The organism is Azospirillum agricola, from assembly GCF_020005195.1.
GTDB lineage: Bacteria > Pseudomonadota > Alphaproteobacteria > Azospirillales > Azospirillaceae > Azospirillum > Azospirillum agricola.
In genome coordinates, this window is the sequence record NZ_JAIFZR010000005.1 from 554,823 (window position 1) to 667,637 (window position 112,815).

A 112,815-nucleotide genomic window follows, 5' to 3' on the forward strand; every position below is an offset into this window, starting at 1 on the left:
CTGGTCGAAATAGCCGCCCTTCCAGCCCCAATAGGTCCAGGTGCCGGCCAGACGGTCGAAGACCTGGCGGGCCGAGGTCTCGCCGACGAAGCGCTTCTCCTTGGGAAGCGACGCCAGCTTCTCGGTGTCGGCCTCCTTGCGCCACAGCCAGGAGGGAACGGTGTTCTCCTCGACGGACCGGAGCGCGGCGGGGACGCCGGCCTTGCGGAAATACTTCTGGGCCAGGATGTCGCTGGCGACCTGCGAGAAATTCTCCGGCACCTCGATGCCGGACTGCGAGAAGACGACCGAGCCGTCGGGGTTGCGGATCTCGCTGGTGGCCTGGCGGAAGCCGAGGCTGGCGTAGGCGTCCAGACCTTCGCTGGTGAAACGACGCTCGATCCGCATGATGACACAGTCCCCCTTGATCTCGAAAAGCCGACACCCGCCGATCCCGTCCGCGCTTACGCGCGCCGCGGATCACCGGTCCCGGAAAGTTGAGCGCATCCTAGCCAGCACCGGCGGGACCGGCAAGGGAAGGAAAGTTCTAATCCACCAGATATAGTGTTTGACACTGTAAGAGCCTCGCATATCTAGCGTTTCGCCCTGTCAACAATGCCGATGCCGCGATGTTCCGGGCTCTCCGGGGAATTTTTGCGGCCCATCCCGGAGGGGACGGCATTAAAGCGCAGGACGGGGCCGGCCGCCAAGCCTTTCCAGGCGGCACAAATCAAGATTTTGTGGTGCGCGACTCGGAGCACACACCACCGATTCTCTTGACGCCCGATTCCCGCCACCCCGAGTCCCGCACCCCCGAGTCGCGGCGGGCGACTCGGGACAGCACCCGCAACCTTTTGCCCTGACGGCGGTTGGAGGGATCCAAGGTGGTGTAAGGAGCCTCAGCCATGCACAAGATGTTGATCGTGTCGCTGTCGGCGCTCGCGCTGATGGGCGGTGCCGCGACCGCCCAGACCGTTGCGCAGACCGGCATGCCCACCAGCGACGCCGCCTCCCCCGACCGCACCGGGGCCCATGGGGCCAGCCGCGCGCCGGGCATGGCCGCGCCCAGCGTCGACAGTCTGATGAACCGCCCGGTCATCGGTTCCGACGGCGAAAGGATCGGCAAGGTGACCGATGTGATCCTCGGCCCGGACGGTCAGGCCCAGTTGATCGTGATCCGCAGCGGCGGCTTCCTGGGCATCGGCGGCAAGGACATCGCCGCCGACCTGAAGCTGGCGGAGTTCGAGCCCGGCGCCAACGCGATCAGACTGCGCGAGGTGACCACCGCCAGCGTCCGCGACATGCCGGAGTTCCGTTACGACGACAGCATGACCTCGCTGAACCGCAGCCCGCAGGGGGGGCGCTGAATCCGGCCAGCCGGCCGGTTTCCCTGGCGAACCGGCCGGCGCGGCTCAATGCGAACGCGGCCGGTCCACCGGGGAGACCGGCGGGGAGATCGGCCGGCTCTCGCGGCCGATGTCGTCCAGGATGGCGCCGGCGCATTCGTCGAGTCGCTGCGCCAGCCGGTCGAGGTCGCCATTGCCGGTGGCGCGGGCGTGCCGCGCCGCCGCGGCGCTGAGGCTGGCGAACTGCCGGGCGATGGCCCGGTAGTCCGGGGCCGCGGCGCCCGCGACGCCATAGGGTTCGGTCGCGGGGCGATCGGGCCGGCGCGCCCGATCCCGCGGCGCCCAATCCTGCGATGCGGAGCATCGTGGCGCAGAGTCCCGCTGTGTCCGATCGTCGTGCGAATCCAAAGGCGAGCCCCCGCCGCTGTTGGCATCGGATGCTGGTCATCCTGACACAGCGGGGGAGCCACCTGAAGCAGGCTTAGGGCGGAAGCGCCGCTACCTTTGGACGCAATCCCCCAGGCTGACCCTCAACGAAACATCTAGGCCGAACGGCCTTTCCACCCTGTCATTCGATCAGCAGGTCGAGGGTCGAACGGACGACCTGGACGATCTCCCCGCCATGGCGGGACAGCGGCATGTCGCGGGCGCCGACGATGATGCCCAGCTCGTGCTCGGTGGTCGGGGCGAAGCGGGCGATCTCCTGCACCAGCTCGTCGGCCAGGACCGCGTCGCGCGTCAGCCCCGCCTGGGCGGCGGCCTTGTCGCGCCAGCTGTTCAGCGCGGCGGCGATGGCGGCTTCGATCTGCTGCGACTCCTCCTTGCGCTTGAGGTCGGTGAACAGCACCAGGATGCGCCAGCCGTCGCCGGCGTAGGCGGTGTCGATGCGCTGGACCTCGACCGTCCGCAGGAAGGCGGACAGATGCGCCTGCGCCTCCTCGGCGGCGGCGTCGGGAATCGTGAAGGTGCGGATTTCGGTGCTCATCGCCCGTCCTTGCTGGGTTCCTCCCCGGAGTGTGGAAGCCTACACGACAAGCGGGGCGGTCGGCAAATCGGGAGGATCACGGACGCCGGCACGGCAGCGGGACCGCCGCGCCGGCGGGCGCCCCGGCGGGCGCGCCGGCGGGCGCCTTGGGGATACCCCCGATTCCCGCATGGCGGAACGCCGCCGTCCGCCGTTGTCGGAGAAACCGGATTCCCACCGCCCGATCCGAGAGCGCCGTCATGCCCGATCCCGTCCAGGACCCGCCCGCCGCCATCCCCTCCGGCCCCCTGGCGGACGGACGGGACAGCGGCCGGACGTGGCGGCGCCGGCTCAAGCGCCGGATCTTCCCCGCCCTGCTGGCCGGCGGGGTCCTGACGCTGATGGGAACGGGGCTGTGGACCGCCCGCCAGTTCCACGAACAGCCCTTCGTCCGCTACAACCTGAACCGGATCGACGCGGTGGCCGACCGGGCGTCCCGCCAGCTCGACCCGGTGACGGTGGTGGCGCTGGGCGGCACCGCCCTGCGCGACTCCACCCTCGACGAGAGCGGGATGGCGGCGCTAGCCGCCAGACGCGGGGTCGGCCAGTTGCATTTCCTGCGCATCGTCCACAACCGCGCGGAATTCGCCGATTTCGAGCCGCTGCTCGACCGCATCCTGGCGATCCGCCCGACGCTGGTGCTGATCGACCGCGACCTGATGCTGGTGGAGCGCGGCGTGGGCGAGGATCTGACGCGCACCCTGCGCGCGCTGGCCGGGCTGCCGGAGGGACGCGCCTTCCTGCGCGACCAGACCGCCCTGCAATACCGGCGGGCCTGCGGGGAACCGGCCGAAGCGGAACCGCCGATGGCCGCCTCGGCGGACGCGGCGGAGCGGGTGCGCGCCTTCATGGCCCGCGCCTGGGCCGCCGGCATCCAGGTCGCGCTGGTCCAGACGCACGGCCGGCCGGCTCCGGAATCGGGCCCGGCCGCCGGCCTGCCGCTGTGGCACAGCGCCTCGGCCGCCGCCGATCCGGCGCACTACTGCCCCGGCGGTCCGGTGGGGCCGGACGGGCGGACCGCCTTTTCGGCCTGGCTGGCCGGCGGAGTCGCCAACCTCCTCGCCGCTCCGCCACAGGTGGGCCGCCCCCGGACCGAGGAAGCCTCCTTGCCGTAAATGTCCGGCGAGTCGTGACCAGCATCCGCAATATTTCCTAAAATCCAATATATATCAAGTTGCGGCCAAGGATACTTGCCCATCGTCACAGCAGCGTGTGATAAGGCGGCAAATGTCAGCGCGTGCAAACGGGGCTGTCATCAAAGTGAAATCTCTTTTGTCGTAAGATGAGGCACCACGCCATGCCGATGACGTCAACAATCCGGTCACCGGGTGTTGCGCGCAGGACCAGGGAACAACCGCGGAGTGCCGCCATGGACTTCACCGTCCGCGATGCCGGGGACAGCACGGAAATCCGGTTGCACGGCCGGATGACCTTCTCCGACCACGACACGTTCCGGTCGGTCATCGCCGCCTTCGAGCGGCCGGCCGGCCACCGAATCGTCTTCGACCTGTCGGGCCTGGATTTCGTCGATTCCTCGGGGCTCGGCATGTTCATCATCGCCCGCGATACCGCGCAGAAGAAGAGCCTGGACTTCGCCATGCGCGGCGCCCGCGACGAGGTGCAGCGCCTGATCACGGTGGCCAAGCTGCACAAGATGTTCACTATCGACGCCTGACGACCCGCCCACCGAACCCCGGCGGCGGCGCGAGGAACCAAGCGAGGCATGATGGAGTTTCAGCACGAAACGCCGGCCTCGCTCTACGGGCTCGACCTCGGCATCCCGCTGGGCGACCGCCGGGTGCTGATCGCCGACGACAGCCGCTTCAACCAGCGCACGCTGACCCGCTTCCTGCACTGGGCCGGCATCACCCAGGTCGCCTTCGCCGCCGACGGCACCGAACTGCTGGAGCGGATGGAGACCGTCCGCCCCGACCTGCTGCTGGTCGACGCCGACCTGCCGCCGATCGACGGGATCGCGCTGTGCCGGGTCCTGCGCGCCGACCCGCGCTGGCGCGACCTGCCGATCCTGATGCAGAGCGCGCGGAACACCGACCAGCTCCGCGCCCTGTGCTTCCAGGCCGGCGCCACCGACCTGCTGGCCAAGCCGGTCAACCCCGGCGAGTGCATCGCCCGCGTCCGCTACCATCTCGAACGCCGCTCCATGGTGCAGGAACTGCGGGCCTTCCGCGAGCGGGTGGAGCGCGACCTGCGGCAGGCGCGCGGCATGCAGCTCGCCCTGGTGCCCGACGACGCCTCGCTGGCGGTGCTGGCGGCGCGCAACGGGCTGAGCATCGAGCCGGTGTTCCAGGCCTCCGACGAGATCGGCGGCGACTTCTGGACCAGCTTCGAGATCGATCCTCCCGAGGGGGAAGCCGAGAGCCGGATCGGCATCTTCGTCGCCGACCTGTCGGGCCACGGCATCGCCTCGGCGATCAACGCCTTCCGCCTGCACACGCTGCTGACCCGCACCCTGCCCGACGACCGGCGCGACCCCGCCCGGCTGCTCGGGCTGCTCAACCAGCGCCTGTCCGACATCCTGCCGGTCGGCCAGTTCGCCGCCGCCTTCTACGGCGTGATCGACCGCGCCGCCGACACGCTGCTCTACGCCGCCGCCGGGGCGCCGAATCCGCTGCTGGGCAGCCGGGGCGGCTTCCGCGTGCTCGACGCCTCGGGCCTGCCGCTCGGCGCCTTCGGCGGCGCCCTGTACGAGAATCGCCGCACCCCCTTCCGGCCCGGCGACACGCTGTTCCTCTGCTCCGACGGGCTGACCGAGGCGCGCGACGGCAACGACGCCATGCTTGGGGAGGAGGGTCTGGCCGATCTGGTGGAGCAGGCCGCGGCGGCGGCGCCCGACCGTCCCTTTCCCTGGCTGATGGCGCGCTTTGCCGAACGCTTCGGCACCAGCCTGCGCGACGACCTGACCGCCCTGTGGATCCGGCGCGACGCCGGATGCGGCGCCGTTGGCCGGAACGCCGTCGGTCACGCCATGGCCGCGTTCATTCCGCCTTCCGATTAATCCACTTTTTGTTTATGGTTTTCCGGTCGGGCGCACACCAACTGGAGACGGATGCATGGCTTCCATCATGATCAAGAAGGCTGGCGAGGGGTTGATCTCGCAGGCCCACCGCAACGCCGACGTCGGCCCGACCAGCGGCAGCTCGGTCGTCTACGAGATTCTGAACGTGCCGGCCGGGGTCACCGCCGACGACGTCATCGCGGCGTTCAAGACCTACAAGCCGGCGGACAAGGTGTACGAGATCGAATGGTCGGCCCTGTCGGCCTGAGGATCGGGGATCGGTCCGCCGGGGATCGGTCCTAGGAATCGGCCCGGACCGGATCGGGGGCCCGTCCCCCCGATCCGGTGCGCCCGGTCAGGCGGTCTGCGGGTAGCGCTTGGCCCAGACCTCGAGTTGGGCGACGTGCTCGGCTTCCTCGGCGGCGAACTCCTCCGCCATCATGCGGACCTCCGAATCGGTGGTGGTGCGCGCCACCTCGGCGTAGAAGGCCTGCCCGCGCCGCTCGCTGTCGAGCGCCAGCTCCAGCGCGTATTCCACCGTCATCAGGTAATGCGACCCCTCCATCGAGGCGGCCTCCGGGCTTTCCCCGTCCGGCCACTGGAATTCCTCCGCCTTCAGGTCGGGCAGCGTGCGGAAGCCGGACCGCTGGCGCGCCTCGGCCAGATGCATGCGCGAGAAGGTCGCCATCTGGCCGAAGAAGGCCGCAACCTCCTGGTTGCCATAGGTCTTCATCGCTTCCGACAGATCGGAAAAGCGGTTGGCGGCGTCCTCCTCCAGCACGCAGGCGTGGGCGAGGAACAGGTCGGCGTCGTGGATGCTGGTCATGGATTCCTGCGAGTGGCGAAGTGGCCCGACGACCCTAAAACCATAACAATTTTATGGTGATGGATCCCGCGCCGCGGACGCGCCGCCCCAGCGGTGCGACATTTTGTCCAGACCGCCGCCGGACCGGGCGATCATCGCGCCGGAAAGCATTTGCCTTTCCGCCGGTTTCCCGGCAGCAGAGTCGGCCCATGACGACCCGGCCCTCCTTCCCTCCCCTGCCCGCCCTTCCCATAGAGCCGGTTCTGCCCGCCCTGCTCGACGCGCTGCGAGGGCGCGGAGTCGCGGTGCTCCAGGCGCCGCCCGGAGCCGGCAAGACGACGCGCGTGCCGCTCGCCCTGCTGGAACAGTCCTGGCTGTCCGGCACGCGGATCATCGTGGTGGAGCCCCGCCGGCTCGCCGCCCGCGCCGCCGCGCACCGGATGGCCGCCATGCTGGGCGAGGAGATCGGTGGAACGGTCGGCTACCGCGTGCGCCAGGACACGCGCGTCGGCCCGCGGACTCGGATCGAGGTGGTGACCGACGGCCTGTTCCTGCGCCAGATCCAGGACTCGCCCGAACTGGACGGCGTCGGCGCCGTGCTGTTCGACGAGTTCCACGAGCGCGGCATCGACAGCGACCTCGCCCTCGCCCTGGCGCGCGAGTCGCGCGAGGCGCTGCGCGGCGATCTGCGGCTGATGGCGATGTCGGCCACCCTGGACGGCGCCCCGGTCGCCGCCCTGCTCGGCGGCGGCGACGCCCCCGCCCCCATCGTCACCAGCGAGGGCCGCGCCTTTCCGGTGGAGACCCGCCACCTCGACGCCCCGCCCCCCGGCGGCCGGATCGAGGACGCGGTCGCCGCCACCGTGCGCCGCGCGCTCCGCGAGGAGCCGGGCAACGCCCTGGTCTTTCTGCCCGGCACTGGCGAGATCCGCCGGGTGCAGGCCCTGCTGGAGCAGGCCGACCTCGGCCCGAGTGTCGTTCTGGCGCCGCTGTTCGGCGACATGAGCGCGGACGCGCAGGACGCCGCCATCGCCCCCACCCCGCCCGGCGTCCGCAAGGTGGTGCTGGCCACAGCCATCGCCGAAACCAGCCTGACCATCGAGGGCATCCGCATCGTCGTCGACAGCGGGCTGATGCGGGTGCCGCGCTTCGACCCGCGCGGCGGCATGACCCGTCTGGTGACCGTGAAGGTCAGCCAGGCCTCGGCCGACCAGCGGCGCGGCCGCGCCGGCCGCCTGGAGCCGGGCGTCTGCTACCGCCTGTGGCCGGAGGCGGCGCACCGGGCGCTGGCCCCGCACACCACGCCAGAGATCCTCGACGCCGATCTGGCGCCGCTGGCGCTGGAACTGGCCGCCTGGGGCGTGCGCGACCCGGCCGACATGCCCTGGCTCGACGCGCCCCCCGCCGCGGCGCTGGCGCAGGCGAGGGAGCTGCTGGAGGAGCTGGGCGCGCTCGACGGCACGGGCGCCATCACCGCGCGGGGCAAGCGGATGACCCGGCTCGGCGTGCATCCCCGGCTCGCCCGCATGATGCTGGCCGGGGCGGAGATGCGGCTGGGGCCGCTGGCCTGCACGGTGGCGGCGCTGCTCGGGGAACGCGACATCGTGCGCGCCCAGCCGGGCTTCCGCGACAGCGACCTGCGGCTGCGCGTCGATCTGGTGACCGGCGAGGAGCGCGGCGGACAGGGTGCCGCGCGCGGCCTCGCGGTGGACCGCCACCGGGCGCGGCAGGCGATGCGGCAGGCGCAGACCTGGCGGCGGCAGCTCGGCCTGACCGGCAACGCCGGTGGAGGCAATGGCGGTGGAGGCAATGGCGGCGCCATCGGCGACAGCGGCGCCACCGGGCGGCTGCTGGCGCTGGCCTACCCCGACCGCATCGGCCAGCGCCGTCCCGGCGGCAGCCCCGGCGGAGTCGCGGCGCAATACCGGCTGTCCGGCGGGCGCGGCGCCTATTTCCAGGAGGCCGAGCCGCTGTCGGCCGAGGATTGGCTGGTCGTCGCCGACCTCGACGGGGCGGCGCGCGAGTCGCGGATCTTCCTGGCCGCCCCGGTGACGCTGGCCGAGTTGGAGGAGATGTTCGCCGACCGCATCCGCAGCGAGGACATCGTCGTCTGGGACGGGCGCGAGCAGGCGGTGCTGGCCCGCCGCCGCCGCCGCCTGTTCGCCCTGATCCTGAAGGACGAGCGGCTGCCCAAGCCGGCGCCCGACGCGGTGACCGCCGCGATGGTCGAGGGCATCCGCGCCATGGGCCTCGCCTGCCTGCCCTGGACCGACGAGCTGCGCAAATGGCGCACCCGCCTCGCCTTCCTGCGCAAGCGCGAGGGGGAGGAATGGCCGGACCTGTCCGACCAGGCGCTGCTCGACGGGCTGGAGGACTGGCTGGCCCCCTTCCTCGACGGGGTGTCGCGCCGCGCCCATCTCGACCGCGTCGATCTGTCGAGCGCGCTGCGCGCCCTGCTGCCCTGGGAGTTGAAGACCCGGATGGACGCCGAGGCGCCGACCCATGTCGAGGTGCCGAGCGGCTCCCGCGTGCCGATCGACTATGACGGCGAGGAGCCGGTGCTGGCCGTCCGCCTCCAGGAGATGTTCGGTCTGGCCGAGACGCCGCGCATCGCCGGAGGCAAGGTGCCGCTGCTGCTGCACCTGCTGTCGCCGGCCCGCCGCCCGGTGCAGGTCACACGCGACCTCGCCAGCTTCTGGGCCAACGCCTACAAGGCGGTGAAGGCCGACCTGAAGGGCCAGTACCCCAAGCACTACTGGCCCGACAACCCGCTGGAGGCCGAACCGACCGCCAGGGCCAAGCCGCGCGGCAAGTGAGGCGGAGCGACCAACTGTCGCTGTCCCGGAGACCGGCAACGGCCGTACACTGGACGGTGTCAGACGACGGGAGGCCACGCCATGCCCGTGATGGACGCCGAACAACGCCGCAAGATCGAGGACTCCCTCCTGCGCAAGGCGGAGGAGCTGGTCCGCCGCATGCGCCGCGAGGCGGAAACCGCCGCCCCCGACCAGATCGACGCGCTCGCCGCCGTCCTGGCCGAGCTGCTGAAGGCCAAGGAATTCCCCAGCCTGCGCGCCGCCGAGTTCCGCGAGGCCGCCCGCGTGATCCAGCGCGGCGCCTGCCAGCGCAGCGTCGATTCGCTGCTGGTCCAGGCCGAGCGGCTGGGCCATGCCGGCGACGAGAAGGGGCGCAACGCGCTGCTGACCCAGGCCAAGGACCAGTTCGGCAAGGCGCTGCGACTCGGCGCCGACGACGAGTTCCGCCACGGGGTGGAGCGCCGCGTCCAGGCCACCCTGCTGACCAGCAAGGACGGCGTCGACGACCGCACCAAGGAGGCGGCCAGGCGCAGGCTGGAGCAGCACGACAGCGGCCCCAAGCCGCCGGGCGGGGTCGAGCGCCGCCGCGCCCTCCGCTATTTCGACCCGCCGCTGGCGGTGGAGGTGGAGGGGCAACGCCTCACGACGCTGAACTGGTCCACGCGCGGGCTGCTGGTCGACCGCTCGCCCGAGGAGTTCGCGCACGCCCTCGGCGCCAGGCTGCGGCTGGAGCTGCGCTGCGCGGAGGCGCCGGGCGTGGGCGGGCGGCAGGTCGCCCATGTCGTGCGGCTCGACCCCGACCGCCGCGCGGTGGCGCTCTCCTTCCCCGACATCAGCACCGTGGTGCTGGAGTTGATGCACGCCCTGAAGAACCTCGGGATCAAGCCCGAACCCGAACGGTAGAACCGACGTCTAATCCCTTGACGTGGCGGTGTACGCCCAAAGCGCCTTTTTGGAATTGCTCCAAACCTGCATACACTTGGTCATCCCATCGATTGCTCCACCCAACCTCCACCGGCTTCCGGCAAGGGATGACCATGTCATGAACGTCGCGAACATCGCCCGGCGCCTTGTCGCCGGTGAGCTTCACTATGCTCTCGGCCGCTTCGAAACCGTTCGCCGCGGCTACAGCGCGTTGCGCCGTCTCAGCCCCCGTTCCACGTCACGCCCGCCCGCCGGACCACCGATCCCCTTGCCGCAACTGCCGACCTCGCTGTTCACCGGCGTCACGCCGGAACGGGCGCTCGCCGACCTGCGGCGGGATTCCATCGCGCTCGGCTTCAACCTGCCGCCGGCGGTGGTGGCGGAACTCGTCGAGTTCGCCACGAGTTCGCCGCTGAAGATGCGCGGCGCCGACCGCCTCTTCCACCGGCACGAGGTGGTCGGCGGCAAGCTGGACGGCACCACGCCGGTGGTCATCGGCACCGTCCCCGACCCGCTCGACTGCACCGCCGTCCGCCGGGTCTGCCGCGACCCGGTGCTGATGCAGAGCGCCGGGGCCTTCCTCGGCTTCCGCCCGACCAAGATCATCCCGCGCCTGTTCTGGAGCTTCGTCACCGACGTCTCCGACGAGGAGCGGCGGCGCCTGGGCCAGACCATCGATTGGCATTTCGACGTCCACGACTTCCATTTCTGCTCGGCGCAATTCTACCTGACCGACGTCGATCCGGGCGCCGGCGAGCACGCGCTGATCCGCGGCTCGCACCGAGGCAAGTCGCTGCGCATGCTGCTGGGCTCGGCCAACGCGCAGGAGGAAGCGGTGTTCGCCCGCTTCGCCCGCGACCGGCTGATGGTGGTGGAGGGGCCGGCCGGCACCGGCTTCCTGGAGGACACCTCCTGCTACCACCGCGCCCTGCCGCCGACCCGGCGCGAGCGGCTGATGTTCCAGCTCTGGATCAGTTGAGACGCCCCTTTAGGAAACCATCATGCCCGGCCTTGAGCCGGGCATCCACGCACAACCTTCAAGCGCGCTCGTGGATACCCGTGCCAAGCACGGGCATGACGGAAACCTTCGAGGAAGACGCTTCGGCGCCCGCTCAGGCCAGCGCCAGGATTTCCTCGGCCAGCGCCTGCATCTCGGCCGACGCCTGCGACTTGCGGGCGGCCTCGGTCACCGACAGGCCGCTCATCAAGGTGCCGGCGTAGGCGGTGCGGTTGCCGACCTGCGCCGCCGCCAGCGCGACGCCCGGCGGGTCGACCAGTTCATGCACCTTGGCGATCAGCTCGTCGGCGATGCGGGCGCGCGGCGGGACGCGGTTGAGCACCAGCAGCAGGCGGCGCTTCTCCTGCGCGGCCAGCTCGATGGTCGGGTGGACCGCCCACAGATCCATCGGGCTCGGCTGCACCGGCGCCACCACCAGCGTGGCGGCGCGCACGGCGATGCGCGCCTCGGTCTGGGCGTGCGGCGGGCTGTCGACCACCACGATGTCGTGGGAGCGGGCGAGCTTCTCGACCTCCGCCTGGGTGCGCCAGCCGTTGATCTGCACATGGGTGAAGCCGGGCCTGCCGCCGGTCGCCTCGGTCCGCACGGCGTGCCAGCGGGTCAGGCTGCCCTGCGGGTCGATGTCCACCGTGGCGACGGAATGGCCGAGCTGCGCCCAGGCGATGGCGAGATGGGCGGCCAGCGTGGTCTTGCCGGCGCCGCCCTTCTGCTGCGCCACGGTGAAGACCTTGCCCGCCATGCCCGCACCCATCATGTTGTCGTTGGAAAAGCCCGTCCCCCTCATAGCGTTGCGCCGGGACGGGCGCAACCGCGCGAATTGACACCGCGCGGCCAGCCGCTAGAAAGACGCCGTGACCGACGAAGCCCCCTCCCCCGCCGAGAAGCGCCCGGCGCTCATTCCCGCCACCCCGCCCGGCATCGCCCGCGCGGCCGAGCTGCTGCGCGCCGGCAGGCTGGTCGCCTTCCCGACCGAGACGGTCTATGGGCTGGGCGGCGACGCCACCGACGACCGCGCCGTCGCGGCGATCTTCGCCGCCAAGGGCCGGCCGCAGTTCAATCCGCTGATCGCCCATGTCCCCGATCTGGCCGCGGCGCAGAGCTGGGCGATGTTCGACGAGCGCGCGCTGGAGCTGGCGCAGCAGTTCTGGCCCGGCCCGCTGACCATGGTGCTGCCGCGCCCGGCGAATTCCGCCCTGTCGCTGCTGGTCAGCGCCGGGCTCGACAGCGTGGCGATCCGCGTGCCCGGCCATCCGCTGGCCCAGGCGCTGCTGAAGGCCGCCGGCCGGCCGATCGCCGCGCCCAGCGCCAACCGCTCCGGCGCCGTCAGCCCGACCACGCCGCATCACGTGCTGGAGAGCCTGGGCGAGCGGGTGGACGGCGTCGTCACCGGCGGCAAGTGCCAGGTCGGGCTTGAATCGACGGTCATCGACCTGACCGGGCCGGAGCCGGTGATCCTGCGCCCCGGCGCCGTGCTGCCCGAGGAGATGGAGCGGCTGATCGGCCCGGTCCGCGTCTCGGCCGGCGACCCGACGGCGCCGAAATCGCCAGGCCAGTTGGAGAGCCATTACGCGCCCAACGCGTCGGTCCGGCTCAACGCCAATTCGGCGGAGTCCGACGAGGCGTTCCTCACCTTCGGCCCCGACCGTTTCCTGTTCGGCGGCGCCACCCGCCTGAACCTGAGTCTGCAAGGCGACCTGAACGAGGCGGCGGCGAACCTGTTCAGCCACTTGCGTCAACTCGACCAGAGCGGCGCCGCCCGCATCGCCGTGATGCCGATCCCCGACGAGGGGCTGGGCGTCGCCATCAACGACCGGCTGCGCCGCGCGGCGGCGCCCCGGCCCTAGCGGATGGAATTGGGAAGCGGGAGATTGTAGAAGGGGGCAAGACGCCTTCTCACTGCCGGACCCCGCGCCATGACCCTCGCCGCCGCCACCCAGGCCGCCCTCGACCAGATCCGCGCCATCGTCGGCCCGTCCGGCATCCTGACCGACGCCGCCGACATGGCGCCCTATCTCTCCGAGTGGCGCGGGCGCTTCAAGGGCAACAGCCCGGCCGTCGTCCGCCCGGCGAACACCGAGGAGGTCGCCGCCGTCGTCAAAATCTGCGCCGAGGCCGGCATCCCCGTCGTGCCGCAGGGCGGCAACACCAGCCTGGTCGGCGGCTCGATCCCCTACGAGGAGGGGCGCGAGATCGTGCTCAGCCTGTCGCGCATGAACCGCATCCGCGAGACCGACGCGCTGAACTACACGATGACGGTCGAGGCCGGCGTCGTGCTGACCACCGTGCAGAGCGCCGCCGCCGAGGCCGACCGGCTGTTCCCGCTCAGCCTGGGGGCGGAGGGCACGGCGCAGATCGGCGGGCTGATCTCGACCAACGCCGGCGGCATCAACGTGCTGCGCTACGGCAACACCCGCGATCTGGTGCTCGGGCTGGAGGTCGTGCTGGCCGACGGGCGCGTGTGGAACGGCCTGCGCCGTCTGCGCAAGAACAACACCGGCTACGACCTGAAGAACCTGTTCATCGGCGCCGAGGGCACGCTGGGAATCGTCACCGCCGCCGTGCTGAAGCTGTTCCCGCGCCCGCGCCAGTCGATCACCGCCTTCGTCGCCGTGCCGAGCCCGGCCGCCGCCGTCGAGCTGCTGGCCCGCCTGCGCGCCGCGTCGGGCGACGCCGTGTCGGCCTTCGAGCTGATGTCGCGCCGCTGCCTGGACTTCGCCCTCAAGCACGTCGCCGGCACCATCGACCCGCTGTCGGAGCCGTCGCCCTGGTACGTCATCACCGAGCTGACCGCCGGCACGAAGACCGACACGTTCCAGGACACGGTCGAGGCCGCCTTCGCCGAGGCGTTCGAGGCGGAACTCGCCACCGACGCCACGCTGGCCCAGTCGGAGAGCCAGGCCAAGCAGCTCTGGTTCATCCGCGAGGCGATCGTCGAGGCGCAGAAGTTCGAGGGCGGCTCGATCAAGAACGACGTCTCCGTCCCCGTCTCGCGCGTCGCCGAGTTCATCGAGCGGGCCGAGGCGGCGGTGGAGCGCGCCTGCCCCGGCATCCGCCCGACCCCCTTCGGCCATGTCGGCGACGGCAACATCCACTTCAACCTCAGCCAGCCCGACGGCGCCGACAGCAAGGCGTATCTCGACCGCTGGGACGAGATCTGTCACGTCGTCAACGAGGTGATCTTCGCGCTCGACGGCTCGATCTCCGCCGAGCACGGGGTCGGCCGCTTCAAGAAGGACGAGATGCCGGTCATCAAGAGCCCGGTGGAGTTCGACCTGCTGCGCGCCGTCAAGGCCACGCTGGACCCCCATGGCCTGCTGAACCCCGGCAAGATGCTGCCGTAAGCAGCACTCACAAGCCGCGTTCAAGGTCACAAAATTGCGGGGGACAGGCTTGCGGCGAAAGACGCTTTGCCAAGCTTGTCCCCACAGCGACACAACGCTATTGTGCGGCCTTCGTTTTGTTCCGCGCCGAGCGTACCCGCGAGAGAGATTTTTCCGATGTCCAAGCCGCGCACTCTGTTCGACAAGATCTGGGACAGCCACGTCGTGCACCGCCAGGATGACGGCACCTGCATCCTCTACATCGACCGCCATCTGGTCCACGAAGTGACCAGCCCGCAGGCGTTCGAGGGGCTGCGCGTCGCCGGCCGTCAAGTCCGCCGTCCGGAAGCCACGCTCGCGGTCCCCGATCACAACGTTCCCACCACCGACCGCTCCAAGGGCATCGTCGAGGAGGAGAGCCGGATCCAGGTGGAGACGCTGGACAAGAACGCCCGCGACTTCGGCGTCCGCTACTTCCCGATGGACGACATCCGCCAGGGCATCGTCCACATCGTCGGTCCGGAGCAGGGCTTCACCCTGCCCGGCGCCACCATCGTCTGCGGCGACAGCCACACGGCGACGCACGGCGCCTTCGGCGCGCTGGCCTTCGGCATCGGCACCTCGGAGGTCGAGCATGTGCTCGCCACCCAGACGCTGCTGCAAAAGCCGGCCAAGAACATGCTGGTGCGCGTCGACGGCAAGCTCAACCCGGGCGTGACCGCCAAGGACATCGTGCTGGCGATCATCGGCAAGATCGGCACCGCCGGCGGCACCGGCTACGTCATCGAGTTCGCGGGCGAAGCCATCCGCGACCTGTCGATGGAAGGCCGCATGACCGTCTGCAACATGGCGATCGAGGGCGGCGCCCGCGCCGGCCTGATCGCCCCGGACGAGAAGACCTACGAGTACGTCAAGGGCCGCGCGCTCGCGCCGAAGGCCGGCGCCTACGAGCAGGCCGTCGCCTACTGGAAGACGCTGCCGTCGGACGAGGGCGCGGTGTACGACGCCACCGTCGTGCTGAACGCCGACGAGATCGCCCCGCAGGTCACCTGGGGCACCAGCCCCGAGGACGTGCTGCCGATCACCGCGACGGTGCCGAACCCGGCCGACATCGCCGACGCCGGCAAGCGCGCCGCCGTCGAGCGGTCGCTGGCCTACATGGGCCTGACGCCCGGCCAGCCGCTGACCGAGGTCAAGGTCGACACGGTGTTCATCGGCTCCTGCACCAACGGCCGCATCGAGGATCTGCGCGCCGCCGCCGATCTCGCCAAGGGCCGCAAGGTCGCCGAGGGCGTGCGCGCCCTGGTGGTTCCGGGCTCCGGTCTGGTCAAGGAGCAGGCCGAGGAAGAGGGCCTGGACAAGGTGTTCGTCGAGGCCGGCTTCGAGTGGCGCGAGCCGGGCTGCTCGATGTGCCTGGCGATGAACGCCGACCGTCTGGCGCCGGGCGAGCGCAGCGCGTCCACCTCGAACCGCAACTTCGAGGGCCGCCAGGGCCGCGGCGGCCGCACCCACCTCGTCAGCCCGGCGATGGCCGTGGCGGCGGCGGTGACCGGCCATCTCGCCGATGTGCGCACGCTGAGCTGAGGGCCTTTTCGGCCTGAGCCAAGTGACGAAAAAGCCCCGGAGGACCGAGCGTCCTCCGGGGCTTTTCGTTGTGGCCGACGTCACCTTGGCCGACGCGCCTCACGCCTTCTTCACGAACTCCGACTTCAGATTCATCGCGCCGATCCCGTCGATCTTGCAGGCGATGTTGTGACCGTCGGCGCCGTCGACCAGACGGATGTTCTTCACCTTGGTCCCGCCCTTGACGACCAGCGACGAGCCCTTGACCTTCAGGTCCTTGATCACGGTCACGCTGTCGCCGTCGCTGAGCGGGTTCCCGTTGGCGTCGCGCACGCCCTGCGCCGCGTCGGCACCGGCGTCGCCCACGGCGGCCTCCGGATTCCATTCATGGGCGCACTCCGGGCAGATCCACAGGCTGCCGTCCTGGTAGACATGCTCGGAACCGCATTGCGGGCACTTCAGATCGTCGGACATCGCTTTTCCTCGTCGCTTGGGGCCGGCACCCTAATGCACGGAGCCATCAAATAGGAACCCCAAGCCGCCGCTCCCGCAAGATTGCGACGGTATGGCTCAGTCGCCCCGCCCCCGCGCCTGCCCCAGCAGGCCCTGCGGGCGGTAGATCAGGAACAGGGTCAGCAGCCCGAAGGCGACGATGTCCTTGTAGGCGATGACGAAGTACGCCGACCAGAAGGTTTCCACCAATCCCAGAAGCGCACCACCCAGCATCGCGCCGGGCACCGAGCCGATGCCGCCGACCACCGCCGCCGCCAGCGCCTTGAAGCCGATCAGGTAGCCGGTGAAGAAGTTCACCCCGCCGTAATAGAGCGCGATCACCGCCCCCGCCGCCGCCGCCAGCCCGCCGCCGATGGCGAAGGTGACGGCCACCGTGCGGTTGACGTCCACCCCCATCAGCTCCGCCGCCGCCACGTCGTCGGTGCAGGCGCGGTGCGCCCGGCCGAAGGGCGTCCGCTGCATGATCCCCCACAGCAGCGCGTAGAGACCGCCGGTCAGCGCCAGGATCGCCAGCTGCGAGGACAGCGCCGTCACCGTGAAGGCGCCGTCGCCGATCAGGTCGTGGCGGTCGGCGAGGACCGGCGCCGGCCACCAGTCGCGGGCGCCGTGCAGCAGCCGCACCCCCTCCTGGTAGGCGACCGACAGACCGACCGCGACGATCAACGGCGTGTGCGAGCGGACCCGGCGCAGCCGGCGGAACACCAGCCGGTCCATCGTCCAGCCCTGCACGGCGGTGAAGCCCATCACCAGCACCAGCATTGCCAGCAGCGCCGGCGGCCAGCTCGCCCAGCCGGCCATGCCGAGCCCGGCGGCGGCCATCGCGGTCAGCATGGCGCCGACCATGGTCAGCTCGCCCATCGCGAGGTTGATCTGGCCCAGGATGGCGTAGACCAGCGTGTAGCCCAGCGCCAACAGCCCGTAGACGCAGGCCACCGTCGCCGCGTTGACGATTTGTTGCAGCAGGAACAGCCACGGCGTCCAGGCCGTCGGCGGCGAGCGGACGATGGTGGCGGCCGGAGCGGCGTCGTGGCGGGGAGGCTTGATGCGGACCCACTGCTCCAGCATGGCGAAGCGGATCGGGCTCAGCCAGCCGGTGCGGTCGGTGGCGACCGCCTCCAGGCTGGTGCGTCCGGCCTCCGTCGCGGTGCCGGCGAAGCGGCAGGCGATCCAGTGGACCACTCCGGCGGTCTGGTAATCGACGCGGACGATGCGCCGGTCCTCGGCGTCCATCCGCGTCCAGGCGTCGGTGATGGGATCGGACTCGAAGGCCGGGATCAGCTTGCGGCACAGCAGATCCTGGTCGGCGTCGATGCCGCACCCGGACAGCAGCAGAAGCGAAGCGGCCAACAGGAGGAGGATGCGCGGCACGGAGCGTCCCGGACGTGGCGGGACGGTCAGGGTAGCGGCAAACGGTGCGGCTGGGAAGTTGCCGCCGGTTTGACGATTGGGCGCGATCAGCAGGACTTAATTCTTGACACAGAGAACACAGATAGACACGGATGAAAAAATACAGATATATGATCTTCCCTTTTAATCCCTGGGTATAATAATCCTCAATATCGATCCACAGAAACGCCGCACAGAGCAAGCAACCGCCCATCCCCGTTCATCTGTGTCTATCTGTGTTCATCTGTGTCAAAAACCAAGAACACCCGCTCAATAGCGCGCGGAGACGAAATACAGCCCGTCCGGCGGCGCCGTCGGCCCGGCCTTGGCGCGGTCGCGGGCGTCGAGCGCGCGGCGCAGGTCGGCGGCCGTCCATTTGCCCGTCCCCACCAGCTCCAGCGTGCCGACCATGTTGCGCACCTGGTGGTGCAGGAAGGAGCGCGCGGCGGCGTGGACGCGGATCTCGTCGCCCGACCGCTCGACGTCGAGCCGGTCGAGCGTCTTCAGCGGCGACTTGGCCTGGCAGAGCGAGGCGCGGAAGCTGGTGAAGTCGTGCGCGCCGACCAGCACCTGCGCCGCCTCGTGCATCGCCTCGGCGTTCAGTGGCCGGGTGACGTGCCACGCCCGCCCGGCGTCGAGCGCCAGCGGCGCCCGCCGGTTGACGATGCGGTAGACGTAGGACCGCCCGATGGAGGTCAGCCGCGCGTGGAAATCCTCGGCCGCCGGCTCGACCTCGACCACGGCGATCGGCTCCGGCTTCAGGTGGAAGTTCAGCGCGTCGCGCAGCTTCAGCCCGGTGAAGCTCTTCTCCAGGTCGAAATGGCAGACCTGCCCCAGCGCGTGCACCCCGGCGTCGGTGCGGCCGGAGCCATGGACACGCACGGTCTCGCCGGACAGGCGCCGCACCGCCTCCTCAAGGTGCTGCTGCACCGAGGGGCCGTTGTCCTGCCGCTGCCAGCCGACGAAGGGCCGGCCGTCATACTCGACCGTCAGCTTCCAGCGTTGCATGCGCCGACAATCCCGCCCACGGGGCCACCCACGGAAAGCGCGAAGCCGCGCAGGAAGGCGGCGCCGTCGACCGGCGCCTTGCCCGGCCGCTGCACGCGGGTCAGCCGCAAGGCGCCCTCCGCGCAGGCCACCGTCAGCCGGTCGTCGAGCAGGATCCCCGGCGCACCGGAGGCGTCCGGGACCAGTTCGGCGGCGAGCACCTTGATGCGCTCGGTCCCGCGCTCGCCCTCGACGTCGAACCAGCAGCCCGGCCAGGGGGTCAGCGCCCGCACCTGCCGTTCCACGTAAGCCGCGTCCCGCGTCCAGTCGAGCCGCCCGTCCTCGCGCGTCAGCTTGGCGGCGTAGGTCACGCCGTCCTCCGGCTGCGGCTCGGCGGTCAGCGTCCCGGCCGCCAGCCCGGCCAGCGCCGGGACGATCATGCGGGCGCCGAGCGCGGCCAGTTCGTCGTGCAGGCTGCTGGCGGTGGTCGCCGGCGTGATCGCGACGGCCTCCTTCGACAGCATGGCGCCGGTGTCGAGCCCGACGTCCATCTGCATGATGGTGATTCCGGTCTCGGCGTCGCCCGCCAGGATCGAGCGCTGGATCGGCGCCGCCCCGCGCCAGCGCGGCAGCAGCGAGCCATGGACGTTGACGCAACCCAGGCGCGGCGCGTCGAGGACCGGCTGCGGCAGGATCAACCCATAGGCGGCGACCACCGCCGCGTCGGCGTCGAGCGCGGCGAACTCGGCCTGGGCCTCGGCGTTGCGCAGGCTCTTGGGCGTGCGCACCGGGATGCCGTGCTCCTCGGCGAAGCGGTGGACGGGGGATGTCTGCACCTGCTGCCCGCGCCCGGCCGGGCGCGGCGGCTGGCTGTAGACGCAGACCACGGCGTGACCCGCCCCGATCAGCGCGGCGAGGCTGGGCACGGCGAAGTCCGGCGTGCCCATGAAGACGAGACGGAGCGGGGCAGTCATGGCGGGATCAGGCGCTCGCCTTCTGCTGCTTCTGCACCTTGCGCAGGATCATGTTGCGCTTGAGCAGCGACAGGTAGTCGACGAACAGCACCCCGTTCAGATGGTCGATCTCGTGCTGGAGGCAGGTCGCCAGCATGCCGTCGGCCTCGATCTCGCGCGGCTCGTTCTTCTCGTCGAGGTAGCGCACGCGCACCGCCAGCGGTCGGGTGACCTCGGCGTACTGTTCGGGCACCGACAGGCAGCCCTCCTCGCAGATCCCCTTCTCCTCCGACGACCAGACGATCTCCGGGTTGGCGAGGCGGATCGGGTTGGGCGTCTCGCCCTTCTCGTGCACGTCGACGACGATGACCCGCTCCGACCGGCCGATCTGCGGTGCGGCGAGCCCGATGCCCTTGGCGGCATACATGGTCTCGACCATGTCGTCCATCAGCTTGGCGATGCGCGCATCGACGACCGCGACCGGCTTCGCCTTCTGCTTGAGGACCGGGTGCGGGGCGACGAGGATCGGAAGGACGGCCATGGGTGCTCGACAACGATGGTAAAGGGGGATCAAAGGGTCAAAGTAGGCGGCCCCTGCCACCGGGTCAAGGAATCCGCCCCATGGAACCTGTTCCGCAATCGGGCGGCTGCTCCGCGCCGCTTCGATGGTGTAGAGGAGCGTCACATCCCAATCGTTGCGAGTGACCGATCATGATGGTGCTTCACGGGTCCGCCGGCTCCCCCTACGTCGCCCGCGTGCGGATGCAGGGCTACGCCAAGGGCCTCGACCTCGAACTGCGTCCGGTGGCGCTCGGCACGCCGGATTTCCTGGCGATGAACCCGATCGGCAAGATGCCGGTGCTGGAGCATGACGGCTTCATCCTGCCGGAAAGCCTGCTGATCTGCGAGTATCTGGAGGATCTGCACCCCACCCCGTCGCTGCTCGGCGCCGCCCCGCAGGAGCGCGCCCGCGTTCGGCTGATCGTGCGCACCGTCGATCTCTACTGCGCCACCCTGTTCCCGCTGCTGCGGGCCAAGTCCGACCCGGGCTTCACGATCGACGAGGCGGCGGAACGCTCCGGGCTGGCCAAGGGACTGGCGGCGCTGGAGCAGTTCCTGCGGCCCGACGGCTACGCGGCGCGCGACGGCCTGTCGCTGGCCGACTGCGTGCTGGTGCCCTGGCTCTTTTACGGCAAGATGCTGGCAAAGTTCGGCGACGAGACGCTGAAAGACTACCCGAAGCTGAGCCGCTACGCCGGGGCGGTCGGCGCCGATCCGATCGTCCAGCGGGTGTGGGCGGAGATGGACGAGGCCTTCCGCGCCTTCATGACCAAGTGGAAGGCGGAGCAGGAGGCCGCCGGGAAGGGCTGAATCAGGCGGCGGCCTTGGTTTCGGGGGTGACGGTGGTGGCAGCCGCAGCGGCCGCCGTGGTGGTGGCAGCGGTCGCCGCCGTGGCGGCCGAAGTGACGGTGTTGGCCGCCGTGGTCGCCGATTCCGACCCGACGATCCGGCCCAGCCCGAGGCCCAGCCCGAAGCCGACGCCGGAGTCGCCGGCCTGGTCGGTGCGCACCGGCTCCTCGCGCATCTTGCGGTTCTCCTTGTCGCGCGGACGGGTCTCGCGGCCGTTGATGCTGTCGACCTCGTCCGGCGTCTCCAGCGCGTTCAGCGCCAGCACCTGATAGATCGACAGCGGCGTCCCGTTCAGCGACTTGGACGGCGGCATCGGCACCTGGGTGGTGAAGCCGTCGGGCATGTCCTGCCTGCGCACCGCGTCGGTCGCCACCTGCCCCGGAGCGAAGCTCGCCAGCGGGTTCTCCGAGAATTTGGTGGCGAACTTGTCGTAGATCTCCTTCAGCGACTTCGCCTTGCCGGTGGCCTTGTCGTAGAAGACGTTCTTGTTGGCCGCCGCCGCCTCGGGAAAGACGTCGCGGGCGGTGCGGCTGGGGTTGTCCTGCATGGCGTTCAGGAACTTCGAAGCGCCGCCGGCCCCGAGGAAATGCGCCATGTAGAGTTCGGTGGAGCCGATGTTCCCCTTCACCGTGTCCTCCAGATACTCCTTGTTGTCGCGGGTGTATTCCGCCGCCATCAGCGCCGAGACGGAGGGATCCTTGCGCAGGTCCAGGATTTCCTTCTTCATGTCGGCGTCGGCGACGTAGGGGCGGCCGTCGCCCCGGGTCTGGATGGCGTTGGCGTAGCGGCCCAGCCCATGGTCGGCGCCATGCTCCTTCATCGTTTGCAGCCAGGTGCTGTCGATGAACTGGTACAGCCCGGTCGCCGAGGAGGAGCTGGACTTTACGTCCGTGCGGTAGCCGCTCTCCACGGCAGCTTTTTCCATGAGGTAGGAAAAATCGACCCCCGTCTTCGCGCTCGCGTTGCGCACGGCGGCCTCGACATTGGCCGCCGCCCCGCCACGAGCGGCGGATTTCGCCTGCTGGGCGGCCTGTTGGGCGGTGTCGCTGGAAAGGCCAAGGGCGGACGCGAAGCTCATGGGGGCGGTCCTCGTGCTGAGACGCCATGCTCAATGCATCAGCCATGCCAATTCGACGGAGCCCCATGCCCGCAGGGTCCCTTGCGGTGGAACGGCCCCCGGCTTAGCCTTCGACGGAACAGCCGGCGAAGGAAGGACGCGCGGCACCGCGTTCTCTCGCCATGCACCATTCGATGGTGTATGGTGACGTAAGCGTCAACCAAAGCCGACAGGCACCAAACACGCCCCCGGGAGGTCCGTTCCACCATGAGTTCCTACACCGCTCCGGTCGACGATCTGCGCTTCGTCCTCAACGAGGTGGTCGGCCTCGACGCCGTCGCAGCCTTGCCCGATTGCGAATCGGCGGCCCCCGATCTGGTCGACGCCATCCTGGAGGAGGCCGGGAAGTTCGCCTCCGGCGTGCTCGCCCCGCTCAACCCGGTCGGGGACAAGCAGGGCTCGAAGCTGGAGAACGGCGTCGTCCGCACGCCGACCGGCTGGAAGGAGGCCTACGGCCAGTTCACCGAGGCCGGCTGGAACAGCCTGCCCTTCGAGCCGGACTACGGCGGGCAGGGCCTGCCCTGGACGGTGGCCTTCGCGGTGAACGAGATGTGGCAGGCGGCCAACCTGTCCTTCGGCCTGTGCCCGCTGCTGACCCAGGGCGCCGTGGACCTGCTGACCGAGCACGCCAGCGACGAGCAGAAGGCGGTCTACCTGTCGAGGATGATCTCGGGCGAATGGACCGGGACGATGAACCTGACCGAGCCGCAGGCCGGTTCCGACCTCGCCGCCGTGCGCACCCGCGCGGTGCGGGCCGACGACGGGACCTACCGCATCACCGGCCAGAAAATCTTCATCACCTACGGCGAGCATGACCTGACGGAGAACATCGTCCATCTGGTGCTCGCCCGCCTGCCCGACGCGCCGGCCGGCATCAAGGGCATCAGCCTGTTCATCGTGCCGAAATTCCTGCCCAACGCCGACGGCACCCCCGGCGCCCGCAACGACCTGCGCTGCGCCAGCCTGGAGCACAAGCTCGGCATCATGGCCAGCCCGACCGCCGTCATGGCCTATGGCGACGACGGCGGGGCCATCGGTTTCCTGGTCGGCCAGGAGAACCGTGGCATCGAGTACATGTTCACGATGATGAACAACGCCCGGCTCGGCGTCGGCATCCAGGGCGTCGCGGTGGCGGAGCGCGCCTACCAGCAGGCCCGCGACTACGCCAAGGCCCGCGTGCAGAGCAAGGACGTCGCCGACGCCAAGGGCGCGGCGGTCGCCATCATCAAGCATCCGGACGTGCGCCGCATGCTGCTGGACATGCGCGCCAAGACCGAGGCCGCCCGCGCGCTGGCGCTCTACGCCGGCACCCAGCTCGACACCGCCCGCCATCACGAGGACGCCGATGTCCGCGCGGCGGCGGCGGCGCGGGTCGACGTGCTGACCCCGATCGTCAAGGCCTGGTCGACCGACATCGGCTGCGACGTCGCCTCGACCGGCGTGCAGATCCATGGCGGCATGGGCTTCATCGAGGAGACGGGCGCCGCCCAGCATTACCGCGACGCCCGCATCACCCCGATCTACGAGGGCACCAACGGCATCCACGCCAACGACCTCGCCTTCCGCAAGACCGGGCGCGACAAGGGGGCGGCGGCCAAGGCCTTCATCGCCGAGATGCGGGCGACGGCGGCGGAGCTGGAAAGCGCACCCGGCGACGACCTCGCGGTGATCCGCGCCGAGCTGACGGCCGGGCTCGACGCGCTCGACAAGGCGGTGGACTGGATCGTCGGCGCCCAGGCCGAGGGCGACGCCCGTGGTGCCGCGGCCGGCGCCGTGGCCTATCTGAAGCTGTGGGGGACGGTGGCCGGCGGCTGGATGCTGGCGCGCTCGGCCGCCAAGGCGATGGAGGGGCTGAAGCGCCCCGGCGCCAACGCGTCCTTCCTGGAGACCAAGCTGGTCGTCGCGCGCTTCTACGCCGAGCAGATCCTGGCGACGGCCCCGGCCCTGCTGCCGACCATCGCCAGCGCCCGCAACACCGTTCTGGCGCTCGGCGACGAGCAGTTCTGAAAAATCCCTCTCCCACCCCGGGAGAGGGTGGCCCGCCGGGCCGGGTGAGGGGCTATCGGGCGTGGAGCGTCAATCCATGTCCCGACAGCCCCTCACCCTCCCCGCTTCGCGGGTCCCCTCTCTCTCCCCGGGTCGGGAGAGGGCGTTCCCCCTCACCAGTACCGCATCGCCGCCGCGTACAGCCCACGCAAATCGTCCTCCGACACCGGGCGCGGGGCGATGGTCAGCAGGCGCTGCTGCGCCGCCGCCCCCCGCACCAGCCCCGGAATGTCGGCCTCGCCGTAGCCCAGCGCCGACAGCCCGTTCGGCAGGCCGGTCGCCCGCATCATCGCGATCAGCCGGCTCGCCAGCAGCTCGCCGCCATCCTGCGGCCCTGCGCCCCGCACATCCGCCCCCAGCGCCTCCGCCGCGCGCAGATGCGCCTCGGGCGCCGCCGGGCCGGTGAAGCGGAAGGCGGCCGGCGCGTTCAGCACCACCGAGACGCCGTGCGGCACCATCGGATCGACCGCCTCGTAGCCGGTCGCGGTGAAGCTGTGGTTCATCCCGGCCACCGAATAGGACATGGCGTGCGGGATGTGGACCCCGGCGTTGCCGAAGGCAAGGCCCGCCAGCGTCGCCGCGAACATCAGCGCGTCGCGCGCCTCCGAATCGTCCGGATCGTTGACCGCCCGCTCCAGCCACGTCCCGCCGAGCCGGATCGCCTGGAGGCTGCCGATGTCCGACCAGGGATTCGCCCCCTGGTAGGGCGGCCGCGCGGCGGAATTCTCCGGCCGGGGGCGCGAGCGGTAGGGCCGCGCCGTGTGGCTCTCGATGGCGTGGGTCAGCACGTCGAAGCCGGTGGCGGCGATGGCGCCCGGCGGCAGGCTGTCGATGGTGCGCGGGTCGACCACCGCCAGCGTCGGCCGCAGGAAGCGCGAGGAGATGCCGGTCTTCACCTGCTTCTCGACATGGTCGAAGATGGCGACACCGGTGGTCTCGCTGCCGGTGCCGCAGGTCGTCGGACAGGCGATGTGCGGCTTGACCGGGCCGGGCACCGGCCGCCCCTCGCCCAGCGGCTTGTTGACGTAGGCGAGGAAATCGGCCGGGTGGCTGGCGTAGAGGTTGGCCGCCTTCGCCGTGTCGATCACCGAGCCGCCGCCGATGGAGACGTAGCCGTCGAAACCCCCCTCCCGCGCGAAATCGGCCGCGTCGAGGAAGGAGGCGCTGGTCGGCTCCACCCGGCAACGGTCGAAAACGATCACGTCGAGCCCGGCCCGCTTCAGCGAGTCGAGCGCCATGCCGAAGGGCGCCGTCGCCGCCACGCGCGGGTCGGTGAACAGGGCGACGCGCCGCATGCCGAGTTGCTCGGCGTCGCCGCCCAGCTCGGCCAGCATGCCGGGGCCGAACTTCATGCGGGCGGCCTCGACGGTGAAGCCGGCCTCGCCGTCGGGGTCGATGGGGTAGGCGTCGCGGATCGGCGTCATCGCGGGTGCTCCTCTCTCCGGGCCGGGTTCTCATGCCCACCCGGATGGGAGCGCGGCGGACAGCGGCCTGTCAATGCGTCCGTTCGCTACACGGACGGTCCGTTTTCCGACGCCCGCGCCGACGGCAGCAGCACCCGCTGGTAGAGATAGCCGATGCCGATCAGGCTGACGCCGAGCCCGAGGAAGGAGGCGACGCGGTAGAGCCCTTCCAGATCCTCCATGTCGCTGAGGAACACCTTGGCGACCACCGCCAGCACCAGCGCCAGACCGGCGTGCCGCATCCAGCCCCAGCCGAAGCGCAGCGCCACCACCAGCAGCAGCACGGCGAAGACCAGGAATCCCGCCGAATAGCTGTACCACTCCGCGTCCGACATCCCGTAGCCGGACAGAACCGGCCCCTGGAAGGCGCGGCGGATCTCCAGCGCCAGATTCAGCGCGAGCAGGGCGAAGGGCAGCAGCGGCGCCAACTGCCGCAGGCGCGGCCAGGGCGGCGGGTCGAGCCACAGGAACGCCAGCCCCAGCAGCCCCGGCGCGCCGTAGGCCAGCAGCAGCCGGTTGACCACCGGCCAGTTGCCGACCGGCTCGTCGGTCCACAGCGGGTTGAGCTCGAGCACCTGCACCCCCACCACCTGCGCCGCCGCCAGCGCCACCAGCAGGCGCCGGCCCCAGACGGCGACCGGCCGCGCGCTCCAGCGCCGGTCGGCGGCGAGCAGCAGCGCCAGCCCGAGCCAGGACAGCGTGTGCAGCGCCGTCTCCGCCAGGGTCGAGGGCACCTCGTCGAGGCTGGGCGCCATCCAGCGGTGGATGGCGAGCGAGACCATCAGGGTGGTGAAGATCAGCCCGCCGGCTTCCAGCACCATCACCACCGGATCGTCGCCCCGCCCGTCCGGCGCCGCCCGCATCCAGCGCGCGGCGATCAGGAAGCCCAGCGCCGGCAGCCCGTAGCCATAGAAGATCCAGGCCATCCCCTCGTAATCGAGGACGTAGGGGTTCACCGCCAGCCGCGCCAGCACGGCGACCGCCACCAGCAGGGCGACGCCGCGCAGCTCGCGGACGTTCAACTGCCGCTCCAGCCAGGCCAGCACCGGCACCTGAAGGGCGAGCGCCACCGTCAGCCACGCCTCGCGCAACGTCATGGTGGCGCCGAGCGACAGGGCACCGACCGCCCCCGCCGCGAAGGCGGCCAGCCCGAGCGTCGCGCCCGGCCGGTGGCGGTGGCGGGCCAGCGGGGTCGTCGCCCCGACCAGCAGCGCCGCCAGCGCCAGGGCCGCCGCCGGCCACGCCACCGAGGTGGTGGGCGGCTCGACCAGCGCGTAGGCCAGCGCCAGCAGCGCCAGCGGCATCAGCGCCGACAGCGAGGCCCACAGCGCGGTGCGGCGCGCCTCCCACAGGGCGATGAAGCCACCGAGGCCGAACAGCGCGGCGAAGCCGCCGGACACCCAGAGGAAGCGCTCGACGATGATTGGCACGAGGTCCGGCACGGCGGTGACGACCGGCTGCCCCTCGGCGTTCAGCTCGGGCGGCGGGGCCGGCAGATAGGGCAGCGCCCAGGGCGCCAGCGCCAGCAGCACGACCAGCGCGGCGGTCCAGGCGATGCCGGCCAGCCGCTCGACCCGTCGCCCGGCGACCAGCGCCAGCAGGGCGAACAGCCCGAGCGCCGCCAGCGACAGCGGCCCGTGGTCGTCCAGCCAGAACAGCCCGGCGATCAGCAGGCCGAGCAGCCACATCGCGGTCATCGCCAGCCGGTCGGCGGGATGACGGCGGCGGCGGCGCAGCCAGGACGGCAGGGCGGCGCGCCAGCCGGTGAGGGGAACGGAATCGGCGGCGGCCTCCGGCTCCACGTCGCTCCATCGGCCGAGCACCGCCGGCATCAGGAACAGCCCGGCGGTCAGCAGCAGATACAGCCCGACCGGCAGGGCATCGCCCCGCGTCCAGGGGTCGGCGAACCACAGCAGCGGCCACAACGCCGCCCCCGCCAGCATGCCCCAGCCGAGCCAGCGCCAGCCACGGTACAGCACCACCGCCATGCCGGCGCCGTTGAGCGCCAGCAGATAGGCGAACAGCCCCCAGGCCATCGGGTTGTCCGAGGACACCAGCAGCGGCGTGACGAAGCCGGCGAGCAGTCCGAGCGCCGCGATGAACGGCCCCTGGAGCAGCGACAGCCCGATGCCGACCAGCGACAGCGCCGCCAGCAGCGCGAAGGCGACCAGCGGAGCGAACAGGTCGAACAGCGCGAAGCCGCCATAGACGCTGGCGAAGGCGGCGAACAGGCCGGCCGCCGTCAGGGCGGGCGGCACATAGTCCGGCCCGGCCGCCGCGACCCGCCGCTGCTCCGGCCGCCGCCGCAGCCATTCGCCACCGACCATCAGCCCCGCCCCGGCGAGAAGCCCGAGCGCCACGCGCACCGACGGCCCGAGCCAGCCATGCTCGACCGACAGCTTGATGAAGAAGGCGGCGGCCAGCGCCATGGTGGCGCCGCCCAGCCAGATCAGCCAGCGCGAGGCCAGCGATTCCTCCAGTTCGCGCCAGCGCGAGCGGCCCGGCGCGGGCTCCGGGGCGTATGTGGCGTCCGCTTCGTCCGGACGGTCCGGCGGGGCTTCGTCGGCGAAGACCGGGGCGGGCTCCGGCGGCACGTCCTCGCTGGCGATGACGATAGGATCGGCCGGCGGAGAGTCGGGCAGCGGCCCGCCGCCCAGCCGCGCCACCGCTCGCCGCAATTCGTCGATTTCCCGCGCCTGCGCCTTCAGCCGGCGGTCGATGCGGTGGAAGACGACGCCGACCACCAGCACCAGCAACACAAACTCCATCGCGCCGACGCCCCATTCTTTACTCGTTCGAACGGGGAAGGATAGCGCTGCAACCCACCGCTGTCCCGGTCACGCTCGGAGGAGGCCGAACGGCGTAAGCGGAGGGGGTGGAATCCGGCCGCACGCCCCCACCCTGCCCCCCGCCCGGCGGGGGAGGGTCAGGGTGGGGGCACGGGGGCCGGCGCGTCCCCGATCCTGTCCAGCAGCGCCAGCGCGTCGTCCACCGCGTGGAAATCGGCGGTGTTGTCGAAGACGCACCAGACCGGCCGCTCGGCCGATTCCGCCAGCAGCCGGTCCGCCAGACCGTCGAGCGCCGCCGGCTCGTAGGCCGAGCGGTACATCACCGGCGAGCCATGCAGCCGCCAGTAGCGCAGGCCATCCCAGCCGCCCGGCTCCGCGGCGCCCTCGACCGGCGCCGGATCGGCGGCAACCCGCGCGACGCGGTGGGCAACCAGCAGCCCCTCGGCCTCCCTCGTGAACCACCCGGCGTGGCGCGGCTCGCACACCACCTCGCCGTCGAAGCGGGCGCGCAGGCCCGCGAAGAAACCGTCGGCCACCGCCGGGTCGAAACCGAGGCTGGGCGGAAGCTGGACCAGCAGCGGTCCCAGCCGGTCGCCGAGCCGCCCGGCCTCGCCGAGAAAGCGGTCGAGCGCTTCCCCGGCGCCGGCCAGCCGTGCCTCGTGGGTGATCGCCTTGGGGATCTTCACGGCGAAGCGGAAGCCCGGCGGGGTCGCGGCCGCCCAGCGCGCCCAGGTGTCCGGCTTGTGCGGGCGGTAGAAGCTGCTGTTCACCTCGGTCATCGGCAGCACGCGGGCGGTGCGCTCCAGATGCGAGCCGTCCACGGGGAAGGCGTGGGCCGACAGCTTGGGAATGCCCCAGCCGGCGACGCCGACCCGGATCGGGTGCCGAATCGAGTCGAAGCTCATCCCGGCCGCGCCTCCGGCTTCGGCATCTCCGGATTTGACGCCTCCGGATTCGGCCGGGCCGCCTCGCGGTCGCGGCGGGCGCGCAGCGATTCGGCCTCGACGAAGATGCGGCGGACCTGCGGGAAGCGGTGGCGGATGCGCGTCTCCATCGCGCAGACCGCGTCCTCGACCTCGCGGGCGTTCAGGCTGTCCTGGAACTCGACCGACAGGTTCAGCAGCACGTCGTCGGGGCCCATGTGCATGGTCAGCACGTCGAGCGGGCGCTTGACCCGCGTCTCCTCGCCGACGATGGCGCGGATGCCCTCGACGACGCGGCGGTCGGCCGATTCGCCGATCAGCAGCCCCTTCGATTCGTAGGCCAGCATCGCCGCCACCACCGCCAGCACGAACCCGATCGCCATCGACGCCCAGGCGTCCCACGCCGGGTCGCCGGTGATCTCGCCCAGCGCCAGCCCGATCCCGGCCAGCAGCAGCCCGATCAGCGCCGCCGTGTCCTCGAACAGCACGACGAAGACCGACGGGTTCTTGGAGCGGTGGACGGCCGACAGGATGCCCTGGTTGCCCTGGGTGCGGCGGAACTCGCGCAGCGCCACCCACCAGGACGCCGCCTCGAAGACCGTGGCGATGCCGAGCACCAGGAAGTTGATCCAGGGCGTCTCGACCGGGGTCGGGTGGGTCAGCGCGTGCCAGCCGTCGTACAGCGACAGCCCGGCGCCGATGCCGAACAGCAGCACGGCGACCACGAAGGACCAGAAATAGACCTCGCGGCCATGGCCGAAGGGGTGCTGCGGGGTCGGCGGCCGGCGCGCCCGGCGGATGCCGTAGAGCAGCAGCACCTGGTTGCCGCTGTCGACCACCGAATGGATGGCCTCGCTGAACATGGCGGCGCTGCCGGTGAAGGCGCTGGCGATGAATTTGGTGAACGCGATCGCCATGTTGCCGCCCAGCGCGGCGAGCACGACCTTGGTGGAGCCTTCGGCCACGCGGTGGATTCCTTCGGGTGAACGGAGCCGGGTTCAGCGAACCCGCCCGTCCCCAACGATCCATCCCCGCCCGAGGTTCCCGACGGTCGTCCCCCGCTCAGGGGCCGCGCGCCGTGCGCCAGGCGCAGACCGCCGCGTAATAGGCCGAGGCTGCCAGCCACAGCCCGAACAGCCAGCCCGGCCGGTCCGGCGACAGCACCACCAGCGCGCCGCAGCACAGCAGCCACACCGAGGTGACGGCGATGTTCAGCCCCATCAGCGCCTTGACCCGGAAGGGGTGCAGGAACTTCACCGTGGTGAAGGTCAGCAGGCCCAGCGCCACGACGATCGCCGCGTTGATCCACGGGTTGAGGTCGAGCAGCCAGAGATAGAGCGCCACCACGTTCCAGATCGCCGGGAAGCCGACGAAGTAGTTGTCGCCGCTCTTCATCTGCACGTTGGCGAAGCAGTAGAGCGAGGTCAGCAGCACCCAGGCGGCCAGCGCGATGCTGACCAGCCCCTCGGGCAGCAGGCCGAAGCGGTGCATGAAGACCGCCGGCACGACCACATAGGTCAGATAGTCGATGACGAGGTCGAGCACCGACCCGTCGATTCCCGGCAGCACCTGCTTGACCGAGGCGCGGCGCGCCAGCGTGCCGTCGACTCCGTCCACCACCAGCGCCACGCCCAGCCAGGCGAGGCAGAGCTTCGCGTCGCCCGCCGCCGTGGCGAGCAGGGCCAGCAGCCCCAGCACCGCCCCGCTGGCCGTGAAGACATGGACACCCCAGGCCGACAGGCGGTGCGTGATTCCGTAGGCGGCGCTCATTCAGGGGTTCCGTTCGGGCGGGCGGTCATGGGGGAGAGCAAGGTGCGGAGAGGGGCGATTTTCTGACACAGATGAACACAGATAAACACAGATTTGTGGCGACGCGGAATCCCCCTCCATGCCTTGTCACGCCACCGCTTGGCCCGCCGCCGATTCGGCCGTCCCCTCGAAAGCCGCCCGGCCCGCCAGCGCCTCCGGCCGGGGACCGCCGGTCGCCCAGTCCAGCAGTTCCACCGTGTGGACCACCGGCAGGCCGGTGCCGCCCCCGGCACCACCCCCGGCCCCGGCCCCGGCGGCAATCTGGGTGATGCAGCCGAGGTTGCCGGCGGCGACCGCGTCGGGCCGCGTGCTCTCGATGGCGGCGACCTTGCGGGCGCGCAGCTCGCCGGCCAGCTCGGGCTGGAGCAGGTTGTAGGTGCCGGCCGACCCGCAGCACAGATGCGCGTCGGGGATCTCCCTCACCACGAATCCGGCGGCGCGCAGCAGGGCGCGCGGCGGCTCCTTGATCCTCTGGCCGTGCTGCATCGAGCAGGCGGAGTGGTAGGCGATGGCCTGCCCGGTCGCCACCACCGGGGCCGCCAGCCCGATCTCGTCCATCAGCTCGGTCACGTCGCGCGCCAGCCCGGCCACCCGCGCCGCCTTGGCGGCGTAGGCCGGATCCTCGCGGAACAGGAAGCCGTAATCCTTCACGCTGGTGCCGCAGCCCGACGCGTTGACGACGATGGCGTCCAGCCCCTGCCCCTCGATCTCGCGGGTCCAGGAATCGATGGTCGCCTTCGCCGAGGCGTGGGCGAGATCCTCCTTGCCCATGTGGTGCGTCAAGGCGCCGCAGCAGTCGGCGCCCTTCGACACCACCACCTCGACCCCGTGCCGGGTCAGCAGGCGGATGGTCGCCTCGTTGATCTGGGGTGCCAGCACCCGCTGGGCGCAGCCGATCAGCAGCGCCACCCGCTTGCGCCGCGGCCCCTCGGCCGGATGCACGCCGGGGCGGTCGCTGGGGCTGGGCGGCGGCACGCTGGCGGGGGCCAGCGCCAGCATGGCCGACAGGCGCTTCGGCAGCAGGCGGCGGAACGGCTTGCCCAGCCCGGCCCCCAGCAGGGCCAGCCGGAACAGGCGCGGGTTGGGAAGCAGCCGGGCCACCAGATCGCGCGCGGCGCGGTCGGCGGGGGAGCGGCTGTGGGTCGCCTCGATGTGGGCGCGGGCGTGATCGACCAGATGCATGTAATGGACGCCCGACGGGCAGGTCGTCATGCAGGACAGGCAGGACAGGCAGCGGTCGATGTGCTTGACCGTCGACTCGGGCGGCGGGCCGCCCTTCTCCAGCATGTCCTTGATCTGGTAGATGCGGCCGCGCGGGGAATCCAGCTCATCGCCGAGGATGGTGTAGGTCGGGCAGGTCGCGGTGCAGAAGCCGCAATGCACGCATTTGCGCAGGATCGCTTCCGATTCGCGGGTCGCGGCGTCGGCCAGTTGGGCGAGCGAGAAATTCGTCTGCATGGGTTCGGCTCCGCTCCTCAGACGCCCGCGTGCATGCGGCCGGGGTTGAGAATGCCCTGGGGGTCGAAACTGGCCTTGACGCGGCGGGTCAGCGCCATCAGCGGCTCGGGCAACGGCTGGAACACCTCGGTTGCAGCGCGGACCGACTCGGGTGCCCGCATCAGGGTGGCGTGGCCCTGGGCGCCGACGGCGGCGCGGATGGCGGAGGTGGAATCGGGCGGAGCGGTCAGCCAGATCAGACCGCCGCCCCAGTCGTAGAAGGCCTCGACGTCGAGACTGCGGCGGATCGCGGCGAGCGTCGCCGGACCGGAAGCCGGCGGGACGGAGAGTTTCCAGAGATGGCGAGTCGTATCGGCCCCCCCGCCGAGTCCGCCGAACCACGCCGCGTCCCGCACCTCGCGCCACAGCGCCAGCGACTCGTCGCGCCCGAGCACCGAATCGGCCCGCAGTTCCTCGCGCAGCAGCGCCACCCGCGCGGCGACCGACGGGCCGAAGCCCTCGACCCGCACCAGCGTCGCCGCCCCGCCGGCCCGCGCCACCGCCGCGACGCCGGAGCGCGCCGCGATCCCCGCCGGCAGATGCGCCGCTCCCGACACGTCGTAGGGGCTGCGCAGGGCACGGTCGAGCGCCGCCACCGCGTCGGCATCCTCCAGCCCGGCGAGCAGCAGGGTCGCCGTGTCCTCCGGCGCCGGCAGCACCTTCACGGTGATCTCGGTCAGCGCGGTCAGCGTGCCGAAGCTGCCCGCCATCAGCTTGGGCAGATCGTAGCCGGTGACGTTCTTCACCACCTTGCCACCGCCCTTGTAATGCTCGCCGCGCCCGCTGACCCCGGCAATGCCGAGCGCGTGGTCGCGCGCCGACCCGGCGGAGATGCGGCGCGGCCCGGCCAGACCGCTGGCCATCAGCCCGCCCAGCGTGCCCCCGTCCGGCGGCTCGAAGGCGAGGTGCTGCGCACGCTCCGCCAGCATCGGCAGGATGGTCGCCATCGGCGTGCCGGCCAGCGCGGTCAGCACCAGCTCCTCCGGCTCGTAGGCGATGATGCCCAACAGGCCGGACAGGTCGAGCGCATACCCGGCCCGCACCGGGCGGCCCAGCCCGCGCCGGCTGCCGCTGCCCAGGATTTCCAGCGGCTCCCCGGCCGACAGCGCCCAGCGCACCGCCTCCGTGGCCTGGGCGGCGGTCTCCGGCTTCAGCGTGGTGATGGTCATGCCGGGCGGCCCCTCAGAAACGCGGGATGTCGGGGAAGCGCAGCTCCCCCTTGTGGACGTGCAGCCGGCCGAGTTCGGCGCAGCGGTGCAGGGTCGGAAAGACCTTGCCGGGATTCAACAGCCCGTCGGGGTCGAAGGCGCATTTCAGCCGCTGCTGCTGCTCCAGATCGACCGCCTCGAACTGGTCGGTCATCAGGTCGCGCTTCTCGACGCCGACTCCGTGCTCGCCGGTCAGCACGCCGCCAACCTCGACGCACAGGCGCAGGATGTCGTTGCCGAACTCCTCGGCCTTTTCCAGCTCGCCCGGCTTGTTGGCGTCGTAGAGGATCAGCGGGTGCAGGTTGCCGTCGCCGGCGTGGAAGACGTTGGCGACGCGCAGCCCATGGCGCGCCGACATCTCCTGCATCCGTTGCAGCACCAGCGGCAGCGCCTTGCGCGGGATGGTGCCGTCCATGCAGTAATAGTCGGGGCTGATGCGCCCGACCGCCGGGAAGGCCGCCTTGCGCCCGGCCCAGAAGGCCAGCCGCTCCTCCTCGGTGGTGGAGACGCGGGCGTAGACGCAGCCGCGACTCCGCGCGATGGCCTCGACCCGCTCGATCAGATGGTCGACCTCGGCGGCCGGGCCGTCCAGCTCGACGATCAGCAGCGCCTCGACGTCCAGCGGGTAGCCGGCGTGGACGAAGGCCTCCGCCGCGTGGATGGCCGGACGGTCCATCATCTCCATGCCGCCCGGGATGATGCCGGCGGCGATGATCGCCGCCACGCAGTCGCCGCCCTGCTCGCTGGAGGGAAAGCCGATCAGCACGGCGCGCGCGGTCGCCGGCTTGCGCAGGATGCGGACCGTCACCTCGGTGACGACGCCGAGCAGACCCTCCGACCCGGTGACGATGCCCATCAGGTCGTAGCCGCCCGAATCGAGGTGCTTGCCGCCGAGCCGCAGGATGGTGCCGTCCATCAGCACCATCTCCAACCCCAGCACGTTGTTGGTGGTCAGCCCGTATTTCAGGCAATGCACGCCGCCGGAATTCTCCGCGATGTTGCCGCCGATGGTGCAGGCGATCTGGCTCGACGGGTCGGGGGCGTAATAGAAGCCCTCGTGCGCCACCGCGTTGGAGATGCCGAGGTTGGTCACGCCCGGCTGGACGACGGCGCAGCGGTTGGCGAAGTCGAGGTCGAGGATGCGCTTGAACTTGCCCATCCCCAGCAGCACCCCGTCGGCCAGCGGCAGCGCCCCGCCCGACAGCGAGGTGCCGGCCCCGCGCGGCACGACCTTGACGCCCATCTCCTTGCAGGTCTTCAGGATCCGGCTGACCTGCTCGACCGTGCCGGGCAGCACGGCGACCATCGGCAGTTGCCGGTAGGCGGTCAGCCCATCGCATTCGTAGGCGCGCAGCTCGTTCTCGTCGACGATCACCCCTTCGCCGGGAACGATGGCGCGCAGCGCCTCGACGATGGCGCGGCGGCGCGCGATGATGCCGCTGTCGGGGGTTGGCATCTTCATGGTCTGGACGTGCCTCGCTTCCCGCTGGGTCCGAATCCGTCCGTTAGACCTACCATCCGCCGGCGCGACGGCACAAGGTGCCCCGCGACGCCGATTCGCCGGAACGCTCCCCGTGGGAAAAAGAAGCCCAAAACGCAAGAGCCGCACCCGAAGGCGCGGCTCTTGCGAGAAACCCGGAAGCCCGAAGACCGAGGAAACCCCCGGCCTCCCGACCGGATCAGCCCTGACGGGCCTTGAAACGCGGGTTCTGCTTGTTGATGACGTAGACGCGGCCCTTGCGGCGGATCACGCGGCAGGCCTTGTGGCGCGTCTTCATCGACTTGAGAGAGTTGACGATTTTCATGATGATGTTCCTGAACGCTCGGCGGCTCGATCGAAGGCGCGCACCATAGTGCGGTGCCCCCGCCCTGTCAACGCCGCCGTCGATCGGGGCGATTGCGCCGGAAAACCGCCTCGCGGACGGCCGAATAACGGGTTTTCCCGCCCGGTTCCGCGTTCGGCGCCACACCCGCGACGGGGCCGCCGCCCCTTTCTTTAGAAAACGCTGAAACACCGACCGGCGGCAGTCGACGATTCGACAGATCCGCCGCTGATCCACCGGGCATTCGACCCGCCCGCGCATTCCAGCCCCAAGGCTCCACCCGTTCCGGGATCGGAATCACCAATGAACAACCACCGTTTGACGGTAAAATCCACGTAAGGCATAGTCATAAATACTTGTCGGTCGCCGGTGATGCACGCGATTCACGAGCGGCGCCTCCCGAGCCCACCGCCGGAGCCTCGCTCAGCGGGATCCGCGCAACCGTCGCCGGCCGCCCGGCCGTTCCGAATCAACCGCTCCGGATCATGGGAACGGTGTGACTGCTGCGAAAGGTTCTCCGCGTATGACCGTCCTTCACGACTTCCCCCGCCCGGATCCGGCTCTGGTCGAGGCCTTCCGGACGCAATCGCCCGCCACGCTGCACGAGGCGCTGGGCAGGAAGGGGGCCATGGTCCACCCGATCAAGCCGCTCTATCCGGGCATGCGGCTGTGCGGGCCGGCGCTGACCGTGTCCTGCGGGCCGACCGACAACCTGATGATCCACGTCGCCGTCGCCCTGGCCAAGCCGGGCGACGTGCTGGTGGTGGACTTCAAGGGCATGACCGAGGCCGGCCCGTGGGGCGACGTGTTGACCGCGGCGGCGAAGGCGCGCGGGATCGCCGGCCTGGTGATCGACGGCTGCGTGCGGGACGCCATCACGATCCGCGGCATGGACTTCCCGGTCTTCTGCCGGGGAACCAGCATGAAGGGCACCAACAAGACCGACGCCGGCGGCACCGTGAACATCGGCATCGCCTGCGGCGGCGTGCTGGTGTCGGCCGGTGACCTCGTGGTGGCCGACGACGACGGGGTGGTGGTGGTGCCGCAGGCGCAGGCCGCCGACACGCTGGCCAAGGCCGCCGCGCGCGAGGCGGCGGAGGAGGGCTACCGCGAGAAGCTGGGCGAGGGCGAGACGACCCTGTCGATCCTGAAGCTGCACCCCTATCTGGACGCCGCCGGCATCACCGTCTGACCGCAAGCGTCCCGTACGCCTCCACCCGCAAGGCCCGACTCCCCGCGCGCCGGGCCTTGCTGCCTGCCCAGGCACGTTGCCCGAGCCCGTTGCCCGAGCCCGCTCTCCGGAACCAACCGCCTTGCCCGGCCGTTGCCGAGTCTCTCTTGTGACGGAGGGCACCATGCTGCGCCGGGCCATTCCCCTCATCCTCATCGCCCTGCTCGCCGGATGCGCCGCCGGAGGGGATCGTTCCGACATCCCCCAGGCGTCGGTCGGTTCCGGCGGCGGCGGCGACTGGTCGCGTGGCGGCGACTGACCGCGCCGCCGCCGGAGCCGCCACAGGCCGTCGCCATGGCGGAAGCAGTTTCAAAATGATCGAAACAATCCTGGCGTCCGCATGGCGTTAGGATGGCGGCAACCCATAGGCTTCAAAGGGGGGCCCTTCGGCATCATCGCCAAGATGATCCGATGGAAAGATTTTCAATCTTCCCCGAATTTGGAATATAAAGACCGCATTCCATCCCGACATATGGGATGACTTCAAGAATACGGCACACACCGCACGCACATATCAGAAAATCAAACAATGAAATTTCGCGAACAAACCCGCCGTTGAGCGGGTATTTTTGTGTTTAAACGCAAATTGCCGAATTGTTTTCCATCATCAACAGAATACCATACCAATTTATTTTGCAAATTTTTTGTGCATGCGATTTTGAAATTTCCATCTTCCCTCCATCACTTCCATGCATCACCGAATCCATGGAAAACTTGAACCATTTCTCCTGACCAATGCAGGGGCTGGATGAATGAATTCCTGAACATCGCCAGCTTGGCGCATAAAATACAGGCATATCTCATAGGGTTATGCCAACAGGCTGTGCGAAGTTATCCCAAAAGGCATGGATCCCCGGCGACCCCGCGCCATTTATCCTATCAACTAGCTGAAAAAAAACGATTTTCATCTCCTGGCACGTCTCATGCTTCTGGGTTGCCGTACACAGATGCGGAAGGGCGGACGGCCCTCTCCCACCACCGGAGATGATGATCATGTCGAAGAAGGTCGTGCTTTCCCTGGCAGCGCTCGGTCTGGCCGCCAGCGTTTCATCCGCCAACGCGCTGGATTGGAGCGACACGTCGGTCAGCTACCGGCTGGGCACGAACTTCCGTGAACCGGGCGTCACCCGCTCCAACGGCGAGGCGCGCGAGATCACCAAGAACATCCTCGCCTTCACCCATGTGAACGGCTATTCGCTGGGCGGCAACTTCCTGAACATCGACATCCTGAAGTCGAACCGCGCCGACCCGGCGTCGGGCGGCGACACCGGCGCGGTCGAGGCCTACGCCGTCTACCGCCACGACCTCAGCCTGAACAAGGTCACCGGCAGCAAGGCCTTCGCCTTCGGCCCGATCAAGGACATCGCCATCGAGGCCGGCATCGACCTGAACACCAAGAACACCACCTTCGCCTCGCGCAAGGTGCTGCCGGTGTTCGGCCCCTCCTTCTCCTTCGACGTGCCCGGCTTCCTGACCGTCGCCGTCCTGGCCAGCAAGGAATGGAACCACAACGGCATCACGAAGAAGGAGGTCGAGTTCGATGCGGCGCCGATCCTGGCGACCGCCTGGAACATCCCGCTCGGCACCGTCGGCGTCCCGGTCAACTTCGAGGGCTTCGGCAACATCGTCGGCCCGAAGGGCAAGGACGGCTTCAACCGCGAGACCAAGACCGAGATCCTGGTCCGCCCGAAGCTGATGTGGGACGTCGGCTCGGCGTTCGGCCAGCCCAAGACCTTCAAGGCCGGCTTCGGCTGGCAGTACTGGTACAACAAGTTCGGCAACGACCACACCAAGGTCCAGGGCTCGATCGAAAGCTCGCCGATCTTCGAAGCGCAGATTCATTTCTAAGCCGTCCGTGGCACCATCGGGGCTCCCGGCGGCGAACAGCGCCGGGAGCGTCCCCCTCCCGAGACCTCCGAAGACCGAGAGAGTGAGACCATGATGCTCAAGACGATCCGTTCGCTGCTGTCCGGCGCCGGCCTCGCCGCCGTGATGGCGCTCGCCGCCGGCGGCGCCGACGCCGCCACCTCCCTCAAATTCACCCTGGACTGGAAGTTCGAGGGGCCGGCCGCCGCCTTCCTGGTCGCCGCCGACAAGGGCTATTTCGCGGCCGAGGGGCTGGACGTCACCATCGACACCGGCAACGGCTCGGCCGGTGCCGTGACCCGCGTCGCCAGCGGCGCCTACGACATCGGCATGGCCGACTTCAACTCGATGATGGAGTTCAACGACAAGAACCCCGACAAGGCGATGAAGGCCGCCTTCATCGTCTACGACATCCCGCCCTTCTCGGTCTTCGCCCTGAAGAAGAGCGGCATCGCCAAGCCCGCCGACCTCGCCGGCAAGACTCTCGGCGCCCCGGTGTTCGACGCCCCGCGCAAGCTGTTCCCCGCCTACGCCAAGGCGGTTGGCGTCCCGGCCGACGGCGTGACCTGGAAGAGCATGGATCCGCCGCTGCGCGAGCCGATGCTGATGCGCGGCGAGGTGCAGGCGATCTCCGGCTTCTACTTCACCAGCCTGCTGAACCTGCGGGCGCTGGGCGTGACGGAGAAGGACCTGACCATCTTCAACTTCGCCGACGCCGGGGTCAGCCTGTACGGCAACGCCCTGATCCCCTCGCCCAAGCTGATGAAGGAGAACCCCGAGGCGGTGAAGGGCTTCCTGCGCGCGGTGGTGAAGGGCTGGCGCGACGTCGTCGCCGACCCGGCCGGCGGCATCCAGGCGATCAGGAAGCGCGACCCGCTGATCGACGACAAGCTGGAGCTCGACCGCCTGAAGATGGCGCTGGAGATGTGCGTGCTGACCCCGGACGTGAAGGCCGACGGCATGGGCGGCGTGCGGCCCGAGCGTCTGGCCGCGGCGATCGACCAGGTGGCGCTGGCCTTCGGCTTCGCGAAGAAGCCGGCGCCGGCCGACGTGTTCGACGCCTCCTTCCTGCCCGCCGCCGCCGACCGCAAGCTGACGCCGTAACGGGCCATCGTTGAGAGGGGAACGACGGAGATGACCGCCGCCTTTGTGGAACTGGACCGGGTGACGCTGCGCTACGGCGCGGGCGACACGCTGGCCCTGTCCGAAACCACGATGAAGATCGCCAAGGGCGAGTTCATCGCCGTCGTCGGCCCCAGCGGCTGCGGCAAATCCTCGCTGCTGAAGCTGGTGTCTGGGCTGATGCGCCCCTCGACCGGCACGGTGATCGTCAACGGGCAGGAGGTGACCGGCCCGCTGAAGATCGTCGGCATGGCCTTTCAGAACCCGACCCTGCTGCCCTGGCGCACCACGCTGGACAACGTGATGCTGCCGCTGGAGATCGTCGAGCCGCACCGCCGCCGCCTGCGCGGCGCCCGCGCCGAGTACGAGGAGCGCGCCCGCGCCATGCTGGCCAGCGTCGGGCTGGCCGGCTTCGAGGGCAAGTTCCCCTGGCAGCTCTCCGGCGGCATGCAGCAGCGCGCCTCGCTGTGCCGCGCGCTGATCCACGAGCCCGACCTGCTGATGCTCGACGAGCCGTTCGGCGCGCTCGACGCCTTCACGCGCGAGGAGCTGTGGGCGATCCTCCAGGATCTGTGGACCAGGCGGCCCTTCACCGTGATCCTGGTCACCCACGACCTGCGCGAGGCCGCCTATCTGGCCGACACCATCTATGTGATGAGCAAGCGGCCGGGCCGCATCGTGCATGTCCGGCGCAACGAGCTGCCGCGCCCGCGCACGCTGGAGACCACCTTCACCCGCGACTTCACCGATCTGGTCCACGAACTGCGCAACCACATCAGCGCGGTGCGCGCCGCGCAGGACACCATTCCGGAGGATGCCCGATGACGCCGCGCGCCAAGGCCGTGGTCGACCGATCGATGCCGCTGCTGTCGGCCGTCGGCCTGTTCGTGGTGTGGGAGCTGGCCTGCCGCCTGTTCGCCGTGCCCGAATATCTGCTGCCCACCCCCTCGGCCAGCTTCCTGGCGGCCTGGACCTACCGCGACGCCATCTGGATGCACGCCTTGCAGACGCTGCTGACGACGCTCGGCGGCTTCGCGCTGGCGGTGGCGTTCGGCGTGCTGCTCGGCGCGCTGGTCGGCTCGTCGCGCGCCGTCTACCGCGCCGCCAACCCGCTGCTGATCGGCTTCAACAGCGTGCCCAAGGTGGCGGTGGTGCCGATCCTGGTGATGTGGTTCGGCATCGGCACCGTGCCGGCGGTGCTGACCGCCTTCCTCATCAGCTTCTTCCCCATCGTCGTCAACGTCGCCACCGGGCTGGCCACGCTGGAGCCGGAACTGCGCGACGTGCTGCGCTCGCTGGGGGCGACGCGCACCGACATCCTGTTGAAGGTCGGCTTCCCGCGCGCCCTGCCCTTCTTCTTCGCCTCGCTGAAGGTGGCGGTGACGCTGGCCTTCGTCGGCTCGGTGATGTCGGAGACGGTCGCCTCCAACCTCGGCGTCGGCTACCTGATGATGTCGGCCAGCTCGCGCTTCAACATGCCGCTGGTCTTCGCCGGGCTGCTGGTGATCGCGGCGATGGGCATCGCCATGTACGGCGCCTTCTCGGTGATCGAGCACCGCTCGACCCGCTGGGCCCACCGCGGCGGCGAGAGCCTGTAGCCGGAAAGCCCGCGACCGGTCAGGACGCCTCCGGCGCGCGCCGGTAGCCGGAGGCCGGCGCCCGCGCCGACCGGCGTTGCAACCGGCGGCGCTCCAGCGCGGTGGCGAGCAGAAGCATCGCCGCCACCCCGCCAAGATTGACGGCGAGCGCCGCCGCCATCCCCGGCGCCTTCATCAGCACGACCGTCCCGCAGAAGGACAGGAACAGGCCGGCGCAGAACACCGGCAGGGCGTGCCGCCCGCACACCGACAGCAGCCGCGCCGGCGCCGAGCCGAGCCATCCGGCCCCGCGCGGCACCAGCAGCGCCGCAGCACAGGCCAGCGCGATGAAATGCAGCAGCCGCATCGGCCCCAGGCTCTCCTTGTCGGCGAGCGGGATGCCGTCCGCCGGCAGCCAGGCCGCCAGCGCCTCGGGCAGCCGCGCCTGCACGGCGTCGGCCGCCACGCCCTTCCACAGCGTCATCGCCAGCAGCACGGCCAGCGACAGCCACAGCAGCGGCGTGCGCCAGCGGACGAAGCCGCCGCCGGCGCCATCGCCGTTGCGGACAAGCCCCATGGTCGTCCCCAGGAAGAACACGACCTGCCAGGCCAGCGGGTTGAAGTTCCACCGGCCGCCCCACAGGTTGGGCGGCACGAAGCCGGGCGCCGCCTGCGCCACCCCATAGAGAAGCAGCGGCAGCAGGAAGGCGGCGATCCCGGTCCGGCGGTACAGCCACAGATAGAGCGGCGCCGCCGCCATCAGCAGGATGTAGAGCGCCAGGATGTCGAAGGCGTAGGGCAGGTAGAGCAGCAGAGCGCTCCAGCTCAGCGCCGTCAGCGGCTCCTCGAACAGCAGGGAGAAGCTGGCCAGCCGGTGCGAATCGGCCATCGACAGCCCCCCGCCGAACACCGCGGTGGCGACGACGGCCGCGCAGGCCAGCATGGTGACGCCGTTCGCGACCCAGAGCTGCCGGCAGCGCGCCAGCGCCTTGCCCTGGCAGGCCCGCCAGCCGCGCTCGGCCAGCACCGGCCCGTAGGCCAGGGCGACGGCGAAGCCGGAGATGAAAACGAACACCTCGGCCGCGTCGGACGGCCCCAGGCGGCTCGGCGTGACCTTCGCCAGCGGGTTGCCGCCGACATGGTTGATGAAGATCACGAGAAGGGCAAGGCCCCTGAACAGATCGAGGCGGACATCCCGCGCTTGCCGGTCCCGCATACCCCGTGTCTCCCCCCATCGGTCCGACACTGTCGGCCCAGCCTTTTGGTTGCGATCACGAACCCGTCACACGCGACGCCTCGCGGCGGCCCCATGCCCGCAATCACGCCCGCACTCATCCTGGACCGGAGACCGCCCCCGTCAAGAAACGCCATCCGTTGCTATCCGAAATCCGCCCGGAATGGCCCAATCCACACGAATTTGCACAGCCATTTTGTCTATAGTATTTGATTGCTTAGAAATCTAATCATTGGAGGAACGGTGGACAGGCGCTTCTGTTCTGTCGGCCGCCAACGGCGTTCCGGGGTCTTCTTTCACGCCGGCCCCTGCAACCGGGACGATCCGGCGACATCCTCGGGAGCCCCCTACCCCCGCTTCAATCCAAACTTCACCGCTCCGGCAAATAAGAAGGAAGGAAAACGTGCTTCGGAACTGAATTGTTCGCCCATCCGGCGAATGTGGTTACTTGAAGCGAAAACATGTTTCAGATCGTTGCAATCAAAAGGGTTGGATTGCCTCCATGCACATGGCCTAATCCACGCGCGTGCGTGACGACGGCACCTCCATGCCTTGACCGGGCATCGCGCGGAAAGAAACGGCACCCAGCATGACCTTGTGGCTCGATTCCCTGTTCCGCCCCGCCGCTCCCGGCCCCCTGGACGCGGTGCTGGTCGGTTCCTACGATCCCTGGCTGGTCGGCCTGTCCTTCCTGATCGCGGCCTTCGCCTCGCTGGCCGCCCTGATGATCGCCCAGCGGCTGGGCTCCTCGCGCCGGCTGGCCCGCGCGGTGTGGCTGGGGGCCGGCTCGGCCAGCATGGGCGGCGGCATCTGGGCGATGCATTTCATCGGCATGCTGGCCTTCACCCTGCCCTGTGGCATCAACTACAGCACCGGCCTGACGCTGCTGTCGCTGCTGCCGGGCATGATGGCCAGCGGCGTCGCCCTGACCGTGATCGGGCGGACGGAGGAGGTCGGGCCGAAGCGGCTGGCGCTCAGCGCCACCCTGATGGGCGCCGGGATCGGCGCCATGCACTACACCGGCATGGCGGCGATGGACCTCGACGCGGTGCTGCGCTACGACGCGCGCATGGTGGCGCTGTCGGTGGTGGTCGCCGTGGTGCTGGCCTTCGTGTCGCTGAGCATCCGCGGCCTGACCCGCCAAGCCGAGACGCCCCGCGCCCGCCTGCTGGCGATGGTGGCGGCGGCGGCGGTGATGGGCGGCGCCGTCACCGGCATGCACTACACCGCCATGAACGCCGCGGTCTTCTTCCCCACCCAGACGCCGGACGAGCTGGTCGTCACCCTGCCGCCGACCACGCTGGCCCTGCTGGTCGTCGTCTTCGCGGTGTCGCTCGCCACCGCCACCATCGCCGCCGCCGTCGCCGGCCGGCAGGTCGAGACCGCCCACGCGCTACGCGAGGAGATCGCCCGCCGCGCCCAGCTGGAGCGCGACGCCAAGGCCGGCGAGGCGCGGCTCCAGGCCATCTTCGACACGGTGGTCGACGGCATCATCACCATCGACGAGCGCGGCGTCATCCTGCGCTGGAGCCCGGCCGCCACCCGCATGTTCGGCTACAGCGCCGAGGAGACGGTCGGCAGCAACGTCTCCATGCTGATGCCCGAGCCGCACCATTCGGCGCATGACGGCTATCTCCGCCATTTCCGCGACACCGGAGAGGCCAAGATCATCGGCATCGGCCGCGAGACGGTCGGCCGCCGCAAGAACGGCGAGGTCTTCCCGCTGGAGCTGTCGATCAGCCAGGTCCAGCTCGGCGACGAACGGCTGTTCACCGGCATCGTCCGCGACGTCACCGAGCGCAAGCGCGTCCAGCAGGAGCTGGAGGAGGCGGTGCGCGGCGCCGACGCCGCCAACCGGGCCAAGTCGGCCTTCATCGCCAACGTCAGCCACGAGGTGCGCACGCCGCTGAACGCCATCATCGGCATGGCGCACATCCTGATGCGCGCCGGCATGGAGCGCGCCCAGCACGACCAAGCGACCAAGATCCTCAACGCCGGCCGCTCGCTGCTGTCGATCATCAACGACATCCTCGACTTCTCGAAGGTCGAGGCCGGCCAGCTGACCATCGAGGCGATCGAGCTGGAGCTGGAGCGGGTGCTCCAGGACGTCGCCGACATGGTGGTCGAGAAGGCGGCGGCGAAGGGGCTGGAGCTGGTCGTCGACATCGGCGCCGACGTGCCGCTGCGCCTGGTCGGCGACCCGCTGCGGCTCGGCCAGATCCTGCTGAACTACGTCAACAACGCCATCAAGTTCACCGAGTCGGGCGAGATCAAGGTGACGGTGCGGCGCGACGGCGGCGCGGGCGGGGACGAACCGTCGGAAGGGCGGGTGCGCCTGCGCTTCGCCGTCAGCGACACCGGCATCGGCCTGTCGGAGGAGGCGCGGGGCCGCCTGTTCCAGCCCTTCCAGCAGGCCGACGCCTCGACGACCCGCCGCTTCGGCGGCACCGGGCTTGGGCTGGTCATCAGCAAGCGGCTGGCCGAGATGATGGGGGGCTCCGTCGGCGTCGAGAGCCGGCCCGGCGAGGGCAGCGTGTTCTGGTTCACCGCCAGCCTCGGCGTCGCCGCCGGGGCGTCGGACCGGCAGGCCGCCGCCCCGGCGGGCTTGCGCGGCCGGCGCGCCCTGGTGATCGAGGACAACGACAGCACCCGCACCGTGATCTGCGACATGCTGCGCTCGATGACCTTCGAGGTGGAGGGGGCCGAGGGCGGCAGCGAGGCGGTCGAGGCGACCCGCGCGGCGCTCGCCGCCGGCAAGCCCTTCGACATCGTCTTCGCCGACTGGCGCATGCCCGGCATGGACGGCATCGACGCGGTCCGCGCGATCCGCGCCCTGCACGCCCAGGATCCGGCGTCGGCCGTCGACCCGGCCTTCGTGCTGGTCACCGCCTATGGCGGGGCGGAGATCATGCACCGCGCCGCCCGCGCCAGCGTCGACGAGATCCTGGTCAAGCCGGTGAATCCGAGCGTCCTGCTCGACGCGGCGTCCCGCGCGCTCGGCATCGTCGGCGCCGAAATCGTGCCGTCCGACGCGCCCGACGCCGCGACCGGCGAGCGGCTGGGCGGGCTGCGCATCCTGGTCGCCGAGGACAACCTGCTGAACCAGGACGTCGCGCGCGAGCTGCTGACCAGCGCCGGCGCCCTGCCGGACATCGTCGACAACGGCGCCATCGCGCTGGAGCGGCTGGCGGCCCAGCGCTACGACATCGTTCTGATGGACATGCAGATGCCGGTGATGGACGGGCTGACCGCCGTTCGCCGCATCCGGGAAAAGCCGGAGTTCAAGGAGCTGCCGGTGGTGGCGATGACCGCCAACGCCATGGCCAGCGACCGCCGGGACTGCCTGGAGGCCGGCATGGACGACCATCTCTCCAAGCCGATCGACCCGGAGGAGCTGTACGCCATGGTCGCCCGCTGGGCCGGCCGGCCGGTGGCGGACGGCGCGGACGGGGTGGCGGACGGTTCGGCCGACGCCGCCGCGCCGGACGACCGGGGCGCGGCGGCCCCCGTGCCGGAGCCCTTCGCCGCCGTCGGGCCGGAGATCGACGCGCGGGCCGGCCTGCACCGCGTGCTGAACCGGCCGCACCTCTACCGCTCCCTGCTCGACCGCTTCCGCGCCGAGCAGGGCGGGTCGGCGGAGCGGATCACGGCCGCCCTCGCGGCGGGCCAGTCCAACCTTGCGGAGATCGCCGCCCACACCGCCAAGGGCCTGTCGGCGCAGATCGGCGCCGGCGCCCTCGCCGACGCGGCGGCGGCCCTGGAGGCCGCCCTGCGCGACGGCGAGGCCGGAGGGGAGACGGATGGGCTCATCGCCCGCTACGGCGAGGCGCTGCGCCGGACGCTGGCCGCCATCGACCGCGCGATCCCGCCCTTGGCGGCGGCGCCCGCCGGATCGCCCGCCGCTCCCGCCGCCGAGGCGCCGGCCGCGCCGACTCCCGCGCAGGAGGCGCTGCTGCGCCGGCTGGCCGCCCTGCTGGCCGACGACGACGCCGACGCCCACGAGCTGGTCCAGGAGGAGGAGCAGAGCCTGCGCGCGGCGCTGGGGACCGGCGCCTACGACGCGCTGGCCAAGGCGGTCGGCCGCTTCGATTTCGACGCGGGTCTGACCATCGCGCGCAGCCGCTTGACCGATCCCGTCGCCTGACCACTCTCAACCCCGCATCCGCCGACCACACGCCTTGCCGACCGAAAGACCGCCCGCGATGACCGAAGCCGAACCCCGCCGCCCCCTTGTCCTCGTGGTGGACGACACCCCGGACAATCTGGTGCTGATGGCCGGCCTGCTGAAGGAGAGCTACCGGGTCAAGGTGGCCAGCGGCGGCGAGAAGGCCTTGCGGATCGCGCAGGCCGCGCCGGCCCCCGACCTGATCCTGCTCGACATCATGATGCCGGACATGGACGGCTACGCGGTGTGCCGCCGGCTGAAGGCCGACCCGGCGACCCACGACATCCCGGTGGTCTTCCTGACCGCCCTGTCGGAGCAGGCGGACGAGCAGGCCGGGCTGGAGCTGGGGGCGGTGGACTACATCACCAAGCCGATCAGCGCGCCGATCCTGCTGGCCCGCGTGCGCAACCACATCCGCCTCAAGGAGGCGGCCGACTACATCCGCGACAAGAACCTGTTCCTGGAGGCCGAGGTGGCGCGGCGCACCGCCGACATGCGGGCCATCCAGGACGTCACCATCCTGGCGCTGGCCTCGCTGGCGGAGACGCGCGACAACGAGACCGGCAGCCACATCCTGCGGACCCAGCATTACGTCCGCGCTCTCGCCGAGGAGTTGCGCGGCCACCCGCGCTTCGCCGCCGTCCTGACCGACAGCGCCATCGACCTGCTCTACAAGTCGGCGCCGCTGCACGACATCGGCAAGGTCGGCATTCCCGACGCCATCCTGCTGAAGCCCGGCAAGCTGACCCCGGACGAGTGGGAGATCATGAAGACCCACGCCACGCTGGGTGCCGATTCGCTGGCACGGGCCGAGGCGCGGCTGGAGGGCGACACCCCGTCCTTCCTGCGCTTCGCTCGCGAGATTGCCGAGTCGCACCATGAGAAATGGGACGGTTCCGGCTACCCGCGCGGCCTGAAGGGCGACGCCATCCCCGTCTCGGCCCGGCTGATGGCGCTGGCCGACGTCTACGACGCCCTGATCTCCAAGCGCGTCTACAAGGACCCCATGAGCCACGAGCAGGCCGCGGGGATCATCCTGGAGGGGCGCGGCCGCCATTTCGACCCGGACGTCACCGACGCCTTCCTGCGCCTCGCCGGCCGCTTCCAGGAGATCGCCGCGCGCTACGTCGAATAGCGGACGGACAGGGACGGGAACGCGGTGCGCCGCCGGGGGAACCGCTCCCGGCGGCAAGCCTTTTCCGGTCGTCTTCCCATCGGCGGCCCCGATCAAGTTCCGGACACGAAAAAGCCCGCTCGGCCTGTCGGCCAGCGGGCTTTTTTCGATCTCTCTCAGTCTCTTGAGAGTGGTGCGGTCGAGAAGACTCGAACTTCCACGGGTTGCCCCACAGCGACCTCAACGCTGCGCGTCTACCAATTCCGCCACGACCGCACTGGTCTCTCAGTTCCGACGCTCGCTTGCGCGCCTCATCGGGTGGAGCGGGTAGATATCAGCTTCCCGATGGGTGATCAAGCGTTACAATGACGCTTCGCGAAGAAAATCGTCAAAAGGCAGCTTTTTCCGTCATGAGCCCCGTGCCCCCCGCCGACGCCCCCGTTCCCACCGTCGAGTGGCGCATCTCCGACGAGCCGGTCCCCTACCCCGAGGCGATCGCCGAGATGGAGGGCCGCGTCGAGGCGATCCGCGCCGGCACCGCGCCGGAGCTGGTCTGGCTGCTGGAACATCCGCCGCTCTACACCGCCGGCACCAGCGCGCGGGACGAGGACCTGCTCGACGCCGGCCGCTTCCCGGTCTACCGGAGCGGGCGCGGCGGCCAGTTCACCTATCACGGGCCGGGCCAGCGGGTGGCCTACGTCATGCTCGACCTGAAGGCGCGCGGCGCCGACATCCGCGCCTATGTCCGCGACCTGGAGGAGTGGATCATCCGGACGCTGGCCTCCTTCAACATCAAGGGGGAGCGGCGGGACGGCCGCGTCGGCATCTGGGTGGACAAGGCCCCCTACGGCGGCGTCCGGGGCCAGGAGGACAAGATCGCCGCCATCGGCGTGCGGGTGCGCCGCTGGGTCAGCTTCCACGGCATCGCCATCAACGTCGAGCCGGACCTGAGCCATTTCGGCGGCATCGTCCCTTGCGGCATCAACGAGCATGGCGTGACGTCGATGGTGGCGCTGGGCCATCCGGTGACGCTGGAGGACATCGATTCGGCGCTGATCGCCGCCTGGCCGGCCGTGTTCGGCGGGCCGATGCGCGGGGAGTGACGGTCGGCCGAGATCCGGGTCTTCCGGCGGCGTTGCCTCAACATTGACGCAAAGTTTCAACACCATGCCCGGCACCACCATCGATGTGGGTATGGAAAGCGTCGCGCCGTCCGTTGAATTAGAATTTCCTAATTCTGTGGCTGGCGATTTCCAAAGAAAAAGGGCCGCCCACAGGGGACGGCCCGAGTCTAGGGAGGAAACGCCCAAGAAGTGCGTTACGCCAACGGCCCCGTCAGGGACGCGACCGTTGCCGCACTGCACAATATGATCCGAGATCGGCCCTTCTTCAAGCCCTAAAAATATATTTCATTCATTTCAGTGCGTTAACAACATTGGTTGTAAGGCGGGCCGCATAGGCCCTAAGAGAAATTGCTGCATCGCAGCATTATCTTCGGTGCAGGAAGCTCTACCGGAAGGTGAAGGGTGGCGGCGCTTTTGGCAGTGCGGTCGGTCTTCGGAACCAACCCTGCCGGCCATCGTTTCGTTCCCAGCCCCGTCGCGTACGCCGGTGCCGGGATGCGAGGGGAAGCGGCCGGCGGCTGAGAAACGGAGAATGGGAACGTGAGCAGACTCGTCGTCGTGTCCAACCGGGTCGCACCGGTGGACGAGGGCAAGCAGGCAGCCGGGGGGCTGGCCGTCGCGGTTCTCGCGGCACTGAAGAAGACCGGAGGCATCTGGTTCGGCTGGAGCGGCAACGTCGTCGACGGCGACTCGCAGGCCGAGCCGACCAGGGTCGAGGCGGGCAAGCTGACCTACGCCACGCTCGACCTCGGCCGCCGCGACCATGACGAATACTACAACGGCTTCGCCAACCAGACCCTGTGGCCGCTGTTCCACTACCGGCTGGGGCTGATCTCGGTGAACCGGCGCACGCGGGAGGGCTACGAGCGGGTCAACGCCTATTTCGCCGACCGGCTGGAGCCGTTGCTGAAGCCCGACGACATGGTGTGGGTCCACGACTACCACCTGATTCCCTTCGCCGACGAGCTGCGGCGCAAGGGCTGCTCGCAGCGCATGGGCTTCTTCCTCCACACGCCCTTCCCGCCGCCGGAACTTCTGACCGCGCTGCCCAACCACCGCGACCTGATCCGCGAGCTGTGCGCCTACGATCTGGTCGGCTTCCACACCCAGACCGATCTGCGCAGCTTCGTCGATTACATCCGGCTGGAGACCGACGGCACGGTCGAGCAGCGCGGCGCCTACGGCAGCGCCATGGTGCGCGCCTTCGGGCGGACGCTGCGGGCCCAGGTCTTCCCCATCAGCATCGACACCGCCGCCTTGGAAAGCCTCGCCCGCACCGCCGGCCGCTCGCGCCAGACCGAGCGGCTGCGCGAAAGCCTGGTCGGGCGCCGGCTGATCGTCGGGGTCGACCGGCTCGACTATTCCAAGGGGCTGCCGCAGCGCTTCGCCGCCTTCGAGCAGCTTCTCTCCGAATACCCCGAGCACCGCAACCGCGTCAGCTTCCTGCAAATCGCCCCGCCGTCGCGCGAGGACGTGCCGGAATACATCGCCATCCGCCGCGAGCTGTCGGAGATGGCCGGCCGCATCAACGGCCAGTTCGCCGAGTTCGACTGGCAGCCGATCCGCTACCTGAACCGCAGCTTCGGCCAGCGCGTGCTCGCCGGCTTCTACCGGCTGGCCAACGTCGGGCTGGTGACGCCGCTGCGCGACGGCATGAACCTCGTCGCCAAGGAGTATGTCGCCTGCCAGGATTCCGACAATCCGGGCGTGCTTGTGCTGTCGCAGTTCGCGGGTGCTGCGCAGGAGATGGGCGAGGCGCTGATCGTCAACCCCTTCGACGTCGAGGGGGTGGGCGACGCGCTGCAACGCGCCCTGACCATGCCGCTGGGCGAGCGCAAGGAGCGCCACGCGGCGCTGATGCGGACGTTGCGCTCCCATGATATCGGTTGGTGGCGGGAGAGCTACGTCGACGCGCTGACCCGCGCGCCCTACTCCTGACCGAAAGCGCCGTCTTCAACCGAGCCAGAGCCGATCATGCCCCGTGACGCCACCTCTCCGATCCTGGTCGCCGACATCGGCGGCACCAACGCCCGCTTCGGCCTGATCGACGGGCGGGCCATCCGCGAGGTGCGCATCCTGCGCGTCGCCGACTATTCCTCGCTGGAGGACGCCGCCTCGGCCTATCTGTCGGCGGTCGGGCTGGCGGAGACCGGCGCCCCCGGCCGTCCCCGGCGCGGCGCCTTCGCGGTGGCCGGCCCGGTGACGGGCGACCGGGTCGCCATGACCAACCTCGTCTGGCAATTCTCGATCGGCCGGGTGCGCGACGCGCTCGGGCTGGTGGAGGGGCTGGCGGTGATCAACGACTTCACCGCCGTCGCGCTGTCGGTGCCGCGGCTGGACTCCTCCGACCGCCGGCAGGTCGGCGACGGGGCGCCGCAGCCGGGCGGCGTGATCGCCGTGCTCGGGCCGGGCAGCGGGCTCGGCGTGTCGGGGCTGGTGCCGGGGGCCGGCGGGCGCTGGTCGGCGCTGTCCGGCGAGGGCGGCCACGTCACCATGGCGCCGATCAGCGACCGCGAGAGCGCCGTGCTCGGGCAGCTCCGCAAGAGCTTCGACCATGTCTCGGCCGAACGGGTTCTGTCGGGTCCCGGCCTGGTCAACCTGCACGCCGCCCTGTCCATCCTCGACGGGCGGGAGCCGCCCGCGCTGACGCCGGCGCAGATCACCGAATCGGCGGTCGCCGGCGGCAACCCGCACTGCGTCGAGGCGGTGGAGATGTTCTGCGCCATGCTCGGCACGGTGGCCGGCAACCTCGCCCTGACGCTGGGGGCGCGCGGCGGCGTCTACATCGCCGGCGGGGTGGTGCCGAAGCTGGGGCCGCTCTTCACCCACTCCCGTTTCCGCAAGCGCTTCCTGGAGAAGGGCCGGATGCGCGACTTCCTGACCCCGGTCCCCACCTACGTCGTCACCCACGAGCTGCCGGCCTTCCTCGGGCTGGCCGAGGCGGCGGGCGCGCTGGAATCCTGACGGCGGCCTGCGGGGATGTCGCGGCCGGAGGCCCGCATCCCAAGTCCGGGCATGACGACGCTTTGAGAAAGCGGGCAATTTCCGTTGAACAGGCGTTCAATCCCCAAGGCGTTTTCAGATGAAACGGCATTAAGTCAGCGGGTATGCGGTTTCGCCGGAGCAATGGCAAAGGTTGCAATCCGTTATATTCGCAAGGGTGGCCGCCCATAATCGGCATGATAGTCGGTCTTAGACCACGCGACTGTCTTGTGTCCCTCCGCACGGGACGATAGAAGGTCGCACCAGCGGCCTGTCGGTCAATGTTGTTGACCACGCGTGACCGACGCCGGACGACCATGGGCGAGCAAGGATGTCTGCGATGTCGAGCCAGGGCGAGAGCAAGTGGGTCTACAGCTTCGGGGCCGGCGCCACCGAGGGGCGGGCCGATATGAAGAACCTGCTGGGCGGCAAGGGTGCCAATCTGGCCGAGATGGCCAATCTGGGCCTCCCGGTTCCTCCCGGCTTCACCATCACCACCGAACTCTGCACCTATTTCTACGCCAACGGCCGCAACTATCCGCCGGAGCTGACGACCCAGGTCGCCGCCGCCATCGCGCGGCTGGAGACGGCGATGGACGCCAAGTTCGGCGACCCGGCCAACCCGCTGCTGGTCTCGGTGCGTTCGGGCGCGCGGGCCTCGATGCCCGGCATGATGGACACCGTCCTCAACCTCGGCCTCAACGACATCACCGCGCGCGGCCTCGCCACGCGTTCGGGTGACGCGCGCTTCGCCTACGACAGCTACCGCCGCTTCATCCAGATGTACTCCAACGTCGTGCTCGACGTGGACCACCATCACTTCGAGGACATCCTCGACGGCCACAAGCGCGACCGCAACTACAGCCTCGACACCGATCTCAGCGCCGCCGACTGGCAGGCCGTGATCGAGGAATACAAGAAGGCCGTCGAGCGCGAGTTGGGCAAGCCCTTCCCGCAGGACGTCCAGGAGCAGCTGTGGGGCGCCATCGGCGCCGTGTTCGGCTCGTGGATGAACGCCCGCGCCATCACCTACCGCCGCCTGCACGACATCCCGGCGAGCTGGGGCACGGCCGTCAACGTGCAGTGCATGGTGTTCGGCAACATGGGCGACGACTGCGCCACCGGCGTTGCCTTCACCCGCAACCCGTCGACCGGCGAGAACGCCTTCTACGGCGAATATCTGGTCAACGCCCAGGGCGAGGACGTGGTCGCCGGCATCCGCACGCCGCAGCACCTGACCGTCGCCGGCAAGATCGCCAACAAGTCCGACCTCCCCGCCATGGAGGAGGTCATGCCGGAGGTGTTCAACCAGCTGAACGAGGTCCGCCTCACGCTGGAGAAGCACTACCGCGACATGCAGGACATCGAGTTCACGGTCCAGCAGAACAAGCTGTTCATGCTCCAGACCCGCAACGGCAAGCGCACCGCCCCGGCGGCCCTGAAGATCGCCGTCGACCTCGCCAACGAGGGCGTCATCGACCGCAACGAGGCGATCAAGCGCATCGACCCGGCCTCGCTTGACCAGCTCCTCCACCCGACGCTCGACCCCAAGGCCGACCGCAAGGTGATCGCCAAGGGCCTGCCGGCCTCGCCGGGCGCCGCCTCGGGCAAGGTGGTCTTCACCGCCGACGAAGCCGAGCAGATGGCCGCCGTCGGCGACGCCGTCATCCTCTGCCGCATCGAGACCTCGCCGGAGGACATCCACGGCATGCACGCGGCGCGCGGCATCCTGACCAGCCGCGGCGGCATGACCAGCCACGCCGCCGTCGTGGCGCGCGGCATGGGCCGCGCCTGCGTCTCGGGCGCCGGCGACCTGCGCATCGACGTCAAGACCAAGCAGATGGCGGTGCGCGGCGTCACCGTGAAGGAAGGCGACGTCATCACCATCGACGGCTCGACCGGCGAGGTGATGCTGGGCGAGGTGCCGACCATCCAGCCGGAGCTGTCGGGCGACTTCGCCACGCTGATGGGCTGGGCCGACGGCATCCGCCGCATGAAGATCCGCACCAACGCCGAGACCCCGCTCGACGCCCGCACCGCGCGCAAGTTCGGCGCCGAGGGCATCGGCCTGTCGCGCACCGAGCACATGTTCTTCGACCCGGCCCGCATCCTCGCCGTCCGCGAGATGATCCTGGCCGAGAGCGAGGAGGGCCGCCGTGCAGCACTCGCCAAGCTGGAGCCCTACCAGAAGCAGGACTTCGTCGATCTGTTCACGATCATGGCCGGCCTGCCGGTGACGATCCGCCTGCTCGACCCGCCGCTGCACGAGTTCCTGCCCAACACCGAGCAGGACATGGACGAGGTCGCCAAGGCCACCGGCACCGACCCGCTGCGGGTGCGCCACCGGACGGTTCAACTGCACGAGGCCAACCCGATGCTCGGGCATCGCGGCTGCCGCCTCGGCATCACCTACCCGGAAATCTACGAGATGCAGGCCCGCGCGATCTTCGCGGCGGCGGCCGAGGTCTCGAAGACCAGCGGCTCGACGGTGACGCCCGAGGTCATGATCCCGCTGATCATGACCCAGAAGGAGTTCGACATCCTGAAGGCGGTGATCGACAAGGCCGCCGCCGAGGTCAAGGCCGCCACCGGCCAGGAGATCGAATACCTCGTCGGCACCATGATCGAGCTGCCGCGCGCCGCCCTGCGGGCCGGCGACATCGCCCAGTCGGCGGAGTTCTTCTCCTTCGGCACCAACGACCTGACGCAGACCACCTTCGGCCTGTCGCGCGACGACGCCGGCGCCTTCCTGCCGGAGTACCAGCGCCAGGGCATCCTGGAACATGACCCGTTCCAGACGCTGGACGCCACCGGCGTCGGCGAGCTGATCGACATCGCCGCCCAGCGCGGCCGTGCCGTCCGCTCCAACATCAAGCTCGGCATCTGCGGCGAGCATGGCGGCGATCCGGCCTCCATCTCCTTCTGCGAGAAGATCGGGCTGGATTACGTGTCCTGTTCGCCCTACCGCGTGCCGATCGCCCGCCTCGCCGCCGCCCAGGCCGCGCTGGACAGCGACACCGTCAAGCGCGACTGACGCGCGCCCGACGCAGGGCTCGCCGAAACGGAAGCCCCCTCTTCCTCCGCGGAAGAGGGGGCTTTTTCGTGCCGCCCACACCCGTGACGGCGGTGTTTCCGGGATTTGAATACCGCAAGGGTCCCCCAGTTTACCCAAACGTTAACAGGGTCATCCAGGGCGATCCCGTCAGGAGTCCCCCGGATGTTACAGAATCGAAACCAAGCCGGCCACCCCGTCGTATCAAGGGCATTAGCGGTGCATTTGATGAACGGGAGACTGCGTGCGATGGGTGAGGTTCTGGACGATGCGGCCGGCATGGCGGAGCTGGTGGAGTCCTTGAAGGGTCTGCTGAACGAGGAGGCCGACCGCAGCAACGGGCAGGGGGCGCGCATCGCAACCCTGTCGATCCTCAGCGGCGACCGGAGCTGGAACGTCAGCTTGGCGCGGTCCGGCTTCGTCCGCCTGAAGCCCGCCACCGACCGCCGCGCCCTGCTCTACAGCCTGACCAAGACGATCCTTGCCGCCGCCGTCCTGCGGCTGGCCGCGCGCGGCGTGGTCGATCTGGACGGACCGGCCGAGCGCTGGCTTCCCGAACTGGCCGGACGCCCGGCGTCGGTGACGGTCGCCGACATCCTGTCCCACCGCGCCGGCCTGCCCAACTACGGCGGCCGGAAGGAATACCGCGCGGCCATCGCCGCCGGCGACGAGCCGTGGAGCGGCGACGAATTCCTTGCCCGCTGCGGCGTCGAGGGCCCTCCGGTCGGCGTCTTCGCCTATTCCAGCATCGGTTATCTGCTGATCCGCCGGCTGCTGGAGCGGGCCGGCGGCGCGACGCTCGCCACCGTGCTGGCCACGGAGGTCTTCCGTCCGCTCGGGCTGACCTCGGCGACCCTGCCGGAACGGCGGTCGGAGCTGGCGGCCCTGCTGTTCGGTCCGAGCCCGGCCTTCCCCGGCGAGCTGGTGGTCGACCGCTACCACCCCGGCTGGGTGGCGCACGGCGTGGCCGCCATGACGGCGGACGACACCGCCCGCTTCATCCATGGCCTGTCGACGCCGGGCTACCTGCCCGACGCGCTGTTCCGCCGGATGCGCGACGGGCTGCCGGTCAAGGCCCCGCTGGGCGGGCGGCCCTGGGTCGAACCGTCCTACGGGATGGGGCTGATGGTGGAGCTGGACCCCAGCGCCGGCCCCTATTGGGGCTACATCGGCTGCGGGCCCGGCGTCGCCGTCGCCGCCTACCATGTGCCCGGCCCGCGCCCGGTTTCCGTCGCGGTGCTCACCGACGGCGAGTCGGTCGGGCTGCCGGAATGGATGGCGGTGGAGGTCGCGCACCGGCTGCGCTGACAGCCCGTGGAGTCGCGCCGCGTGGAGTTGTGCCGAGGCTTGTTCGCCGGGGTGGCGTGCCCATCTTTCAAGCAGGGGATTTCAAGCAGGGGACAATCCTTCCCTATAGGGTATAGGATTGCCGCATGCGTCGCCCAAGAGCGGCGCGCAGCGAACAAGAAACCTTGGGAGGAAACACGCATGGGTGAAGCGGCCCGCAAACTCTCCGACCATCCGTGGCTCGCGTCCTACCCGCCGGGCGTCGATTGGGGAATGCCGATCCCGGCCCTGCCCCTGCCGGTCCTGCTGGACGAGGCGGTGGCGCGCCATGGCGACAAGACCTGCCTGAACTTTCTCGGCAAGACCACCAGCTACCGCGAGGTTGGGCGCATGGTGGAACGCGCCACGCGCGGCTTCCAGGCCGCCGGCGTGGGCAAGGGCACGCGGGTCGGGCTGTTCCTGCCCAACACGCCCTATTACATCATCTGCTTCTTCGGCATCCTGAAGGCCGGCGGCACGGTGGTGAACTTCAACCCGCTCTACGCCGAGCGCGAGCTGGTCCACCAGATCAACGACAGCGGCATCGAGATGATGGTGACGCTGGACCTCAAGCTGCTCTACGGCAAGATGGCGCGGATGCTGGAGGAAACCCCGCTGAAGCGGCTGGTGATCTGCCGGATGGCCGACATCCTGCCCTTCCCGAAGAACTGGCTGTTCCCCATCGCCAAGCGGGCCGACATCGCGTCGATCCCGTCGGACGACCGCCATCTCTCCTTCAAGACGCTGGTCGCCAACGACGGCCGCCTGAACCCGATCTCCATCAACCCGCGCGAGGACGTCGCCGTCCTGCAATACACAGGCGGCACCACCGGCGTGCCCAAGGGCGCCATGCTGACCCACGCCAACCTCTACGCCAACACGGTGCAGTGCGCGGCGTGGTACGAGGCGAAGGAGCGCGCGCCCGGCCAGGACCACTCCGGCCAGGAAAAGCTGCTCGGCGTGCTGCCGCTGTTCCACGTCTTCGCGATGACGGCGGTGATGAACTTCGGCCTGCGCATGGGGGCGGAGATCGTCCTGCTGCCGCGCTTCGAGCTGGACCAGGTGATGGAGACGCTGGCCAAGGAGCGCATCACCCTGTTCCCCGCCGTGCCGACCATCTACACCGCGATCAACCACCACAAGCGGCTGAAGGAGCACGACCTGTCCTCGATCCGCTTCTGCATGTCGGGCGGCGCGCCGCTGCCGCTGGAGGTCAAGGAGGCGTTCGAGCGCACCACCGGCTGCACGCTGGTCGAGGGCTACGGCCTGTCGGAATCCTCGCCGGTCGCCACCTGCAACCCGGCGGTCCTGCACCCGTCGAAGAAGGGCTCGATCGGCCTGCCGCTGCCCGGCACGGTGATCGAGATCGTCAGCCTGGAGGAGCCGCGCCGCGTCCTGCCCCCCGGCGAGAAGGGCGAGGTCTGCATCCGCGGCCCGCAGGTGATGAAGGGCTACTGGAACAAGCCGGCGGAGACGGCGCAGACGCTGGTCGACGGCCGGCTGCACACCGGCGACGTCGGCATCATGGACGAGGACGGCTACACCACCATCGTCGACCGCATCAAGGACATGATCCTGTGCAGCGGCTTCAACGTCTACCCGCGCAACGTCGAGGAGGCGATCTACCTGCACCCCGCCGTCGCCGAATGCGTGGTCGCCGGCATCCCCGACGAGTACCGCGGCCAGACGGTGAAGGCCTATGTGCGGGTGGACGACGGCCAGAGCCTGACGTCGGACGAGCTGATCGCCTTCCTGAAGGACAAGCTGTCCCCCATCGAGATGCCCAAGCACATCGAGTTCCGCGGCGAGCTGCCCAAGACGATGATCGGCAAGCTGTCCCGCAAGGCGCTGCTCGACGAGGAGGAACGCAAGCGCGCCGGAGAAACGGCGTGACCGCCGCCGCCCCGGACAAGGCCCCGCGCAAGGCCGTGCGCGCCTGGGTGTCCGGGCGCGTGCAGGGCGTGTGGTACCGTGGCTGGACCGTCGAGACGGCCGGCGCCCTCGGCCTCTCGGGCTGGGTGCGCAACCGCTCCGACGGCGCGGTCGAGGCGCTGTTCGCCGGCCCGCCCGACGCCGTCGACCGCATGCTGGAAGCCTGCCGGCGCGGCCCCTCGGCGGCGCTGGTCCGCGACGTGGTGACGGAGCCCGCCGACGACCCCGGCGACGGCCCCTTCGAACAGCGCGCCACCGTCTGACCCGCTTGCGCCGCGCGTCCGGCCGCTTCCATTAGGGTTCCGCTAACCATGCCGGCTGCAGGATGGGCGGCGTGGTCCTGGCGGAACGGGGGGAGGCGGTCGTGAGCGGGTCGGACATCGGCTCTCTGAAATCCAGGCTCGCCAGCGCCTTCACCAAGGCGGCGGAGGCCAAGGAGAAGGCGGCCGGCAGGACGCCGGACGGCGGGACGAGGACGGCCGCCACGCCGGCCCGCCCCCCGTCCGACCCGGCCGTCCTGCTCAGCGCCGCCCTGGACGGCCTGGCCAAGCCCTTGCGCGGCCCCGCCGACGGGGCCGACGATGCGCTCGCCTCCCCGCAAGGGGCGCTGGAATACGGCGACGCCTTCGCCGAGCGCCTCGGCGAGGTGATGGAGGCCATGGGACGCGACCTCGGCCGCATGCTGGCGGCGTTCGGGCTGGAGGACGACGCCATCGAGGAGGCGGTGAAGGGCTTCACCGGACGCTTCGGCGAGGACGACCGCAAGGCCGCCTTCGGGCGCATCGACGGTCCGCCCGGCGAGGCCCGCCCGCTCGCCCCGTCCGGCGCCGGGCATCATGAGGCCACCGCCGTCTCGGTCGAGGTCGCCAATGTGGAACTGGCCTTGCGGCAGGGCGGCACGCCGCTGGCGCTCGGCTTCGACCGCTCCAGCCTGTCGATGGCGCGGGTGTCGGAAAGCGCCCGGCCGCAGGGGCTGACCATCCGGGCCGACGGCTTCGGCGCGGACGAGCTGGACGGCATCATGCGGGCCTTGCAGGGGAGCATGACGGGCCGGCCCGAGGGGCTGGAGGGGGCGGCGACCCTGATTCCGAAGGGGGCTCCGGCCGCCGACGGGAGCCTGAGCCTGTCGCTCGACCTGAAGGGCCTGCTGCCCACCGCCCTCGGCGGAAAGGGCGCCGAAGCGGTGGAGGCGATGGGCAAGGCGATTCGCAAGGAAGGCTTCGATGTCCGAATCTGACCGCCGGCCCATTCCCACTCCCTGGCTTTCCCCGTCGTCCCCCCGGGGAGAGGGGTGGCGGGCGGGGAGTCTCGCCGTTCTCCTGCTGGGTCTCCTGGCCCCTTCCGCCCTCGCCGGACCGCTCGACCGCACCGAGCCCGACCACATGGCGCCGGTTCCGCCCGGCCGCGACCTGCCGATCGCGCCGCCGCTCACCAAGTTCCCGCTGCCGCCGCAATGGATGACGATCCGCTCCACCCAGGACTGGCGCAAGGCCGGCCGGTTCGAGAAGGATCTCAGCAAGGACTGCGCCGCCCGCCGCTTCCGCGAGTTGATGCCGATGCGCTTCCGCGCCTTCTTCAAGGGCGAGGTGCTGGGCGTCGCCTTCGGCCACGGCCTGAACCTGCACGACCCGCAGAAGAAGGCCGACCGCAAGCTGATCTACCTGTTCCGCAACGGAAACTCGACCGCCTGCACGGTCCAGTCGATGACCAACGAGGACGCCCGCGTCCTCAACGACGCCCAGCCCGATCCGAAGCTGGGCGCCTACAAGAAGGGTTGAGCGAGCCGCCCATGGTCCCGGTTGGGACGGCTCCCGACCGCGATCAGCCCCCGATCAGCCCGAGCTGCGGGCTGGACGGCTCGGCGAAGGCGCGCATCGGCATGCGCCCGGCCGTGAAGGCGCCGCGCCCGGCGGCCACCGCGTCGCGCATCGCCGCCGCCATCCGCACCGGGTCGCGCGCCTTCGACACCGCCGTGTTGAGCAGCACGGCGGAGCAGCCCAGCTCCATCGCCCGCGCCGCGTCCGACGCGGTGCCGATGCCGGCGTCGAGCACCACCGGAACCGGGCTGCGGGCGCAGATCGTCTCGATGGCGTGCGGGTTGCGGATGCCCAGGCCCGAGCCGATGAAGGCGCCGAGCGGCATCACCGCCGCCGCCCCCAGGTCGGCCAGCTTGCGGCAGGTGACGGGATCGTCGTTGCAGTAGGGCAGCACGACGAAGCCGTCGTTCACCAGCTCCTCGGTGGCGCGCAGCAGTTCCTCGACGTCGGGGTAGAGCAGCTCGCGGTCGCCGATGACCTCCAGCTTGATCCAGGGCGTGTCGAGCGCCTCGCGGGCGAGTTGCGCGGTCAGCACCGCCTCCTTGGCGGTCAGGCAGCCGGCGGTGTTGGGCAGCAGCCCCACCCGGCCGCCCAACGCGCCGTGCAGCACGTCGACGAGGCTCTCCGCGTAGCCGTCCAGGCTGATGCGGCGGATCGCCATGGTGGCGAGTTCGGTGCCGCTCGCCGCCAGCGCGTCGAGCATGACCTGCTGGTTGGGGTAGCCGGCGGTGCCAAGAAACAGGCGCGAGCCGAAGTCGCGCCCGGCGATGGCCAGGGTGTCGTTGCCAATGGTATCGGTCATGATCGGATGTCCTCAGCCGCCCTGGATCGGACGGACGATTTCCAGGGAATCGCCGGGGGTCAGCGCGGTGCCGGTCCAGCGGCGGCGCGGCAGCACGGCCCCGTTCAGCGCCACGGCGACGCCGCGCGCATCCTCGGCGATGCCGCGCCCGGCCAGCAGCTCGGCGACGGAGGCGCAGGCCAGCGGCTCCTCGCGGCCGTTGACGCGGATGGATGCGGCGGCGGTCATGCGGCGGCTCCCCTCGGCGCGAATCGGCCGGCGGCGAAGGGGCGCATCACCGGGTCGGTCTCGCCGGTCAGGACCAGCCGGGCGATGCCGTCGGCGGTGATGGGGGTCAGCAGCACGCCGTTGCGGTGGTGGCCGGTGGCGTGGATCAGCCCCTCCACCGGGGTCTCGCCGAGGATCGGCGCGTCGTCGCGGCTGCCGGGGCGGAAGCCGGCCCAGCTTTCCTCGATCGGCAGCTCGGCGACGCCCGGCAGGGCGCGCCACGCCCCCTCCAGCAGGGCGAACTGGCCGCCGGCCGTCAGCCGGTCGTCGAAGCCGCGCTCCTCCGTGGTGGCGCCGATCAGCAGCCGGCCGTCCAGGCGCGGGATCAGGTAGGTGCCCGGCGTCCACACGACGTGGCGCAGCAGGGGCAGCCGGGCATCCATCCGCAGGCAGACCATCTGCCCCTTCACCGGCCGCACCGGCGGTTTCGCCACGGGCGGCAGCCCATCGACCAGCCCCGACCAGGCGCCGGCCGCCAGCACCACCCGGTCGGCCGAGACGGTGACGTCGCCGACCCGCACCCCGGCGGCGCGCCCGCCGGAGACCAGCAGGGCGGGAGCGTCGCAGCGCTCGTGGATCCGCGCGCCCGCCGCCCGCGCGGCGCGCAGCAGGGCGGCGGCGAGCTTGCGGTTGTCGACCTGATGGTCCTCGCGGCAGAACAGGGCGCCGGCCACGCCGGGCTGGAGGTACGGCTCGCGGCGGCGGACCTCCGCCCCGGTCAGCCACTCCACCGGCAGGCCGAGCCCGCGCTGGAATTCGTGCAGGAAGCGGACCTTGGCGGCGTCGTCGGCGGTCAGCGCGATGACCATGGTGCCGTCGGTCCGCAGATCGACGGACAGGCCGCTCGCCTCCTCCAGCTCGCGCGCGAAGCCCGGCCACAGGGCCTGGGAGGCGCGGGTCAGCGGCAGCAGGCTCTCCTCGCCGGGCTCCGTCTCGACGCAGGCCGCCAGCATGCCGCCGGCGGCGTGGGTGGCGCCGCGCCCGGCCGCGCCGGGATCGAAGACGTCGACGGAACAACCGGACGCCGCCAGCCTCCAGGCGATCGACAGGCCGATGCAGCCGGCCCCCAGGATGGCGACGGACGGACGCGCCCCGGCGGACGGGTGCGTGTGAAAACGCGGATTCGGTGCATGGACCATGCAACGGCTCCCTTCGCTGGCATTACCCAGACAGGTTCGATGGGTGTGATCTCAGCCGCGCGACCACCGCGCGGCACCCCAAGCCAATGCAACCGATATTTCCGATCCGCCTGTCTTTTGCAAGAGGGAATCGTTCAGGCGGCGGATCGTTTCCGCATCACAGAAGGATCGCCGCCGCCAGCCCCAGGAAGGCGAAGAAGCCGACGACGTCGGTCACGGTGGTGAGGAACACCGCGCTCGCCACCGCCGGATCGACGCCGACCCGCTCCAGCCCCAGCGGGATCAGCGCCCCGCACAGGCCGGCGATCACCAGATTGATGATCATCGCGCAGGCGATCACCACCCCGATCATCGGGCCGAACCAGACCAGCGCGATCACCCCCACCATCACCGCGAAGATGGCGCCGTTGATCAGCCCGACCAGCACCTCCTTGCCGACCACCCGCAGCGCGTTGGCCGAGGACAGCTCGTGCGTCGCCAGCGCGCGGACGACGACGGTCAGCGTCTGGGTGCCGGCGTTGCCGCCCATTGAGGCGACGATCGGCATCAGCACCGCCAGCGCGACGATCTGCTCGATGGTGCCCTCGAACAGCGAGATGACGGCCGAGGCGAGGAAGGCGGTGCCCAGGTTGACGGTCAGCCAGCCGACCCGCGACCGGGCGATGGCGCCGATGCCGCTGAACACGCCGGTGTCGCCCGACCCGCTCAGCTTGCGCAGGTCGTCCTCGGCCTCCTCGTCGATGACGCGGACGACGTCGTCGACGGTGATGACGCCGATCAGCCGCCCGGCCGTGTCCACCACCGGGGCGGAGACCAGCGCGTATTGCCGGAAGAGGTTCGCCACCTCCTCCTGCTCCATGGTGGCGGGAATCGCGTCGACCTCGTCGGTCACCAGATCGGCGATGCGCACGGTGCGGCGCTGGCGCAGCAGGCGCGACAGCGGCACCGCGCCGACCACCCGGTGCATGGGGTCGACGATGAAGATGTCGTAGAAATCCTCCGGCAGATCGTCGGCGGCGGCGCGGACATGGTCGATGGTCTTGCCCACCGTCCAGAATTCCGGCACCGCGACCAGATCGCGCTGCATCATGCGGCCGGCGCTGCCCTCGTCGTAGGTCAGGTTCTCCTGGACGAGCGCGCGGTCCTCGGCCGGCAGATTCTCCAGGATGCGGGCGCGCGTCTCCTCGTCGAGATCCTCGATGACGTCGACGGCGTCGTCGGTGTCCAGTTCGGCGACGGCGGCGGCCAGCTCCCGCGGCTCGAACCGCCCGACCACCGCCTCGCGCAGGTCGGGGTTCAGGTAGGACAGCACCTCGCCGTCGAAGCCGGGGCGCAGGATCTCGATCAGCCCGTCGCGCTCGGCCGGATCGATCTGCTCGATCAGGTCGGCGACGTCGGCCGCGTGGAGGTCGTCGAGCAGGGCGCGCACGGCGTCGCGCTCGCGGGCGCGCAGCAGGGTGACGATCTCGTCCACGAACTCCGGCTCGACGCCGTAGCGGCGTTCGTCCTCCGCCTCGTCACGCGGCGACGGGGCGGAGGGCCGGGGGTTCGGCGTCTGGGGATCGGCGTGCATCGCGGCACCCTCCCTTTGGAACGAGGCAACGCCGGGGCGGCGGCGGAGGTCCGGGGCGGACGGTCGGCCGGCGTCGTCGGGGCTTGCTGGTTGGCGGAACCGGGTTTGCGAGCCCCGCGGACGGAACGTCTGGGCCGTCCGGCCGGGGGCGCCCACCAGATATAGGCGCATGCCCGCTTTGTCCAGTCCGGGCGGCCGGCAATCGGACCGGCGCCGTCGGCGTACGTTACAAATCGCTCATTTCACGCTCTTGCACTGCGGAAAACTTCGTGGTCCCATGAAGAAAGTTTGCATTTTATCTTTTCGGGACGCACGCATGGAGTACGCCTTCACCCCCGTGGACGGACAGGACGGCATCCTGCTGTCGGGCCGCTGCACCTACGAGGACGGGCCGAAGTTCCACGCCATGCTGGGACAATGGGATTTCGGCAACCGGCCGGTGGTCCCGCTCGACCTGCGCTTCGTCACCTTCATCGATTCCGCCGCGGTCGGGATGCTGTTCATCCTGGCCAACCGCTGCCGCGAGGCCAACGGGCGCATCATCGCCACCGGCGCGGCGCCGCACATCCTGAAATCGCTGCGCCGCGCCGCGCTGGACAGCTACATCACCTTCCGCTGAAGCGGCGGCACCTTCCGCTGAAGCGGCGGCGGGCCGGCCGCCTCATCGCGGCCGGCATCCCGAAACGAAAAAACCGCCGTGCCGGCGAGCAGGGCGGTTCGTCGTTCCGGTCCAAGACCAGGGGATCGTCATCTTTTTGAAGACCCGGAGCGGAGGCCCTTGCCTCGACGCTCCGGAAGAATTCTGGCGGAGGAGGAGAGATTCGAACTCTCGATACCCTCACAGGTATGCCGCATTTCGAGTGCGGTGCAATCGACCACTCTGCCACCCCTCCGCGCCCCCGTTTCCGGGGTGGCGGGAACCTAACCAAACGCCTGCCCCCGCGCAAGCCCTTTTTGCGGAAAAATGCGAACAATCGCATCACCAACCCTGTTGACTCGCGGCGGTAGCTGCGTATAGATCCCCGCTCCCATGAACGGGCTTGCGCATCGAACGGTGGGCGAGCAGCCCGCCGTTTGTTTTGACATAGGCAGTGACGACGATGTTTGCAGTGATCCGCACCGGCGGCAAGCAGTACAAGGTCGCCAATGGCGACGTGATCCGTGTTGAAAAGATCGAAGCCGAAGCTGGCGCTTCCATCACGCTCGATGACGTGCTGATGGTCGGCGACGCCGGCAACACGACGATCGGCACCCCGACGGTGGCCGGCGCCGCCGTGGTGGCCGAGGTGGTCGCCCAGGATCGCGGCCCGAAGATCATCGTCTTCAAGAAGAAGCGCCGCCAGAACTACCGCCGTAAGAACGGCCACCGCCAGGACCTCACCGTCCTGCGCATCACCGGGATCAACGGCGCGGCCTGATCGGCCGGCGTCTTTTAAGGACAGGAGCAACACCCCATGGCACATAAAAAGGCAGGCGGCTCGTCCCGCAACGGCCGCGATTCCGCTGGTCGCCGTCTCGGCGTGAAGCGTTTCGGCGGCGAGAACGTCATCTCCGGCAACATCATCGTCCGCCAGCGCGGCACGAAGTTCCACCCGGGCGAGAATGTCGGCCTCGGCCGCGACCACACCATCTTCGCGATGGCCGACGGTCAGGTCTTCTTCAAGCACAGCTCGAACGGCCGCACCTACGTGAACGTGGTTGCCGCCAACGACCAGGTCCCGGCGGTCGCCGCGGAGTAACCGGGTCGTCGCGCTGCCGGTTTACCAGGCGCGCACGGTTGTGGGATAAAGTCGGGGGACCGGGCGACCGGCCCCCGATTTTTGTTTTGGTTTTCTGTGATCCGCTGACGGGCAAGGTCCCACGATGAAGTTCCTCGATCAGGCCAAGGTGTTCTTGAAGAGCGGCGACGGCGGCCCCGGCGCCGTGGCGTTCCGCCGCGAGAAGTTCATCGAGTTCGGCGGACCGGACGGCGGCGACGGCGGCCGCGGCGGCGACGTGGTGATCGAGGTCGCGGAAGGCCTGAACACGCTGATCGACTACCGCTACAAGCAGCATTTCAAGGCCCAGCGCGGCAACCACGGCATGGGCGCCAACCGCAACGGCGCGCGCGGCACCGACGTGGTGCTGCGCGTGCCGGTCGGGACCCAGATCCTCGACGAGAATCAGGAAACCGTCCTGCTCGACCTGACCGAGCCCGGTCAGCGCCGGATCTTCCTGCGCGGCGGCGACGGCGGGCACGGCAACGCGCATTTCAAGACGCCGACCAACCGCGCGCCCCGCAAGTTCCACCCCGGCTGGCCGGGGCAGGAGCAGTGGGTGTGGCTGCGGCTCAAGCTGATCGCCGACGCCGGGCTGCTGGGACTGCCCAACGCCGGCAAGTCGACCTTCCTCGCCGCGACCACGGCGGCCAAGCCGAAGATCGCCGACTACCCCTTCACCACGCTGGCTCCCAACCTGGGCGTCGTCCGCGCCGGCGACGAGGAGTTCGTCATCGCCGACATCCCCGGCCTGATCGAGGGCGCGCACGAGGGGCACGGGCTGGGCGACCGCTTCCTCGGCCATGTCGAGCGCACCCGCATCCTGCTGCACCTGATCGACGGCACCGCCGAGGACGTCGTCGCCTCCTACCGCACCATCCGCAACGAGCTGAAGGCCTATGGCGGCAACCTCGCCGACAAGCTGGAGGTGATCGGACTGAACAAGTCCGACGCCCTGCTCGACGAGGAGGTCGAGGAGAAGAAGGCGGCGCTGGAGGCCGAATCGGGCGCCGAGGTCATGGTGCTGTCCGGCGCCACCGGCCAGGGCGTGCAGAAGGTGCTGTACCGGCTGCTCACCGCCATCAAGGAGTCCAAGGAAGAGGAGCCCGACGTCATCCACGCGCCGGTCACCCGCTCCATCCCGCGCCCGCCGGTCGGCCAGAAGCTGCCGGACGACGACGGGATGCAGTGGAACGAGGAACTCGGCGAGTGGGTCGGCGGCGAGGATCTGCTTGAGGACGACGTGTCCGAGGAAGACGCCCTGGACGAGGAGATGGCGGACGGGGAGATGGCGGACGGGGAGATGGCGGACGGGGACGCGCTGGAGGACGGCGACGATCTCGACGAGTCCGAAGAGGAAGAGTCCGACGACGCCACCGCGCAAGGCGAAGGCAAGGACGGCGACAAGGACGGGACCGGCCGCCATGGCGCTTGAGACCCTCTCCCCGCTCGCCTCGCCCACCCTGCCCCCCACCCTTCTGGACTCGCGCCGGCTGGTCGTGAAGATCGGCTCGGCCCTGCTGGTCGACGGCGAAACCCGCCGGATCCGCCGCGAATGGCTCGACGCGCTGGCCGACGACGTCGCCGCCTGCCGCAAGCGCGGGCAGGAGGTGGTGATCGTCACTTCCGGCGCCGTCGCCTGCGGGCGCGAGCATCTCGGCCTCGTCGGCCGCGCGCTGAAGCTGGAGGAGAAGCAGGCGGCGGCGGCCACCGGCCAGATCCGGCTCGCCCACGCCTACCAGGAAACGCTGGCCCGCCACGACGTCACCGTCGCCCAGGTGCTGGTGACGCGCGAGGACACCGAGGAACGGCGGCGCCACCTGAACGCCCGCAGCACCATCGACACGCTGCTGAAGCTGGGCGCCGTCCCGGTCATCAACGAGAACGACACGGTCGCCACCGCCGAGATCCGCTTCGGCGACAACGACCGGCTGGCCGCCCGCGTCGCCCAGATGATCAGCGCCGACACGCTGATCCTGCTCTCGGACATCGACGGGCTCTACACCGCCGACCCGCGCAAGGATCCGGCCGCCACCCACATCCCGCTGGTGCGCGAGCTGACCCCGGCGATCGTCGACATGGCCGGCGAGCCGCCTCCCGGCTACAGCAGCGGCGGCATGGTGACGAAGATCGCGGCGGCGCGGGTGGCGCTCGCCGCCGGCTGCCGGATGATCATCGCCAAGGGCCAGCGCCTGAACCCGCTGGCCGCGCTGGAGAAGCGTCCCGAGGACGGCGGGGCGCCCTGCACCTGGTTCCTGCCCTCGGCCGAGCCGTCGAGCGCCCGCAAGGCGTGGATCGCCGGCCATGTGAACACCGCCGGCGTGCTGACGGTGGACGAGGGGGCGCTGCGCGCGCTCGGCAACGGCGCCAGCCTGCTGCCGGCCGGCGTGACGGCCGTCTACGGCGAGTTCGACCGCGGCGACGTGGTGGTGGTGCGGGCGCCGGACGGGCGCGAGGTGGCGCGCGGCCTGACCGCCTACGCCGCCGAGGACGTCCGCCGCATCGCCGGCCGCAAGAGCCACGAGATCGAGGACATCCTCGGCTACCGCGGCCGCGACGAGATCGTCCACCGCGACGATCTGGTGGTGCGGTGAGCGGCACCGTGGCGCGTCCGCCGATCCGGGCCATCCTGTGGGACATCGACGGCACGCTGATGGACAGCGAGCCCTGGCACCACCGCGCCATGATCGAGGTCTGCCGGGGCTACGGCCACGAGGTGAGCGAGGAGGAGTGCGCGGCCTCGGTCGGCGTCGCCTTCCGCGACTATTACGACCGGCTGCACGCCATCCGGCCGCTGCCGGTCACGGTCGCCCGCTGGGCCGACGAGATCAACGCGCTCTACGTCGCCCGCGTCGCCGGCGTGAAGCCGCGCGAGGGCGCCTTCGCGCTGGTCGAGGGCTTCGCGGCGCGCGGCCTGGATCAGGCCTGCGTGTCGAACAGCGGACGTGCGGTGGTCGACGCCAACCTCGCCGCGATGGGGCTGCCGCATTTCCGCTTCAGCATCAGCCGCGACGACGTCGCCAACGGCAAGCCGCATCCGGAGCCCTATCTGCGGGCGGCCGAGACGCTGGGCCTCGCGCCGGAATCCTGCGCGGTGATCGAGGACAGCCCGACCGGCGCCCGCAGCGCGCGCGCCGCCGGCATGCTGACCATCGCCTGGCCGCAGAATCCCGCCATCGTCTTCGACGCCGTCGATTACCGGGTCGAGGATCCGGCGGCGCTCGACTGGGACGCGCTGTGCGGCTCCGGCCTGCGGTCGCTCAGCCCTTCGTGACGAAGAAATAGACCGTCATCGCCACGCCCACGAGGATGACGAACTTGCGCAGGACCGGCGGCGGGATGTGGCGGGCGACCGCCGCCCCGGCGTAGCCGCCGGCCATCGCGGCGACCAGCATGATCAGCGCCTCGGTCCAGTAGACGGCGCCGCCGGCCACGAAGGCGATCACCGCGACCGCGTTCAGGCAGCCCGACACCAGCGTCTTCAGCCCGTTCATCGCGTGCAGGTCGGTCAGCCCGAAGACGCCGAGCGTCGCCAGGATCAGGATTCCGATCCCGCCGCCGAAATAGCCGCCGTAGATGGCGATGAAGAACTGCGTCGCCAGCACCGCGCCGTGACCGACCGTGACGTTGCGGCGGATCCAGGCCGACGCCTTCGGCCCGAAGGCGAACAGCACGGTGGCGAACAGCAGCAGCCAGGGGACGATGACCTCGAAGGTCCGCTGCGGCGTCCACAGCAGCAGCAGCGCCCCCAGGAGCCCGCCGACGAGGCTGACCCCCAGGAAGGAGGGCAGATGGATCTCGCGGATCTTGCCCAGCTCGCGCCGGTAGCCGTAGGCGCTGGCCAGCGCGCCGGGCGCCACCGCGACCGTGCTGGTGGCGTTGGCGTTCAGCGGCGGCACCCCGGCGAGGATCAGGGCCGGAAAGGTCAGGAAGCTGCCGCCACCGGCCACCGCGTTCAGCACGCCGGCGAAGAAGGCGGAGACGATCAGCAGCAGCGTCAGCATCGATAACCCTACCGGTCGAGGGAGAAATCCGCGGCGACTATGCCCGCCCCCCGCGCTCCGGCCCACTGCGTTTTCGTCGGGTCGGCCGTGCCGATCGTCGCAGCCGCTTTCGCGGTCGCGAACTATTCGTTAAGGTCGTCGTCCCTTTCACGGAGAGAGCGCCATGTCCGCCCTGCCCGCCACCACCGATGCCCTGCACGATCAGATGCTGTCCCTCGGCAGCAAGGCCCGCGCCGCCGCGGCCGCGCTGGCGACCGTGCCAGGGCCGGACAAGGATCGGGCCTTGAGGGCGGCGGCCTCGGCCATCCGCGCCCGGGCATCCGAGATCAAGGCCGCCAACGCCGAGGATCTGGCCAACGCGCGCGACCTGTCCGGCCCCATGCTGGAGCGCCTGACGCTTGACGACACGCGCATCGAGGCGATGGCCAAGGGCCTGGAGGACATCGCCGACTTCCCCGACCCCATCGGCGGCGTGCTGGCCGACTGGACGCGGCCCAACGGGCTGAACATCCAGCGCGTGCGCGTGCCGCTGGGCGTCGTCGGCATCATCTACGAGAGCCGGCCCAACGTGACCGCCGACGCCGGCGGCATCTGCCTGAAGTCGGGCAACGCCGCCATCCTGCGCGGCGGCTCGGAAAGCGTGCGCTCGTCGCGCGCCATCGCCTCCTGTCTGGCGCAGGGGCTGCGCGAGGCCGGGCTGCCGGAGGCGGCGATCCAGCTCGTCCCCACCACCGACCGCGCGGCGGTCGGCCACATGCTGCGGATGCGCGAGTTCATCGACGTCATCATCCCGCGCGGCGGCAAGTCACTGATCCAGCGCATCGCCGACGAGAGCCGGGTGCCGGTCATCAAGCATCTCGACGGCAACTGCCACGTCTATGTCGACGCCGCCGCCGACCTGGAGAAGGCGCGCAAGGTGGTGCTGAACGCCAAGATGCGCCGCACCTCGATCTGCGGCGCTGCGGAGACCCTGCTGGTCGACCGCGCCATCGCGGAGACGGCGCTGCCGCTGCTGGTCAAGGATCTGCTGGACGCCGGCTGCGCCGTGCGCGGCGACAGGGCCACCCAGGCCGCCAACCCGCGCGTGACGCCGGTCGAGGCCGCCGACTGGGACACCGAGTATCTCGACGCCATCATCGCCTGCGGCGTGGTGGACGGGGTGGATGGTGCCATCGACCACATCAACCGCCACAGCTCGCACCACACCGAATCGATCATCACCGAGGATTCGGCGGCGGCCGAGCGCTTCCTGAGCCGGATCGACAGCGGCATCGTGCTGTGGAACGCCTCGACCCAGTTCGCCGACGGCGGCGAGTTCGGCATGGGGGCCGAGATCGGCATCTCCACCGACAAGTTCCACGCCCGCGGGCCCGTGGGTGCCGAGCAGTTGACCAGCTACAAGTATGTCGTGCGCGGCGATGGCCAGACCCGGCCGTAGGATAATGCCCTCTCCCGCCCCGGGAGAGGGAGGGGACCCACGAAGTGGGGAGGGTGAGGGGCTGTCGGAACATGGATAAAGCCACACGCCCTCCAGCCCCTCACCCTTCCCATGCTGCGCATGGGCCCCTTCCCTCTCCCGCCCCGGGAGAGGGACCCACGCTGCGCTCCGGCCCGCTCTACGCCGGGCTGACCGTCGGCCTGCTCGGCGGGTCGTTCAACCCGGCGCACGCCGGGCACCGGCACATCTCGCTCTACGCCCTCAAGGCGCTCGGGCTCGACCGGGTGTGGTGGCTGGTCAGCCCCCAGAACCCGCTGAAATCCACGTCCGGCATGGCCTCCCTGCCCGAGCGGCTGGCCGAGGCGCGCCGCGTCGCCGCCCATCCGCGCATCGAGGTCACCGGGATCGAGACGGATCTCGGCACCCGCTACACCGTCGACACGCTGGCGGCGCTGACCCGGCGCTTCCCGAAAACCCGCTTCGTCTGGCTGATGGGGGCGGACAATTTGCGGCAGATCCCCCGCTGGAGGCACTGGACGCGAATCTTCGAGTCGGTGCCGGTTGCGGTTTTCGCCCGCCCGACCTATTCTTTGAATGCGCTGAGCGGCCAGGCCGCCCAGCGTTACATCCGTCGGCGGGTGTCCATGCATGGGGCCAAGGGGCTGGCGCGCCACGAGCGGCCGGCCTGGATGTTCTTCCGGAACCCCCTGCACACGGCCTCGGCGACGGCGATCCGGCAGGCACGCGCCACCGGACCGTGACACCGTTGCAAGAGGTTGAAACCATCACCACGCACACCGAAACGGCCGCGACCGCTCCGCGGCCCGCCGCCGTTCTCCAGATCCTCGAACCGCAGGACCTGAAGGCGCTCATCGAGACGTCCCTGGACGACGACCAGGCGGACAACGTCACCGTCATCGACCTTGCCGGCAAGACCACCTTCGCGGACTACATGATCGTCGCGTCCGGCCGCAACACGCGGCACATCGGCGCCATGGCCATGAAGCTGTCGGAGAAGCTGAAGCAGGCCGGCCTCGGCCGGGTCGAGATGGAGGGGCTCGAACAGGCCGACTGGGTCCTGGTCGACGCCGGCGACGTCATCGTCCACCTGTTCAAGCCCGAGGTCCGGACCTTCTACAACATCGAGAAGATGTGGGGTCTGGAGCTGCCGGCGGATCAGGCGGCGTCCGACGCGGCCCGGCTGACGGCCTGACGCGAAACCGGGCGGAGGGCCGCGTTCCATGCGTGTGTGGCTCGCCGCCGTCGGGCGGTCGCGGGGTGGACCGACGCGCGACCTGTTCGACGAGTATGTCGGGCGGCTGACATGGCCGTTCACCCTGAAGGAGGTCGAGGTGAAGAAACGCCTCTCCTCCGACGAATTGAAGCGGCAGGAGGCCGAGCTTCTGCTCGCCGCCATCCCCGCCGGGGCCGTCGTCGTCGCGCTCGACGAGCGCGGCAAGGCGCTGCCCAGCGAAGCCTTCGCCGCCAAGGTCGGCGACTGGCGCGACCGTGGCGCCGGCGACATCGCCTTTCTGATCGGCGGGGCCGACGGGCATGGCGACGCGGTGCGGGCGCGCGCCGATTTCCTGATGGCCTTCGGCCCGATGACCTGGCCACACATGCTGGTGCGCGGAATGCTCGCCGAACAGCTCTATCGGGCGCAGCAAATCCTGGCCGGACACCCATATCACAGAGCCTGACCCCGAAAACGGCGCCGCCAACGACGCGCCGGACCCGAACCACCGTCCGTGAGAGGTAGACCCGCGATGACCGAGACCAGCCGCCCCTCGACCCCGCCCAAGCCCGTCGTCCTCTGCATCCTGGACGGCTGGGGCTACCGCGAGGAACGGGACGACAACGCCATCGCGCAGGGCCAGACGCCCAACTGGGACCGGCTGTGGACCGGCGAGCCGACCGCCTTCCTCGACGCCAGCGAGGAGGAGGTCGGGCTGCCCCGGGGGCAGATGGGCAATTCCGAGGTCGGCCACATGAACATCGGCGCCGGCCGCGTCGTCATGCAGGATCTGGTCATGATCGACCACGCCATCCTGAACGGCGACCTGGAGCGCAACCAGGCGCTCTACGATCTGGTCAAGACCTTGCAGAAGACCGGCGGGCGCTGCCACCTGATGGGGCTGCTGTCGCCGGGCGGCGTGCACTCGCACCAGGAGCACATGGCGGCGCTGGCCGCGATCCTGGCGCGCGAGGGCGTGCCGGTCGCCATCCACGCCTTCACCGACGGGCGCGACGTGCCGCCGCAGAGCGCCAAGGACCAAGTCGCCGAATTCCTCGCCGACGTGTTCGAGCTGCCCGGCGTCGAGGTGGCCACCGTGATCGGCCGCTACTACGCGATGGACCGCGACAAGCGCTGGGACCGCGTCGGCAAGGCCTACGCGGCGATGACCCACGGGCAGGGCGAGCGCGCCGACGACGCCATCCAGGCGATCGAACAGAGCTACGCCGCCGAAAAATACGACGAGTTCATCCTGCCGACGGTGGTCGGCGGCTATGACGGCATGAAGGACGGCGACGCCATCCTGATGGCGAATTTCCGCGCCGACCGCGCCCGCGAGATCCTCGCCGCCTACGTCGAGCCGGGCTTCGACGGCTTCGAGCGCGGCGCGCTGCCGACGTTGTCGGCGGTGGTCGGCATGGTCGAGTATTCGTCGTCGCTCGCCAAGCTGATGACCACCATCTTCCCGCCGAAGTCCCTGACCAAGGTGCTGGGCGAGGTGGTCAGCGAGGCCGGCATGACCCAATTGCGCATCGCCGAGACCGAGAAGTACCCGCACGTCACCTTCTTCTTCAACGGCGGCGAGGAGCGGGTCTATCCCGGCGAGGACCGCATCCTCGTCCAGTCGCCGAAAGTCGCGACCTACGACCTCCAGCCGGAGATGTCGGCGGCCGAGGTCACCGACAAGCTGGTCGCGGCGGTCGATTCGGGCAAGTACGACCTGATCGTGGTAAACTACGCCAACCCCGACATGGTCGGCCATTCCGGCATTCTGGCGGCGGCGATCAAGGCGGTCGAGGCGGTCGACGCCAGCCTCGGCCGGCTGGAGGCGGCGGTGCGCCGCGCCGGCGGCACCATGCTGGTGACGGCCGACCACGGCAACTGCGAGCTGATGAAGGACCCGGAGAACGGCGGCCCGCACACCGCCCACACGCTGGACAAGGTGCCGCTGGTGCTGGTCAACGGCCCGGCCGGCGCCCGCATCGGCGGCGGCCGTCTGGCCGACATCGCGCCCACCCTGCTCGACCTGCTGGGCCTGCCCCAGCCGGCGGAGATGACCGGCCGCAACCTGCTGACCCGCGACGCCGCCCGCGCGGCGGCGGCGGAGTAGGGGATGCCGGCGGGTCCCCGGTTCCTGTTCCCTCTCCCGCCCCGGGAGAGGGAGGGGACCCGCCGCGAAGCGGTGGGGAGGGTGGGGGGCGGTCGGGCGCACGGCTCGATCCATGCCCCGACAGCCCCTCACCCTTCCCATGCTGCGCATGGGCCCCTTCCCTCTCCCGGGGCGGGAGAGGGAGCCGTGGCCGGAGCACTCATGGCGCTGGCCCTCCTCCTCGCCCATCCCGCCCTCGCCCAGAGCGAATCGCCGAACCAGGCCCTCAGGCGCGTCGAGCAGGAACTCCAGGCCGACAAGCAGCGCCAGCAGCAGCTCGACCGCAAATCACAGGCCCAGCAGAAGGAGCTGGACGAACTGCGCGGCCAGCTGATCGGCCTCGCCGACCAGTCGCGCGCCCAGGAGCGCGATCTCGACGCGCTCGAAGAGTCCCTCACCGCCCTGGAGGCCGAGGAGCACGACCGCGCCGGCCGGCTCGACACCGAGCGCCAGCAGATCGCCTCGCTGCTCGGCGCCCTGCAACGGCTGGCCCGCGTGCCGCCGGAGGCGGTGCTCGCCCGGCCGGACGGGCCGGTGGACACGCTGCGCTCCGCCCTGCTGCTGCGCGACACCGTGCCGGCCCTGCGCGCCCGCGCCGACGCGTTGGCCACCGCGCTGACCGCCCTGTCCGACACCCGTGAAAAGCTCGTCGCCCAGCGCGCCAAGGCGCTCGCCGCCCGCGTGTCGCTGGCGGCGAAACAGGGCGAGATGGCCCGACTCGTCGCCCGCCGCGAGGAGCTGTCGCGCCAGACCGAGGAGGAGCGCGTCCAGGTCGCCCAGCGCATGGGGGCGCTCGCCGGTCAGGCCACCGACTTGCGTCAACTGATGGAGCGGCTGGAGGCCGAGCGCCGCGCCGCCGCCGAGGCCGCCGCCAAGCGCGAGGCGGAACGCCGCGAGGCCGAGCGCCGGGAAGCCGAACGCCGCCTCGCCGAACAGCGCGAGGCCGAGCGCAAGCTCGCCGCCCGCAAGGAGGCGGAGCGCAAGGAGGCCGAGCGCAAGCTGGCCGAGATCCGCGCCGCCGAGCAGAAGGCCGCCGCCCTGCAAGCGGCAGAGGAGCAGCGCGCCAGGGAGGCGGCGGCCAAGGAGGCCGCCCGCGAGGCCGCCGAGAAGGCGCTGGCCGCCCGCCGCTCGGCACCCGCTCCGGATGCCGCCGGCCGCGCCGACGGCCTGCCCGCCGTCGCCGGCCTGACGCTGCCGGCCGGCGGACGGCTGACCACGCGCTACGGCGAGACCGACCGTTTCGGCGCCACCAGCCGCGGCCTGACGGTGCAGACCCGCGCCGGAGCGACCGTCGTCGCGCCACAAAGCGGATCGATCATGTTCGCCGGCCCGTTCAAAGGCTATGGCCTTATCTTGATCGTGGAACACGGCAATGGATATCATAGTTTGATTGCGGGTTTGGGCCGGATCGACACGGCCGTCGGCAAGCGGGTGGCGTCCGGGGAACCGGTCGCCGTCATGCCGGCGGACGGCAGTCCGGATCTCTATTTCGAGCTGCGACGAAACGGTCAGCCGATCAATCCGCAGCGCGGGTTCGGCGCCCCGGAGGGGAAAGGACAAGGGTAGATGAGAATGATCAAGCGTGCCGCCACGGCGGCAGCCCTGGTGTTTCTGGGTGCCGGCGTCGCCACCGTCACCGCGCAGTCCAGCAACTCGTCGGAGACCTACCGGCAGCTGAACCTGTTCGGCGACGTCTTCGAGCGCGTCCGCGCCGAGTATGTCGAGCAGGTCACCGACGAGCAGCTGATCGAATCGGCGATCAACGGCATGCTGACCTCGCTGGACCCGCATTCCAGCTACCTGAACAAGAAGAGCTTCCAGGACATGCAGGTGCAGACCCGCGGCGAGTTCGGCGGGCTCGGCATCGAGGTCACGATGGAGAACGGCCTCGTCAAGGTCGTCTCGCCGATCGACGACACGCCGGCCTTCCGCGCCGGGCTGCAACCGGGCGACTTCATCGTCCAGCTCAACGGCGAGGCGGTCATGGGCCTCAGCCTGAACGACGCCGTCGAGAAGATGCGCGGGCCCGTCGGCAGCGAGCTGAAGGTGACGATCCGCCGCGGCGACGCCGGCGAACCGTTCGAGGTCTCGCTGACCCGCGCCGTCATCAAGGTGCAGTCGGTCCGCTACCGCACCGAGGGCGACATCGGCTACATCCGCATCACCAGCTTCAACGAGCAGACCCAGAGCGGGCTGGAGAAGGCGATCGCCTCGCTCCAGCAGCAGGTCGGCGACAAGCTGAAGGGCTACGTGCTCGACCTGCGCAACAACCCGGGCGGCCTGCTCGACCAGGCGGTGTCGGTGTCGGACACCTTCCTCGACAAGGGCGAGATCGTCTCGACGCGCGGCCGCAAGTCGGAGGAGGGCACCCGCTTCAACGCCAAGCCGGGCGACCTCGCCAAGGGGCTGCCGGTGGTGATCCTGATCAACGGCGGTTCGGCCTCGGCGTCGGAGATCGTCGCGGGCGCGCTCCAGGACCACAAGCGCGCCATCGTCATGGGCACCCAGTCCTTCGGCAAGGGGTCGGTGCAGACCATCATCCCGCTGCCCGGCCACGGCGCCATGCGGCTGACCACGGCGCGCTACTACACGCCGTCGGGCCGCTCGATCCAGCAGCTCGGCATCACCCCGGACATCGAGGTGCACGTCGCCAAGCTGGAGGATCTGGAGGCCAACGCCGCCGCGCGGCGCCGCGAATCCGACCTGAAGGGCGCCTTGCGCAACACCGACCCGGCCAACCAGAACCGCGCCCCCAGCCCGGCGACCACCAAGCCGCCGGCCGGCGCGCCCGGCGCCAGCAACACGACGACGCCTCCGGCTACGCCGGGTGCGGCTCCCGCCACCCCACCGGCGGCGGCGCCGGCCGATCCCGACGCCCCGGTTCCCGCGGCGGCGAACGGCCAGCCGCCCTTCGACTTCCAGCTCGCCCGCGCGCTGGATCTGCTGCGCGGCGTCGCGTTGTTCCAGTCGCGCGCCGCGGCGCGCTGACCGGATCGGGAGTATCCTGCCGTGAAGGCCCCTGCGCTGCTCGGTCGTCTGAAGTTCGACTTGCGGGGCCGTCCCGGCTGGCTCGCCCGGCTCAAGCGGCGGCGCAACCCGCACGCCGACCTGGGCGACGATACCCCCTCGCGCAAGCCCCTGGGGAAGCCGCTGTCCAGGGCCCTGCTCGGGGCCGTGGCGGCGGTCGCCGCCGGACTCGGCGCGGTCGCCGGCTGGCTGGCGCTGAACGGCGCCGAAACCACCGCCGCGTGGGAGGCCGCCATCCCCAAGGCGACGGTGGCGGTGGTGGCTCCCAAGCCCCCGGCCGCTCCCCAGGCTCCCGCCATCCAGGCTCCCGCCATCCAGACTCCCGCGCCACCGGCGGCCCCGGCTCCCCCCACCGCCAGTCCGCCGCCCACCGCCCCCCCCTCCACCGCCCCGGCGCCGCTCGCCCTGCCCGGCGCGGCCGCCCCCGCCGCCACTCTGGTGCCGGCCCCGGTGCCTGGCCTGGTCGAGGACAGCCGCAACGGCCCGCTGCCGAGGATCGCCGAGGACGGGCGCAAGCCCTGGCAGGTCTACGCCCGCCCCTTCCCGGCCGGCGACAAGCGCCCGCGCATCGCCATCGTCATGGCCGACATGGGCATCAGCGGCGTCACCACCGGCAACGCCCTGGCGAAGCTGCCGCCCGGCGTGACGCTGGCCTTCGTGCCCTACGCCGAGCGGCTCGACAACTGGGTGGAGCGGGCGCGGACCAAGGGGCACGAGGTGATGCTCGCGGTCCCGATGGAGCCGCAGAACTACCCGCGCGACGACCCCGGCCCCAACGCGCTGCTCAGCATGCTGGCCCCGGAACGCAACATCGAGCGGCTGGAATGGTCGCTCGGCAAGGCGGTCGGCTATGTCGGCATCACCAGCACGACGGGCAGCAAGTTCACGGCCAACCAGGGCGCCGTGCAGCCGGTGATCGACGCGCTGAAGGCGCGCGGCCTGCTGTTCCTCGACGCCCGCGCCAACCCGCGCAGCATCGCCGGCCCCCTCGCCACCCTGTCCGGGGTTCCGCGCGCGCTGGCCGACCGCACCATCGACCGCGACCTGTCGCGCGGCGCCATCGACGACCAGCTCCGCGAGCTGGAGGGGATCGCCAAGGCCAACGGGGCGGCGGTCGGCATGGCCTCCCCCTACCCGACGACCATCGAGCGGATCGCGCTGTGGATGACGGCGCTGGCCGACCGCGGCTTCGTCCTGGCGCCGGTCTCGGCGGTGGTCGACATCCAGAAGCAATAAGAAGACGATAGCCCCATGAAGACCCCCACCGGCAAGACACCGATCGACCGCGCCTCCCTGCCCTACCGCCCCTGCGTCGGAATCATGCTGCTGAACGGCCGCGGCGAGGTGTTCGTCGCCCGCCGCACCGGGTCTTCGGCCGACTGGCAGATGCCGCAGGGCGGCATCGACAAGGGCGAGGACGCCCGCGCCGCCGCCTTCCGCGAGATGGAGGAGGAGATCGGCACCGCCAAGGCCGAGTTCATCGCCATGACCGTGGCGCCGCACCGCTACGACCTGCCCGACGATCTGCTGGGCAAGGTGTGGAAGGGCCGCTGGCGCGGGCAGGAGCAGATGTGGATGCTCGCCCGCTTCACCGGTGTTGACTCCGACATCCGGCTCGACACCGCCCACCCGGAGTTCGACGCCTGGAGATGGATCGACGCCGAGGAACTGCCCGGCCTGATTGTCGCCTTCAAGCGGCCGGTCTACGAATCCGTGCTGGCCGAATTCCGTCCCCTGATCGGCGCTCGAACACGCAGCCCCTGACCGGCCGCCGAGCGGGCCGCCCCCTTGTCGCAAAAATGATTGCGGTCAACCCGGAGTTCCAGGACCCTTCTCCGTGTGGCAGGTTCCGGACTTAACGAATCCTTGAGGCTGCTCTGGCACCGTCCGGTCTGGTGCGGAGCGGGACCGGGTGTCCGGACGAGCGGAGAAGTGGTGTGACCCTGATCAAGTGGAGCGAGGAGGGCGGACGGATTCGCCTGGGCCTGCCCAGCGACCTCGACCTGCCGATGGCGCAGCCGCTGCTGGACAGCCTGCGCGCCGGCTTCGCGGCGTCGGCCGACGTCACCGTCCAGGCCGACGCGGTGGAGCGGGTCAGCGCCGCCTGCATCCAGGCCCTGGTCGTCGCCTCGCGCGACGCGGCGGAGCGCGGCACCGCCTTCGCGGTCGCCGCCCCGTCGGAGGTCCTGACCGACGCCTGCGAGGATCTGGGTCTTGCGGCGTGGCTGAAGCAATGGAGCGCAGCGTGAAGAAGAAGGTTTTGACCGTCGATGACTCCCGCACCATGCGCGACATGGTGACCTTCACGCTGAAGGGCGCCGGTTACGACGTGGTGGAGGCGGCGGATGGCCAGCAGGCCATGACCGCGATGGCGGCCGGCAAGGTCGATCTGGTCATCACCGACCTGAACATGCCGGTGATGGACGGGCTGACCCTGATCCGCAAGCTGCGCGCCATCCCGGCCCACCGCACGCTGCCGATCCTGATGCTGACCACCGAGGCCGACGAGAAGAAGAAGGCGGAGGGCCGCGCCGCCGGGGCGACCGGCTGGATCGTCAAGCCCTTCAACCCCGACAAGCTGGTGTCGGTGGTGCAGAAGGTGTGCGGCTGACACGACGGCGCCGACAGCGCCGGGCCGAAACGGCCACCGGGGTATAGAGGGAAACGTCCATGGACGATCTGAGCCGCTTCAAGCAGACCTATTTCGACGAGAGCGCCGAACTTCTGGCCGTCGCCGAGGCCGGGCTGCTGCGCCTCGCCCCCGGCGACGTCGACATGGACGAGGTCAACGCGATCTTCCGCGCCGTCCATTCGATCAAGGGCGGCGGCGGCGCCTTCGGCTTCAACGAGCTGGTCGCCTTCGCCCACGAGTTCGAGACGGTGATGGACGGGGTGCGCAACGCCACCATCCCGATCACCACCGCGCTGGTCGACACGCTGATCCGCGCCAACGACGTGCTGGCCCAGATGCTGGCCTACGCCGGCGAGGGAACCGACGCCCCGCCCGGCACCACCGACAGCACCGTCGCGGCGCTGCGCCGCCATCTGGACACCGCCGCGCACGCGCCGGAGGAGGCCGTCCACACACCGGCCCCCGCCCCCGCGTCCGCCATCCCCCCCGCCTTCCCGGACGACGAGGACGACGAGGCCGGCATCTTCGGCGACGCGCTGGCCGCCATCGCCGCCGCCCGCGACGAGGGGACGCCGGCCGCCGCGCCGGTCCCACCGGGCAAGATCCGCTGGACCGTCGTCTTCCGCCCGAAGGCCGAGCTGCTGCTGTCGGGCAACGAGCCGACCTTCATGCTGCGCGCCCTGCGCCGGCTGGGCGAGGCGGAGATCGCCTGCCATCTCGACCGGCTGCCGAGCCTGCGCGACCTCGACGCCGAGCTGCTGCACCTGCACTGGACGGTGACGCTGATTGCCGACCCGGAGATCGGGCGCGAGCGCATCGACGACGTCTTCGAGTTCGTCGCCGACGACTGCGACATCCGGATCACCGCCGAGGCGCCGCTGCCGGCGGTGATCGAGACCGCCGCCCCGCCCGCGGCCGAAACCGCCCCGGCGCTTCCCGCCGTCACCCAGCCGGCCCCGGCCGCGGCCGCGGCTCCCGCCGAAGCGGTCGCCCAGCCGCCCGCCGCCAAGCCCGCCGAACCGGCCAGGCCGCGCGCCGCCGGCAACGGCAGCGGCGGCGGCGAGCACGCCGGCCTGACCAGCCACACCATCCGCGTCGATCTCGACAAGATCGACCGGCTGGTCAACATGGTCGGCGAGATGGTCATCACCCAGGCGATGGTCGCCGAGCATGTCCGCGACCTGCCGCCCGGCCAGTTCCAGGAGCTGCTGGAGGGGCTGGAGCAGCTCGCCCAGCACACCCGCGAGCTGCGCGAGAACGTCATGTCGATCCGCGCCCAGCCGGTGTCGAGCGTCTTCTCGCGCATGCCGCGCCTCGTCCGCGAGTGCGCCGGCGTGACCGGCAAGGAGGTGGCGCTGGTCACCTCCGGCGAGAACACCGAGGTCGACAAGACGGTCGTCGAGAATCTGGTCGACCCGCTGACCCACATGATCCGCAACTCGATCGACCATGGTCTGGAGAGCCCCGACGAGCGCGAGCGCGTCGGCAAGCCGCGCACCGGCACCGTGCACCTGTCGGCGCAGCACCGCTCCGGCCGCATCGTCATCGAGATCACCGACGACGGGCGCGGCATCAACCGCGCCAAGGTGCTGTCCAAGGCGATCGAGAAGGGTCTGGTCGCCCCCGGCGCCGCCCTGTCGGACGAGGAGATCGACCATCTGATCTTCCTGCCCGGCTTCTCCACCGCCGACCAGGTGTCGAACCTGTCGGGGCGCGGCGTCGGCATGGACGTGGTGCGGCGGAACATCAGCTCGCTCGGCGGACGCATCGGCGTCTATTCGACGCCGGGCGAGGGCTCGCGCTTCACCCTGTCGCTGCCGCTGACGCTGGCGGTGCTCGACGGCATGGTCATCTCGGTCGGCGAGGAGCGCTTCGTCCTGCCGCTGACCAACATCGTCGAGAGCCTGCGGCCCAAGCCGGAGGATCTGCACGGGCTGGTCAACAAGTGCGACGTCATGATGGCGCGCGGCGAGTATGTCCGGCTGGTCCACCTGCACCGGCTGTTCGGCATCCCCAAGGCCATCGACGACGCCACCAAGGGGCTGGTCGTGCTGGTGGAGACGGAGGACGGCTCCCGCCTCGGCCTCGTCGTCGACGAGATCCTCGGCCAGCAGCAGGTCGTCATCAAGAGCCTGGAGTCGAACTTCCGCCGTCTGGAGGGGGTCGCCGCCGCGACCATCCTCGGCGACGGGCGGGTCGCCCTGATCCTCGACGTTGCCGGCCTGCGCGAGATGAGCCGCCACGGCGGCGATAACCCCGGCGGCCCGCGTCCGGCCTCCTTCCCCGCAACCCCGTCCCTTCCGGCATCCGCCGGTCACGACACGCGTCAACGCCAAACGGCCTGAGGTCCAGCGATGAGCAGTTCCATGGCACTCGCCACCGTCGGAGGCACCCGCACCGACGCCCTGTCGCTCAACGGGACGGAGGAGCAGTACGTCACCTTCACCGTCGGCAACGAGGAGTACGGCGTCAACATCCTGGCCGTCCGCGAGATCCGCGGCTGGACGCCGGAAAGCCGCCTGCCCAACCTGCCGGACTATGTGCGCGGCGTCATCAACCTGCGCGGCATCATCATCCCGATCTTCGACCTGCGCGCCCGCTTCGGCGGCGGCGGCACCGAGGTGACCAAGCGCCACGTCGTCGTCGTCATGCAGGTCGGCGAGCGCACGCGCGGCATCCTGGTCGACGCCATCTCCGACATCCTGGCGATCGGCCAGGACGCCATCAAGCCGCCCCCCGACGTCGACAGCGGGCTGATCGACGCCGAGTATCTCAGCGGCCTCTACACCGCCGACAACCGCATGGTGACGCTGCTGAACGTCGACAAGCTGTTCGCCAACGAGCATGGCGACCACGAGCCGGCGAACCGCACGACCGCCGCCATCGACAAGGCGTCCTGACCGCCGGGCCGGCGACGCCCGCCCGGACGGACGCAGAAGACACGGACGTGGAAGACACGGACGCGGAAGACGTTTAGGGGAGGCATCGCCTTGGCCACGAACAGCTCCACGAGCACTTCGACGGGTTCCTTACTGCGCAACCTCGGCATCGCCAAGCGGCTGTGGCTGGTCTTCGGCCTGCTGCTGGTGCTGATCGCCGCCCAGCTCGGCATCGCCATGCTGGGGCTGAACGGCCTGACCCGCCGCATCGACACCGTGCTGTCGGCCGGCGAGCTGGCGGTGTTCGCCAAGGATCTGGAGGCCCGGCTGGCCAACCAGCGCATCCAGGGCCGCGACTATCTGGCGACCGGCGACAGCGCCTCGCTGAACCGCCAGCGGACGCTGCGCGCCGCCTTCGACAAGGCGATGGCCGACCAGCAGGCGCAGCTCGCCGCCTCGCGCCACGCCGCCGCCTTCGCCGACCTCGCCCGGCTGCACGCCGCCTACCACAACGGCTTCGAAGGGGTGCGCGAGCAGCGCGAGCGCTTCGACGCCATTCTGCACGGCCGCATGGATCCGCTGGGCGCCCGCGTCACCGCGATGCTGAGCGAGGCCGTCGCCACCGCCAGCGCCAGCGGCGACAAGGACGCCGCGATCAAGGCCGGCGCGATCGAGACGCACTGGATCACCACCCGCTTCGCCACCAACCGCACGCTGGGGCTGAAGGACGCGGCCGGCGCGGCGGTGGTCGAGAGCCAGGGCGCGGGGATGGCCGCGCAGCTCGCCGAACTCCAGGCCGCCTTCCGCGGCAACGCCGCCCTGTCCGCCGCGCTGGGCGAGATCGGCGCGCGCGCCGCCGACTACCGCGCCGCCTTCCGCGAGGCGCTGGGCGCCACCGAGGCCATGGCGCAGCGCCAGGACGAGGTCGCCAAGGTGGCCGCCGCCATCAACACCGCCATCGAGTCCATCGTCGCCGCGATCCGCGACGACCAGAGCGCCGTCGAGACGGCGGCCGGGCAGGACGCCGGCTTCGCCATCCGCCTGTCGCTCGGGCTCGGGCTGCTGTCGCTGCTGATCGGGGTGGTCGCCGCCAACCGCATCGCCGCCTCGATCATCGGCCCGGTGTCCGGCATCCGCGCCGTGATGGCCGAGCTGACCGCCGGCAAGCTGGCCGTCACCGTCCCCCACACCGACGCCCGCGACGAGCTGGGCGACATGGCCCGCGCCGTCGACGCCTTCAAGGACGAGGCGGTCGAGGCCGTGCGCTCGCGCATCGCGCTCGACAGCGTGTCGGCCAACATCATGATGTCCGACACCGACGGCCGCATCCTCTACGCCAACGGCTCGATCCAGGCGATGTTCGCCAACGCCGAGGCCGACCTGCGCAAGGACCTGCCCGGCTTTGACAGCACGGCGCTGGTCGGCCGCAATTTCGACGCCTTCCACCGCGACCCCGCCCACCAGCGCCGCCTGCTGGCCGGCCTGACGCAGACCCACCGCAGCATCGCCAAGACCGGCGGCCGCACCTTCGAGATCGTCGCCAACCCGGTGGTCAGCCGCCAGGGCGAACGGCTCGGCACCGTCATCGAATGGCGCGACCTGACCGATGAGCTGGCGATCGAGGGCGAGATCGGCGCCATGGTCGAGCAGGCGGTGCGCGGCGACTTCAGCCGGCGCCTCGACCTCGCCGGCAAGACCGGCTTCTTCCGGCTGGTCAGCGAGGGCATCAACCGTCTGTCCGCCAACATTTCCGAGGTGACGGAGGAGCTGGCCTCCACCCTGGCGTCGCTGTCGCGCGGCGACCTGACCCGCCGCATCGACAAGCAGTACGAGGGCGTCTTCCAGCGCCTGAAGGACGACTTCAACAACACGGTGGTCCAGCTTTCCGGGATCGTGACGCGGATCGACGACGCCGCCGCCTCCATCGCCACCGCCAGCCGCGAGGTCGCCACCGGCAGCCTCGACCTGTCGGAACGCACCGAGCAGCAGGCCTCCTCGCTGGAGGAGACCGCCGCCAGCATGGAGCAGCTCTCCGCCACCGTCCGCTCCAACGCCGACAACGCCCAGCGGGTCAACAGCTTCGCCACCGAGGCGCGCGCCGCGGCCTCGCGCGGCGGCACGGTCGCCGACAGCGCGGTGGAGGCGATGCGGCGGATCGAACAATCCTCGCAGAAGATCGCCGACATCATCGGGGTGATCGACGAGATCGCCTTCCAGACCAACCTCTTGGCGCTGAACGCGGCGGTCGAGGCGGCGCGGGCCGGCGACGCCGGGCGCGGTTTCGCCGTGGTCGCCCAGGAGGTCCGCCAGCTCGCCCAGCGCTCCGCCCAGGCGTCCAAGGAGATCAAGGCGCTCATCCTCGACAGCGGCACCCAGGTGAAGGACGGCGTCGATCTGGTGCGCTCGGCCGGCAAGGCGCTGACCGAGATCGTCACCGGCATCAGCAGCGTCGCCGATCTGGTCGGCGAGATCGCGCGGGCGACCCGCGAGCAGGCGTCCGGCCTGGACGAGGTCAACATCGCCGTCGCCCAGATGGACGAGATGACCCAGAAGAACGCCGCCCTGGTCGAGGAAAGCACCGCCGCCGCCCGCTCGCTGGAGGAGCAGGCCGGCCAGCTCCGCGAACAGATGACCTATTTCACCCTCGACCACGCCACCACCCCGGCCGCCGCCGGCCGCCGCGTCCGGGCGTGAGGAACCGCGACACCCGATGGCCGCCCGCACATGACCGCCCGCAACACCGCTTCCCCTTCGCCCGCCGATCCGGCCGGCGCCCCCGACGCCGCGGCGGGGTCCGCTCCGGCCCCGGCCGGCGCCCGCGAGTTCCGGTTCGAACGGCATCATTTCGATCGGATCGCCCAGCTCCTGCACCAGCTTGCCGGCATCGCGCTGGCCTCGCACAAGATCGAGATGGTCTACGCCCGGCTGGCGCGGCGTCTGCGCGACCTGCGGCTGCCCGACTTCGACGCCTACTGCGCCCTGCTCGACAGCGAGGAGGGCGCCGGCGAGATCGGCTTCCTGGTCAACGCGCTGACCACCAACCTGACCAGCTTCTACCGCGAAGCCCATCATTTCCAGTTCCTGGAGCAGGTCGTCCTGCCGGAAATCCGCGCCCACAACACCGGCGTGCCGAAGCCGCGCCTGCGCATCTGGTCCGCCGGCTGCTCGTCGGGGCCGGAACCCTACAGCATCGCCATGGTGCTAGCCTCCACCCTGGGGGCCGACCTGCGGCGCTGGGACGCGCGCATCCTGGCGACCGACATCGACACCCACATGGTCGAGACGGCCAAGCGCGGCGTCTACGCGCTCGACGGCGTGTCCGGCATCCCGCCCGCCATCCGCGCCCGCTACACCGAGCCGGCCACGCTGAACGGCGAGCCGGCCGTCGCCATGAGCGGGGAGCTGAAGCGCCTCATCACCGTCAAGCCGCTGAACCTGCTGGAACGCTGGCCGATGTCCGGGCCGTTCGACGCGATCTTTTGCCGCAACGTCCTGATCTACTTCGACCGCCAGGGCCGCACGCAGGTGATAGAAAGCTTCTCCCGCATGCTCGCCAGCGGCGGCTACCTGTTTCTCGGGCATTCGGAGAGTCTGTATGGCGTGTCGAGCAGCTTCCATCAGGCCGGCCCGACCATCTACCAGAAGGCGTGAGCGATGACCGCCAGCCCGCTGCGCCGCCGCTCCGCCCCCCAATCCGCGTTCCAACCCGCGCCCTCCGTCGAGGCGGCGGCCCCCACGCCGCGCCGGATGGGCAGCGGGCGCTACTACAACGCCGCCTTCAAGGTCGAGACGATCAAGATCTTCCTCGGCCACCACGCGGTCAGCGACCGCGGCGACCTGATGATGGCGACGACGCTGGGATCCTGCGTCGCCGCCTGCATCCACGACCCGGTGCGCGGGGTCGGCGGCATGAACCATTTCCTGCTGCCCGACCTGCCGGAGACCGAACTGCGCGGCGACGGCGCCGCCGCCCGCTACGGCTCGGTCGCCATGGAACGGCTGATCAACGGGCTGCTCGACCAGGGGGCGGAGCGGCGGCGGTTGCAGGTCAAGCTGTTCGGCGGCGCCCGCGTCATCGAATCGAGCTGGGACATCGGCCGGATGAACAGCCGCTTCGCGCTCGAGTATGTGCGGACGGAGGGGCTGATCCTGGCCAGCCACGACCTGGGCGGGACCTCGGCCCGGCGGATCCATTATTTCCCGCACTCGGGCCGTGCGCTGCGGCGTATGCTGCACCCGGAAGCCGTGTCCGACACGGTGGAGGAGGAGCGCAGCTTCATGTCCAGCCTGCGGCGGGAGCCGGTCGACGGCGGCGTCGAACTGTTCGAGTCCGGTCATCCGGAAGGAGCGGAGGCATGAGCAGACCGATCCGCGTCGTCATCGTCGACGACAGCGCGCTGATGCGCGAGATGCTGCGCGACCTGCTGAACCAGGAACCGGGGATCGAGGTGGTCGGCGTCGCCCGCGACCCCTTCGAGGCGCGCGAGGTCATCAAGGCCAGCAACCCCGACGTCCTCACCCTCGACGTCGAGATGCCGCGGATGGACGGCCTGTCCTTCCTCGAAAAGATCATGACCCTGCGGCCGATGCCGGTCATCATGATCTCCTCGCTGACCCGTGAGGGCTCCGACGCCGCCATCCGCGCCATGGAGCTGGGGGCGGTCGACTGCCTCGCCAAGCCCGGCGGCTCCGACGGCCAGGGCTTCGAGCGGACCGTCCAGGAGCTGGTCGGCAAGATCCGCGTCGCCGCCACCGCGCGGCTGTCGATGCGCCGGCCGCACGCCACCGCCACGCTGGCGACGCCGCGCCGCGCCGGGGCGGTCGGGCGGCTGATCGCCATCGGCGCCTCGACCGGCGGGGTCGAGCGCATCCGCGACGTGCTGGCGGTGATGCCGGCCGACTGCCCGCCCATCGTCATCACCCAGCACATGGGGCCGAGCTACGTGCCCAGCTTCGCCGCCCGGCTCGACCGCAATTCGGCGCCGAGCGTCCAGCTGGCCGAGCACGGCATGCGGCCGGCCCAGGGGCTGGTTCTGATCGCCCCCGGCGACCGCCACCTCGCCATCGCCCGCGATTCCGGCGGCCTCGTCTGCCACCTCCAGGACAGCCCGTTGGTCAGCGGCCACCGACCGTCGGTCGACGTGCTGTTCGGTTCGGTCGCCAAGGCCGCCGGCCCCAACGCGGTCGGCGTCATCCTGTCCGGCATGGGGCGCGACGGCGCCATCGGCATGAAGGCGATGCGCGACGCCGGCGCCCACACCATCGGGGAGCAGGAATCGAGCTGCGTCGTCTATGGAATGCCGCGCGCCGCCTTCGAGACCGGCGGCGTCGCCGTGGAGCTTCCCCTTCACCAGATTCCCGCCGAGATGCTGCGCGCCTTCGACGCCATCGGCGAGCGGCCCCGCACGAGCTGATGGCCGCTGCGGAAGATTTGAGGAGCATGACCATGGCTTTCGACGGTGCCGCGCCCGCAACGCCCGTTTCGACGGGCACCGAGGACGGCGCGAACGGCAAGATCGCCGTCACCACCGATCTGCTGTCGACCTGGCTGGGCTTCGCCGACGTCCAGCGCCGCACGCTGGACGTGGTGCAGACCGAGCTGACGCGCACCTCACGGCATGTCGAGGAGGCCACCGTCGACCTGTCCGACCGTTTCCGGCTGCTGGCGGCCAAGGCGCTGGAGCAGTCGGAGCGGGTGGAGCAGATCGTCGCGCTGGCCGGGTCGGTGTCGATCGACGGCGAACGGGTGCCGATGGACCAGCTGGTCGTCGGCATGCAGGACATGATCACCGACATGGTGACCAACATCGTCACCCTGTCGCGCCACGCCATGAGCATGGTCTATCTGCTGGACGACGTGCAGAAGGACGTCGCCGAGCTGGAGAAGTCGATCGGCGACATCGACACCATCAACCGCCAGACCAACTTCCTGGCGCTGAACGCCGCCATCGAGGCGCAGCGGGCCGGCGACGCCGGGCGCACCTTCGCCGTGGTGGCGCAGGAGGTGCGGAACCTGTCGCGCTCCACCGCCGCTCTGGCCGACCGCATGCGCGGCAAGGTGACGGCGGTGGTCAAGGGCGTGCGCAACGGCCACGACATCCTGCGCCAGATCGCCAACACCGACATGTCGCCGCAGATGCTCGCCAAGGAGCGGGTCGACAAGACGATGGACAGCCTGGTCGAGCAGACCGCCCATTTCCAGTCGGTGCTGGAGACGGCGGCCGACGTGTCGTCGGACATGTCCTCGACCATCGCCCACGTCATCACCGGCATGCAGTTCCAGGATCTGACCAAGCAGCGCATCGAGGCGATCAACGACAGCCTGGCCATCATGAGCGCCGGCCTGAACGAGCTGGAGACCCGCATCCGCGCCCAGGTGCCGGCCGGCGTCGGCGCCAGCGAGCCGCAGGAATGGCTGAACCAGCTGCTCGACCGCTTCACGCTGAGCGAGATGCGCGAGCGCTTCGTCCGCAAGCTGCTGCTGGAGGGCACGGCGCTCGACGAGAACGGCGTGCTTGACGTGGACGCGGGGGCTGGGGACAGTTCCGGGGGCGACATCGAGCTGTTCTGAGACATCCGCCCGCATCGACCGAAAAAGTGCCTTCAAGGAACGACCAGAACCATGGACTATGGAATTGAACAGCGCGACCTGGAAGCCGTCGTCCGCCTGCGCGGCCGCCTGACCTTCAACGATCACGCCCGTCTTCGCGGCCTGATCGGCGAAATGGTGCAGAACCGGGCGCCCCGGCAGGTGCTCGACCTGTCGTCGCTGGAATTCGTCGATTCGGCCGGCATCGGTATGCTGTTGATCGCGCGCGAGGAAATGACCAACAATGGCAAGGAGCTGGTCCTGCGCGCCGCCACCGGGCAGGTGAAGCGCGTGCTGACCGTCGCCCAGATCGGCAAGATCGTCACCATCGAGGATTGAGTCCCTTGCCCACCCGGACCGCCACCGCCCATGAGCCCGCCCGCACCCGCTTCGCGGCGCTGCACGGGCTGGCCATGGCCGCCGACCGGCTGGCCCGGCTGTCGGAGTCGCTGGCCCTGCCGCTGCGCGAGGAGCCGGCGGGCGGCGGCGGCCCGGTTCTGGCGGTCATGGACGGCCCGACGGCGGCCGGCGACGACGCCTTCTGGGAGCGGCCTTTCGCCGCATGGATCGAGCCGGAGGAGCCCGGCGCGGCAGCTCCCGTCACGACGCTGGCGGCCCCGCTGCCCACCCTGGTGGCGCGGGCCGGCGCGTCCGACCTCTACATCAACCTGACCACGGCGACGGCCAACGACCTGCATCTGGCCGGGCGGGTGCTGACCGCGCTCACCGCGCGCCGCGCGCTGCCCGACGGGCTGCGCGACGATCTGGAACTGGCGCTGCACGAGGCGATCAGCAACGCGCTGGTCCACGGCAACCTCCAGGTCAGCGGCATGAAGGAACTGAGCACGGCCGAGCTGGAGCGTTTCTCCCGCGATCTGGTCGAGCGGCTGGCCGACCCGGCCCTGGCCCATCGCCGGGTCGAGGTCGCGGTGCTGGTGGAGGGCGACGCCATCGTCGTCGAGGTGGCCGACGAGGGGCCCGGCTTCGTTCCCGCCCCGCAGGCCGGACAGGGCGCGTCGGGGCGCGGGCTCGACCTGATCGCCACCATCGCCGAGACGATGGAGCTGAAGGACGGCGGCCGCCGCATCCGCATGCGGTTCCCGCTGTGACGGACGGCGGGGCGGCAGGCGGGGCGGGGCCGGACGCGGACACCGGAACCGAGGCCGAGGCGCTCGCCGCCATCCGCGACTGCGCCATCCTCGTGGTCGACGACACCCCCTTCAACCGCACCCTGATCGGCGCCCTGCTGGAGGAAGGCGGCTTCCGCAACGTCTCCTACGCCGAAAGCGGGCAGCAGGCGCTCGACCGCATCGCCGCCGCCCCGCCCGACCTGCTGATCCTCGACATCATGATGCCCGGCATGGACGGCTTCGAGGTCTGCCGCCGTCTGCGCGCCAACCCCGACCACGCCGACCTGCCGATCCTGGTGCAGACCGCCCTGTCCTCCAGCGACGACCGCAACAAGGCCTTCGCCGCCGGCACCACCGATCTGGTGTCGAAGCCGCTCGACCGCACCGAGCTGCTGGCGCGCGTCGCCATCCAGCTGGAAAGCCGCGTGCTGATCCGCCGCCTCCAAAGCTACCGGGCGCGGGTCGAGGGCGAGCTGGCCATCGCCCATTCGATGCGCGAGCATCTGCTGCCCTCCCCAGCGCTGTGCGAGTCCCTGGGACGCGCGGCCGGGGTCGTCCTGCACGCCCACACGGCGGCCTCCGACACGCTGGGCGGCGATCTGTGGGGCGTGCTGCGGCTGGACGGGCCGCGCTTCGGCGTCTTCCTGCTCGACATGGGCGGCTGCGGCGTGTCGGCGGCGATGGACGCTTTCCGCATGCACACGCTGCTGCACGAGCTGGCGCCCGAGCATGGCTGCGACCCCGCCGGGCTGCTCGCCGCGCTGAACGAACGCGCCCTCGGCCTGCTGGAGCCGGGGCAGCGGGCGAGCGTGATCTACGGCGTGGTGGATGGCGCCGCCGGCTCCTTCGTCCACGCCGCCGCCGCCGCGCCGCCGCCGCTGCTGTTCGCCCCGCCGGAATTTGCCCAGCCGGAGAGCGGTGCGCCGCGGAGTGACGCACCGCTCGCCGGCGGGACGGCCGGCAGCGCCATCGGAACCGCGCCCGACCTCCGGTACGAGGCGCGGAGCCTGCCGCTGGCGCCGGGAGCCGTCCTGGCGCTCGGCTCCGCCTCGTTGCTGCAAACCGCCGACAGCGGGGGCGGCGCGGTCGGGCTCGCCGCTCTGGTCGCGCGGGCCGCCGGGCCGGAGGGGCACACGCTGCTGCGGATCGAGCGGAGCGCCGCCGCATGACACATCCCGCCACCGTCCAGTGCACCCCGGCAAACCTCCCCGCCGGCGTCGAGCGGGCCCGCGTGCTGGTGGTCGACGACAACCGCATCAACCGCCACCTGCTGCTCGCCCTGCTGGAGCGCGGCGGGATCCGGCAGGTCGAACAGGCGGCCGACGGCAACGAGGGGATGGAGCGGCTGGAAAGCTTCAAGCCCGACCTCGTACTGCTCGACCTGATGATGCCGCATCTCGACGGGTTCGAGATGTGCCGGCGGATGCGCGCCGACCCGCGCTGGAAGCGGCTGCCGGTGCTGATCCAGTCGAGCCTGAACCGGGCGGAGGACCGCGCCCGCGCCTTCGCCGCCGGGGCGACGGATTACGTCACCAAGCCGATCAACGCGGTGGAGCTGCTGGCCCGCGTCCACATCCACATCCAGAAGCGTTGCCTGCTGCACGATCTGGAGCAGTACCACGCGCGGTCGCAGCGCGAACTGGCGCTCGCCCGCAACATGCAGGAACGCCTGATGCCGAGCCCGGCGCGTCTGGCCACGCTGCGCGCCGCCTGCGGTCTGGCCATCGACGCCCATTTCGCGCCGTCGTCGGAGCTGGGCGGCGACTTCTGGGGCATCAAGCGGCTGCCCGACGGGCGGACCGGGGTCTATCTGGTCGATTTCTCCGGCCATGGCGTCGGGGCGGCGCTGAACACCTTCCGCCTGCACGCCATCTGCCAGCAGCTGGCGCCGGTCTGCGCCGATCCGGTGGAGTTCCTGGCGGCGGTCAACACGCGGCTGTGCGCCCTGCTGCCGAGCGGCCAGTTCGCCACCATGCTGACGGGGTGCGTCGATCCGGCGGCCGGCGTCTTCCACTACGCCTCGGCCGGGGCCACCGCGCCGATGGTTTGGGCGCCGGGCGACGCGGAGCCGCTGATGGGCGACGGCACCGGCCTGCCGCTGGGGCTTCTCGCCGGAACCCGCCATGAGTCGCGCAGCCTGCCGCTGCCGCCCGGCGGCCGGCTGTTCCTCTACTCCGACGCGGCCATCGAGATTCCCCAGGGCGACGGGGTTCTCGACGAGGCCGGCCTGCTGGCGATGGTCCGCCGCCGTGCGGGCGAGACGGACGGCGCCCGCCTGCTCGACGGCCTGCTCGACGAGCTGCGGGCCACCGGCCCGATCGACGACGACCTGACCGCCCTGCTGATCACCCGCGAGCGCTGAAAAGGGACCCCGCCGGCCTCAGCGCCGGGCGGGATCGCGGCTCAGGCCCTTGGCCTCCAGCTCGGCCAGATATTCGGCCCACAGCCGGTCCTGGTCGGCGCCGATCTCGTACAGATACGTCCACGAGAAGATGCCGCTGTCGTGCAGATCGTCGAACAGGATGCGGACGGCGTAGTTGCCGACCGGCTCGACGCCCATGACGCCGACATGGCGGCGCCCGGCCACCGTCTGCTTCTGGCTGGCGTTGTGGCCCTGCACCTCGGCCGACGGGCTGACCACCCGCAGGAACTCCGCCGGGTAGGAGAAGGAGCGCCCGTCGTCGAAATCGACCTCCAGCCGCTTCTCCTCCTTCTTGAGGCGGATCTCCCGCGGCCAGTGGACGGTGCCGAACGCGTTCGAGGCGAAGCGCTCCCCGGAGGTCATCAGGCGGCTCCCTTGTCGAGGCTGCGCGCCTCGTCGATCAGCATGATCGGAATGCCGTCGCGGATCGGGTAGGCGAGGTTGGCGCGCTCGCTGACCAGCTCGCCCCGCTCGGCGTCGTAACGCAGCGGCCCCTTGGTCAGCGGGCAGACCAGAATCTCCAGCAACTTGGGATCGACGCGGGCGCCGCCCTTGGAATCGCTGCTCTTGTCGTCGGGCGTGGGCATGTCGGTGTCTCGCGTCGGAAGGGGGAAAGGGATGGGCGTCAGTGGCAGGGGGCGGGGCCGTCCCCGTCATGGCCGTCGAGAATGGCCATCTCGATCAGCCCGATCAAGAGCTTCCCGCGCTCGGCCAGATCGGGGGCCTCCAGCAGGGCCTGCTTCTCGCTGGGGCTGAAGGGACAGATCATCGCCAGGGAGTTGACCAATCGCTCGTCCAGCGTGCTGGTGATCGCCTGCCAGTCGACCGACAGGCCCTGGACGCGGAAATAGGTCTTCAGCCCGGCCAGCATGCGGGCGCGGTCGACCTCGCCGCAGGCCTCCGGCTCCAGGTCGGCGGCGAAGCGGTCCCAGCGTGGGGTGACGCGGCGGTAGCCGTTGTGTCCGTCGATCTCGCGGCGGACGGCGAACCGCGACACGCCGGTGAGGGTGATCAGGAAGCGTCCGCCCTCGGCCTCGGAAAAGCTGGTGATCCGCCCGGCGCAGCCGGTGCCGTAGACGGCCGGATCGCGTTCGCGGCAGGCGGGGTCGGTCGGCTGGATCATGCCGATCATGCGGTCGCCGCCGAGCGCATCCTCGACCATCGCCAGATAGCGCGGCTCGAAGATGTTCAGCGGCAGCCGCGCCCGCGGCAGCAGCAGCACCCCGGCCAGCGGGAAGATCGGCAGCGTCTGCGGCAGGCGATCGAAGGTGGGGTCGAAGGGGTTCCGGGTCATGACCAATCAGATAGAACCCCTTCGCCTCGGGAACAGGCGTCCCGGCCCTCAGCTGAACAGGATCGTCGACAGCTTGCGGCGCGTCTGCACCGTCAGCGGGTCGGTCGGGCCGAACGCCTCGAAGAACTTGACGAGCTGCTTGCGGGCGCCGTCGTCGTTCCAGCTCCGGTCGCGGCGCACGATCTGCAACAGCTCATCGACCGCCGCCTCGCGCTTGCCGGCGGCGAACAGCGCCATGGCGAGGTCGAAGCGCGACTGGTGGTCGTTGGGATCAACGGCGACCTTCTCCATCAGCTCCGGGATCGGGCCGGCGTTGGCCGCCTGCTCGCGCAGCTCCAGCTCGCTGCGGACGACGGCCAGCTCCTTGTCCTTGGCGATGGAGTCCGGCGCGCGGGCCAGCATGGTCTTGGCCTTCTCCAGATCCTCGGCGGCGATGAAGCAGCGGACGATGCCGGCGTAGGCGCGGGCGTTCTCCGGCTCCTCGTGGAGGATCTGGCTGTACAGCTCGACGGCGCCCTGGAGGTCGCCCTCCTCCAGCATCTCCTTGGCCTGGAGCAGCGCCTCCTCCAGCGGGTCGTCGGCGCCGACGCCGGCCGACTTGGCCAGCTTCACCAGCTTGTCGACGAAGGCCTTCAGCTCCGACTCGGGCTTGGCGCCCATGAAGCCGTCGACCGGGCGGCCCTGGAAGAAGGCGTAGACCGCCGGGATCGACTGGATGCGGAGCTGCGAGGCGACCATCGGGTTCTGGTCGGTGTCGATCTTGACCAGCCGGACGGCGCCCTTGGCGGCGCGCACCACCTTCTCGATGACGGGCCCGAGCTGCTTGCAGGGGCCGCACCAGGGCGCCCAGAAATCGACGATGACCGGAACGCTCTGCGAGGCCTCGATCACGTCGGCCATGAAGGCGCGGTCGCTGCTGTCCTTGACGACGTCGCCCGCGCCGGCGGCGGGAGCGGCGGACTTGGGGGCGGACGATGGCGGAATGGAGAACATGATGGGGTCGGTCCCGTTCGTGACGTCTGGTCGGTCTGCCGTCATAGATGAGCGCGCGCGGCGCCTCAAGCAAGCGTCTCGTGCCCGCCCCCGGTCCTATTCGGCCTCGCCGAAGGCGACGACCGCCGGTTCGTGGCCGCAGGCGCGGATGAAGCGCAGCAGGTCGTCCGGCCGGATCGCCGTGGTGCGGTCGTTCAGCAGCGGGTGGTAGTTGAGCGGGTCGTGCGCCATCATCGCCCGCTGAAGCACCACCTTCACCCGCCGCTCGGTGTCGTTGACCAGCGCGAAGGGCGAGACCGAGCCCGGCCGGATGCCGAGATGGCGCCACAGCCGGTCCGCCGAGGCGAAGGACAGCCGGGCCGAGCCGATCACCTTGTCGAGCCGGTTGAGATCGATGCGCGCGTCCTCCAGCGCCACCACCAGCCAGAGCTGGTCCTTGCGGTCCTTGAGGAACAGGTTCTTGCAATGGCCGCCGGGCAGCGCCCCGCGCAGGGCCTTGCTCTCCTCCACCGTGTGAAGCGGCGGATGGCGGTGGGTGGCGGTGGCGATGCCGAGCGCGTCGAGGCGCGCCAGAAGCTCCTCCGGGGAGGTCGGCAGCGGGGCGTCGGCCGCCGGATCGCCGGCGCCGCCGACGTCCACGGAACGGGTCGAGGCGGTGTCCATGCCCCTCTTTCTACCGGTCTCCCGCAAATTCGTCCAGCCGCCACGGAAAAACCGAAACAGGAGGCTTGCATTGCGCCCGGCGATGAGTATAGTCCGCCGCACGCCGCCGGATGGACCGGCCGCCGACGCGACAGCGACGGGCCGGGTCGGGCAGCGGATACGGAGCGCGGGCGTAGCTCAGGGGTAGAGCACAACCTTGCCAAGGTTGGGGTCGAGGGTTCGAATCCCTTCGCCCGCTCCATTCTCCACCGGCTTCATCGCCGGATGGATCGCGATCAAAAGGCCGGGCCCTTCGGGCGCCGGCCTTTCGCGCGTCTGGACCGCCGGATCGTCCCATCCGCCGCGCCGGGACGCCGCCCGCCATGTTTGGATCGCCCCCTCCCGCATCACTTCCCCCGACATCGCTTCATCGGCGATGCCGATCAGGGCGACGCCGATCAGGGGCGACGCCGACCAGGCCGCCCCTGCGTTCCATCGCTTCCGGCGCCCGATCCCAGCGGCAGGCAACAGCCCTGATTCGCCCGCCCCGGCCTTCGCGGCCGCCCGGCGGGCACCACGCAATCGGCGCCCCGCCTCCATCGCGGCGGCTCCAGGCGGTTGTTTGAATTCATTCGTATGCGCTTATTGGTGATTCCAGCGGTCTCAATGAGACGAATTCATTATGACGAATTTACTGTTTGTCAACTTACTTGCGTATGACCAAGCGAAGAGTTAAACTTCAAGATCGAAACAAAGCGCATATGGCGTTACGGGGGTTGTAGCAGGCATCCGCAAAACCGTGCATGGGTAACGCCGGCCTCCCTGTTTTCCCCGGATGGGGAGCGGCCGGTGGGCCGCGCCACGCGCTGCCCGGTCCATCCCCTTCGCGATGGCTCGGCGCCTTCCCGGCCAGGGCGCGCACGGCGCACCGAAGCATGCCCCGCGAACCGTTACGACCCGCCACGACCGCAAAAGGATCACCCCGATGGCTATGCAACGTTACCCGGTCAATTTTCCCCGCCTGTCCCCCGAAACGCTCGCGCTGTGGGAAACCGTGCCCAGCAGCGTCGCGTCGGACACGCAGAACCGCTGCCAGAGCATGGACGCGCGGATCAAACCCTGCGCTCCCGGCATGCGGATCTGCGGGCAGGCGCGCACCGTGGCGGCGATGCCCGGCGACAACAGCATGCTGCTGACCGCGTGCAGCGTCGCCGATCCCGGCGAGGTGGTGGTGGTGGCCGGCGGCGGCCTGGACGACGTGGCCATGGCCGGCGAATGGGTGGCGCGCGGCTGCCGGTCGCGCGGCCTCGGCGGCCTCGTCATCGACGGGTCGGTGCGCGACCTGCGCGAAATCCGCAGCATCGGCTTCCCGGTCTTCGCCCGCGGCGCGGTTCCCCGCGGCCCCCACAAGTCCTTCGGCGGCAAGATGGACATCACGGCGGCGGTCGGCGGCATCGCCGTCAACCCCGGCGACCTGATCATCGGCGACGACGACGGCATCACCGTGGTGCCGCTGGCGGCGATGGACGAGGTCCTGCGACGCTGCCTCGACCTGCTCGCCAGGGAGAAGATCTGGTCGGAGCAGCTCGACGCCGGCCGGAGCCTGGCGGAGGTGCTGGGCGTTCCGGAGCCCGAACTGATCGACGAGCCCCGCTGACCGTCCGCCAGACGGTCCTCCGCCCGGGCCCCCGTCCGGCGGGCCCCGGCGGACCGCGCCCGTGAACCGCCTTCCCGCGCCGCGATTTCCCGCGCCGCCCCCCACCGCCATCGCCACCGGTACCGCTTTCCATGACGGCCATCATCCAGATCGTGTTGCCCATGTTCATCCTGGTGCTCGTCGGCTTCTACGCCGGCAAGTCCGGGAATTTCAGCAACACGATGTCCCAGGGGATTTCCCGGTTCCTCGGCATCTACGCGCTGCCGGGACTGCTGTTCGTCGCCATGGCGAAGGCGAAGATTCCCGATCCGATCGAATGGGGCTTCGTCGCCTCCTTCTTCATCGCGGCCTTCATCGTCTTTGCGATCGGGTCCGGTTGGATGTGGATGCGGCGGCGGCGCGAGGAGATCGCCATCGTCGGCTTCGCCACCTCCTTTTCCAGCATCGGCCTGCTGGGCGCGCCCATCCTGATGGACGCCTACGGGGCGGGCGTCGCCCTGCCGGTGATGCTGCTGATCGTCTTCCAGTCGCCGCTGCTGTTCACCACCGCGACCATCATCGCCGAAGCCCTGCGCAGCAGCGGCGGCCGCCCCATCCCGACCGCCCTGGCCGCGGTCAAGGCGACGCTGCTCAGCCCGATGATCCTGTCCATCGTGCTCGGCCTCGCGGTCAACCTCCTTCACGTTCCCATGCCGGAGGTCGTGCTGAAGGCGGCCTCCCTGATCGCCTCGACGGTCCTGCCCTGCGCCTGCTTCACCCTGGGCACCGCCCTCTCCTACAGCCCGCTGACCGGAAAGCTGATCCCGGCCACCGTCATGGCGCTGATGAAGGTCGCGTTGCACCCGGCCCTGACCTGGGTCCTGGCGGCGAAGGTCTTCCATCTGCCGCCCGACTGGATGGCACCGGCGGTCACCGCCGCCGCCCTGCCCATCGGCATCAACGTCTACGCCGTGGCCGAGCGCTACCAGGCCGGGCGGGAGCTGGTGTCGATGTCGCTGCTGATTTCCAGCATGCTGTCGCCGCTGTCGATCTCCATCGCGTTCATCGTCGCGACCGGATGATCCGGAACGACTTCCCTCATTCGCCATCTTTACTTTGATACATTTGTAATTTGACAGAACAGATGTCAATTCGGTGACGGCACCGCGGGGCGTTGGCAATCGCCGCTCTGCGCCCGTGACATCACTTATGTCGCGGGATTGCGACAGGCTGTACACTTGTATGGCGATATTTATCCTGATAGCCTCTCGTTTCTTGAGAGAAAACCGGATGGATCAATCCCTGTGGCCGCAGAACCAGCCTCATGGCCGACTTCGCCCCGATCATCCATCCAGACGGAAACAGATAGATTTCTAAGCTTTCATCAAATCCATCGCAAGACATACCGCAGTATGCATGCCCGGAAAAGCCGGCATTTCCCTCAACAGGACAGGCAATTAAAAATCCAGAGAACGGTGACATCAATAAATTTGTTAACGAATGGCCAACAATTTGCGTCCTAACGTGCATCGCACAAGAAATGATGCGGGAGCGCTGCGCTTCGCGCACCGATCTTCCGCTTGAAAAGCCTGATCATGGCATAAAAAGGGGAATCCAGATGAACACTCGCAGCAGATTTCTGGCGGTCGCCACCGGCGCGGCGGCCCTGATGGCCGTGGCGGCGCCGCTGTCCGTCCAGGCCGCCTACCCGGAAAAGCCCATCACCATGGTCGTCGCCTACGATGCGGGCGGGTCGACCGACGTGACCGCGCGGATGCTGGCGCCCTACATCGAGAAGCATCTGGGCGGCGCCCGGATCGAGGTGGTCAACCGGCCCGGCGCCGGCGGCGAGATCGGCTTCGCGGCGCTCGCCGACTCGCCGGCCGACGGCTACACCATCGGCTTCATCAACACGCCCAACCTGGTGTCGATCCCCATCGAGCGGCAGGCCCGCTTCTCGCTCGACCGGCTGGATCCGCTGATCAACGTCGTCGACGACCCCGGCATCTGGACCGTTCCCGCCGACAGCCCGTTCAAGACGCTGAGCGAGGCCGTGGCCCACGCCAAGGCCAACCCCAACGCGGTGACGGTCGGCACGACCGGCGTCGGCTCCGACGACCAGCTCGCCATGCTGCTGGTCCAGCGTCAGGCCGGCGTCCAGTTCACCCACGTCCCCTTCTCCGGCTCGGCCGCCAACCAGAAGGCGATGCTGGCGAAGAAGATCCAGGTCTGCGCCCAGAATCTCGGCGAGGGGCTGCGGGCGACCGCCACCGAGCAGGTGCGCATCCTCGGCGTGATGAGCAGCGAGCGCTGGAAGGTCGCCCCCGACCTGCCGACCTTCAAGGAGCAGGGCTACGCCGTCAACATGGCCTCGCTGCGCGGCATCGGCGCGCCCAAGGGGCTGCCGGCGGACATCCGCGCCAAGCTGGTCGACGCCCTGACCAAGGCGGTCGGCGATCCGGAATTCGTCGCCAAGGCGGAGGCCAAGGAAACCTTCCAGCCCCTGCGCGTCCTGGCGTCGGATGCCTTCGCCGGCGAACTCGCCCAGCTCGACAAGGAGCTGCGGGCGCTGTGGCAGTCCTCCCCGTGGCTGAAGTGAGCCGGCCGGCTTGACTCGGCCGGGCTCCAGTTCCAGGGGCCGATGAAGCGGATGCCGTCCGGGTCCCCCCGGCGGCATCCCCTCCCGCCGGCTCCGATCCTGTCTCCCGATGGTTGATGCAGGTGTCCCATGACCTTTCTGAACCACCTTCACATTCCCACCAAAATGGGAATACCGGCCACCACCGCGATCATCGGAATGGTGGTGATCGCCTTCCTTGGCTGGTCCGCCATCACGGAGCAGTCACGGCTGCTGGACACGCTGTTCAACCGGTCCTTCACCCGTGAGGCCGAGGTCCAGTCGCTGACCGACACCCTGACGGTCGCCCACGCCGGCATGTACCGCACGGTGATCCTGAGCAACGCCAACGCCTCGCCCAAGGCGATCGAGGGGGAGACCAAGGCGCTGGGCGACTATCTGAACCGGCTGAAGGGCGAAGCCGACACGCTGAAGAACGCGACGGCGGAGGACGAGAGCGAGGCCAAGTTCCTCGAACGCTTCGGCAGCGACACCGCCACCTATCTGGCGAAGGTCACCAGCTTTCTCGACCTGCTGAAGATGGGCGTCGATCCGCTCGACTTCCTGCAGGAGGTGCAGGCCGCCTACACCCGGCTGCACACGACCAGCCGCGAATACCTGACCTTCCAGCGCCAGCGCTCCACCGACGCCTACACGCTGGTGAACAGCTCGGTCGACGTCACCACCCGCGCCTTCGCCATCGTCGCCGGCCTGGCGCTGGCGATCACGGTCGGCGTCGCCCTGTTCATCGGCATGAACGTCGCCCGCCCCATCGTGCGGCTGACCGACGCGATGGAGAAGCTGGCCAACGGCAAGCTCGATTCGGAGATCCCGGCCGCCGAGCGCGGCGACGAGATCGGCCAGATGGCCCGCACGGTGCAGGTGTTCAAGGAGAACGCCATGCGCGTGCAGGAGCTGTCGCACGAGCAGGAGGCGATGCGGGTCCGCAACGAGGAGGAGCGGCGCACCGCCATGACCTCGCTCGCCAACGACCTGGAGGCGTCGGTCAAGGCGATGATGGGCGAGGTCGTGCGCTCCGCCGGATCGGTGCGCAACGAGGCCAGCTCGATGCTGGAGAACGCCAAGCAGACCAGCCACCACAGCGACAGCGTCGCCCATTCGGTGCAGGAGGCGACCAGCGAGGTCGAGAGCGTCGCCGCCGGCGCCGAGCAGCTCCGCGCCTCCATCGACGAGATCACCCGCTCGATCACCCAGTCGGCGCAGCTCGCGCGCGGCGCCGTGGACGAGGCCGGGCGGACCGACAGCATCGTCCAGGGCCTCAGCGAGGCCAGCCGCAAGATCGAGGAGGTCGTCGGCCTCATCCAGTCGATCGCCGGCCAGACCAACCTGCTGGCGCTGAACGCCACCATCGAGGCGGCGCGGGCGGGCGAGGCCGGCAAGGGCTTCGCGGTGGTGGCGCAGGAGGTCAAGAGCCTCGCCAACCAGACGGCCAAGGCGACCGAGGAGATCGGCGCCGAGATCGCCGCGGTCCAGGGCGCCACCCACGCGGCGGTCAGCGCCATCCGCGCCATCGTCGGCACCATCCGTCAGGTCGACGAGTCGCTGGGCACCGTCGCCGCCGCGGTGGAGGAGCAGGACGCCGCGACCCGCGACATCAGCGCCCGCTCGCAGCGCGCCGCCGTCGACACCATGGCGGTGATGCAGGAGATGCGGCTGGTGCAGCAGGCGGCCGAGACGACCGGCAAGTCCGCCGGACTCGTCCAGAACACCACGGAGGAGCTGTCGCGCAGCTTCAACCGGCTCGACCACGAGATCGAGGCCTTCATCACCCGCATCACCGCGGCCTGAGGGGAGCGGCCCGAGCGGGGCGGCTTGGACAGGGTGGCATGACCAGCCCCATCGCCCCCAACGAAAAGGCCCCGCCGTCGCCGGCGGGGCCTTGCGCGTTCCGGCCCTCGTCCGGGCCGGCCGCCTCACTTCAGCCAGGGCATCTCGGCCCACAGGGCGCGGAAGTCCTTGTCGAGTTGCGTCAACTCGGCGGTGAAGGCCGCCGAGTCCAGGATGCGCAGGGGCTGGAAGGTTTCCCGTGCCTTGGCCTGGAACTCCGGATCCTGGGCGGCCTTGGTCAGGGCGTCGATCAGCTTGGCACGGATGTCCGGGGGAAGGCCCTTGGGCGCGCCGATGCCGCGCATCGACACCATCTCGATCTTGTAGCCCAGCTCGGCGAAGGTCGGAATGTCGGGAGCCACGTCCCAGCGCTTGGCGCTCATCACGCCGAGGATGCGCACCGGATCGCCGGCGGCGACCCCGCGCAGCCCCTCGCCGAGATTCTGGTTGCAGACCTGGGTGTGACGGCCGAGCATCGCCCGGTAATTCTCGGCGCTGCCGGGGAAGGGCACATGGATCATCCGGGCGCCCGACTGACGCTCCAGCAGCAGCATGGCGAGATGGTCGTCGGAGCCGACGCCGGTGGAGCCGACCGTGGCCGTCCGCGGGTTGGCCTTGGCGTGGCGGACCAGATCCTCCAGCGTCTTGTAGGGGCTGTCGGCGTGGACGGTCATGACGCCGGGATCGTCGATCACGTTGACCAGGGGATCCAGCCGGTCGAGGCTGTAGCGGGCCTGCCGCTCGATCGGAATCGTGATCAGGTTGGGCGTGTTGATGAAGCCGATGGTGTAGCCGTCGGGAGCCGCGTCGGCGATGGCCGCGAAGCCGATCTCGCCGCCGGCGCCCCCCCGGTTCAGCACCACGATGCGGGCCCCGCCGCCCAGCTGCTTCTCGATGAAGGGCGCCAGCATGCGCGCCGTCACGTCGGTCGATCCGCCCGCCCCGTAGGCGACGATCATGGTGATGGGCTTTTCCGGGTAGGCGGCCCTCGCACCGCTCGGCGCCAGCGCGGACGCGGTCAGGACGCCGGCCACGGTCAGGAAGGGCAGAAGCTTGATTGCGATCATGTTTGCGTCCTTTTGTTCTTTTCCCGGAGTCATTCGTCCCGCTTTGGTTGAGCAAGGCGGTAAAACAATGCCCATTGAGATTAGGCAAGGCCGCCCGTCAAGTCACGCGCATAAGCTTGACTGCGACGTCTTGGAAGGAGGTTGAGACCATCAACAACAAATTATTTTTCAATATTTTTATCTAATGAACTCGCCACTGGCATGATGAATCATCAAAAACACACTCGACTGAATCTCATAGACCGCAGATAATACAACCGAGAGAACGGGGCGCCGGCACTGCGGCCACCGACACGGCATTCGCCGCACCGTTTCGCCCCTGCCTTCGCGTGCGAGAGAAAGCGGGACACACCCTTCCAATGACACACTCCTTGAGATCGCCACAGGATCTCGCGGCCGGCCTTCTGCTGAGCGCGATCGCGCTCGGCGGCTTCTGGCTGGCGCGGGACTGGGACGTCGGCACCCTGGCGATGATGCAGGCCGGCTTCTTTCCACGCCTCGTCTGCTTCCTGCTTCTGATGATGGGGCTGGCGACCATGATGCGCGCCGTGACCGCCGACGGGCCGTCGGTGCTCGGCTGGGCGTGGCGCCCCTCGCTCGCCATCACCGCGGCGGTGCTGGCCTTCGCGGCGCTGCTCGACCGGCTGGGTCTGGTGCTGGCCATCCTGGCGCTGATCGGCATCGGCGGCTTCGCCGGGCGTCCGCTGCGCCCCGCCCCCTTCACCGCGCTGTGGGCCGGCCTCGCCACCGGCTGCGTCGCCATCTTCTCCTGGGGGCTGGGCTTGCCGCTCCAGATCTGGCCATGACGGACGTCTTCGCGAATCTGTGGCTCGGCCTCGGCGTCTCGCTGATGCCGATGAACCTGCTCTACTGCTTCCTGGGCACGCTGATCGGCACGCTGATCGGGGTCCTGCCCGGCATCGGGCCGGTGGCGACGGTGGCGCTGCTGCTGCCCATCACCTTCTACCTGCCGCCGGTCGGCGCCCTGATCATGCTGGCCGGCATCTTCTACGGCGCCCAGTATGGCGGATCGACCACCGCGATCCTGGTGAAGCTGCCGGGCGAATCCTCCTCGGTCATGACCTGTCTGGACGGCAACGCCATGGCGCGCCAGGGCCGCGCCGGGGTGGCGCTGGCCACGGCGGCGCTCGCCTCGCTGTTCGCCGGGGTGGTCGCCACGCTGGCCATCGCGGTGGCCGGTCCGCCGCTGGCCGGCGTCGCGCTGGCCTTCGGCCCGGCGGAGTATGTCGCGCTGATGGTCGTCGGCCTGATCGGCGCGGTGATCCTGGCGCATGGCTCGGTGGTCAAGGCCATCGCCATGATCCTGATCGGCCTGCTGCTGTCGATGGTCGGCACCGACGTCAATTCCGGCCAGATGCGCTTCACCTTTGACATCCCGCAGCTCTATGACGGGATCGACTTCGTGCCGCTGGCGATGGGGCTGTTCGGGCTGGCCGAGATCATCCTCAACCTGGAGGAGACGGAGGGGCGCGGCGTGTCCCCGGCGCCGATCTCCCGCCTGTGGCCGGACTTGAAGGACTTCCGCGAGGCATGGCCGGCCGCCGTGCGCGGCACGGCGCTCGGCACCGTGCTCGGCATCCTGCCGGGCGGCGGCGCCACGCTGAGCGCCTTCGCCGCCTACGCGCTGGAGAAGAAGGTCGCCCGTGATCCCGGCCGCTTCGGCCACGGCGCCATCCAGGGCGTCGCCGGGCCGGAGGCGGCGAACAACGCCGGCGCGCAGGCCAGCTTCATCCCGATGCTCAGCCTCGGCATCCCGTCCAACGCGGTGATGGCGCTGATGATCGGGGCGATGATGATCCACGGCATCACGCCCGGCCCGCAGATCATGACCAAGCAGCCCGACCTGTTCTGGGGCATGGTCGCCAGCATGTTCGTCGGCAACGTCATGCTGGTCGTCCTCAACCTGCCGCTGATCGGGCTGTGGGTGCGGCTGCTGCGGGTGCCCTACGCCTACCTGTTCCCGGCGATCCTGGTCTTCTGCTGCATCGGCACCTACAGCCTGAAGAACGACGTCTTCGACGTGATGATGATGGCCGGCTTCGGGGTGTTCGGCTATGTCCTGCGCAAGCTGGACTGCGAGCCGGCGCCGCTGCTGCTGGGATTCGTTCTCGGCCCGCTGCTGGAGGAGAATCTCGGCCGCGCCATGCTGCTGTCGCAGGGCGACCTGACCGTCTTCGCGACGCGGCCGATCAGCGCCGGGCTGCTGACGGTGGCCGCCATCCTGCTGGCGCTGATCCTGCTGCCGGCCTTCCGCCGCCAGCGCGAGGTCGCCTTCAAGGAGTAGCTCTCCAAAAAGCGTTCAGGCGGCGTTGACGCAACCAACCGGCGCGTCAGCGCCGCCCCTTGCACACAACCGTGGGATCTGGTGGATTGGCGGCGCGGACGCGGTGGCGGACGGGCCGCCACCGCCGCCGCTCACTGGGAGGCGCGGAGGATGAAAGAGATCCTCGCTCTCCTGATCCTGCTGTTGCAGGTGGTCAAGGCGTTCCTTGATTACCTGAACCGCTGATCGGGCGGACGTGCCGGGGATTACGGCCCCGGCACGTCCATCCCCGATATTGCCCCATCCCGCGTCCGGGTCAAGAGGCGCTTTGGGCGACATCGCCCCGCCCCAGCACCTGCGGAGGCAAGCGTCTTTACGCCCGCTTCCAGCTCGTGCCCTGCGGGCCGTCCTCCAGGATGATGCCCTGGTCGGCCAGCTCCTTGCGGATGCGGTCGGCCTCGGCGAAGTTCTTCGCCGCGCGCGCCGCCTTGCGGTCGGCGATGAGCTGGTCGACCGCCGCGTCGGTCAGGCCGGCCTGTCCGCCGCCCGCCGGCGCCCAGCGGAACCACGCCTCCGGGTCCTGCTGCAACAGGCCGAGCTGCGCGCCGGCTGCCAGCAGCGCGCCCTTGGCCGCCGCCCGCTCCGCGTCGCTCTGCGCCTTGTTCACCGCCGTCGCCAGCTCGTGCAGGTGCGCGATCGCCAGCGGCGTGTTCAGGTCGTCCTCCAGCGCCGCCAGCACGTCGAAGGGCAGGTCGGAGGCCAGCGGCTCCGGTCCGCCGCGCAGCGCCTGGTACCAGCGGTCGAGCGTGCCCTTGGCGTGGCGGATGCCCTCGCGGGTGAAGTCGAGCGGCTGGCGGTACTGGGCGCTCATCAGCGTCAGGCGGATCGCCTCGCCGGGGAACTCGTCGAGCAGCTCGTGGACGGTGAAGAAGTTGCCGAGCGACTTCGACATCTTCTCGCCCTCGACGGTCACGAAACCGTTGTGGACCCAGGTGCGGGCGAGATGGTCGGTGCCGTGGGCGCAGCGGCTCTGGGCGATCTCGTTCTCATGGTGCGGGAAGATCAGGTCGAGCCCGCCGCCGTGGATGTCGAAGGTGACGCCGAGATGCTCCTTGGCCATGGCCGAGCATTCGATGTGCCAGCCCGGCCGGCCACGGCCCCACGGGCTGTCCCAGCCCGGCTGGTCGTCCGCGCTCGGCTTCCACAGCACGAAGTCGGAGGCGTCGCGCTTGTAGGGCGCCACCTCGACCCGCGCGCCGGCGATCATGTCGTCGAGCGAGCGGCGGGAGAGCTGCCCGTAGCTGGGCATCGACGGCACCGAGAACAGCACATGCCCTTCCGCCGCGTAGGCGTTGCCGCGCTCGATCAGGGTGGCGATCAGCGCGATCATGTGGGTGATGTGGTGCGTCGCGCGCGGCTCGATGGTCGGGCGCAGCGCGTTCAGTGCGTCCATGTCGGCGTGGAACAGGTCGGTGGTGCGCCGCGTCAGCGTTTCGATCGGCTCGCCGCTGTCGCGCGAGCGGTCGATGATCTTGTCGTCCACGTCGGTGATGTTGCGGACGTAGGTCACCGACGGGTAGAGCCGGGTCAGCAGCCGGAACAGCAAGTCGAAGACCACCACCGGGCGGGCGTTGCCGATGTGCGCCGTGTCGTAGACGGTGGGACCACACACATACATGCCGACATGGTCCGGGCGAAGCGGCTCGAAGCGCTCCTTGCGGCGAGTCAGCGTGTTGTAGAGGTCCAGCGGCACGGTTCAGGTCTCCGAAAAAAGGAAAACGGGATCAGGCGGTCTCGCCACAAACCGGCGTTCAGGCGGCTTCGCCGCCAAGGCGGCGAAGGGCGCGCGCGCGTCCGATCAGGGGTAGCAGGTTCTTCAACTCCGGTCCATGGTCGCGGCCGGTCAGCGCCCGGCGCAGAGGAAGGAACAGCTCCTTCCCCTTCCGACCCGTCGCCCCCTTCACGGCGCCGGTCCAGGCGCCCCAGGTGGCGAGGTCCCAGGGCTCGGCGGGCAGCAGGGTCGCGGCCTGCTCCAGGAAGGCTGCGTCCTCGACCAGCGGGGTCACCGGGGCGTGGGTCACCGCCCACCACTCCCGCGCGTCCTCCAGCCGGGCGAGGTTCGGACGCACCGCGTCCCAGAAGGCGGCGTCGGCGCCGGCCAGCCCCATCGCCTCCAGCCGCTCCGCCACCCGCTCGAAGGGCGTCAGGTGCAGGATGCGGGCGTTCAGCCGGGCCAGATCCTCCGGATCGAACTTCGGCGTGGCGCGCGACACCTTGGACAGGTCGAACTCGGCCACCAGCTCGTCGAGCGTCAGCCGCGCCTCGATGGGGTCCGACGTGCCGAGCTTGGCGAGCAGGCTCGACAGCGCCATCGGCTCGATGCCGTCGTCGTCGCGCAGGCTGCCGATCGACAGGCTGCCCAGCCGCTTCGACAGCCCCTGCCCAGCCGCGTCGGTCAGCAGCGGCAGATGGGCGAAGGCCGGCACGGAGGCCCCCAGCGCTTCGAAGATCTGGATCTGCACCGCCGTGTTGGCGACATGGTCCTCGCCGCGGATGATGTGGGTGATGGCGAAGTCGGCGTCGTCCACCACGCTGGTCAGGGTGTAGAGCGGCCGCCCGTCCTCGCGGATCAGCACCGGGTCGCTCAGCGCCGTGCCCTCGAACCTGACCGGACCGCGCACGAGGTCGGTCCATTCGACCGGCGTCGGGGCCAGCTGGAAGCGCCAGTGCGGCCTGCGCCCCTCGCCCTCCAGCCGGGCGCGGTCGGCGTCGCTCAGCCGCAGGGCGGCGCGGTCGTAGATCGGCGGGCGGCCCTGCGACACCAGGCTGGCGCGCTTGAGGCTCAGCTCCTCCGGCGTCTCGTAGCAGGGGTAGAGGCGGCCTGCTGCCTTCAGCGCGGCGGCGGCCTCGTCGTAACGCGGGTAGCGGTCGCTCTCGCGGGCGAAGCGGTCCCAGGTCAGGCCCAGCCACGTCAGATCCCGGGCGATGCCGTCGGCGAACTCCTGGGTCGAGCGCTCCTCGTCCGTGTCGTCGAGCCGGAACAGGAAGCTGCCGCCGGTCTTGCGCGCGAACAGCCAGTTCACGAGCGCCAGACGGACGTTGCCGACATGGATGCGGCCGGTCGGGCTGGGGGCGAAACGGACGGCGGTGGACATGGGACGGATCGGCTCGCTTGCGGATGGAACGGCGGGATGGAACGATTCGGGGCCGAGTCCTAGCACGCGGCGCCATTATCCGGAAGCCGCGCGGAGGGATCGCCGGCCCGGCGCCATGCGGCGGACGTCACAGCATTGTTCGTATTAAAGGAACAATGTGGTCTGATATTGATAATTTATCCCACCCCTGAAAATGAATAAACCTTCAGGCAGGCCGCGCCACGCCGCACGGACCCATCCTTCAAGACCATGGAGACAGACCATGCAATGCCTTCTCATATCCTTGCGGCGCGACTGGCAATCCTGGAGTTCACAGGAGAAGGTTTCGGTGCTTTCGATCTCGCTGTCGGCTCTGATCTTTGCGGCATCGAGCATCAACTGGTGAGAGACAAGCGGCGCTTTCCCAAAACTTGCCCCCAATTCCTTCCCTTCCGGGAAACGGAAGGGTGAACGCGCCGGACGATCGGACGGCGGGAGGATGACATGACACGGATGCTGGCCTTGAGCATGTTCCTCGGTGTTTTTGCCTACGCGTCGTTCCTGGCGTCCTGATCGCTCCGGCGGCACGGGATCGCGGGGCGGGGATCAGGCATTCCCCCAATAGCGCCTTGCCTTCCACGCCGTTACCGTTCCCCCGCCTCGCCGCGGATCGGTTTGGACGATCGGAGGTGTCCGTCCTCCGCCGTCCGGACCGGTCGTTGCCGAGCGGTCGGTCACGCGCCGGCCCGCGGCGGGGTACCTCCCCTGCCATGCTGCACCCCGCCGGCGGGTTTTCTTTCGGGGGCGCCCCGAAGCCCGAAAGCTTGAAGCCCGAAAGCTTGAAGCCCGAAAGGCGATTTTTTCGGAGCGTCAGGGGAACCAACCGGACCGCCGTCTGTTTTTCCTGCACCAACCATCCTGGCTCCGCTCGCCCCTTCCCCAAGGGGCGGGCTTTTTTGTGCCCCGACCCCCTTTGGTCCCCCTGCCCACCGCATCCCACCGGAGAGGCCGTCATGAACCAGGACACCTTCAACATCGAAATCCGCAAATTCCTCAAGCTGGTCGGCGTCACCTCGCAGCGCGAGATCGAGAAGGCCGTGGAGGAGGCGCTGGCCGCCGGGCGGTTGAAGGGCGGCGAAACCCTGTCGGCCCGCATGGTGCTGACCATCGAGGGGCTGGGCGTCGTCCACGAGATCAAGGGCGAGATCGCGCTGGAATAGCCCGCTCCACCCCCGCGAAGCCTGGCCTTGACCGCAAGGCCGCCCCGCCGGATTCTGTTCGCGCGACGAATGGTTTCAACGGGAAAGGGGCGGGGTATGGCCGTGGCGGCGAACACGCTGGTGGCGCTGGTGGCGCTGCTGCATGTCTGGTTCCTGGTGCTGGAGATGGTCCTGTGGACCAAGCCGCTCGGGCTGCGGACCTTCCGGCAATCGCTGGAGAAGGCGCGGGCGTCGGCCGTTCTGGCGGCCAACCAGGGGCTCTACAACGGTTTCCTGGCCGCCGGGCTGCTGTGGGGGCTGGTCTATCCCGACCCGGCGCCCGCCCTGCACATCAAGAGCTTCTTCCTGGCCTGCGTCGTCGTCGCCGGCGCCTATGGCGGCTGGTCGGTCAGCCGGCGGATTCTCGTGATCCAGGCGCTGCCGGCGGCGCTGGCCCTCGCCGCCCTCTGGCTGGCCTAGGCACCAGCCCATCCCCGCGAAAACGAAACCGGGGGCCCTGAGGCCCCCGGTCGTGGTCACGATGCTCCGCGTGCGCGACGCCCGGTCAGGCGTTGTTCATGCGGTTGTCGATCAGGTCGGTCACGACGCCCGGATCGGCCAGCGTCGAGGTGTCGCCCAGGCTGTCGTGCTCGTTGGCGGCGATCTTGCGCAGGATGCGGCGCATGATCTTGCCGGAGCGGGTCTTCGGCAGGCCGGGCGCCCACTGGATCAGGTCGGGTGAGGCGATCGGGCCGATCTCCTTGCGGACCCAGGCGACCAGCTCCTTGCGCAGCTCCTCGGTCGGCTCCTCGCCGGCGTTGAGCGTCACGTAGGCGTAGATGCCCTGGCCCTTCAGGTCGTGCGGGTAGCCGACGACGGCGGCCTCGGCGACCTTCGGGTGGGCGACCAGCGCGCTTTCGACCTCGGCCGTGCCCATGCGGTGGCCCGACACGTTGATGACGTCGTCGACGCGGCCGGTGATCCAGTAGTAGCCGTCGGCGTCGCGGCGGCAGCCGTCGCCGGTGAAGTACTTGCCCGGGAAGGTCGAGAAGTAGGTCTGGACGAAGCGCTCATGGTCGCCGAAGACCGTGCGCATCTGGCCCGGCCAGCTGTCGGCGATGCAGAGGTTGCCTTCGGTCTCGCCCTCCAGCACCACGCCCTCGTTGTCCACGACGACCGGCTGGACGCCGAAGAAGGGCTTGGTCGCCGAACCCGGCTTCTGGCCGATGGCGCCGACCAGCGGGGAGATCAGGATGCCGCCGGTCTCGGTCTGCCACCAAGTGTCGACGATCGGGCAGCGGGCGTCGCCGACCACGTTGTAGTACCACAGCCAGGCTTCCGGGTTGATCGGCTCGCCGACCGACCCCAGCACGCGCAAGCTTGCGCGCGACGTCTTCTTCACCGGGCCCTCGCCCTCGCGCATCAGCGAGCGGATGGCGGTGGGGGCGGTGTAGAAGATGTTGACCTTGTGCTTGTCGATGACCTGCCAGAAGCGCGAGACGTCCGGGTAGGTCGGGATGCCTTCGAACATCAGCGTGGTGGCGCCGTTGGCGAGCGGCCCGTAGACGATGTAGCTGTGGCCGGTGACCCAGCCCACGTCGGCCGTGCACCAGTAGACGTCGCCGTCCTTGTAGTCGAAGACATACTGGTGCGTCATCGACGCGTAGACCAGATAGCCGCCGGTGGTGTGCAGCACGCCCTTCGGCTTGCCGGTCGAGCCCGAGGTGTAGAGGATGAACAGCGGATCCTCCGCGCTCATCTCCTCCGGCGGGCAGTCGGCGGACACCGAGGCGGTCTCCTCGTGGTACCAGAGGTCGCGGCCCTCGGTCCAGGCGACGTTGCCGCCGGTGTGCTTGACGACCAGCACATGCTTGACGCAACCGGCCGCCGCCACCGCCTTGTCGGCGTTGGCCTTCAGCGGCACCTTGCGGCCGCCGCGCAGGCCCTCGTCGGAGGTGATGACGAAGTGGCTGTCGCAGTCGACGATGCGGTCCTTCAGGCTGTCCGGCGAGAAGCCGCCGAACACGATGGAGTGGATGGCGCCGACGCGGGTGCAGGCCAGCATCGCGTAGGCCGCCTCCGGGATCATCGGCAGGTAGATGGTGACGCGGTCGCCCTTCTTGACGCCGTTCTTCTTCAGGACGTTGGCGAGGCGGCAGACCTGCTCGTGCAGCTCCTTGTAGGTGATCGCCTTGGAGACGCCGGGGTCGTCGCCCTCGAACAGGATGGCCGTCTGGTCGCCGCGGGTGGCGAGGTGGCGGTCGATGCAGTTGGCCGACACGTTCAGCGTGCCGTCGTAGAACCAGCGGATGTGGACGTCGCCGTTGTAATCGACGTCCTTCACCTTGCTGTAGGGCTTGATCCAGTCCAGGCGCTTGCCCTGCTCGCCCCAGAAGGCTTCGGGGTCCTTGACCGACTGCTCGTACATGCGGGCATAAGCGGCCTCATCGACATGCGCGGCCGCCGCGATCTCGGGCTTTACCGGAAAGAAGCTGTTGTCGGTCATGCTGCGCGATTCCCCCGTGCTGCTTCCGATTGGACCGGAAGATGTTGGAGGGCGGCGGGCCTGCCGCCCGTGTTGGCCGGCATTATCCACATAAGTTGCGGGACGAACAAGCAGAACGGCCCCGCAGCCCCCCCGACCAAAGGAGGATTGTGTCGCGTATTACAACGGGGGAGACTTATTATTCTCGAAGTCTTGGGGTTCCCCGACGTCACCCGGCGGATTCGTCAATGCGGCGCGATGCCGCGCCTCTTGCGCCAAGCCATCTCATGGCGGCGC

103 protein-coding genes, 3 tRNA genes, 1 pseudogene and 1 riboswitch (1 of these 108 cut by a window edge) are annotated in these 112,815 nt (G+C 70.1%); of the genes and pseudogenes, 69 read left to right on the forward strand and 38 right to left on the reverse strand.

Translation table 11 applies throughout. The annotated features are described in order from the left end of the window. On the reverse strand, nt 1-387 hold the 5' portion of the coding sequence (locus JN22_RS17550) for a vitamin B12-dependent ribonucleotide reductase (RefSeq protein WP_085555186.1). 3,372 nt of this gene lie to the left of the window's left edge; 387 of the gene's 3,759 nt are visible here — the first part of the coding sequence; the start codon lies at nt 385-387; its stop codon lies off the left edge, out of view. Between the two features lie 497 nt (nt 388-884). Between JN22_RS17550 and JN22_RS17555 the strand changes: the two genes are divergently transcribed. Beyond that, on the forward strand, nt 885-1,346 hold the full coding sequence (locus JN22_RS17555; RefSeq protein WP_085555187.1) for a PRC-barrel domain-containing protein: 462 nt from the start codon (nt 885-887) through the stop codon (nt 1,344-1,346). A 45-nt stretch (nt 1,347-1,391) separates the two neighbouring features. On the opposite strand, the gene JN22_RS17560 is transcribed toward JN22_RS17555, so the two are convergent. Together JN22_RS17560 and JN22_RS17565 are read right to left on the reverse strand one after the other, a co-directional pair. Then, nucleotides 1,392-1,733 carry a hypothetical protein gene (locus JN22_RS17560; RefSeq protein ID WP_085555188.1) on the reverse strand — a complete coding sequence of 114 codons (342 nt, stop codon included), beginning with the start codon at nt 1,731-1,733 and terminating at the stop codon, nt 1,392-1,394. A 160-nt stretch (nt 1,734-1,893) separates the two neighbouring features. Further along, nucleotides 1,894-2,310, reverse strand: coding sequence for an HRDC domain-containing protein (locus JN22_RS17565; RefSeq protein WP_085555189.1), 417 nt, complete (start codon nt 2,308-2,310; stop codon nt 1,894-1,896). 239 nt (nt 2,311-2,549) lie between these two features. On the opposite strand from JN22_RS17565, the gene JN22_RS17570 reads away from it, so the two are divergent. The 4 genes from JN22_RS17570 to JN22_RS17585 all read left to right on the forward strand — a co-directional run bounded on the left by JN22_RS17570 (nt 2,550) and on the right by JN22_RS17585 (nt 5,633). Next, complete coding sequence (locus tag JN22_RS17570) at nt 2,550-3,464, forward strand: hypothetical protein (protein WP_085555190.1); 915 nt, start codon at nt 2,550-2,552, stop codon at nt 3,462-3,464. A gap of 254 nt (nt 3,465-3,718) precedes the next feature. Beyond that, nucleotides 3,719-4,024: an STAS domain-containing protein gene (locus JN22_RS17575; protein WP_085555191.1), complete on the forward strand. Its 306-nt coding sequence runs from the start codon at nt 3,719-3,721 to the stop codon at nt 4,022-4,024. Between the two features lie 48 nt (nt 4,025-4,072). Continuing rightward, entirely contained in the window at nt 4,073-5,365 is a 1,293-nt protein-coding gene (locus tag JN22_RS17580; protein WP_085555192.1) for a PP2C family protein-serine/threonine phosphatase, read from the forward strand. Nucleotides 5,366-5,420: 55 nt separating this feature from the next. Continuing rightward, nucleotides 5,421-5,633 (forward strand): hypothetical protein, encoded by a 213-nt coding sequence (locus JN22_RS17585; protein WP_085555193.1) that lies wholly within the window; start codon nt 5,421-5,423, stop codon nt 5,631-5,633. Nucleotides 5,634-5,720: 87 nt separating this feature from the next. Here the strand turns inward: JN22_RS17585 and JN22_RS17590 are convergent, their stop codons facing one another. Continuing rightward, nucleotides 5,721-6,191, reverse strand: a complete 471-nt coding sequence (locus JN22_RS17590; RefSeq protein ID WP_179166181.1) for a ferritin-like domain-containing protein — start codon at nt 6,189-6,191, stop codon at nt 5,721-5,723. 188 nt (nt 6,192-6,379) lie between these two features. Between JN22_RS17590 and hrpB the strand changes: the two genes are divergently transcribed. The 3 genes from hrpB (at nt 6,380) to JN22_RS17605 (ending at nt 10,889) form a co-directional block, all read left to right on the forward strand. Beyond that, on the forward strand, nt 6,380-8,986 hold the full coding sequence (gene hrpB / locus JN22_RS17595; RefSeq protein WP_085555194.1) for an ATP-dependent helicase HrpB: 2,607 nt from the start codon (nt 6,380-6,382) through the stop codon (nt 8,984-8,986). 81 nt (nt 8,987-9,067) lie between these two features. After that, entirely contained in the window at nt 9,068-9,889 is an 822-nt protein-coding gene (locus JN22_RS17600; protein ID WP_085555195.1) for a hypothetical protein, read from the forward strand. Between the two features lie 139 nt (nt 9,890-10,028). Then, nucleotides 10,029-10,889, forward strand: coding sequence for a phytanoyl-CoA dioxygenase family protein (locus JN22_RS17605; protein WP_085555196.1), 861 nt, complete (start codon nt 10,029-10,031; stop codon nt 10,887-10,889). Nucleotides 10,890-11,022: 133 nt separating this feature from the next. On the opposite strand, the gene parA is transcribed toward JN22_RS17605, so the two are convergent. Then, nucleotides 11,023-11,667 carry a ParA family partition ATPase gene (gene parA / locus JN22_RS17610; RefSeq protein WP_085557216.1) on the reverse strand — a complete coding sequence of 215 codons (645 nt, stop codon included), beginning with the start codon at nt 11,665-11,667 and terminating at the stop codon, nt 11,023-11,025. Nucleotides 11,668-11,779: 112 nt separating this feature from the next. Between parA and JN22_RS17615 the strand changes: the two genes are divergently transcribed. The 3 genes from JN22_RS17615 to leuC all read left to right on the forward strand — a co-directional run bounded on the left by JN22_RS17615 (nt 11,780) and on the right by leuC (nt 15,832). Continuing rightward, a complete protein-coding gene (locus JN22_RS17615) occupies nt 11,780-12,772 on the forward strand; it encodes an L-threonylcarbamoyladenylate synthase (protein WP_085555197.1) in 993 nt (330 codons plus the stop codon). A gap of 69 nt (nt 12,773-12,841) precedes the next feature. Continuing rightward, nucleotides 12,842-14,269 (forward strand): FAD-binding oxidoreductase, encoded by a 1,428-nt coding sequence (locus JN22_RS17620; protein WP_085555198.1) that lies wholly within the window; start codon nt 12,842-12,844, stop codon nt 14,267-14,269. 156 nt (nt 14,270-14,425) lie between these two features. Continuing rightward, nucleotides 14,426-15,832 carry a 3-isopropylmalate dehydratase large subunit gene (gene leuC / locus JN22_RS17625; protein WP_085555199.1) on the forward strand — a complete coding sequence of 469 codons (1,407 nt, stop codon included), beginning with the start codon at nt 14,426-14,428 and terminating at the stop codon, nt 15,830-15,832. Nucleotides 15,833-15,931: 99 nt separating this feature from the next. Here leuC and JN22_RS17630 read toward each other — a convergent pair whose 3' ends face one another. The 5 genes from JN22_RS17630 to def all read right to left on the reverse strand — a co-directional run bounded on the left by JN22_RS17630 (nt 15,932) and on the right by def (nt 20,191). After that, complete coding sequence (locus JN22_RS17630) at nt 15,932-16,285, reverse strand: zinc ribbon domain-containing protein YjdM (RefSeq protein WP_085555200.1); 354 nt, start codon at nt 16,283-16,285, stop codon at nt 15,932-15,934. A gap of 96 nt (nt 16,286-16,381) precedes the next feature. Further along, on the reverse strand, nt 16,382-17,692 hold the full coding sequence (locus JN22_RS17635; protein WP_085555201.1) for a branched-chain amino acid ABC transporter permease: 1,311 nt from the start codon (nt 17,690-17,692) through the stop codon (nt 16,382-16,384). 288 nt (nt 17,693-17,980) lie between these two features. Beyond that, complete coding sequence (truA, locus tag JN22_RS17640) at nt 17,981-18,718, reverse strand: tRNA pseudouridine(38-40) synthase TruA (protein WP_085555202.1); 738 nt, start codon at nt 18,716-18,718, stop codon at nt 17,981-17,983. Then, nucleotides 18,700-19,671 carry a methionyl-tRNA formyltransferase gene (fmt, locus tag JN22_RS17645; RefSeq protein ID WP_085555203.1) on the reverse strand — a complete coding sequence of 324 codons (972 nt, stop codon included), beginning with the start codon at nt 19,669-19,671 and terminating at the stop codon, nt 18,700-18,702. Before fmt ends, truA begins: the two co-directional genes overlap by 19 nt. Nucleotides 19,672-19,678: 7 nt before the next feature. Continuing rightward, the gene (gene def, locus JN22_RS17650; protein WP_085555204.1) at nt 19,679-20,191 is read right to left on the reverse strand and encodes a peptide deformylase; all 513 of its coding nucleotides are present in this window, start codon (nt 20,189-20,191) and stop codon (nt 19,679-19,681) included. Nucleotides 20,192-20,361: 170 nt separating this feature from the next. Here def and JN22_RS17655 point away from each other — a divergent pair, with 170 nt between their 5' ends. Next, nucleotides 20,362-21,021: a glutathione S-transferase family protein gene (locus JN22_RS17655; protein WP_085555205.1), complete on the forward strand. Its 660-nt coding sequence runs from the start codon at nt 20,362-20,364 to the stop codon at nt 21,019-21,021. 1 nt (nt 21,022) lies between these two features. On the opposite strand, the gene JN22_RS17660 is transcribed toward JN22_RS17655, so the two are convergent. Continuing rightward, nucleotides 21,023-22,138: a transglycosylase SLT domain-containing protein gene (locus JN22_RS17660; protein ID WP_085555206.1), complete on the reverse strand. Its 1,116-nt coding sequence runs from the start codon at nt 22,136-22,138 to the stop codon at nt 21,023-21,025. A 246-nt stretch (nt 22,139-22,384) separates the two neighbouring features. On the opposite strand from JN22_RS17660, the gene JN22_RS17665 reads away from it, so the two are divergent. After that, entirely contained in the window at nt 22,385-24,184 is a 1,800-nt protein-coding gene (locus JN22_RS17665; RefSeq protein ID WP_085555207.1) for an acyl-CoA dehydrogenase, read from the forward strand. 152 nt (nt 24,185-24,336) lie between these two features. Here JN22_RS17665 and JN22_RS17670 read toward each other — a convergent pair whose 3' ends face one another. The 9 genes from JN22_RS17670 to ykgO form a co-directional block, all read right to left on the reverse strand. Continuing rightward, entirely contained in the window at nt 24,337-25,647 is a 1,311-nt protein-coding gene (locus JN22_RS17670) for a hydroxyacid-oxoacid transhydrogenase (RefSeq protein WP_085555208.1), read from the reverse strand. Nucleotides 25,648-25,733: 86 nt separating this feature from the next. Next, nucleotides 25,734-28,454, reverse strand: coding sequence for a DUF2339 domain-containing protein (locus JN22_RS17675; RefSeq protein WP_085555209.1), 2,721 nt, complete (start codon nt 28,452-28,454; stop codon nt 25,734-25,736). A gap of 158 nt (nt 28,455-28,612) precedes the next feature. Further along, a complete protein-coding gene (locus tag JN22_RS17680) occupies nt 28,613-29,380 on the reverse strand; it encodes a DUF72 domain-containing protein (RefSeq protein ID WP_085555210.1) in 768 nt (255 codons plus the stop codon). Continuing rightward, nucleotides 29,377-30,363 carry a cation diffusion facilitator family transporter gene (locus tag JN22_RS17685; protein WP_085555211.1) on the reverse strand — a complete coding sequence of 329 codons (987 nt, stop codon included), beginning with the start codon at nt 30,361-30,363 and terminating at the stop codon, nt 29,377-29,379. Before JN22_RS17685 ends, JN22_RS17680 begins: the two co-directional genes overlap by 4 nt. Before the next feature lie 97 nt (nt 30,364-30,460). Beyond that, nucleotides 30,461-31,168 (reverse strand): phosphatidylcholine synthase, encoded by a 708-nt coding sequence (gene pcsA, locus JN22_RS17690; RefSeq protein WP_085555212.1) that lies wholly within the window; start codon nt 31,166-31,168, stop codon nt 30,461-30,463. Between the two features lie 126 nt (nt 31,169-31,294). Beyond that, on the reverse strand, nt 31,295-32,665 hold the full coding sequence (glcF, locus tag JN22_RS17695; protein WP_085555213.1) for a glycolate oxidase subunit GlcF: 1,371 nt from the start codon (nt 32,663-32,665) through the stop codon (nt 31,295-31,297). A 17-nt stretch (nt 32,666-32,682) separates the two neighbouring features. Further along, a complete protein-coding gene (gene glcE, locus JN22_RS17700) occupies nt 32,683-33,873 on the reverse strand; it encodes a glycolate oxidase subunit GlcE (protein ID WP_085555214.1) in 1,191 nt (396 codons plus the stop codon). Between the two features lie 13 nt (nt 33,874-33,886). Continuing rightward, complete coding sequence (locus JN22_RS17705) at nt 33,887-35,374, reverse strand: FAD-linked oxidase C-terminal domain-containing protein (protein ID WP_085555215.1); 1,488 nt, start codon at nt 35,372-35,374, stop codon at nt 33,887-33,889. A 217-nt stretch (nt 35,375-35,591) separates the two neighbouring features. Then, entirely contained in the window at nt 35,592-35,717 is a 126-nt protein-coding gene (gene ykgO, locus JN22_RS17710) for a type B 50S ribosomal protein L36 (RefSeq protein ID WP_012973122.1), read from the reverse strand. Nucleotides 35,718-36,258: 541 nt separating this feature from the next. On the opposite strand from ykgO, the gene JN22_RS17715 reads away from it, so the two are divergent. The 6 genes from JN22_RS17715 to JN22_RS17735 all read left to right on the forward strand — a co-directional run bounded on the left by JN22_RS17715 (nt 36,259) and on the right by JN22_RS17735 (nt 41,552). Beyond that, nucleotides 36,259-36,927 (forward strand): 4-carboxy-4-hydroxy-2-oxoadipate aldolase/oxaloacetate decarboxylase, encoded by a 669-nt coding sequence (locus tag JN22_RS17715; RefSeq protein WP_085555216.1) that lies wholly within the window; start codon nt 36,259-36,261, stop codon nt 36,925-36,927. Between the two features lie 163 nt (nt 36,928-37,090). After that, complete coding sequence (locus JN22_RS34940) at nt 37,091-37,225, forward strand: hypothetical protein (RefSeq protein WP_263300933.1); 135 nt, start codon at nt 37,091-37,093, stop codon at nt 37,223-37,225. 734 nt (nt 37,226-37,959) lie between these two features. After that, nucleotides 37,960-38,814, forward strand: coding sequence for a hypothetical protein (locus JN22_RS17720; RefSeq protein WP_085557217.1), 855 nt, complete (start codon nt 37,960-37,962; stop codon nt 38,812-38,814). 90 nt (nt 38,815-38,904) lie between these two features. Next, the gene (locus JN22_RS17725) at nt 38,905-39,936 is read left to right on the forward strand and encodes an ABC transporter substrate-binding protein (protein WP_085555217.1); all 1,032 of its coding nucleotides are present in this window, start codon (nt 38,905-38,907) and stop codon (nt 39,934-39,936) included. Nucleotides 39,937-39,966: 30 nt separating this feature from the next. Beyond that, nucleotides 39,967-40,779 carry an ABC transporter ATP-binding protein gene (locus JN22_RS17730; RefSeq protein ID WP_085555218.1) on the forward strand — a complete coding sequence of 271 codons (813 nt, stop codon included), beginning with the start codon at nt 39,967-39,969 and terminating at the stop codon, nt 40,777-40,779. Further along, the gene (locus JN22_RS17735) at nt 40,776-41,552 is read left to right on the forward strand and encodes an ABC transporter permease (RefSeq protein WP_085555219.1); all 777 of its coding nucleotides are present in this window, start codon (nt 40,776-40,778) and stop codon (nt 41,550-41,552) included. Before JN22_RS17730 ends, JN22_RS17735 begins: the two co-directional genes overlap by 4 nt. Before the next feature lie 19 nt (nt 41,553-41,571). Here the strand turns inward: JN22_RS17735 and JN22_RS17740 are convergent, their stop codons facing one another. Then, the gene (locus JN22_RS17740; protein WP_085555220.1) at nt 41,572-42,747 is read right to left on the reverse strand and encodes an OpgC family protein; all 1,176 of its coding nucleotides are present in this window, start codon (nt 42,745-42,747) and stop codon (nt 41,572-41,574) included. A 607-nt stretch (nt 42,748-43,354) separates the two neighbouring features. Here JN22_RS17740 and JN22_RS17745 point away from each other — a divergent pair. Both JN22_RS17745 and JN22_RS17750 read left to right on the forward strand, forming a co-directional pair. Then, nucleotides 43,355-46,909, forward strand: coding sequence for a response regulator (locus JN22_RS17745; RefSeq protein ID WP_085555221.1), 3,555 nt, complete (start codon nt 43,355-43,357; stop codon nt 46,907-46,909). Nucleotides 46,910-46,967: 58 nt separating this feature from the next. After that, the gene (locus JN22_RS17750; RefSeq protein ID WP_085555222.1) at nt 46,968-48,065 is read left to right on the forward strand and encodes an HD-GYP domain-containing protein; all 1,098 of its coding nucleotides are present in this window, start codon (nt 46,968-46,970) and stop codon (nt 48,063-48,065) included. Nucleotides 48,066-48,235: 170 nt separating this feature from the next. Here the strand turns inward: JN22_RS17750 and JN22_RS17755 are convergent. Then, nucleotides 48,236-48,320, reverse strand: a tRNA-Leu gene (locus JN22_RS17755). A gap of 134 nt (nt 48,321-48,454) precedes the next feature. Between JN22_RS17755 and lipB the strand changes: the two genes are divergently transcribed. The 9 genes from lipB to JN22_RS17800 all read left to right on the forward strand — a co-directional run bounded on the left by lipB (nt 48,455) and on the right by JN22_RS17800 (nt 60,238). Then, nucleotides 48,455-49,147, forward strand: coding sequence for a lipoyl(octanoyl) transferase LipB (gene lipB, locus JN22_RS17760; protein ID WP_211099670.1), 693 nt, complete (start codon nt 48,455-48,457; stop codon nt 49,145-49,147). Nucleotides 49,148-49,708: 561 nt separating this feature from the next. Beyond that, nucleotides 49,709-51,106: an alpha,alpha-trehalose-phosphate synthase (UDP-forming) gene (gene otsA / locus JN22_RS17765; protein WP_085555224.1), complete on the forward strand. Its 1,398-nt coding sequence runs from the start codon at nt 49,709-49,711 to the stop codon at nt 51,104-51,106. 36 nt (nt 51,107-51,142) lie between these two features. Further along, nucleotides 51,143-52,132 carry a glucokinase gene (locus JN22_RS17770; RefSeq protein WP_085555225.1) on the forward strand — a complete coding sequence of 330 codons (990 nt, stop codon included), beginning with the start codon at nt 51,143-51,145 and terminating at the stop codon, nt 52,130-52,132. A gap of 358 nt (nt 52,133-52,490) precedes the next feature. After that, complete coding sequence (gene ppdK / locus JN22_RS17775; protein ID WP_085555226.1) at nt 52,491-55,184, forward strand: pyruvate, phosphate dikinase; 2,694 nt, start codon at nt 52,491-52,493, stop codon at nt 55,182-55,184. A 267-nt stretch (nt 55,185-55,451) separates the two neighbouring features. After that, a complete protein-coding gene (locus tag JN22_RS17780; RefSeq protein ID WP_223677773.1) occupies nt 55,452-56,510 on the forward strand; it encodes a serine hydrolase domain-containing protein in 1,059 nt (352 codons plus the stop codon). Between the two features lie 180 nt (nt 56,511-56,690). Then, a complete protein-coding gene (locus JN22_RS17785; RefSeq protein WP_085555227.1) occupies nt 56,691-58,421 on the forward strand; it encodes a long-chain-fatty-acid--CoA ligase in 1,731 nt (576 codons plus the stop codon). Then, nucleotides 58,418-58,723 (forward strand): acylphosphatase, encoded by a 306-nt coding sequence (locus JN22_RS17790; RefSeq protein ID WP_085555228.1) that lies wholly within the window; start codon nt 58,418-58,420, stop codon nt 58,721-58,723. Before JN22_RS17785 ends, JN22_RS17790 begins: the two co-directional genes overlap by 4 nt. A 101-nt stretch (nt 58,724-58,824) precedes the next feature. Then, nucleotides 58,825-59,697, forward strand: a complete 873-nt coding sequence (locus JN22_RS17795) for a hypothetical protein (RefSeq protein WP_143268348.1) — start codon at nt 58,825-58,827, stop codon at nt 59,695-59,697. Continuing rightward, the gene (locus JN22_RS17800; RefSeq protein WP_223677774.1) at nt 59,684-60,238 is read left to right on the forward strand and encodes a hypothetical protein; all 555 of its coding nucleotides are present in this window, start codon (nt 59,684-59,686) and stop codon (nt 60,236-60,238) included. Before JN22_RS17795 ends, JN22_RS17800 begins: the two co-directional genes overlap by 14 nt. Nucleotides 60,239-60,281: 43 nt before the next feature. Here JN22_RS17800 and thiG read toward each other — a convergent pair whose 3' ends face one another. The 4 genes from thiG to mgtE all read right to left on the reverse strand — a co-directional run bounded on the left by thiG (nt 60,282) and on the right by mgtE (nt 64,058). After that, entirely contained in the window at nt 60,282-61,079 is a 798-nt protein-coding gene (gene thiG / locus JN22_RS17805; RefSeq protein WP_085555231.1) for a thiazole synthase, read from the reverse strand. Between the two features lie 12 nt (nt 61,080-61,091). Then, entirely contained in the window at nt 61,092-61,307 is a 216-nt protein-coding gene (thiS, locus tag JN22_RS17810; RefSeq protein WP_085555232.1) for a sulfur carrier protein ThiS, read from the reverse strand. Beyond that, nucleotides 61,304-62,485 (reverse strand): glycine oxidase ThiO, encoded by a 1,182-nt coding sequence (thiO, locus tag JN22_RS17815; protein WP_085555233.1) that lies wholly within the window; start codon nt 62,483-62,485, stop codon nt 61,304-61,306. Before thiO ends, thiS begins: the two co-directional genes overlap by 4 nt. Continuing rightward, a riboswitch (TPP riboswitch) is annotated at nt 62,478-62,576 on the reverse strand. It overlaps the preceding gene by 8 nt. A gap of 66 nt (nt 62,577-62,642) precedes the next feature. Then, nucleotides 62,643-64,058 carry a magnesium transporter gene (mgtE, locus tag JN22_RS17820; RefSeq protein WP_085555234.1) on the reverse strand — a complete coding sequence of 472 codons (1,416 nt, stop codon included), beginning with the start codon at nt 64,056-64,058 and terminating at the stop codon, nt 62,643-62,645. A gap of 316 nt (nt 64,059-64,374) precedes the next feature. On the opposite strand from mgtE, the gene JN22_RS17825 reads away from it, so the two are divergent. Continuing rightward, a complete protein-coding gene (locus tag JN22_RS17825) occupies nt 64,375-64,677 on the forward strand; it encodes an STAS domain-containing protein (protein ID WP_085555235.1) in 303 nt (100 codons plus the stop codon). Between the two features lie 184 nt (nt 64,678-64,861). Here JN22_RS17825 and JN22_RS17830 read toward each other — a convergent pair. Continuing rightward, nucleotides 64,862-64,951 (reverse strand) — tRNA-Ser (locus JN22_RS17830). Nucleotides 64,952-65,158: 207 nt separating this feature from the next. Here JN22_RS17830 and rplU point away from each other — a divergent pair. From rplU to JN22_RS17855, 5 genes are all read left to right on the forward strand, one after another. Then, complete coding sequence (gene rplU / locus JN22_RS17835) at nt 65,159-65,476, forward strand: 50S ribosomal protein L21 (RefSeq protein WP_085555236.1); 318 nt, start codon at nt 65,159-65,161, stop codon at nt 65,474-65,476. Between the two features lie 36 nt (nt 65,477-65,512). Further along, nucleotides 65,513-65,797 (forward strand): 50S ribosomal protein L27, encoded by a 285-nt coding sequence (gene rpmA / locus JN22_RS17840; protein ID WP_085555237.1) that lies wholly within the window; start codon nt 65,513-65,515, stop codon nt 65,795-65,797. Nucleotides 65,798-65,921: 124 nt separating this feature from the next. Then, nucleotides 65,922-67,250 carry a GTPase ObgE gene (gene obgE, locus JN22_RS17845; protein WP_085555238.1) on the forward strand — a complete coding sequence of 443 codons (1,329 nt, stop codon included), beginning with the start codon at nt 65,922-65,924 and terminating at the stop codon, nt 67,248-67,250. Continuing rightward, on the forward strand, nt 67,240-68,409 hold the full coding sequence (gene proB / locus JN22_RS17850; protein ID WP_085555239.1) for a glutamate 5-kinase: 1,170 nt from the start codon (nt 67,240-67,242) through the stop codon (nt 68,407-68,409). Before obgE ends, proB begins: the two co-directional genes overlap by 11 nt. Next, complete coding sequence (locus tag JN22_RS17855) at nt 68,406-69,089, forward strand: HAD family hydrolase (RefSeq protein ID WP_085555240.1); 684 nt, start codon at nt 68,406-68,408, stop codon at nt 69,087-69,089. Before proB ends, JN22_RS17855 begins: the two co-directional genes overlap by 4 nt. On the opposite strand, the gene JN22_RS17860 is transcribed toward JN22_RS17855, so the two are convergent. Then, the gene (locus JN22_RS17860; RefSeq protein ID WP_085555241.1) at nt 69,076-69,819 is read right to left on the reverse strand and encodes a sulfite exporter TauE/SafE family protein; all 744 of its coding nucleotides are present in this window, start codon (nt 69,817-69,819) and stop codon (nt 69,076-69,078) included. The two genes, JN22_RS17855 and JN22_RS17860, sit on opposite strands and share 14 nt — an antisense overlap. Nucleotides 69,820-69,982: 163 nt before the next feature. On the opposite strand from JN22_RS17860, the gene JN22_RS17865 reads away from it, so the two are divergent. The 23 genes and pseudogenes from JN22_RS17865 to JN22_RS17980 all read left to right on the forward strand — a co-directional run bounded on the left by JN22_RS17865 (nt 69,983) and on the right by JN22_RS17980 (nt 93,259). Further along, nucleotides 69,983-71,257, forward strand: coding sequence for a glutamate-5-semialdehyde dehydrogenase (locus tag JN22_RS17865; protein WP_085555242.1), 1,275 nt, complete (start codon nt 69,983-69,985; stop codon nt 71,255-71,257). 71 nt (nt 71,258-71,328) lie between these two features. After that, nucleotides 71,329-72,018: a nicotinate-nucleotide adenylyltransferase gene (locus JN22_RS17870; RefSeq protein WP_085555243.1), complete on the forward strand. Its 690-nt coding sequence runs from the start codon at nt 71,329-71,331 to the stop codon at nt 72,016-72,018. After that, nucleotides 72,015-72,470, forward strand: coding sequence for a ribosome silencing factor (rsfS, locus tag JN22_RS17875; RefSeq protein ID WP_085555244.1), 456 nt, complete (start codon nt 72,015-72,017; stop codon nt 72,468-72,470). Before JN22_RS17870 ends, rsfS begins: the two co-directional genes overlap by 4 nt. A gap of 28 nt (nt 72,471-72,498) precedes the next feature. Continuing rightward, nucleotides 72,499-72,957 carry a 23S rRNA (pseudouridine(1915)-N(3))-methyltransferase RlmH gene (gene rlmH, locus JN22_RS17880; RefSeq protein ID WP_085555245.1) on the forward strand — a complete coding sequence of 153 codons (459 nt, stop codon included), beginning with the start codon at nt 72,499-72,501 and terminating at the stop codon, nt 72,955-72,957. 66 nt (nt 72,958-73,023) lie between these two features. Beyond that, nucleotides 73,024-74,601, forward strand: coding sequence for a 2,3-bisphosphoglycerate-independent phosphoglycerate mutase (gene gpmI / locus JN22_RS17885; RefSeq protein WP_085555246.1), 1,578 nt, complete (start codon nt 73,024-73,026; stop codon nt 74,599-74,601). 186 nt (nt 74,602-74,787) lie between these two features. Continuing rightward, nucleotides 74,788-76,206: a murein hydrolase activator EnvC family protein gene (locus JN22_RS17890; protein WP_223677775.1), complete on the forward strand. Its 1,419-nt coding sequence runs from the start codon at nt 74,788-74,790 to the stop codon at nt 76,204-76,206. After that, the gene (locus tag JN22_RS17895) at nt 76,207-77,628 is read left to right on the forward strand and encodes a S41 family peptidase (protein ID WP_085555248.1); all 1,422 of its coding nucleotides are present in this window, start codon (nt 76,207-76,209) and stop codon (nt 77,626-77,628) included. Between the two features lie 21 nt (nt 77,629-77,649). After that, nucleotides 77,650-78,903 (forward strand): divergent polysaccharide deacetylase family protein, encoded by a 1,254-nt coding sequence (locus JN22_RS17900; protein WP_085555249.1) that lies wholly within the window; start codon nt 77,650-77,652, stop codon nt 78,901-78,903. Between the two features lie 15 nt (nt 78,904-78,918). Next, nucleotides 78,919-79,431, forward strand: coding sequence for an RNA pyrophosphohydrolase (locus tag JN22_RS17905; RefSeq protein WP_085555250.1), 513 nt, complete (start codon nt 78,919-78,921; stop codon nt 79,429-79,431). Between the two features lie 173 nt (nt 79,432-79,604). Continuing rightward, on the forward strand, nt 79,605-79,916 hold the full coding sequence (locus JN22_RS17910; RefSeq protein ID WP_085555251.1) for an STAS domain-containing protein: 312 nt from the start codon (nt 79,605-79,607) through the stop codon (nt 79,914-79,916). Then, nucleotides 79,901-80,278: a response regulator gene (locus tag JN22_RS17915; RefSeq protein ID WP_085555252.1), complete on the forward strand. Its 378-nt coding sequence runs from the start codon at nt 79,901-79,903 to the stop codon at nt 80,276-80,278. Before JN22_RS17910 ends, JN22_RS17915 begins: the two co-directional genes overlap by 16 nt. A 59-nt stretch (nt 80,279-80,337) precedes the next feature. Continuing rightward, the gene (locus tag JN22_RS34945) at nt 80,338-82,644 is read left to right on the forward strand and encodes a chemotaxis protein CheA (protein WP_085555253.1); all 2,307 of its coding nucleotides are present in this window, start codon (nt 80,338-80,340) and stop codon (nt 82,642-82,644) included. 9 nt (nt 82,645-82,653) lie between these two features. Continuing rightward, entirely contained in the window at nt 82,654-83,199 is a 546-nt protein-coding gene (locus tag JN22_RS17930) for a chemotaxis protein CheW (protein WP_085555254.1), read from the forward strand. Between the two features lie 90 nt (nt 83,200-83,289). Further along, nucleotides 83,290-85,872 (forward strand): methyl-accepting chemotaxis protein, encoded by a 2,583-nt coding sequence (locus tag JN22_RS35240; protein WP_085555255.1) that lies wholly within the window; start codon nt 83,290-83,292, stop codon nt 85,870-85,872. Between the two features lie 30 nt (nt 85,873-85,902). Continuing rightward, entirely contained in the window at nt 85,903-86,829 is a 927-nt protein-coding gene (locus JN22_RS17945) for a CheR family methyltransferase (protein WP_085555256.1), read from the forward strand. Between the two features lie 3 nt (nt 86,830-86,832). Next, nucleotides 86,833-87,537 carry a chemotaxis protein gene (locus JN22_RS17950; RefSeq protein WP_085555257.1) on the forward strand — a complete coding sequence of 235 codons (705 nt, stop codon included), beginning with the start codon at nt 86,833-86,835 and terminating at the stop codon, nt 87,535-87,537. Then, nucleotides 87,534-88,592 carry a protein-glutamate methylesterase/protein-glutamine glutaminase gene (locus JN22_RS17955; protein WP_085555258.1) on the forward strand — a complete coding sequence of 353 codons (1,059 nt, stop codon included), beginning with the start codon at nt 87,534-87,536 and terminating at the stop codon, nt 88,590-88,592. Before JN22_RS17950 ends, JN22_RS17955 begins: the two co-directional genes overlap by 4 nt. Nucleotides 88,593-88,624: 32 nt before the next feature. Beyond that, nucleotides 88,625-89,749 carry a methyl-accepting chemotaxis protein gene (locus tag JN22_RS17960; RefSeq protein WP_223677776.1) on the forward strand — a complete coding sequence of 375 codons (1,125 nt, stop codon included), beginning with the start codon at nt 88,625-88,627 and terminating at the stop codon, nt 89,747-89,749. Between the two features lie 51 nt (nt 89,750-89,800). Further along, on the forward strand, nt 89,801-90,106 hold the full coding sequence (locus JN22_RS17965; protein ID WP_085555260.1) for an STAS domain-containing protein: 306 nt from the start codon (nt 89,801-89,803) through the stop codon (nt 90,104-90,106). 5 nt (nt 90,107-90,111) lie between these two features. After that, the gene (locus JN22_RS17970) at nt 90,112-90,876 is read left to right on the forward strand and encodes an ATP-binding protein (protein WP_223677777.1); all 765 of its coding nucleotides are present in this window, start codon (nt 90,112-90,114) and stop codon (nt 90,874-90,876) included. Between the two features lie 92 nt (nt 90,877-90,968). Then, nucleotides 90,969-91,289 (forward strand): annotated as a pseudogene (locus tag JN22_RS35365) (response regulator); the annotation flags it as partial. Between the two features lie 21 nt (nt 91,290-91,310). Next, nucleotides 91,311-92,066: a PP2C family protein-serine/threonine phosphatase gene (locus JN22_RS35370; protein WP_396022003.1), complete on the forward strand. Its 756-nt coding sequence runs from the start codon at nt 91,311-91,313 to the stop codon at nt 92,064-92,066. After that, nucleotides 92,063-93,259, forward strand: a complete 1,197-nt coding sequence (locus tag JN22_RS17980) for a PP2C family protein-serine/threonine phosphatase (protein ID WP_085555262.1) — start codon at nt 92,063-92,065, stop codon at nt 93,257-93,259. The genes JN22_RS35370 and JN22_RS17980 overlap by 4 nt, the downstream gene beginning before the upstream one ends. Nucleotides 93,260-93,277: 18 nt before the next feature. Here JN22_RS17980 and JN22_RS17985 read toward each other — a convergent pair whose 3' ends face one another. From JN22_RS17985 to JN22_RS18005, 5 genes are all read right to left on the reverse strand, one after another. Continuing rightward, on the reverse strand, nt 93,278-93,682 hold the full coding sequence (locus JN22_RS17985) for a gamma-butyrobetaine hydroxylase-like domain-containing protein (RefSeq protein WP_085555263.1): 405 nt from the start codon (nt 93,680-93,682) through the stop codon (nt 93,278-93,280). Beyond that, nucleotides 93,682-93,906: a Trm112 family protein gene (locus tag JN22_RS17990; protein ID WP_085555264.1), complete on the reverse strand. Its 225-nt coding sequence runs from the start codon at nt 93,904-93,906 to the stop codon at nt 93,682-93,684. Before JN22_RS17990 ends, JN22_RS17985 begins: the two co-directional genes overlap by 1 nt. 38 nt (nt 93,907-93,944) lie before the next feature. Further along, entirely contained in the window at nt 93,945-94,613 is a 669-nt protein-coding gene (locus JN22_RS17995) for an LON peptidase substrate-binding domain-containing protein (RefSeq protein ID WP_085555265.1), read from the reverse strand. Nucleotides 94,614-94,661: 48 nt separating this feature from the next. Next, nucleotides 94,662-95,606 (reverse strand): thioredoxin family protein, encoded by a 945-nt coding sequence (locus JN22_RS18000; RefSeq protein ID WP_085555266.1) that lies wholly within the window; start codon nt 95,604-95,606, stop codon nt 94,662-94,664. Nucleotides 95,607-95,702: 96 nt separating this feature from the next. Continuing rightward, nucleotides 95,703-96,269: a prolyl-tRNA synthetase associated domain-containing protein gene (locus JN22_RS18005; RefSeq protein ID WP_143268350.1), complete on the reverse strand. Its 567-nt coding sequence runs from the start codon at nt 96,267-96,269 to the stop codon at nt 95,703-95,705. 166 nt (nt 96,270-96,435) lie between these two features. Between JN22_RS18005 and JN22_RS18010 the strand changes: the two genes are divergently transcribed. From JN22_RS18010 to JN22_RS18020, 3 genes are all read left to right on the forward strand, one after another. Beyond that, nucleotides 96,436-96,510 (forward strand) — tRNA-Gly (locus tag JN22_RS18010). A 723-nt stretch (nt 96,511-97,233) separates the two neighbouring features. Further along, entirely contained in the window at nt 97,234-97,905 is a 672-nt protein-coding gene (locus tag JN22_RS18015; protein WP_085555267.1) for an RraA family protein, read from the forward strand. Between the two features lie 131 nt (nt 97,906-98,036). Next, the gene (locus JN22_RS18020; protein ID WP_085555268.1) at nt 98,037-98,966 is read left to right on the forward strand and encodes an AEC family transporter; all 930 of its coding nucleotides are present in this window, start codon (nt 98,037-98,039) and stop codon (nt 98,964-98,966) included. 121 nt (nt 98,967-99,087) lie between these two features. Here the strand turns inward: JN22_RS18020 and JN22_RS18025 are convergent, their stop codons facing one another. Continuing rightward, nucleotides 99,088-99,453 carry a hypothetical protein gene (locus tag JN22_RS18025; protein ID WP_143268351.1) on the reverse strand — a complete coding sequence of 122 codons (366 nt, stop codon included), beginning with the start codon at nt 99,451-99,453 and terminating at the stop codon, nt 99,088-99,090. Between the two features lie 49 nt (nt 99,454-99,502). Between JN22_RS18025 and JN22_RS18030 the strand changes: the two genes are divergently transcribed. Beyond that, nucleotides 99,503-100,483 (forward strand): tripartite tricarboxylate transporter substrate binding protein, encoded by a 981-nt coding sequence (locus tag JN22_RS18030; RefSeq protein ID WP_085555269.1) that lies wholly within the window; start codon nt 99,503-99,505, stop codon nt 100,481-100,483. 198 nt (nt 100,484-100,681) lie between these two features. Continuing rightward, a complete protein-coding gene (locus JN22_RS18035) occupies nt 100,682-102,310 on the forward strand; it encodes a methyl-accepting chemotaxis protein (RefSeq protein WP_223677778.1) in 1,629 nt (542 codons plus the stop codon). 125 nt (nt 102,311-102,435) lie between these two features. Here the strand turns inward: JN22_RS18035 and JN22_RS18040 are convergent, their stop codons facing one another. After that, nucleotides 102,436-103,416 carry a tripartite tricarboxylate transporter substrate binding protein gene (locus tag JN22_RS18040; protein WP_085555271.1) on the reverse strand — a complete coding sequence of 327 codons (981 nt, stop codon included), beginning with the start codon at nt 103,414-103,416 and terminating at the stop codon, nt 102,436-102,438. Between the two features lie 371 nt (nt 103,417-103,787). On the opposite strand from JN22_RS18040, the gene JN22_RS18045 reads away from it, so the two are divergent. The 3 genes from JN22_RS18045 to JN22_RS18055 all read left to right on the forward strand — a co-directional run bounded on the left by JN22_RS18045 (nt 103,788) and on the right by JN22_RS18055 (nt 105,946). Further along, the gene (locus JN22_RS18045; RefSeq protein ID WP_223677779.1) at nt 103,788-104,222 is read left to right on the forward strand and encodes a tripartite tricarboxylate transporter TctB family protein; all 435 of its coding nucleotides are present in this window, start codon (nt 103,788-103,790) and stop codon (nt 104,220-104,222) included. Next, entirely contained in the window at nt 104,219-105,721 is a 1,503-nt protein-coding gene (locus JN22_RS18050) for a tripartite tricarboxylate transporter permease (protein ID WP_085555273.1), read from the forward strand. Before JN22_RS18045 ends, JN22_RS18050 begins: the two co-directional genes overlap by 4 nt. An 81-nt stretch (nt 105,722-105,802) precedes the next feature. After that, entirely contained in the window at nt 105,803-105,946 is a 144-nt protein-coding gene (locus JN22_RS18055; RefSeq protein WP_179166182.1) for a hypothetical protein, read from the forward strand. Nucleotides 105,947-106,073: 127 nt separating this feature from the next. Here the strand turns inward: JN22_RS18055 and cysS are convergent, their stop codons facing one another. After that, a complete protein-coding gene (cysS, locus tag JN22_RS18060) occupies nt 106,074-107,453 on the reverse strand; it encodes a cysteine--tRNA ligase (protein ID WP_085555274.1) in 1,380 nt (459 codons plus the stop codon). Nucleotides 107,454-107,511: 58 nt separating this feature from the next. Then, nucleotides 107,512-108,855 (reverse strand): glutamate--tRNA ligase, encoded by a 1,344-nt coding sequence (gene gltX, locus JN22_RS18065; protein WP_085555275.1) that lies wholly within the window; start codon nt 108,853-108,855, stop codon nt 107,512-107,514. 992 nt (nt 108,856-109,847) lie between these two features. Between gltX and JN22_RS18070 the strand changes: the two genes are divergently transcribed. After that, entirely contained in the window at nt 109,848-110,054 is a 207-nt protein-coding gene (locus JN22_RS18070; RefSeq protein WP_085555276.1) for a DUF6494 family protein, read from the forward strand. A 96-nt stretch (nt 110,055-110,150) separates the two neighbouring features. Further along, nucleotides 110,151-110,513: a DUF1304 domain-containing protein gene (locus JN22_RS18075; RefSeq protein WP_085555277.1), complete on the forward strand. Its 363-nt coding sequence runs from the start codon at nt 110,151-110,153 to the stop codon at nt 110,511-110,513. A gap of 85 nt (nt 110,514-110,598) precedes the next feature. On the opposite strand, the gene acs is transcribed toward JN22_RS18075, so the two are convergent. Further along, a complete protein-coding gene (acs, locus tag JN22_RS18080; RefSeq protein ID WP_143268352.1) occupies nt 110,599-112,539 on the reverse strand; it encodes an acetate--CoA ligase in 1,941 nt (646 codons plus the stop codon). Nucleotides 112,540-112,815: the final 276 nt, after the last annotated feature.

What these genes read in the sequence shown, in the direction of transcription:
- mgtE (WP_085555234.1), bottom strand. Translation starts at nt 64,058, where the DNA reads ATGCACGCCGATCCCCAGACGCCGAACCCCCGGCCCTCCGCCCCGTCG.
- JN22_RS17750 (WP_085555222.1), top strand. Translation starts at nt 46,968, where the DNA reads ATGACCGAAGCCGAACCCCGCCGCCCCCTTGTCCTCGTGGTGGACGAC.
- thiG (WP_085555231.1), bottom strand. Translation starts at nt 61,079, where the DNA reads ATGACCGATACCATTGGCAACGACACCCTGGCCATCGCCGGGCGCGAC.
- JN22_RS17660 (WP_085555206.1), bottom strand. Translation starts at nt 22,138, where the DNA reads ATGAGCTTCGCGTCCGCCCTTGGCCTTTCCAGCGACACCGCCCAACAG.
- JN22_RS17575 (WP_085555191.1), top strand. Translation starts at nt 3,719, where the DNA reads ATGGACTTCACCGTCCGCGATGCCGGGGACAGCACGGAAATCCGGTTG.
- JN22_RS17735 (WP_085555219.1), top strand. Translation starts at nt 40,776, where the DNA reads ATGACGCCGCGCGCCAAGGCCGTGGTCGACCGATCGATGCCGCTGCTG.
- JN22_RS17955 (WP_085555258.1), top strand. Translation starts at nt 87,534, where the DNA reads ATGAGCAGACCGATCCGCGTCGTCATCGTCGACGACAGCGCGCTGATG.
- hrpB (WP_085555194.1), top strand. Translation starts at nt 6,380, where the DNA reads ATGACGACCCGGCCCTCCTTCCCTCCCCTGCCCGCCCTTCCCATAGAG.
- gltX (WP_085555275.1), bottom strand. Translation starts at nt 108,855, where the DNA reads ATGTCCACCGCCGTCCGTTTCGCCCCCAGCCCGACCGGCCGCATCCAT.
- JN22_RS17770 (WP_085555225.1), top strand. Translation starts at nt 51,143, where the DNA reads ATGCCCCGTGACGCCACCTCTCCGATCCTGGTCGCCGACATCGGCGGC.
- glcF (WP_085555213.1), bottom strand. Translation starts at nt 32,665, where the DNA reads ATGCAGACGAATTTCTCGCTCGCCCAACTGGCCGACGCCGCGACCCGC.
- JN22_RS17950 (WP_085555257.1), top strand. Translation starts at nt 86,833, where the DNA reads ATGACCGCCAGCCCGCTGCGCCGCCGCTCCGCCCCCCAATCCGCGTTC.
- JN22_RS17960 (WP_223677776.1), top strand. Translation starts at nt 88,625, where the DNA reads ATGGCTTTCGACGGTGCCGCGCCCGCAACGCCCGTTTCGACGGGCACC.
- JN22_RS17995 (WP_085555265.1), bottom strand. Translation starts at nt 94,613, where the DNA reads ATGACCCGGAACCCCTTCGACCCCACCTTCGATCGCCTGCCGCAGACG.
- JN22_RS17655 (WP_085555205.1), top strand. Translation starts at nt 20,362, where the DNA reads ATGATGGTGCTTCACGGGTCCGCCGGCTCCCCCTACGTCGCCCGCGTG.
- JN22_RS18005 (WP_143268350.1), bottom strand. Translation starts at nt 96,269, where the DNA reads ATGGACACCGCCTCGACCCGTTCCGTGGACGTCGGCGGCGCCGGCGAT.
- rlmH (WP_085555245.1), top strand. Translation starts at nt 72,499, where the DNA reads ATGCGTGTGTGGCTCGCCGCCGTCGGGCGGTCGCGGGGTGGACCGACG.
- JN22_RS17870 (WP_085555243.1), top strand. Translation starts at nt 71,329, where the DNA reads ATGGATAAAGCCACACGCCCTCCAGCCCCTCACCCTTCCCATGCTGCG.
- glcE (WP_085555214.1), bottom strand. Translation starts at nt 33,873, where the DNA reads ATGACCATCACCACGCTGAAGCCGGAGACCGCCGCCCAGGCCACGGAG.
- lipB (WP_211099670.1), top strand. Translation starts at nt 48,455, where the DNA reads ATGAGCCCCGTGCCCCCCGCCGACGCCCCCGTTCCCACCGTCGAGTGG.
- JN22_RS17860 (WP_085555241.1), bottom strand. Translation starts at nt 69,819, where the DNA reads ATGCTGACGCTGCTGCTGATCGTCTCCGCCTTCTTCGCCGGCGTGCTG.
- obgE (WP_085555238.1), top strand. Translation starts at nt 65,922, where the DNA reads ATGAAGTTCCTCGATCAGGCCAAGGTGTTCTTGAAGAGCGGCGACGGC.
- truA (WP_085555202.1), bottom strand. Translation starts at nt 18,718, where the DNA reads ATGCAACGCTGGAAGCTGACGGTCGAGTATGACGGCCGGCCCTTCGTC.
- JN22_RS17825 (WP_085555235.1), top strand. Translation starts at nt 64,375, where the DNA reads ATGGAGTACGCCTTCACCCCCGTGGACGGACAGGACGGCATCCTGCTG.
- JN22_RS17745 (WP_085555221.1), top strand. Translation starts at nt 43,355, where the DNA reads ATGACCTTGTGGCTCGATTCCCTGTTCCGCCCCGCCGCTCCCGGCCCC.
- JN22_RS17915 (WP_085555252.1), top strand. Translation starts at nt 79,901, where the DNA reads ATGGAGCGCAGCGTGAAGAAGAAGGTTTTGACCGTCGATGACTCCCGC.
- JN22_RS17800 (WP_223677774.1), top strand. Translation starts at nt 59,684, where the DNA reads ATGTCCGAATCTGACCGCCGGCCCATTCCCACTCCCTGGCTTTCCCCG.
- JN22_RS17945 (WP_085555256.1), top strand. Translation starts at nt 85,903, where the DNA reads ATGACCGCCCGCAACACCGCTTCCCCTTCGCCCGCCGATCCGGCCGGC.
- JN22_RS17675 (WP_085555209.1), bottom strand. Translation starts at nt 28,454, where the DNA reads ATGGAGTTTGTGTTGCTGGTGCTGGTGGTCGGCGTCGTCTTCCACCGC.
- ppdK (WP_085555226.1), top strand. Translation starts at nt 52,491, where the DNA reads ATGTCGAGCCAGGGCGAGAGCAAGTGGGTCTACAGCTTCGGGGCCGGC.
- JN22_RS17895 (WP_085555248.1), top strand. Translation starts at nt 76,207, where the DNA reads ATGAGAATGATCAAGCGTGCCGCCACGGCGGCAGCCCTGGTGTTTCTG.
- JN22_RS17725 (WP_085555217.1), top strand. Translation starts at nt 38,905, where the DNA reads ATGATGCTCAAGACGATCCGTTCGCTGCTGTCCGGCGCCGGCCTCGCC.
- JN22_RS17985 (WP_085555263.1), bottom strand. Translation starts at nt 93,682, where the DNA reads ATGACCTCCGGGGAGCGCTTCGCCTCGAACGCGTTCGGCACCGTCCAC.
- leuC (WP_085555199.1), top strand. Translation starts at nt 14,426, where the DNA reads ATGTCCAAGCCGCGCACTCTGTTCGACAAGATCTGGGACAGCCACGTC.
- proB (WP_085555239.1), top strand. Translation starts at nt 67,240, where the DNA reads ATGGCGCTTGAGACCCTCTCCCCGCTCGCCTCGCCCACCCTGCCCCCC.
- JN22_RS17720 (WP_085557217.1), top strand. Translation starts at nt 37,960, where the DNA reads ATGTCGAAGAAGGTCGTGCTTTCCCTGGCAGCGCTCGGTCTGGCCGCC.
- fmt (WP_085555203.1), bottom strand. Translation starts at nt 19,671, where the DNA reads ATGACTGCCCCGCTCCGTCTCGTCTTCATGGGCACGCCGGACTTCGCC.
- JN22_RS17785 (WP_085555227.1), top strand. Translation starts at nt 56,691, where the DNA reads ATGGGTGAAGCGGCCCGCAAACTCTCCGACCATCCGTGGCTCGCGTCC.
- JN22_RS17620 (WP_085555198.1), top strand. Translation starts at nt 12,842, where the DNA reads ATGACCCTCGCCGCCGCCACCCAGGCCGCCCTCGACCAGATCCGCGCC.
- JN22_RS34945 (WP_085555253.1), top strand. Translation starts at nt 80,338, where the DNA reads ATGGACGATCTGAGCCGCTTCAAGCAGACCTATTTCGACGAGAGCGCC.
- JN22_RS17705 (WP_085555215.1), bottom strand. Translation starts at nt 35,374, where the DNA reads ATGAAGATGCCAACCCCCGACAGCGGCATCATCGCGCGCCGCCGCGCC.
- JN22_RS17730 (WP_085555218.1), top strand. Translation starts at nt 39,967, where the DNA reads ATGACCGCCGCCTTTGTGGAACTGGACCGGGTGACGCTGCGCTACGGC.
- parA (WP_085557216.1), bottom strand. Translation starts at nt 11,667, where the DNA reads ATGGCGGGCAAGGTCTTCACCGTGGCGCAGCAGAAGGGCGGCGCCGGC.
- JN22_RS17570 (WP_085555190.1), top strand. Translation starts at nt 2,550, where the DNA reads ATGCCCGATCCCGTCCAGGACCCGCCCGCCGCCATCCCCTCCGGCCCC.
- JN22_RS17600 (WP_085555195.1), top strand. Translation starts at nt 9,068, where the DNA reads ATGCCCGTGATGGACGCCGAACAACGCCGCAAGATCGAGGACTCCCTC.
- JN22_RS17990 (WP_085555264.1), bottom strand. Translation starts at nt 93,906, where the DNA reads ATGCCCACGCCCGACGACAAGAGCAGCGATTCCAAGGGCGGCGCCCGC.
- JN22_RS17680 (WP_085555210.1), bottom strand. Translation starts at nt 29,380, where the DNA reads ATGAGCTTCGACTCGATTCGGCACCCGATCCGGGTCGGCGTCGCCGGC.
- def (WP_085555204.1), bottom strand. Translation starts at nt 20,191, where the DNA reads ATGGCCGTCCTTCCGATCCTCGTCGCCCCGCACCCGGTCCTCAAGCAG.
- JN22_RS18070 (WP_085555276.1), top strand. Translation starts at nt 109,848, where the DNA reads ATGAACCAGGACACCTTCAACATCGAAATCCGCAAATTCCTCAAGCTG.
- JN22_RS17555 (WP_085555187.1), top strand. Translation starts at nt 885, where the DNA reads ATGCACAAGATGTTGATCGTGTCGCTGTCGGCGCTCGCGCTGATGGGC.
- JN22_RS17740 (WP_085555220.1), bottom strand. Translation starts at nt 42,747, where the DNA reads ATGCGGGACCGGCAAGCGCGGGATGTCCGCCTCGATCTGTTCAGGGGC.
- JN22_RS34940 (WP_263300933.1), top strand. Translation starts at nt 37,091, where the DNA reads ATGCTGCGCCGGGCCATTCCCCTCATCCTCATCGCCCTGCTCGCCGGA.
- JN22_RS17565 (WP_085555189.1), bottom strand. Translation starts at nt 2,310, where the DNA reads ATGAGCACCGAAATCCGCACCTTCACGATTCCCGACGCCGCCGCCGAG.
- JN22_RS17665 (WP_085555207.1), top strand. Translation starts at nt 22,385, where the DNA reads ATGAGTTCCTACACCGCTCCGGTCGACGATCTGCGCTTCGTCCTCAAC.
- JN22_RS18035 (WP_223677778.1), top strand. Translation starts at nt 100,682, where the DNA reads ATGGTGGTGATCGCCTTCCTTGGCTGGTCCGCCATCACGGAGCAGTCA.
- thiS (WP_085555232.1), bottom strand. Translation starts at nt 61,307, where the DNA reads ATGACCGCCGCCGCATCCATCCGCGTCAACGGCCGCGAGGAGCCGCTG.
- JN22_RS17980 (WP_085555262.1), top strand. Translation starts at nt 92,063, where the DNA reads ATGACACATCCCGCCACCGTCCAGTGCACCCCGGCAAACCTCCCCGCC.
- JN22_RS18015 (WP_085555267.1), top strand. Translation starts at nt 97,234, where the DNA reads ATGGCTATGCAACGTTACCCGGTCAATTTTCCCCGCCTGTCCCCCGAA.
- JN22_RS17715 (WP_085555216.1), top strand. Translation starts at nt 36,259, where the DNA reads ATGACCGTCCTTCACGACTTCCCCCGCCCGGATCCGGCTCTGGTCGAG.
- rpmA (WP_085555237.1), top strand. Translation starts at nt 65,513, where the DNA reads ATGGCACATAAAAAGGCAGGCGGCTCGTCCCGCAACGGCCGCGATTCC.
- JN22_RS18000 (WP_085555266.1), bottom strand. Translation starts at nt 95,606, where the DNA reads ATGTTCTCCATTCCGCCATCGTCCGCCCCCAAGTCCGCCGCTCCCGCC.
- JN22_RS17780 (WP_223677773.1), top strand. Translation starts at nt 55,452, where the DNA reads ATGGGTGAGGTTCTGGACGATGCGGCCGGCATGGCGGAGCTGGTGGAG.
- JN22_RS17865 (WP_085555242.1), top strand. Translation starts at nt 69,983, where the DNA reads ATGTCCGCCCTGCCCGCCACCACCGATGCCCTGCACGATCAGATGCTG.
- rplU (WP_085555236.1), top strand. Translation starts at nt 65,159, where the DNA reads ATGTTTGCAGTGATCCGCACCGGCGGCAAGCAGTACAAGGTCGCCAAT.
- JN22_RS17605 (WP_085555196.1), top strand. Translation starts at nt 10,029, where the DNA reads ATGAACGTCGCGAACATCGCCCGGCGCCTTGTCGCCGGTGAGCTTCAC.
- JN22_RS17905 (WP_085555250.1), top strand. Translation starts at nt 78,919, where the DNA reads ATGAAGACCCCCACCGGCAAGACACCGATCGACCGCGCCTCCCTGCCC.
- JN22_RS17630 (WP_085555200.1), bottom strand. Translation starts at nt 16,285, where the DNA reads ATGTCCGACGATCTGAAGTGCCCGCAATGCGGTTCCGAGCATGTCTAC.
- JN22_RS18075 (WP_085555277.1), top strand. Translation starts at nt 110,151, where the DNA reads ATGGCCGTGGCGGCGAACACGCTGGTGGCGCTGGTGGCGCTGCTGCAT.
- JN22_RS17580 (WP_085555192.1), top strand. Translation starts at nt 4,073, where the DNA reads ATGATGGAGTTTCAGCACGAAACGCCGGCCTCGCTCTACGGGCTCGAC.
- pcsA (WP_085555212.1), bottom strand. Translation starts at nt 31,168, where the DNA reads ATGAGCGCCGCCTACGGAATCACGCACCGCCTGTCGGCCTGGGGTGTC.
- JN22_RS17590 (WP_179166181.1), bottom strand. Translation starts at nt 6,191, where the DNA reads ATGACCAGCATCCACGACGCCGACCTGTTCCTCGCCCACGCCTGCGTG.
- JN22_RS17670 (WP_085555208.1), bottom strand. Translation starts at nt 25,647, where the DNA reads ATGACGCCGATCCGCGACGCCTACCCCATCGACCCCGACGGCGAGGCC.
- acs (WP_143268352.1), bottom strand. Translation starts at nt 112,539, where the DNA reads ATGACCGACAACAGCTTCTTTCCGGTAAAGCCCGAGATCGCGGCGGCC.
- gpmI (WP_085555246.1), top strand. Translation starts at nt 73,024, where the DNA reads ATGACCGAGACCAGCCGCCCCTCGACCCCGCCCAAGCCCGTCGTCCTC.
- JN22_RS18040 (WP_085555271.1), bottom strand. Translation starts at nt 103,416, where the DNA reads ATGATCGCAATCAAGCTTCTGCCCTTCCTGACCGTGGCCGGCGTCCTG.
- JN22_RS17965 (WP_085555260.1), top strand. Translation starts at nt 89,801, where the DNA reads ATGGACTATGGAATTGAACAGCGCGACCTGGAAGCCGTCGTCCGCCTG.
- JN22_RS17585 (WP_085555193.1), top strand. Translation starts at nt 5,421, where the DNA reads ATGGCTTCCATCATGATCAAGAAGGCTGGCGAGGGGTTGATCTCGCAG.
- ykgO (WP_012973122.1), bottom strand. Translation starts at nt 35,717, where the DNA reads ATGAAAATCGTCAACTCTCTCAAGTCGATGAAGACGCGCCACAAGGCC.
- thiO (WP_085555233.1), bottom strand. Translation starts at nt 62,485, where the DNA reads ATGGTCCATGCACCGAATCCGCGTTTTCACACGCACCCGTCCGCCGGG.
- JN22_RS18020 (WP_085555268.1), top strand. Translation starts at nt 98,037, where the DNA reads ATGACGGCCATCATCCAGATCGTGTTGCCCATGTTCATCCTGGTGCTC.
- JN22_RS18050 (WP_085555273.1), top strand. Translation starts at nt 104,219, where the DNA reads ATGACGGACGTCTTCGCGAATCTGTGGCTCGGCCTCGGCGTCTCGCTG.
- JN22_RS17930 (WP_085555254.1), top strand. Translation starts at nt 82,654, where the DNA reads ATGAGCAGTTCCATGGCACTCGCCACCGTCGGAGGCACCCGCACCGAC.
- JN22_RS18030 (WP_085555269.1), top strand. Translation starts at nt 99,503, where the DNA reads ATGAACACTCGCAGCAGATTTCTGGCGGTCGCCACCGGCGCGGCGGCC.